Consider the following 115,343-nt stretch of genomic DNA (forward strand, 5'->3'; position numbering starts at 1 on the left):
GTGTGTTAGGGTTAATCGCCTTAAGAAAAAAGTTATTTTAGAGGTTAAGGACATTGCTTAGGCTTTATAGTATCAATATGATCCTTTACACGCTTGCGCGAAATGGTGGAATTAAAATCAATTAAAGATATGAATAAGATAGAAACCATAAGAAACGGCGAAGGCCAAAACTATAACTACTCACAAGATCACTGCTTTGTAAAACTATCCTCAGATCAAACTAATGGAGAATTATGTATTGTTGAGGATACTTTAAAACCAGGTTTTTATTTACCGAGACATCATCATAAATTGATGACCGAAATCTTTTATATTTTAGAAGGTGAGGTCGAGTTAATTTTTGATGATCAAACTATTATACTTGAGAAAGGAGACACGATAACCGTACCTGTCAACATCTGGCATGCTGCTCGTTGTAACCATGGCGGCAAGATGCTTACTATTTTTAAAAATGGACAGTTTGACAAGTATCTAGAACGACTTTCTAAAATGTCTGATCAAGATTTTGAAAATGAAGATTTAATGCAATCTGTAGCTGTATCATTTGACATCTATAATGACTAATTAGTCTTTACGTTTTTTTATTCTTTAAACTTTTTTAAGTTCCAGTAGTCATATGGCCAACTTAAAAGGACAGTTATGAGATTTAATGGATTCTTATGGTTATGTATTGCGGCATTTACCACTTATAGTGCGCTAGCAATGATACAAGAACCTACAGACGCTACACGTATCACAGATCATCATATCAATTATACAATAGATCAGGATTCTAATTATATATTTTTAAACATAAGTACTACACATAAAGAAACCACGCTCTCTATTCTTAGACATGGACTTACCGTTTACTTTGATGAAACTGGTAATAAAGAGCGAAACGTTTTTGTAAGGTATCCATACCACAACACACCACAACGCCCTAATAGATCTTCTAGACCGCAAAATAACACTGACGAGGCGCCATCTATCGATTATCAAGAAATCATTGCCAATATTCCAGGTGAAGCAGAATATGCTTACTATGGCGATCAACAAGAATTCCATAAAGATTTAAACGCTTTTGACATCTCAATGGGCTATCAAATGACCGGAGAAGAACAAGACACTCTTGAATATTCAATAAAAATCCCTAAGAATAGAATTACTCAAGATGATAAACTTGATTTATCAAAGCTTACCATAGGTATCTTTACAAACATGCCAGAAAAAAAGAAAGATCGTGAAAGTCCATCAGATACTGGTGTCAGTATGCGAGGAGGCAATCAACGTGGCGGTGGCCGTGGTGGATCTGGTGGCGGTAGAGGTAATCGTGGTGAGAGACCATCATCCCAAAAAGAGCCTACACGTATCGACTATTGGTTTAATGCAGGTTTAGAGTAGAAATAGTATAAATAAAAGTATTTTCTTTCCTCAAAGCTCAAAGGCTCTCAAGATGTTTCTTTGGGCTTTTTAAATTAAGTATTTTTAAAAGATAAAACTTGTTTCTATAGTCATCAATATGTTTTCATATCTATAGTTCAGGTATTTATGGTCGATAATAAATGTGATACTCGCTTTCGCGAAAGCGAATGAAACAAACTCACATAAAATCTAAATTAGATGAAATATGACGACTAGTATTGTGGTATTTGTGGTTTCGGCGGCGTTGATTGCTGGAGCTTTATGGGGTATTTATGGTAGCCTAACTAAAAAAACAGAAGGATTTCTAGTAGCTCTTGCTGGCGGAGCTTTATTAGTGTCTGCCTTACTAGAACTAATTAATCCAGCTTTAGAAAACAATTCAGTTTACATCACTCTTGCGGTTGTTTTTATAGGAGCTACCACCTTTACAGGCTTAGATTATCTAGTTAAGAAAAAATGGGGTAATAACAGTGGTGGTGGTTTACTAGCTGCAATCACTTTAGATGGTATCCCTGAGAATCTTGCATTAGGTGTTGCTTTAATAGGTGCTGGCCCATTATCTGTAGCAGCTTTATCGGGTTCAATTTTATTATCTAATTTACCCGAAGCAGCTGGCGGCGCTAAGGAAATGTCTGAAAACCATTCTAAAAAGAAAGTGCTTTTATTATGGATAGCTACAGCAGCAATACTTGCTATGGCGGCATTAGTGGGACATTTTTTACTATCTGATGTTAAGCAAGAATACTTGAATTACATCAAGAGTTTTGCCGGTGGCGCTGTAGTAGCATCACTAGCCCTAGAAGTGTTTCCTAAATCATTTAAAAAAGATAAGTATTGGACTGGAATTGCCACTACTATAGGACTAATTCTAGCATTGTTTTTGAATTCGTTAGGTGAATGATATGATAAATAATCATCAAGATTTTAGATAAGTTTTTTAAAGCTAGAACATAGGATATTAAACATCTTGTTAAACCTTCCTTAGACCCTTAATTAATCTATATTTTTGTATCATTATTTTAATACTTATGAAAGACAATAAAGTTCTCAATTATATAAAAGATATCATTAAAAATCATCCTGCAGATTGGTTAGGTCTTACGACACATAGACTGGATATTTATAATGAAAAGCTTGCAAAAACTCAATTCCTAGACCAGTTAGAAACTCTTTATAGTAAAAATAATGCTAGTACTGGAGCTCTAGCTGTATTGCCCACAGCCTATGACTACATAAGGTTAGGTCATCCACTGTCTAGTGTGTTAGAATGGGGAATTGCTCATCTACATGGGCTAGATGCAGAAAATGTTATTAGCTTTTCATCAAAGACAATTCCTGTTCTTGCTGTGTTGAGAAAAAATTTATTGGAAGATAGAGATACCCAAATTAATTACACTGGTGAGCTACCTGCCATTTTAAATTCAGAACTTTTAAAAGAGGTTTATGGATATCATTTTCAATTGCAAAAGGTAAACGCTCCATCTGATGTAGCATCATTTAACGGTAGTACGATTTTTATAGCTGAACACGATGAAATAAATACAGTAGATTTAAATTCAAATATTGACTTCTCCATTAGTTTACATGGTGATTTAGGTAGTATTCTAGTCATTAATAGCTCTCTAGATAAAACCTTTATTTCTGACATACAACATGTACGTAGACGAGAAACTATTGCGATGACGCCATCTAATTCACTAGTGGCCTTAAAATCTCTAGTAGACCAAAAGCCTATCGTTTTAGAAAAAAACAATTTAAGTGCAGATAAAACAAGTGTACTCAACTCTATCAAAGAAATTACAGGCACAGAGTTAACGCCTTTAGTCGCATCTAGTGGTTTATCTATACAATATGCTATAATGATGGGACTTATACACGATGCACAAGTAAACCATCCTGGTAAAGCTATTAAATTTATCGTACCACCTAATTGTTATGGCGGAACTAATGATCAAGCTAGACGTGTTGCTGCTTGCTTAAATAATGTAGAAGTTGTTGATTTACCAGTAGATGGTGATAATGATATGGTACAAAGTGTCGATCTTGTTTTAAATCAAATCGCTGCTCAAGATGCTGTCCCATATATTATTGCTGAAATACCAACAAACCCAAGAGTTGAGGTTCCTGATCTAGTGGCTTTAAAAGAAGCTTTAAGTAAAGAACGCAAAACGCCTGATGGAACTATAGCAATAGATCCAGTATTTATATTAGACCAAACCTTTTGTCCTAATGTACACTTTTTAGGTGATGGAAAGATGTTATCTACGGTAAGAACTATTTCTTATGCTAGCGGTTCTAAATTTCCAAGTGGTGGAAAGTGTACTGCGGGATACTGTGTAGGTAATAATAAGACTAGTGCTTTAATTGATAAGATAGATTTGCACTTAACATTGTGCGATAATGAAGCTACTGCTTTACAATACGAAATTCTTGCAGCACAATTACCATCAATGAATCAACGTATCAAAGATGCTTATAAAAACACTCGTGAGTTTGTGACATTTGTCCAAGAAATTTTGCCTAATGCAAAAATCAATTTTGTATCTGAAGAACTTGCAGAACAAGGATTTACTCCATCTGTATTTTCACTTGATCTTCCTACTCAAGGGAATAATGACGAAGAACGTGAGAGATATAAGCGTGAGTTAAACCTTAAGCTTATTAATTTAATGATTACTGAGATTCCTCAAGAGAGTAAATTTTGCGTGAGTTATGGACAGCTTAAAGGTTGCTATTGGACCATACCTGCAACATCAACACAAGGAACGACTAAAGAAGGTGATAAGGATTATATTGTAAGAGCTTCTTTATCGCCAGATCTAGATTTAGATCTACATAAAAAAGTTTTTAAAGACTTTGTAGATAGCATCTAAATTTAATTGATGTCATTGTCATATTAAAAAGGCTGTTAAATCTAAGATTTAACAGCCTTTTTAAATATCAATTTAGGTTAATTAATTTTTAGAATTAATATAGTTTGCAAGAAAATCAGCATCCTTAGAAACACCACCTAATGTTGCTGATCCACGTGTATACATCCATGGTAAGCCCATAAAGTACAAACCTTTAATATTGCTAATACCGCGATAATTTTTAGGATAATTATTAGCGTCTAGTTCTAATCCTTCTATCCATGAAAAATTAGGTCGATAACCTGTTGCCCAAATAATATTTTTAATAGTTGAGACTTTTTTATTTTCAAAAATTATCTTTTGATCCGATGCATCTTTTGTTCTTCCTACCGGTATCACATTTTCTCTAGATAGTATTCCTTTAACGTCCGTACCAATTACTGGTTGTGTAGATGAATTAATCTTCTTTCCTATCCAGCTGTATTTATTATAATTTAAAAAACCGGTTATCGTAAACCACCACCATAAGGTTTTTCCTAAAAACTGTTGTGGTAATGACTTTACTGTAGTGTCTCCAGAAAAATAAACTGTTCTCGTAGAATCTTTAGAAATTTCATTAAGAATCTGGTAGCCAGAATCTCCTCCACCTACTACTAGAGCATCACCTTCTTGTAATTGAACAGCATTTTTATAGTAATTACTATGAATCTGTAATATTTCTTGAGAAGCTTTGGTATGGCAAGGTGGAGTATAAGGAATGTGAAAAGGACCTGTAGCGACTATGACATTTTTAGACTCTATAAAGCCATCTTTATACTCTATTATAAAAGTCTTCTTATTCTTGCGAACAGAGGTTACTAAGGTGTTTAACTGTATAGGAATATCAAACTTTTTAACATAGGATTTAAAATAGTTTGCTACTTCAAATTTAGTTGGATAATGATTCTTAGGAGCTCTAAATTTTAATCCTGGTAAATGATTGTATTCTGTTGGAGTAAATAGTTTAAGAGAATCCCATCTATTTAACCAAGAAGCACCAACTTCCTTTTCACCATCAATAACGATAAACTTTTTATTTTGTTTCTGTAAGTGATAAGCCATGGACAAGCCTGCTTGTGCGCCACCAATTACTACATAATCCAACATCTAGTTACTCTTTATAATTCGTTGCAAAAGTAAGGACTAATAAAGTGTTCTTTAGAATACAAAGTACTGAAGAAGTAAGACCATCAAACTTTTTTAATTGTCGAATTGGTCGATTCATACTGCGCATAATCAGTAGAATGAATAAGATTATAAAAAAACACGCAACAGAACGCCTTAAGTATTTAAAAATCAATGTTTTAAACAAAAATAAATCATTGTAATATTATAATTTAATTATTAATATAGTACTTGCCAGTAAGGTTCTTATTGATATCTTTAAAATATCTTGAACCTTTAAAAAATGAATTGATTTTGATCTTTTAAGAATCGCTCTTTTCATTTCACATTTAATTTTCTAAGAAGAATGAATCCATTTTTAGCAAACCTTATTGTTCAGTCTACAAAAAACTTTAGAGATAAAAAGAAGTACCCTAAAGGGAAACCGTCTGAATATAAACTCGCTAAAAAATATCACGATTTCATAGTCTCATTAAAGCGTAATTTTAAAAATTTCATTCTCATTATTATTGGAATCTTTTCAGCGTCTTTTGGGTTTAAAGGTTTTTTACTTACTAATGATTTCATAGATGGCGGTGCTACCGGTATATCACTACTAGTAGCAGCGGTAACTGGTGTCCCCTTATATATCTTAATTATAGCTGTCAATTTACCTTTTGTAATTTTAGGTTATAAAATTATGGGGCAACGATTTGCCATCAAGACGGCTCTAGCGATAATGGGCCTTGCTCTTTGTGTTGCCGTTGTACCTTTTCCTAATGTTACTGATGATGACTTACTAGTGGCTATTTTTGGTGGGTTCTTTTTAGGAGCAGGTATTGGGTTATCTATCCGTGGTGGTGCTGTAATTGATGGAACAGAAATTCTGGCTATATTTTTAAGTAGAAAATTCTCTACTACCATAGGTGACATCATTATCCTTATCAATATTATCATATTTTCCGTCGCGGCCTATTTTCTATCGATAGAAATTGCCCTGTACTCAATGATTACATACATAGCAGCTTCTAAAACATTAGACTTTGTAATAGAAGGTATTGAAGAATATATAGGTGTTACCATTATTTCTTCACAAAGCAATCGTATTAAGGAGACTCTAGTCGGTAAATTAGGTCGTGGTGTCACGATCTATAAAGGACAAGGCGGATATGCAAAAAATGGAGTTTCAAAAGATATGGATATCATATATACTGTTATTACCCGTCTAGAATTAAATAAACTTAACACTGAAATTGAAAAAATTGAACCCAACGCTTTTATAATTATGAACAGTATAAAAGACATTAAAGGTGGTATGATAAAGAAAAGACCTTTGAAGGGTTAAGATTTAATTATAACATATCTTACATGACATTATCAAATGTTTGTAACTTAAACAATCTGTATGATAATGGATACATATTTACATTTTGAGTTTTTATTAGGACGATATCTCAATGATTAGTAATAACTTAAGCTTTCTAACAAGTTAAGCGATTACCGCATAACAGTTCAAAATTTAAATAAGCTTTATGGAAAAACATGATTTCAGCAACTTAAGTGTTGTATATGTAAACTGTACTTTAAAGAAATCTCCTCAACATAGTCATACAGACTCCTTAATTGATGTTTCTCAAGAAATAATGAGAAAGGAAAATGTAAAAGTAGAAACCATCAGGTTCATCGACCATGATGTTGCAAGTGGCGTTTATCCAGATATGACAGAACATGGATGGGATAAGGACGAGTGGCCTTCTATATTTAAAAAAATTATAAACGCAGATATATTGATCATAGGAACACCTATATGGCTAGGAGAAAAATCATCAGAAGCTCAAAAGCTTATCGAACGATTATATGCCATGAGTGGTCAGACTAATGATAAAGGACAATATAAATTCTATGGTAAAGTAGGCGGCTGTATGGTCACTGGTAATGAAGATGGCGTTAAACATTGTGCCATGGGAATACTCTATTCATTACAACATGTAGGTTATTCTATCCCACCACAAGCAGACTGTGGATGGATAGGTGAAGTAGGTCCTGGTCCTAGTTATGGCGATACAGAATGGCAAGGTGAAAAAATCAATCCACCAGTAGGTTTTAAAAGCGATTTTACCAATAGAAACACCACATTTATGACCTATAACCTATTACATCTAGCCGCAATGCTTAAAGCAAATGGAGGATATCCTAGTTATGGAAATTCTAGAGCGCAGTGGGATGATGGCAAGCGATGGGAATTTGACAACCCAGAGTATAGATAGTCACAACGCACCTAGCAATAGATTCAAAGATTAATAAGGCAAATTACTACAGAAAGTTTGCTTCAAACCAATCTTGAACATTTGATTCGATACGATTTTTAATATCACTGGTATCTGATTTTTCAAATTCTTTACCAGTGATTTTTTCATATAATTCGATGTAACGATCACTTACAGATAAAATGTAATCATCATCCATTTCTGGTAATGTTTGACCTTCTAATCCTTGAAAATTGTGAGATATTAACCACTGACGCACAAATTCTTTACTCAACTGTTTTTGAGGTTCACTCCTATCTTGACGAGCTTGGTAACCTTCTGCATAAAAATATCGAGAGGAATCTGGTGTATGGATTTCATCTATTAAGACTATTTTGCCGTCTTTGGTTTTACCAAATTCATACTTAGTGTCTACCAGTATTAAACCTCTCTTTTTGGCGAGTTGACTACCGCGTTTAAATAAATCACGAGTATATTTTTCTAAAATTTCATAATCATGCTCACTTACAATACCACGAGATATGATGTCTTCTCTTGATATATCTTCATCATGATCACCCATTTCTGCTTTAGTAGCAGGAGTAATAATAGGCTCTGGAAATGGATCGTTTTCCTTTAAACCATCTGGCATGGCTACTCCACAAATCATTCTACGTCCAGCTTTGTATTCTCTTGCAGCGTGGCCACTCATATAACCACGTATTACCATTTCTACTTTAAATGGCTCGCACTGGTAACCTATAGCAACATTGGGATCTGGAGTTGCAAGTAACCAGTTAGGAACAATGTCTTCAGTAGCCTGCATCATTTGTGTAGCTATCTGATTAAGAATCTGACCTTTATAAGGGATACCTCTAGGCATTACTACGTCAAAAGCACTTAACCTATCACTAGCTACCATGATCAATAGGTCATCATTAACGCTATACACCTGGCGTACTTTACCTTTATAGACATGAGTCTGGTTAGGGAAATTAAAATCTATATCTGTAATAGTATTTGGTAAATTCATAATGCTTGTGCTGTGAATTACAAATTTCAAATATTCTTCTTAAATTTTAGAGAAAAATAGAAGGATATTTTTAATAAGTTATTGACTAGATATGAAAAATATATAATATTGATGTTTACGCTTTCGCGAAAGCAAAAAAATACAATTAATTTCTATTCTCAATATCCTTATAAGCGGCAATAACCTTTTTTACAAGTCTATGACGCACCACATCGTTGTCGTCTAGGTACATCATACCTACTCCATCAACATCTTTAAGGATCAATAAAGCCTCCTTAAGTCCAGAAATAACACGTCGCGGTAAATCAATTTGTCCAGGATCGCCAGTAATGAAAAATTTTGCATCTTTCCCCATACGTGTTAGGAACATTTTCATCTGTGCATGTGTCGTGTTTTGAGCTTCATCAAGAATCACAAAAGCACCATCTAGCGTTCTACCTCTCATAAAAGCGAGCGGTGCAATTTGAATAATTCCTTTCTCTATATAAGTAGAAAGCTTCTCTGCTGGGATCATATCTCGCAAGGCATCATAAATAGGCTGCATGTATGGATCTAGTTTTTCTTTAAGGTCACCTGGTAGGAAACCTAAATTCTCACCAGCTTCTACAGCCGGTCTAGTCATAATAATGCGTTTAACCTGTTTCTCTTTAAGTGCTCTTACAGCCATTGCTACACCCATGTATGTCTTACCTGTTCCAGCAGGTCCGATGGCAAAGACCATATCATTCTTCTTAGTAAGTTCTACTAGTTTGCGTTGATTAGGAGTTTTGGCCTTAATTATCTTTCCACTTACGCCATGTACTAGAGTATCACCACTACCTTTTGCGTTATCATAGTCCTCTCTACTATTGCTAGTTAGTACTCGTTCCATAATATTTTCATCCATCGTATTATACTTTCCGTAATGCTCTAGCATCATCTGAATACGTTTATCAAATTCTTGTAATTGTTCTTCATCACCAAAAACTTTCATCGTGCTGCCACGTGCGACTATTTTAAGTTTAGGAAAGTGCTTTTTTAAGAAAGCTAGATTTTTATTTCTAACCCCAAAAAACTCTCTAGGATTAGATTCTGAAAGGTCAATGATAAGTTCGTTCAAAAGCGTATAATTATATGAATGATTGCGTTTATTATTTTATAATTTTGCTAGAGCATGTAACACTTGCAAAACTTGTAACAATTTAAAGAATTGAATCAGGAAAATAGCAATTGTAACAAAAATTTAATCCTTATTTAATTAACAACTTTCCAGCACCTTTATGCCTATAATAACATTGACCACAGATTTTGGATTAAAAGATCCCTATGTAGGCGCGGTTAAAGGAGCAATCTTTAATGAATTGCTAGATATTAACATTGTTGATATTTCGCATCTCGTTACTCCATTTCATATTGCCGAAGCGGCATACATCATTAAAAACGCCTACTACACTTTTCCGAAAGGGACAATTCATATCATAGGTGTAGATGCAGAGCATACACCAGATAATAAGCATGTAGCAGTTTATATGGATGGTCATTACTTTGTCTGTGCAGATAACGGTATTATGTGTTTACTCACAGCAAAATTTAACGCAGATAAAATTGTTGAAATTAACATCCACGATCGTATTACTTCAAACTTTACGGTGATGGATGCTTTTGTACAAACTGCTTGTCATATAGCTCGTGGAGGAACCTTAGAAGTAATTGGGAAACCTATTGAAAGATTAAAAAATATATCTGGCATGCAACCAGCCGTTGCTAATAATTCTATTAATGGTCAGGTTATCTATATCGATAACTATGGTAATGCAGTAACAAATATTACCAGAGATCTGTTTAAATCCACAGGAAAGGGACGAGAGTTTACACTTACTGCACGCAGTGAGAAACATTATAAAATCTATGACCATTATTCTGGCTTCATAGATTTTAGTAAAGAAGATTATAAACGTGATATCGATGGTAGAGCTATAGTGATTTTTAATAGTTCTGGTTATATAGAAATTGCAACTTATAAATCTAACCCGATTACCATAGGTAGTGCCAGTAGTCTCTTTGGACTTAAAGACAACACTCCTATCAACATAAAATTTAACGAGACATGATAGTACGTATCGTAAGAATGCATTTTAGACCAGACGCTGTCGCTGCTTTTGAGAAATTGTTCGACACTCATAAAGAGCAAATACGCGACCAAGATGGTTGTAGTTTACTAGAACTTTATCAAGATAAAGAAGATTCATGTAGCTTTTATACCTATAGCTATTGGGAAAATGAAGAAGCACTTAATAATTATCGACATTCTGCGTTATTCAGTGAGGTATGGCCAGCTACTAAAGCTCTTTTTGATCAAAAACCATCAGCCAACTCTTTAAATAAGATACATAGTCTTTTATGAAAGCAATTTATTTAAAAGAATTAAGAAGCTATTTTTCTAGCATAACGGGTTACCTAGTTATTGCTATTTTTTTACTTGTAACCAGTCTTTTCCTTTTTGTATTTGATGGCGAGTTTAACATCCTTAATTATGGATTTGCAGACTTATCGCCTTTCTTTTTACTGATACCATGGTTATTTATTTTTCTTATTCCAGCGGTTACTATGCGCAGTTTTACTATTGAACGCAATCTAGGAACCCTAGAAATGATTTTTACTCGACCTATATCATTTAGAAGCATTATAGCTGGAAAATACCTCGCTGGTGTCACTCTTATCGTTATCGCCTTGCTGCCTACTTTGTTATATGTATTTACCATAGCACAGTTAGGAGAAAAGGTAAATAATCTAGATATAGGAAGTACCATCGGTAGCTATGCTGGTGTAATGCTATTAGTTTTATGTTATGTCGCAATAGGTGTATTTTGTTCTTCAATTACTTCCAATCAAATTATAGCCTTTTTGCTCTCGGCCGTTTTGTGCTTTATAATGTATTTTGGATTTGAAGGTTTCTCTACGGTTATTGAAAATGATGGACTGGCTTTTCTAGGCTTAAAATATCATTACGAGAGTATGGCACGAGGCGTTATAGATACTAGAGATGTCATTTACTTCTTGAGCATTGCTGTATTGTTTTTCGCTTTAAGCGAATTGAGTCTTAAAATAATCACCCAGAAGCAATAAGAATGAAAAAGATTGTTATTTCCCTTATCGTTATTGTTGCTGCGCTAGTTCTTATAAATTATGGCGCTAGTAAATGGTACGAACGTTTTGACCTAACCAAAGACCAACGTTATACACTATCACCTGTCGCAACACAACTGGCAGAAAGTGTGGAAAGCACCATGCTTATAGATGTATTTCTAGATGGTGAGCTACCACCAGAATTCCGTAAACTACAGTCAGAGACACAGCAATTACTGGAAGAGTATGCTGCAATTAATAAGAATATAAAATTCAATTTTGTTAACCCGACAGAGGATGAAAGCACAGAAGCAGTAGAGCAAATAACGATGCGTCTAGCTCAATATGGCATTAAACCAGCCATGGCTACAATTATGGAAGGAGGAAAAAGCACAAAAGTTGTTGTGTTTCCATGGGCTATAATGGTATATAATGGTAAAACTACTGCTGTACCTTTATTAAAAACAGTTGCTCGTGCCACGATGGAAGAACGAGTAAACTCATCTATACAACAGCTCGAATATCAGTTTGCCGATGGAATGAGTAAAGTTATTAATGAAAAATCTAAAACAATTGCCGTTTTAAGAGATAGTGGTGAGTTGAGTGATTTACAGATTAGAGACTTTATTAAAACCTTACAGCAATATTATCGGGTTGCACCTTTTGGAATTGAATTTGTAAAGGATAATGATAGTGTGACTCCTGTAGATGTTTTAAATCAACTCAATAAATTTGATTTAATCATTGAGCCTAAACCTACCGTTGCTTTCAGTGAGACTAAGAATTACATCATCGACCAATACATCATGGATGGTGGAAAAATGTTACTAGCCGCAGATCCGATTATATTTGAAAATGATAGCCTTGCAAATCCACAATCTATAGGTTATGGAATGCCACGAGATTTAAATCTAGACAACTTACTATTTAAATATGGGTTAAGACTCAATAACGGAATCGTAAAAGATGAACGTGCTGGCGGTCTTGCACTAGCCACTGGACAAGGTCGTAATACACAATATGAAGCCTTTGACTGGCCATACTACCCTATTTCAAAATCTGATAGTGATAACCCTATTACTAAAAATCTAGAAGAAGTAAAATTTGAATATACCGGTACCATTGATACTCTTAAAAATAGTATCAAAAAGACAGTACTATTAAGTACATCACCTGATACTCAAATTAAAATATTACCTGCCGCTATATCTCTAGCAGAACTAGATCAACCGATAGATCCACTAGCAACCAAAGTCGGTGAAAAGCCTCTGGCCGTTCTTGCCGAAGGTAGTTTTACAAGTGCCTATAAAAATAGAGTAAAGCCTTTTGAAATGACTAATTCAATAGATGAAGGTAAAGAAAGTGCTATCGTTTTAATTGCAGATGGTGACGTTATGAAAAATCAAATCGACGGCGGAAAAGCTCAAGAGCTAGGATATGATATGCGTACAGGAGCGCTTTACGGTAATAAAGAGTTTTTAATGAATACCGTTAATTACCTATTAGACGATACCGGATTAATACAATTGCGTAGTAAGAATATAACCGTTCCTTTTCTAAACCTCAAAAAGAGTTATGATGAGCGTACAAAATGGCAATTAATTAATGTTTTATTACCACTAATTACAGTAGCAATATTCGGTTTAGTATTTAATTATTTAAGAAGGAAAAAGTATTCTGTTTAGAATCTCAACAGGTTTAAAATGAATTTTTTAATATAAAACGCTTCTTAATTATTCTCCAGATGTTTTCTTTACATATTGAGTTAACAGCACTACTTGTGTAGGACCTACACGGCCTTCAATTTGATCTGCATTATCATGTACTAAAGAGATATTGCGCACAGCAGTACCACGTTTTGCGATAAGACTTGATCCCTTTACATCAAGATCTTTAATAATCACAACACTATCACCTCTTTTCAAAATATTACCATTAACATCTCTATGAATAATCTGTGGACCACGTTGTATTCCTTCCTCTGCCCAGTTTCTAGTATCATCCTCTAGGTACATCATATCTAGTAAATCTTGAGGCCAGCCTTCTGCCTTCAATTGATCTAACATTCTATAAACAACCACTTGTACTGCCGGTATTGTACTCCACATAGAATCATTAAGTGCTCGCCAGTGATTTACATCGATCTTACTATGATCCTCTAATTGTTCACGACAGACTTTACAAGCTAATATCGAAATATCTTTCACATTCTTAGGCGACTCAGGCACCTCATAAACAGCAAGTTCCACTTTTTGTTCTAGGGTATCTGTTGACGAGCAAAGTTCACAAGCGTTTCCAGATCGATCTTCTAATTGTTTCAGTAAGTCTGACATGTTTATTTTTTAAGAACGGCAAAGGTAAAAAACCTAAACGCTTTAAATAACAATTTGTAAAAATCTTCTTTCATTCCATTTTTGAGAAATGAGATTATGGACTATATTGTAGGCGACTTAAATAACAACTAACCGATAACAAATGCAGAAAAAGAACATGACTGTGCTTAAATCCTTAATGATTGTCTTTCTATTAGGGTTTTCAATGCAATTAAGCGCTCAAAAATCAGAAAAGGTTATAAAGCTATTGCTCAACAATGAGCGAGCTGACGCCCTTAAACTAGTTGAAAAACTAGATCAAAGTAACGTAGAGAATTATTACCTAAAGCAAATAGTCCTAAAAGAAAACGGAGAGATTGCAAATGGTTATAACTACTTAGAAGGTTTGCTTAACAAAGCAGATTTTGAACCTTATTTATTTGCCTCGTGGCATGAGACTTTTTTATTCTCAGATTACGAATCTCAAGGGTTTGCTCCTTTAGAACTAAGAAGATTACAGGAAATTAAAACTCCACAACTGCAAAATGCTAGTCTTAGAGATGCTTATTCATATATGCAAAGCATTCATGCAGAGGTCTCAAGAGATTTTGATAAACAAAAACAACTTGTTGCTTCTATCAAGAATATAGAAAACTGGGAACTAGTAGGTCCTTTTGAAAACTTAAATGATAGTGGATTAAACATTACTTATGCACCAGAAAATGAAGCTACTGCTGCAAATGGTTTTGACACTAATGGTAATGGAATTGTGAATTGGTATGTTGCACCAGACAATCCATTGAGTCCTTATAAAGATTTTATCAATCATGACGAGTATGGAAATAAAATTAATTATGCTCAAACGTTTATTCAATCTGATAAAGAGCAAAGAGCTGTATTACAATTAGGACGTGGTGGTATTATTAAGGTTTTTCTAAATGGTGTTGAGATTCTTGAAGATAAAGAAGATGTACGTACTGAAATCGATGCTCATCAGATTGAGGTAACCTTGAATGCAGGTTCAAATAGACTTCTCATAAAATCTGCTTCTAGTGGTACTCCTTATTACATCGCAAGGTTTATGGATAATAATGGAAACCTTCTTGAATTAGGTAATGATCTTAATAATAAATCTTATAAAAAGGGAACTACAGCAAGCGTTAATGCTAAAACTTTAGAACATCCTATGGAGGCCTTTTTCAGAAATAAACTGAAAAGTAATCCTAATGACTTCTTAAGCTTTTATGGTTTATACCACAGTTTACAGCATAATGCTAGATATAAAGAAACTATTAATTTAGTAAAAGAACAATTAAAGAAAAATCCACAGAGTTCTTTATTGAATACCATGTTAATGAATGCATATACTGAAAGTGATCAAGGAGACGAGGCACTTAAAGTAATGGAAAATTTAATGAAGAATGACCCAGATTATTATCAATCGTTAATTTTAGAATTTTCAGATACGGATAAACTGATGAATCTGGATCAACAAGAATTCAGAAAGAAAATGAGTGCTATTCAAGGTGCAACTAACCTGAATACCATTGATGAAATGTGTGATTTATTCATCGCTTTACGTAATGAAGAAGAAAAAGAAGCTGAAAAGATTCTGGACAGGCTTGTTAAAGATGAAAGAACCACGATTAAAGGCCTTGCCACTTATGCTGGTTTTTATAACTCGATTCTTAATGATGAAAAGAGATATGAACAAATCTTAACTGACGCTCACAAAAAATATCACTCTTGGTATATCATAAACAATCTTGCTGGGATTTATAGTAGAGAGAATCGTAAGCAAGAATGGGAAGATATCATGAAAACCAACCTATTGAGATATGATTTCTACAATAACTATTTACAAAGAATGGTTTATGTGTATAATGAAAATAAGAAATATGATGAGTCTTTAAAGTTGATCAATAAAGGATTGAAAAACTATCCAGATGCCTTAAGACTACGCTCATTAATGGGTGATACCTACTTAAAGTTAGAAAATAAAAAAGAAGCTATTAAGTGGTACGAAGAAAAATTAGACCGCAGTTTATCTGATTTATCCTTACGTCGCAAAGTTTATGATCTTAAAGGAATTACAGATCCTATGGAAAAGATTAAAACAAAAGATCATTACAAGTACATTGAAAAGAACCGTGATAGTGGTATGGAGAACAATTATGGTCTTAACATCATACTTGAAGAAAACAACCTGATGCTATATAGTCGTGGTGGTGTACGTTATCACGGTACCATGATTTATGAGGTAACAACACTTAATGGAATTGAGTCTATTAAAGAATACAATCTTGGTCTAGGTGGTAATTATATGATCACAAAGTCAGAAATTGTAAAGAAAGATAAAAGCATAGAACCAGCAGAACGTAGTGGATCTAGTATGGTATTTAACAACCTAGAAATAGGCGATGTTGTTTACTTAGACTATGAAACAGAATATTACACTTACGGTAGATTCTATAAAGATTATGATAACGTGTATAATGTGAAAGGCTATCATCCTATAAAGCAGTACCACTTAAGAGTTATTACTGAAAGTGATAGACCTTTATATCACGAAGTTGTTAATGGTGAAATACCAGTTAAAAAATATAAGACTGATGGAATGCAAACTTATGAGTGGAGCGTTAAAGATGTAGCAGCTATTACTCTAGCAGAGGACTATATGAAAAACCTAGTAGACCAGACAGAGCACATCCACATCAGTACTTTAAAAGACTGGAAAGATATTTCAGAATGGTATTCAGATCTAGTACGCAGTCAGATAGAAATTGAAGATGAAGTTACAGCCGCATATAACACCATTTTCCCTAATGGACATGATGGTAAATCAGATGACGAAAAAGCAAAAGCTATTTATGATTATATTACAGATGAATTTACATATAGTTATGTAAGCTTTAAGCAAAGTGGCTATGTACCTCAAAAACCGTCTAAAACAATCAAGTCTAAACTAGGTGATTGTAAGGACTTCTCTACTCTATTCGTAACGTTAGCATCTATGAGTGATCTAGACGCTAACCTTGTTTTAATTCTTACTTCAGATTATGGAGAAAACGCTTTAAAATTACCATCTAGAGATTTTAACCACTGTATCGTTAAAACTAAAATTGATGGAAAAGAACAATTTTTAGAACTTACCGATAAGTACCTACCGTATAAATCTGTTCCTGGATCATTAAATCATGCTATTGGACTTGAAATACCATATGATAAAAATGACAAAATGACTAATGATTTATTCATTCTTCAAGATGCTGCGACAGCACCTAGTCAATACAACACTACGGCTTATATAACCGTTAAAGAAGATGCTTTTAAAGCAAAATTAACGACTAACCTTAAAGCAAGTACTTCATCATACTTACGTAGTCTAGCAGACGAGGAAAACGAAGAGTTGAAAAAAGATAATCTAAAGTCTTTCTTAGAAAATCGCTCTACAGCAACATTTGATGTAGAAAAGATCGTTAGTGCAACATATGATCACGGATCAGATGGTATTGAAGTAGAGACAGAACTCAATTTACTCTCTAAGCCTGGATCTATAGGACAGATGAAGACTTTCCAACTACCACTATTCTCTGTTCCATACACACAAAGTATTATTGCTGAGGATGAACGTAAACATGACATTTTATATCGTGATTATGAAGACACATCATCTTATACAGAGTCTATTACCATAGAATTAGAAGAAGGTAAAAAGTTTATTGAAGTGCCAGAGAATAAATCATTAAGCTATAAGCAACATAGCTATACGATAACTTATAAAGAACTAGCACCTAATAAAATAGAAGTGAAAATTGTTTCTAAACCTAGTTTAGAGGTAATTAAAGCTTCTGAATATGCAGACTTTAAAAACTTTGTAAAATCTGTAATTGAAACTAGAGAGCAATATCTCGCTTATAAGTAATAGTCCAATAAATTATTAATTACAAAAGAGGTTATGAATTCATAACCTCTTTTTTTATTTTTAGAATTACGCTTTCGCGAAAGCGTATCTTAAAAACAACCTAACCAATGCAAGAAGAATACTCCATATTTAGAAGATTTCCAACTTTAGAACTAGCACTAGAAATAAAGGAATTATTAGAAAACAACGATATAGACGTCGTAATCGATGACAATATACCACCTGTCGATGTCACATTTTCAGGCAGTACCCTACAACATAAAATAGAATTGCGTATCAATGAAGCCGATTTTGAAAAGGCTGAAGATATTCTAGAACAACATTCAAACGCTGTGCTCGATGAAATAGATAAAGATTATTATTTATTTAGTTTCACAGATAAAGAATTATATGACGTTCTCTTAAAATCTGATGAATGGAGCAGTCTAGATTACACACTAGCTCAAAAGTTATTGAAAGAACGTGGGAAATCTATAGATAAAGAGTTACTTATTTCTTTAAAAAAACAACGATTAGAAGAACTAGCAAAACCTGACGATAATCAACAGGCATGGATTATTGCCGGTTATATTTTTTCTATCCTAGGTGGCTTTTTAGGTCTAATCGTCGGTTATTTTTTATGGACATCAAAGAAGACTTTGCCCAATGGTCAAAAAGTTGATTCCTACTCTTTAAAAGATAAAAAACACGGTAAGAGAATCTTCTATATAGGTGTCATTATAGCGCCCATAGTTCTTATCATGAAAATGTTGAGTTATTTCTAAATCACTTTTAAGGAAAGTTTAAAACTTTTCAATAATTCGAGACGTAAGTTGCTACCACCTTTTACAACTACTTTTTTGTAATTATTCAATGTGATCAAATGAACTATATACAACATATCGAAAACGAAATTTCTGAGTTGAGAAATCAACTGCAACAACATCAACTCTATAACCATCTGTCTGATATGAATGATGTTAGAGCTTTTATGGAGAATCACGTATTTGCTGTTTGGGATTTTATGTCATTATTGAAATCATTACAGGTTCAACTTACCAATGTTTCTACGCCTTGGACACCTGCTCACAACCCTACTCTAGCACGATTTATTAATGAGATAGTACATGGTGAAGAAAGTGATATTAATGAGCTAGGTGAGGCTAAAAGTCATTTTGAGATGTATCTAGATGCAATGAAACAGGTTGGTGCAGATACTACCGCGATTAAAGAGTTTATAGATTCTATTCAATCTGGTACATCTATAGAATCATCCTTAAAAATGGCTCAAATCGATGATAAAGTATTTGAATTTGTAAAATTTACATTTGACATTATTAACACTGGTAAAGTGCACTTAATTGCATCTGCTTTCACTTTTGGAAGAGAAGATGTTATACCTGATATGTTTATTGAAATCCTTAAAAGTGCCGATGCAAATAATAATAAATTTAATAAACTACGCTATTACCTAGAAAGACATATCGAATTAGATGGTGATGAACATGGCCCTTTATCATTATTAATGATAAAGGAATTATGCGGTATAGATAAGTCTAAATGGGAAGAAACCTTAACTGTGGCAAAACTCGCATTAGAAAAAAGAATACTGTTATGGGATGCGATTAACGATCAGATAAAACTAAATAAAACACAAGTAGCATTTAGTCACTAAAAGCTTTTTCCTAGTTCAGATCGCCATCTTAAAATAATGGGACGACTTTGAAAAGGATTTAGTTTTTTTAAGTTAGCATTTACATTAAAATCTATAATATTACCGCTTTCATCTATCTTTATAACGGTAGGCACATAACCTATACTTAGATTTTCTAAAATATTTCTAGCTTCTCTGGGACTGGTGCTTAAATGAGATCCTGCAATTTGAGAATTTAAAAAAACATCCTTAAAAACTGCCTTAACTCTATCAGTCCCTAGACCGATAGTAATAAAACGGGCATCTTCATCTCGATGTTGTAAATAAAATTGATTCCACTTTAGGAAGTTGTTATCAATATACTCATCTTCTGGCGCATATATTAGTATATAAGCTGGCTTACCTTTAGCCTTCTCTAGCTCAATGGGTTTATCATAAAAATCAGTCGTTTCAGGAAAAGGAAAGGGATCTCCCAGCGTTAACCTATTTCTTTTATTATAGATATCTTTTACAGATTGGTAATGATAAGGTGAATTAGAAAACCTGTTAATTAACCGCATGTAATTCTCGCTAAGAGAATTTCTTTTATAAATCTGATCAGCCCAAATAGGTATTAAACTAAATTTAAGAATCCGTGAATCAATATCTTTTACTGCATCTTTCATACTATCATAATCCTGCAGCGAATTAATTTTTAGATAATGGTAAGCCAGGCTTAATTTTAAATAATCTCTATAATTAAAATGATCTTCTTGATTGTCATAATCCATTTCAGGAAAATCAGATATGTCTAGTGATGTAAAATCTAAGTCTTCATTACGTAGTACATCATGAAAAACGTGGTGGTAATTGATATAATACTTCCAGTATTTCTTTTCATCCTTTATAAAAGAATCTGTAAGCCCTAAGGATCCAGCTATGGATAGCATACTGTCCTTCTTCTCTTCTAATAACAACTTTGCCTGTACTCTATCTGACTTTTGAAAAGAAACATCTGTTTCTAGTTCTTGTAATAATCGAACTCTATCTAAAATATAATTGTTTTTAATAGCTCCTACCTCACCAGCATAATAGAAACTATACTCATCAAAATCCTGACCTAATACAATGGTAAAAGTATCTTCCTCTTCTATATGTAACTGGACTTTATGATTCAGCCAGTTTAAATATTGAAAACCTTCATAGGGTAAATAGCCATTTTCCATAGCTTCTAGAGAGGTACCATAATCTAATCCTGGTTGCCCTACCCAGACAAATTCGTTAACAGTAAGTGTATCTGTATACTCAAAGGTTAAGTTTACAGGAACTTTCTTTTGAGATTGAGCTATTAAAAAGCAAAAACATGTAAAAAGCAGTATGAGATATCTCATTATTTAAGATTTTTTAAAATAAAATCAATGGTTGGATCAATGACAGGCTCTAATTGCAGGGATAGGGATTTATATTTTGATGGTATGGCTAGTCCTTGATTCAACAACTCATTAACTACTGGAGCATACTCTAGTGAGCATTTTCCCATCATCAAATGATCTAGTGAGTTTCCACCTTTGTACAGATCATATATTTTTTTAAGACCCGATAAGTATAAGGCATCTTTAGTAAAACCACCACCACGATGCACGCGTAAGGTGATATTAAAAGCTTTTTCTTTATGTAACTTATATTGATTATGTATAAGATCAAAGGTATCTGCAAAAGAGTAACCTTTGGTAAGAGAATCTACCGCAATCACTCGATATGCTAGTTCATGTAATCGAGTCATAGTGAGATTACCACTTAAATATTCTGACATGACCGCAAGCCCTTCTTGAGTTTCTACATTATTAGGAAAACCGTTACTAAACACTTTCAGCGGTTGTTCCAGTGCATTAAATGTTGTGACAAGGTGTACTCCTATTTCATGATGACCTAATAATTCAAGATCGTGATGCGAAAATTTTTGATTTTTCTTGAGATATAAGCTTTGCTCGTTGTTAGAAACCATAGCAGCAGCGCTCATCGCTGTACTAGTTTTTATGGAAAAATCAAATCCGTATTGGTCTCTGAAGTTTTTAAAATATTCAATCGCATCCTCAGTAGATAACGTTTTTTCAAATAAAGCCTTTTCAGAAACAGGCACCTGATGATGCAAGATAAACTTTGCATTATCTACCATCTTTTCTGTAGGCGTTCCAAAGAATCTTAGACTATTAAAATAAAATTTGTTTCCTGGCTCTTTAATCGTCTCAATACACTGTACAAGACCACTATATGTGTATATAATATCTTTATACAAACTTTGAATTTGATTATTTTCAATACGTTCTAATCGTTGAGAGAAGAATAGTCTATGAAGTTTATAAGGTTTAAATTTTACCTTGCGATACTTAAAATCAGGTTGGTAATTGAATTTTTCTTTAAAGAAGTTCTTACGCTCTTGAGCGATATTTAAAGGATTAATATAGGCCAGCAGCTCTATATTACGTACTAATCTATGAACGTTAGCATCTATATCATAGATGGCAGCTTGATTAAGCTTTTCTTCTTTAAACGATACGTTCATGTCTTTCATAAAATCTATGCGCGTGCGCTTGTATATAGTATTTAAATTGATCTTTTACTGCGTGGACCACATCGGGATATATCACACCTGTTTCTTCATCACAATATACTTTAGCAATTTCAGTAGCTAGAACCAGTGTATTCAATGAGTTAGACGTAACGTATTTTAAAAAATATCCATTTCCTTGAAAAACATCATTGATACCACAACTAACCTCTTGCTCAATGGGTAATTCTATTTTATCTAATATATCCTTCCATTGCTGTATGTCATGCACAAACCGGTCCTGATCTATATTTTTAGTTCCTAAGTTGAACACAGGTACCTTACGATCCCATCTTTTCCAGTTATAGGAGTGTACGTCATAAAAAACGGTAGACCCAAACATTTCTTCTAGTTTTACTATCAAAGACAGTACCACTCTATAAAAATTATTATGTCTTAATATAGCTTGATCTTTCTGCTTTCGCGAAAGCGGTTTTCTCCATAACTCTTTGCCCCAAGCACTGTCATAAACAGCCTCTAACGGGTCTCTATTTAAGTCATATTCAAATCTAGAATCGTGAGCTATGAGCGTAATGGGCAACCCAGAAATCATGTCACCAGTACAAGGATCTTCTTCATACCAGCGGTCGTATTCTGTATGCAAACAATCCTTCCATAGTTCTTTTTTAAAGTGATGTCCATCATGCACTGCAGCGCAAACGAAAGGCACATACTTATCTATTTTGATAGAAAAAGAATAATCACTAGCAACAGCATGAAATCGTTCTTCGCGCTCGATTTTCATGAGCATTTCAGTGATACTTAATTTAAGCATTGCGTATAGAGCTTTTTAATTTATCTCTTCTCTCTGAAGCCAGTATTTTTTCTCCGACTACTTCTTCAAAAAAGTCTACAACTTTACATTGAAGTTTTACTTTAGAAACTTTATTAATATAGGTAATACCACCTGGTGACATTACATTTACCTCTACTAACATACCGTTAATAACATCTATACCAACAAAATAAAGTCCATCCTTTATAAGTTTAGGACCTATTTTATTACATAGATTCTTTTCTGCTTTAGTTAATTGATGTCGTTGAAAAGTACCACCAGCGCTAATGTTTGAGCGATGATCTTCGTCTCCAGGCACACGCTTAACAGCTCCTATAGGCTTACCATTAAGTAATAAAATACGTGTATCTCCTTGATCTGCTCCTTCTATATAATCTTGAAGAATGACATAATTAGTGCTGCCATCTTTATTATCTATATAAAAATCTAGCAAAGAGTTCACATTATGCATTGCATTTTTCTCAATCATAATAACGCCACTACCACCGAAACCATTTAGTGGTTTCATAATCATACGTTCTTTAGGATTGTCTTTTATAACACTTTTTAGGTACTCTTTGTTTTTTGAAACATGTGTTGCTGGAATAATCTCATTATTAGGATCTTCAAAGCAAGCAGTATATAATTTGTTATTTGCTTCTCGTAGTCCTTCTATATCGTTAACAATAAACACATCATCCTTAACAGAGTCTAAAAAGTTTAAGGCTATCGGATCTAACGGTGGATTTGCTCTCATCATTATAATATCAAAGCCTGCGAGAGGTAACATTTTTTCTTTAAGCTCTACTTGCTTATAAAAAGACTTAAATTGTGCAGGCACCTTATCCATCTTCTTAATAACACTAGAAAAAGCATATGCAATACTGTCTCTAATGGTAAGATTAGCAGGTGTGGCAACGGCTACTTTATGGCCACGCTTTACACATTCATGAATTATCGCTAGTGTAGAATCGTGTTCTGGTTGTATCTCGTCCCACGGATACATAATGAAACAAATATTCATGTTTTGATTTTTAGTTGGTAGTGTTTAAAACTAAGAAGAAAATCTGATAGTAACCAGAGTAGTAATAGAATAATAAGGCTTTTTTAACAGCAGTATCTAAGCTTAAAAAAACCTAGAGCTTAATTACCGGTAACGATGATATTGTCAACATAGAAAAATTCATCTCCAGACCAGTTTTGAAACCTTACCCTGATGACTAGAGTAGATCCACTTAAACCTGTTAGGGTTACGGTATCATCTGGGAAGAAAGGTGCACTTCCTGCTCCACCACTAACATAATAAGGTATTAAGGTATGGTGTGTTGTACCATTACCATTAAAATCGGTAATGGTTACAAATGCGCCGCCATCGATGGAATATGATACATCTATATAATCGTTAACCGTATTAGTATCATCAGTGCTATGTAAAGATGGATTATATTCTAACTCACCTGTTCCACTTAAATCAATGCTAAACGATATATTAGAGTAACCACTAATGTTAATGGATTGAGTATCTAGTTCAATAGGTCCATTAGTATCGTTAATTTCCAATACACCTGATTGTGTCTCTACATAATCTGACGATGCTAGTGAGCCGTATATATCATTTAAAGTCCATTTAGAAACTGACGCAGGATAATCACCTGAATCTCCAGAACCATTGATTCCAGTACCAGAAGAATAACTTTCAAAATCCTCTGAGTATAATATAATAGGATCTAAATTAAGACAGTTTATTTTTTGCCAGACGTCTTGTAAACCATCATAAACCTCAAGACATCTAACGCCACTGGTATAAGACACAAAAACTATGGTTCCTTCAGATTGAAGTGTAGTTGTAATTAGACCTCTCTGAGATTCTGTCACAAGAGGTATCGACAGTCCACCATATCCTACGGTATTTTGACCATAAATATCTAGAGCAGATGCTGCATTAGGTAAATCAGTATTAATACCAACTTGTGCATTGATTGTCAAACTTAATAACAATAAAAAAGTGACTGTTATCTTCATTTTATTGAATTATAAAGTTGTCTACAGCTATATCTTCATCACCAGAATTAAGATCAAACTCAAATCGAAATTCAATTGTAGCGTGAGCTGCTGTTGTAAAAGTTCCAGTATAAGTGGTAAAAGAACTCGTTAATGCTGGCTCTGGAGAAACGCCTTGACCATTTAGGTTTTGATCAACTCTCGGGACATTATTAGATCCATTTAAAGATTCCACAGCAAATACAACATTTGATGTCCAAGGCCCAGAACCATCTAAACGATATTGTATTTGAAAAAAATCAACTCCATCCCAACCATTACCAGCAGTCTTAGCAACATCTATCGAATATGAGAGTGAGGTCTGACTACTTGTAATACTGGTAAAGGTTAATTGTTGATTTGAATTTGCTCCTTCACTATCAATATCTTGTGCAGCAAAGTATGAACCTGAAACATTTGTAAACGATTGATCAATATTACTTCCGTTTGTTCTAATAAAATAGTCATCGTTACTATCTGTATACTCTGTTGTAGAAGTAGTATATCTGGTTCCGGCACCTTCAGTTTCAAAATCTTCGTTAATCAAAAAGACAGGCACCTCATCATCTACTATAGTAAATGTAGTAGATGCATTGGTACCTATAATGGCACTTACTCCACCAGAAATATTTTGTAAATCAAGTACGATTGTTTCGTTACCTTCAGAAATGAGATCATTTGTAATGAAGAAATCTATTTGTTGTGAAGCACTCGTATTAGCAGGAAATGTTATTGTGATAGGAAAAGCTAGTGCTGTTCCTATAGTACCCGTGTCATAATCAACTCCATTAGTTGCTGTAGATGATGCATTAAGAGCTACCTCAACTGTGGTAGCTGTTATAGCTGAAGGATTAATGATATTAATATCTATAGAACCTACTAATCCGTTTTCCACTTCTGAATAGGTGATAGAATCAAAAGCAACTTCAGTCGCACTGTCATCATCGATAAAAGTTACTGAGTGCGAATTTACCGTACCTATAATCGGATTTATACCACCACTAGGGTTTTGTAAATCTAATTGCAACATTTCATCTACAGCGTTATTATCATCTGCATAAGCGTATACATCAAAACTAGCAGTTGTTGTTCCTGCAGGAATGGTTATGGTGAAAGGAAAAGCAGTGACCGCTACACTGTTATTATCGATATCATAATCTGTACCTAAACCACCGACAGTACTTGCAGCATTTAAATTGACCTCAACAGTTGTTGCAACTGTCGGACTAGGATTGAGAACATTTATATTGATTGTCCTCACATCATCTTCTGGAATAGTACTAGAAGCTATAGCAAACTCTATTTCTGTCTGTTTGAATTCTATTTCTCTATAAGGACTTAAAGCTTCAATACCTGGACTAGCTCCACTACTTGCTCGAGGAGTTACTCCTACTGCAACATAAAAATTACCATCTGCGGTAGTGGTCAAATAAGTAGCTGCGGTTGCTCCTGGAATAGCCATAACATTAGTTCCAGTTGCATCGTCTGCACGATACCATTGATAAGAAGTTCCAGATTCTGTATCATTCTCACCATCGGTGTATGTATAGCTACTCGTTAATGTTTCATCTACTTCTAATGTACCTGTAAAATCTACAAGTGATGCCTCTGGCAATTCATTCATGCAATACCAATCCATCCATTGACTACGTGTGCCATCATAAACCTGCAAACAACGATTGTTCCCATCGCTCAGGTAAATCATTAAACCATCTGGTATTGGTGCTGTTATAGTTGCTCTTTGTGCGAGAGTAAGCGTCGGTAATTTTAATCCACCATAAACTCCTGGGCTGATTTCAGAACGTACATCTAATATTGCTGCAGGATCAGGTGTTTCCGTACCTATACCTACCTGCGAATAGCTGTAATTAAATGCAAATAAGCACAATAGGAATATACGTAAAACTTTCATAGATAGGTGCTTTAGTGTTTTAAAAGTACCTATTTAGTTTTACTTCATTGTTATTTTGGCTTTAACAAATCGGTGAAATACCTAAATTTTTATTAACATAACGTTAAGAAGTTACATCGTCTAGGTTATCATCCCAATTCTCTACATGTGGTTTACCGAATTTCCCAAGAGATTTTGCAACAATAGAGGCTACTGTCGCATCTCCAGTCACATTAACTGTAGTTCGCAACATATCTAAAGGTCTATCTACCGCAAAAATTAATGCAAGAGCTACTGGTAATAATTCACTAGGAAAATCAATAGACTCCAGTACAATTACAAGCATCACCATTCCTGCACCAGGAACTGCTGCACTACCTATTGAAGCTAATAACGCTGTTAAAATAATAGTCAATTGAGCACTGAAGCTTAAATCTATATCTAAAGCCTGACAAACGAAAACAGCTGCTACAGCTTGATATAAACTGGTACCATCCATGTTGATAGTAGCACCAACTGGTAAAACAAAACTGGATACTTCTTTCTCTACACCCATATGTTCTTCTACACGCTCCATGGTAACTGGTAACGTTGCAGCACTAGAACTAGTTGAAAAAGCTAGTAATTGAGCTGGAGCAATTTTTTGTAGAAACCAAAAAGGTGATTTTTTTACATATAGAGCAAATATCAAACAGTAAATTACAATCATAATAAGCAACCCAGCTACTACAGTAAGTGCATAAAATAAAAGTGCTAGCAATACCTCTGGATCATCTGCACTAACAACTACATTTGCTAGTAATGCAAATACTGCAAATGGAGCAAAAAGCATGATCAAATCAACCATTTTTAAGACAACATCATTTAAACTATCAAAGAAGTTTTTTAGAGGCTCTGCCTTCTTCTCTCCTATTAACAGCATTGATATCCCTAAGAATATCGCAAAGAAAATAACTTGCAGCATTAAACTATTATTAGACATTGCTGCGACTGCATTACTAGGCACCATATCTACTAGCGCTTGTAAAGGACCAGAGTCTTTAGTCTGAGCAGCAGTTGCTAGTTTACCTGCTATATTAGAATTACCTTCATAGGTAGAGCTTAGTTTTGTAATGGTTTCTTTAGAGATACCATCACCAGGTGCAAATAGATTGACTAATCCTAGACCTACTGAAATTGCGATAACAGTTGTACATATATATATTACTATCGTGCGCAATCCCATATTACGGAATTTTGCAATGTCTTTTAAATCGGAGATTCCTTTGATTAAGGAAGCTAGAATTAACGGTACCGCAATAAGTTTCAATAAATTAACAAATATGGTCCCAAACGGATTGATCCAGTCACCTACAAATTCTTTTCCCCAATCTACTTGAGTCATAATTAGACCAAAAACGATTCCGAGAACCATTCCTATTAAGATTTGCCAGTGTAGTGCTAGTTTCTTCATGTATTCTTTTAATTCTGTTCGAATATAATATTTTATAATCTTGTAGTTCTTGCTCTTATAAAATGATCTGCCATAACCAGTGCGGCCATCGCTTCAACGATAGGTACAGCTCGTGGCACCACACAAGGATCGTGTCTACCTTTACCTTGCATCATCACTTTTTCACCAGCACTATTAATTGTTTCTTGATTTTGAATTAAAGTGGCTACTGGTTTAAAGGCAACTCTAAAATAGATATCCATACCATTAGAAATACCACCTTGAATTCCACCACTTAAATTAGTTTGAGTCGTACCATCTTCATTATATAAATCATTATGATCACTTCCTTTCATTTTAGCGCCACAAAATCCACTTCCATATTCAAATCCTTTCACGGCATTGATGGATAACATTGCTTTGGCAAGATCTGCATGGAGTTTATCAAACACAGGTTCTCCTAGACCACTTGGCACGTTTTGAATCACACAAGTAATTGTTCCACCTATAGTATCTCCTGCCTTTCTTACTTGCATTATTTTTTCTTCAAACGCTTTCGCGAAAGCGGAATCAGGACATCTCACTGCATTATTTTCAATCTCATTAAAATCAAGGTCTTGGTATGGTTTATCAATAAATAAATCACCAACACTACTGGTAAAAGCATTAATTTTAAAGGAGCTCAATAGTTGTTTTGCAATGGCACCAGCCACTACTCTACTTGCCGTTTCTCGAGCACTACTGCGTCCACCACCACGATAATCGCGCACACCGTATTTATCATCATACACTTTATCTGCATGACTAGGTCTATACGTATCCTTAATATGTGAGTAATCTTTAGATTTTTGATTCTCATTGACTATTTGAAAACCTATAGGTGTACCGGTGGTTACACCTTCAAAGATACCAGACATAAACTGTACGGTATCAGATTCTTTGCGCTGAGTTACGATTTTGCTTTGACCTGGTTTACGTCTATCCAGATCTCGTTGAATAGCTTCCATATCTAGTGTTAAACCAGCTGGACAGCCGTCTATAATTCCTCCTATTGCGATACCGTGTGACTCACCATAAGTAGTAAGTTTAAATAAAGTACCAAATGTATTTCCTGCCATATGCGCAAATATAGTCAGACATATTCATAACTTTGAGTTCAAATTCATACAATGAAAAAAACGATACTGCTAACCGCTCTAATTATATTATCAATCGCTTGTGGCTCTCAAAAATCTGGAATGAGTCAAAACGGTAAGAATTCAGAAAAATCTGACGATCAAGAATATCGTGATCGATTTCAAAATGCCAAAGAATTAATAGGAAGAGAAAAGTACTCTAGCGCTATCCTAAACATTGACCATATGACGGCATTACAACTCAATAATGGTGACTATACTCCACAGCGTTACAAAGCAATGATATTGCAAGTAACTGGTGAAAAAGAAGAAGCAAACATCATTTATCAAAATATTATCAATGCTACTGATGCTAGTGCTAGTGAAAAGAATAAAGCGCGACAATTAATGTTAATTAATAATGAGAAGAAAGCACCGTTACTAAACGAAATAAATCGGCTAAAAGACTCTACTGAATTTAAAAATGCAATTAAGGTAATTGAAGTTCCTCCTATGTTTCCTGGTTGCGAAACTTTACCACAAGAAACATGGAACAAATGTATGTCTCGCGGTGTTGCAAAACATATCGTACGTACTATAGATGTGGATATTGCCCAAGTGACTTCTAATACTGGATTTATAAGATCATATGTTAATTATGAAATTGACACTACTGGACATATTAGTAAGATTAGGGCTACTGGTAAAAATAAGTTTTTAAATCTAGAAGCTCATCGAGTTATGGCGCAGTTACCACAGGTAACACCTGGATACACAAATGGAGAAAAAACTGTTGTATCTTATACTATTCCTATACGATTTACTGTTGATTAATAAAAAAATTAGTTTTTCAACGATTAATTAAGCCTGTTCGTCTTAATCATAATTGCTTAAAGTTGAATCTCTAGTAAAGCCTTCAAAAAATGATATCTTTATCCCATAAATAAATAACATGAAAAAAATAATATTCTTTATAGCTGTATTCTCAAGTATTACTCTTACAGCTCAAGTCCAAGAGGCTAAAGATGTATCGTATGCAGTAATTGAAAAAGCACCTACTTATCCTGGTTGCAATAATGGTGACAAAGAATGTTTCCAGGCTAAATTACAAGAAGCAATTACTAAGAACTTTAATAGTAAAATTACTTCTAGTTTATTGAGTAAACAACAAGTTGTTGTTCAATTTACTATTACTACAGATGGTGATTTTACAGATGTAAAAGTTAAAGCTCTTAATGATGATATTAAAGAAGAAGTTGTAAGGATTTTTTCTTTATTACCTAAAGTGACTCCAGGAACTATGAAAGGTGAATCTAAGGCAGTTACATATACATTACCTCTTATCGTAGAGCCTGCAAAAAAGAAGATATCTAATACTCTTATAGCTCCTTCTCAACCACAAAATAATTAAAAAATGTTCAAGAAGATTGCTTTGATTTGTATTGCTAGTGTTGCCGTCATTTCCTGTACAGAAAGTGATGATACTGGACGCAGCAATGATAACTTTAGTTATCTACCACTAGCAACCAATAATACATGGACTTATGATGTTGCTACTGGAACTGATAGTTCTAGTGATGAACTGACGGTAAGTTCTGTTTCAGGTTCAAATTATACACTAACTGCAAATCCTGCAGTTCCTGCTGGATTAATGACTGGTGTACTTTCAAGTGGTGAATTAACTGCTGTAAATGGGCAATTAATCGGTAACGGAACTATCGGTTTTGATTTTCAAGGTGTTGGTGATTTCTCTATTGATATCGTAGATGGTATATTATATGATCAAAACGCTAATAATAATGAAGAGCTTTACACAACTTCTGGTACGTTTACAGAAACGGTAGATGGGTATGATTTAGATATTAATTATGAAGTTTCTACAGTTCAACTAGCAGATCAATCTAGTATTGCAGTTCCTGCAGGAACATTTACAGATTTACTACATTCACAACTTATTATTAATGTAAACATCACTACTGATATTGCTATAGGTCCTATTTCACAGACGATTACTTTATTAGCCGCTCAAGATGTCATGGTCGTAGATAATTACTGGGCACAAGATATAGGACTAGTAAAGTCTGATAATCAATTAGACTATATGCTTGAGGATTTTTCTTCATTAGGTGTTAATCTACCTGTACCACAAAGTGCAAGTGTTTTAACCACTCAAGACTTAACAATTTATACAGTTAACTAAGTTCAACTTATTATCATATATAAAAGTCCTTTTCAAAAATGAAAAGGACTTTTTTTATGCTTTAACAATAGTCTTTATTATACAAGTTTGTACTCTGGATAAGTTTCTTCTAAGTACTGCTCTGCCTTTTTAGGAATTTCAAATTGTATGATATAGCAAGTCATGAGCAATAAAACAAAAACAAAACTGAAGACCGCAATAAATACAGGACTATTTTCTACAAAATCGACACCACTTAAGTTCAAAATATTGATTCCTTGTATAGGAACAAAAAACAACCACAATCCACTACCATACTGACGTATAATCTCTTCAAACATCCATTTCTTTTCACCACTATTCTTTTTGGCCTTATTTATTTTAATATGAATTATGGCATCTACAACATAAGCTATCAAGGATAATGCAAGTAGAATTGTTAATACAGATCTGTCCACAATAGCCAGTTCTATAAGGTAGTATAACCCTACGGTCAAACTTATAAGTAGAATGATTTTGGGCAACTTAAAATACTCCTTTAAATGTTTCCAAATCAACTTAGAATATTTTTTGGATAGCACTTTTTGTCGTTCTTCGACGACTTCCATAAACCCGAACACACCAAATTTCTTAAACTCTATTTGCAGCGCATCTTCAAAGGATAAATGAGGTTTTAATTCCCATTGGTCTTCGATTGCATTTGCAAGATGATCCACAAGCTCTGTTTGTAAATCATAATACTCAACATAGTGCTTTCTAGTAAAAGCATATAAATCTTCTATTTGAGAGTCGTTTAATTTCATTCAAAACTTAGTTTAGGATTAATAATACGTTGCATGTTTGCTAGAAACTCATCTAGTTCTGCAAGCCTGTTAACGGTCTCTTCTTTTCCTGCTGGTGTGATATCATAATACTTGCGTACTCGATTATCTACTTTCTTTGCAGTAACGGTAAGATATCCTGCCGCTTCCATTTTATGTAATGATGGATACAGCGCTCCTTCTTTAATTTCTAAATCACCTTGCGTTAATTCTTTAACTCGTTGAGTGATTTCATAACCGTACATTTCTCCATTTTCCTCGAGTAACTTGAGAATTATGGTGGTGAGACTTCCTCGATACAATTGTGATGTAGACATACCTAAAGTTCTTATGTAAATATACATAAGATTCTTAAGTAAACAAATAAATCTGTGATTTTACGCTTCCGCGAAAGCGTCATAAAGATTCTAAACGATTCTCACCAGTCCATCTTCATCAATAACATCTAGCGTTACTGTTTGAAGTTCATTCACTAATTCTGGGTTCCAGTAAGTTTTTACCTTTACATAGTTTTCTGTAAACCCTTGAATAAATCCTTCTTTATTCTCTGCTTCCCAAAGAACCGTTTTAGTCTTACCTAACTGGCTTTCATAAAACGCACGACGTTTCTTTACAGATAGTCCACGCAACATCTTTGAACGCTTTGCACGTACTTTTTTAGGCACAACACCTTCCATAGTAGCAGCTTCAGTGTTATCACGCTCAGAATAAGTAAAGACGTGTAAATAAGAAATATTCAAATTACTTAAGAAGTTATAGGTATCTAGAAAATGGTCGTCAGTCTCGCCAGGGAAACCTACAATTACGTCCACACCTATACAGCAATCTGGCATGACTTCTTTAATTTTAGTAACTCGATCTACATAAAGTTCGCGATTATAACGACGTTTCATCTTACCCAACAACTCGTTATTACCAGCTTGAAGCGGTATGTGAAAGTGTGGTACAAAAGCATTTGCTCCAGACACAAATTCTATGGTTTCGTTCTTTAAAAGATTAGGTTCTATTGAAGAAATACGCAATCGCTCGATTCCGTTGACTGTGTCAAGTGCGTGAACCAGATCTAGAAAAGTGTGCTCATGTCTTTTATTCCCAAACTCGCCTTTACCATAATCTCCTATGTTCACTCCGGTAAGCACGATCTCTTTAATACCTTGCTCAGATATTAACCGAGCATTTTCCATCACGTTTTCTAGTGTATCACTTCTTGATATACCACGAGCTAATGGAATAGTACAATAAGTACATTTATAATCACAACCATCTTGTACTTTTAGAAAAGCACGAGTACGATCGCCTATAGAATAAGACCCTACATAAAAGTCTGCCTCATCAATCTCACAAGAATGAACCTGAGTAGGCTCTTCTTTACTGAGCTGATTAAGGTAATCTGTAATTTTAAATTTTTCTGTAGCTCCTAGAACGAGATCTACACCATCTACAGCTGCTAATTCTTCTGGCTTTAACTGTGCATAGCAACCTACAGCAATAGTAAAAGCATCTTCATTAACTTGTTGTGCTTTCTTAACGATAGATTTAAAACGCTTATCTGCATTTTCTGTAACACTACAGGTATTGATTACATAAATATCTGCACGTTTTTCAAAATCAACGCGCTCAAATCCTTCTTGCTCAAAACTACGAGCAATAGTACTGGTTTCACTAAAGTTGAGTTTACAACCTAGCGTATAAAAAGCAACAGATTTTGTAGCGATTTCTGTAGACATAGAGGTAATTAAATAGGCCGGCAAAGATAAGAAGTATTCGTTAGGTATCTGTTAATACTCTTAGCCTTATTGAGTTGTTGCGATAAATTATTCTTTAAATGCTAACTATCATTTAATCTTAGGTTAATACAGAATCGTTAAGGAAATAATTTCTTTGAACAAACAGAGTAGCCTTGAAAAAAAGACCCGTTAAAATAGTTGTCATATCAGATGTCCATCTAGGCACCTATGGTTGTCATGCAAGAGAGCTTAACGCTTACTTAAAATCCATTAAACCAGAGCAATTAATCCTAAATGGTGATATCATTGACATCTGGCAGTTTAGAAAAAGATATTTCCCGCAGTCGCATTTAAAGGTTTTAAAAACCATTATAAACATGGCCAGTAAAGGAACTGTAGTCACTTATATCACTGGTAATCATGACGAGATGTTACGCAAATTCTCGCCTACCATTTTAGGGAATATTACCTTAGTGGATAAACTAGTACTAGAATTGAATCAGCAAAAAATATGGATATTTCATGGCGATGTTTTTGACGCATCCATTCAACACAGTAAGTGGCTTGCAAAATTGGGTGGTTGGGGCTATGACCTACTGATTTTAATCAATCAAATAATCAATTGGTTTTTACTTAAAATGGGCAAAGACAGATATTCACTTTCTCAAAAGATTAAAAAATCAGTAAAAGGAGCTGTTAAATTCATCACTGATTTTGAAGAAACAGCTACAGATTTAGCCATCGAAAACGGTTACGACGCTGTTATTTGTGGTCACATACATCAACCTCAAAAAAGGGTCATCACTAATGCCAAAGGAAGCACCTTATACCTCAACAGTGGCGATTGGGTAGAAAATTTAACCGCATTAGAATATCACAATCAACAATGGGATATTATCACTTGCCAGCCAGAAGAACATTCCAAAAATTCTGAAGAAGAAAGTCTACATATCCCAGACGCCGCATCGCTCATTCATTTAGTAACTCAAAATTGATTAAAAAATAAGAGTTAAAGTATATTTACAGCATGATTAAAAATTGCTGTTTTCTATTACTGTCGCTCCTATTCATCAATTGTGGTGATACTAGTATTACTATTGATGAAACAACAGTTTTTAGATATAATGAACATGCAAACATCACTACACTAGATCCTGCATTTGCAAAAGATCAGCGCAATATATGGGCTTGCAATTTAATTTATAATGGTTTAGTAAAACTGGATAAAAACCTCGAGGTAGTTCCCGACCTTGCTAGTGAATGGTACATTAGTGAAGATGGACTGGTGTATACTTTTCAACTTAGAGAGGATATTTATTTTCAAGACTTTGACGCTTTCGCGAAAGCGAGACAAGTAACCGTACAGGATTTTAAATATTCCCTAGAACGATTAACAGATCCAGCGGTAGCATCTCCTGGTGCTTGGGTTATGTCTAATGTTTCTGCAATAAATACGATTGATGAGCATCAATTAAGAATTACTTTAAAAAAGCCATTCCCAGCCTTTTTAGGATTACTAACCATGAAGTTTTGCAGCGTGGTACTACCAGAAGCTGTAGAAAAATACGGTAATGAATACCGTTCAAATCCTGTGGGAACTGGACCTTTCTATTTAAAACGATGGGAAGAAAACGTAAAAATGGTACTGCGCAAGAATAACAACTATCACGAAAAAGACAGCACTGGCAAAGCATTACCTTACCTAGAAGCGGTCGCCATCACTTTTAAAAGCGATAAACAAAGTGAATTCCTAGAATATGCTCAAGGGAATCTGGATTTTATAAACGCTATAGATCCTAGTTATAAAGATGAATTGCTGACCACAACTGGAGACTTAAAAGCTAAATACGTTTCCACAACAAATTTGGTAAAAGCTCCATTTCTAAACACAGAATATCTAGGCTTATACCTAGACAGCAGCACACCAGAACTGCAAAGCAAACTACTTAGACAGGCGATTAATAAAGGATTTGACAGAGAGAAGATGATCAAGTACTTGCGCAACAATATAGGTATTCCTGCAACCAGCGGACTCATTCCTGCCGGATTACCAGCTGGTGGCGTGGTAAAAGGATATGAATATGATATCCATAAAGCACAACGATTAGTACAACAATACATTACGGAAACTGGTGACACTAATCCCGAAATTACGATTACCACTGGTGCTAATTATCTAGATCTTTGTGAATTCATTCAGAAAGAACTTGAAAAAATAGGTGTGAAAACGATTGTAGAAGTCATGCCACCATCTACATTACGTCAAGCCCGTAGCGCTGGAAACCTAGATATCTTCCGCTCGAGCTGGATTGCCGATTATCCCGATGCCGAGAATTATTTATCGCTAGGATATTCTAAAAACTTTTCTCCTAACGGACCTAACTATACGCACTTTAAAAACGATACCTACGACCAGCTCTACGAGCAAGCACTCACCTTACCTAACGCTGCCGACCGTAAGGAACTCTATATAAAAATGGATTCTATCATCATTAATGAAGCGCCTATCGTTCCTCTTTATTATGATGAAAGTGTACGTTTTATCAGCAAGAAAGTCAGTGGTTTAGAAACTAACGCCGTGAATATGTTGAATTTGACGAGAGTTAACAAAACAAATTAAACCTACTCACCACAACCTATCGGACTACCATCCGGTAAACTAGGTAAATTCACCACTTTAAACTTAGTTGGATCTTTAAAATACTGCTCGATTTGAGAACGTAATTCTAGAGCCGTGGCATTTTTAAGTCTTTTAAGTTTCTTGTCGATGGTTAACAATTGATTTCTGATTAAACCTTTAGCCGCTACATTTGTTCGTGAGTTAGCATGAGCGTTTATTAATTGCATGACCAGTCGTTCTTGAACACGCTGCTGAATGGTTTTTTGATAATTTGAATCAGTTTTACTTTCAAAAACTACTTCGGTTATGTTTTGTAATAACTCTTCTAGTCCTAGATTATCTTGCTCTATAGCTTTAATTTGAACCACTCGATTCACACGCTGTGGATGTAGTAAGAAACTCAAAGTCATATCGGCACTACTCGCTGCAGCATGCAATGGGTCAAATGCCACGCCTACTTCACTTTTAAAACTTTCTCTACCACGGTAGTAACCATAAGCACGAGGCGGAAATAATTCTAGTAAATCAGTCGGTATCATTAATTGTTCTACCTCAAGAGTTTTTAAAAGAGCTTTTAAAGCACTCATTTGTTCTTGTTTTGAAAGATATCTCATTTCTACAGTATCACCTTTTGTAGCATAGTTGTATTCCATTCCACCTATCCATTTTGTAGTAGCTTCTACTTGATAACGATGGCCATAATAAACGGGCACAAAAACATCTTCCAGAACACTTAACGGCTCATCTGTTCTGATGTTATCAATACTAAATTGATTCATCGCTACTTGACGTATTTCTAGCATACGTTCTAGTTCTGCTCCAGGTTGACTTCCATTATCCCATAGATGTGCCTGAGCATGTGCGCCACCAGCAGCTCTAGAATCGCTGTCTGAGATAAATCTTAAATTTTGAGCAGTAGCGTTATCAATAACACCTTTTAAATATTGCTCTTCAGATTGAGTCTTATCTGGGTTTCCATAAGAATATTGAACCGTTAAATCATCCCAAGCGCCCATTCCTGAATCATAAGCATCATCAAGACTTATTTCTCCATCAACTAATTCTAATCTAGGATGTGGATAATCCATCACACTAGCTCTATCACTAGTACTAGCTGCAAAATTATGGGCAAATCCTAGTGTGTGACCTACCTCATGAGCTCCTAATTGCCTGATACGTGCTAGTGCTAGTTCCATCATCTTATCGTGGTTCTCATCATTTTCTTTAAAAGGTTCTTTAAGTAAACCTTGAGCGATCATAAAATCTTGTCTTATTCGCAAACTTCCTAGACTTACATGGCCTTTGATAATTTCGCCAGTTCGTGGATCTGTGATACTCGCTCCATAACTCCATCCACGTGTGCTGCGGTGTACCCATTGAATGACATTATATCTCAAATCCATAGGATCTGCGCCATCGGGTAACATTTTTACTTGGAATGCATTTTTATATCCTGCACTTTCAAAAGCGGTATTCCACCAGCCAGCTCCATCTAATAAGGCACTACGCACTGGTTCTGGTGTACCAGGATCTAGATAATAAATAATAGGCTCTACCACTTCACTAATAGCCGCATCAGGATTTTTCTTCTCTAATCGATGTCTGGTTATAAAACGCTTTTGAATAGGTTCATAAACCGGTGAGCTATAATCCATATAACTCACATAAAAAGATCCACTACGCGGATGAAAAACTCGAGGCTCATACCCAGCATCTGGTAATTTTACAAAACTGTGATGTTGTATAACCGTAATGGCTTTGGCATCTGGTGCGACGCTTCTTAGGTTGCGACCAGTCGGTGTTCCTGTAAAAGTGAGCATAGCTTCAAACTCACTATTTTCAGGGAAAGATTTTGTGTTTTCCATCCACAAAGCGCTGCGAGATTTATCTACTTTATAAGAACCTTCTTTGTTTCGTTTAAGTGTTGCGGCTACACCAAAAGTATCCTGCATTAAAAACGACGTTATATCAATCGTGTAAACACCATCTTTCTGTGATTTTATTTCAAAACCGTATAAAACCGACTGTGCAAATGCTTGATTGATAGAAGCACGCTCATTATCATTATCACTACTCGCTCTGTATTTAAGGTTGGGCTGCATGAGTAGTAATTTATGACCACTTTTCACCCATTTTACGACAACGCCATCACCCAACTTACCTCTATCGAGACCTATGTCATTAGATCCTAGACCAGTACTTAGTGAATAAACATATAGAAATTCCTTATCTAAATCCTTGACTTCTAGAAGTATGTTACCTTTATCTTCTGAGTAAGTAAAGTTATAGTAGCCTTTAAATTCTTGTTTGGATGATTGTGATTGCGCTTTCGCGAAAGCGGAATAAAACAAAACTAAAGTACTTATAAATAGAATTCTTTTCATGTTCTTGAATTAAAGCCGTAAGTTAAGAAAAGAGATTTGAGTATTTTGCTAGTTAAAAGCAACTATTTTTGAATAGTAGCATCTTAATAAAAAAGACCATGAAACAAATACTATTCACCCTAATAGGAATAATACTCTTGATCAGTTGCGACTCTAGCGACGATCCTGGAAATGTTTTAACGAGTGACATCGTGGGAACCTGGCAACTGGTGGCAAACCTAGCTGATCCTGGTGATGGTAGTGGAACTTTTCAATCGGTTAGTAGTAATAAAACCATTACATTTAATTCAGACGGTACTTTTACATCAAATGGAAATGTGTGCGATATATCCATAACCACTAGTGCTGCTACTAATGGAACTTATAACACCATGGACAGCACCATCAACGCAAATTGTGGCACCTTAAACTTACCCATCTCATACAGTATAGATAATCTTACAATGGATATAAGCTATATATGTATTGAGGCGTGTGAGTCTAGATATAGAAAAATTAACTAGTCTTTTCTATAAGCGGCAGTTTTTTCAAATACTGCATCCAAAATATCAATATCTACCTGTTCTAGAGTAAGACCACGACGTTTCATCACCACGTCTGCGACTTCATAAGCCTTATTAGTCTTGTAAGTCATATTACCTTGAGGTCCACCCCAATTGAAAGACGGGATAAAATTGCGAGGATATCCTGCACCATAGATGTTAGCGCTCACGCCTACTACAGTACCTGTATTGAACATGGTATTGATTCCACATTTTGAATGATCACCTAACATAAGACCACAAAACTGCAAACCAGTTTTTGCAAAACGACCGGTTTCATAATCCCATAGTTTTACCTCAGCATAGTTGTTTTTAAGATTACTCGTGTTAGAGTCTGCACCTATATTGCACCACTCGCCTAATACACTGTTTCCTAAGAATCCTTCGTGACCTTTATTACTATAGCCAAAGATGACTGAATTATTTAACTCGCCGCCAACTTTAGAATGAGGTCCAACGGTCGTAGGTCCATATATCTTTGTTCCCAGTTTAGTGGCACTGTGCTCTAATAATGCAAATCCACCACGTATAATACTACCTTCCATCACCTCAGCATTTTTACCAATATAGATAGAACCACTACTTGCATTAAGAAATGTAAAATTTAATACGGCGCCTTCTTCTATAAATACACGCTCTGGATGAATGACTTGTACATTATCTGGTATAGGCTGGCTTGTTCTTCCTTTTGTAATCAGCTCAAAATCTGCTTCTAATGCTTTTCCATTTTTTGAGAAAATATCCCAGGTATGATCAATCCCATCACAATCACCTTCAAAAAGTACTTGCGTTAACTCGATAGTTGGTGTATGTACCGCTGCAGCACGATAAGCTACAATGGTATCGTTATACATTAGTTTTTGTCCTAATTTCAGTGCGTTTATTGCTTCACATAATTCATCTGTCGCAAAGATATTTCCCGCAATAACGACGTTATCATTAGTATCAGTCAGTGGATATTTAGTCTGTAGATAATCTTCTGTCAGATGACTAACGTTAGCATTTAGCCTTTGCTCCCATTTCTCTTTTAAAGTTAAAATTCCGCAACGTATGGCGCTGGTCGGTCTTGTATATGTAAAAGGTAAAAGAGCTTTATGTTTATTAAAGTCGGCTAGAATGTAGTTCATGGGACGAAAAGTTTTGCGAGTGCAAAGGTAGAGATTTTGGTTTGTTTAGTTACTGGGTTTTTAGGTTGTAGGGTTACTAAGTATTTTAAGTTTTGATTTAAATTTAGTTTTAAGTTTAAAAAGTATCTTAGCACCATGCTCGGAACTAGAAAACGTCATGTAGTAATAGCGATAGGCCTTCTGGCTCTACAAATACTGACGTATTATAATCTTAGAAATTTCCCATCATTTATCGAAAAATATTACAGTAATGGGATATATCCATATATCTCTAAAGCCATGCGCATCGGATTAGGTTGGATTCCAATATCCTTTGGTGACCTGATGTACATCGCAGGAATTGTAATGATATTAAGATGGTTATGGATATCAAAGAAGGATTTAATTACGCTTTCGCGGAAGCGTTATACGCAACTCCTATTTTCATTAAACATCATCTTATTCACTTTTCAAGTTTTATGGGGATTTAATTATTATCGACAACCGCTGAATGTGACGCTAAATATTGAACGAGAATATACCGTTGATCAACTTAAGAAGACAGTTGCCACGTATGCTGACTTTTCTAACGAGTTACATGAATCCTTACAACCTGTCGATAGTTTGCCGGTAGTTTTTAATCGAACACAAAAAGAACTATTCAAAATCGCACCCAGCGGATTTGAAAAGTTACCACAACCGCAATTGAAACAAAAATTAAAACCAAATAGCATTAAAAAATCATTACTCACCATGCCGTTAACCCATATGGGATATAGCGGATACCTGAATCCTATTACGGGAGAAGCTCAAACTAATGCATGGATCAATTGTTACAAAACACCTGTCTTGATTTTGCATGAGATGTCTCATCAATTGGGATTTGCAAAAGAAAATGAGGCTAACTATGTAGCCATTCAAGCTGGTCTGAATCACGAAGATTTACATTTCCAGTATAGCGCAAGCATTTTTGGGTTGAAGTATTTATTGAACGATCTATACACTAAAGATCCTGAAGCTTTTGAAGAAATAAAAGATCACCTAAGGCCAGGTATTTTAAAAAACTATCAAGAACTGAGAGACTTCTGGGCGCCATATGATGATAATGTTATTGAGCAAGTATCACAAGCTACTTACAACCAGTATTTAAAAGCTAACAATCAACCCGATGGGATGAAAACCTATAGCTATGTCGTATCGTTGCTCGTGAATGGATAAAGTATACTGCTCAAATAAATAGTAAAGTTCAAGCAGTATACTAAGAATTAAAGATGGCTAGTTCTTTATAATTTTAAAATCACTTTTTAATCCATTAATATCTTCGATCATTAAATTATATAAACCACTAGGTAAATGATGAATCGATATTCTTTCATTTGTAGATTCCATAACTTTTCTTCCCATCATGTCATATAATTCAACCGTATGTATTAATTCTGGTCCTTCAATAAACACGAACTCACTAGTTGGATTGGGATAAACTTTAAATGGTAGAGTTTCTAATGCTATATCACTGTTTGATAAAGTGCTATTATAATTAAAGGTAGTACGATAATTAGGTGAAAAGATCATAGCTGCAGAGTCATATTGAGACTCTGTTGAAGTTAATACTTTACTGACAAAAGGACTTTCATCATATATAAAATCGATACCCGTTTTATCTTTAAAAGGATGGTCTAATGTGCTAAGCTGTATACTAATATCAAAGTTCAAATCAATCTTATAATCCTGAGATGGGTTACCTATAACAGATGAAAGTGTAGAGATTCTATTTCCAAAGGTGTCTGAGGTATAGGTTTCTCTATCTGTTTCATTCCAAGTAGTACCATCCCATTCCTCATAAATTCTATTAGTGCGTTGATTGCTTCCGTTATAATTTATCAAATCGCGTTCACTTAATACCCATTGAGAACCTACCCAATCTTCTATTAGAAATTGTGTGATATTAGAACCATTATAAGACAAAGTAAATCGCTCTTCAAGATCGTACTGTGAACCGTTCCAAATCTCTATAATAGCAGTAGTTAAAACGCCATTAGTATAAGTTACAGTAAATCGATCACGAGATACCCAGGCAGATCCTACATATTCTTCAAACACCTGACTAATCAACTGATTTGATGAATTATAAGAATACGTAATCCTATAGCTATCTTCATACTGACTGGTTGTACTATTGTAGTTCTGATCTAGAACCACGGTAGCTAGACCGTTAGCATTATAAGAATAAATAGTCTGGTAGCCTTGTTGCCATAAAGATGTAGATGTGTCCCAAAACAAAAATTCTTCAGAGGTTAAATTACCATTGCTGTCGTAGACATAATTATTTCCAGAGCTATTTATCCACTGGCTGGTCGCTGTATCATAATACTCATCTATAGATGAAAGTAATTGGTTTTGAGCAACAAGTAAGGTGCTGAACAAAAACATAATAATTAAAGTAAAGTTTTTCATAATGAACTGATTTAAAGTGTCTTTCAAAACTACATGGAATTGATTATGCAGGTAATACCCCATATAGGGTATTTTTTATCCTCGTATTTACCAAAAGTGGATGTGAATTTTCTGTAGTTCTTAACACTTTTTAAGAATTGTAGATTAATGGAATACCTATCTTTAAAAGCTAATTTCAAAAACTTTATTAATGAAACGAGTTCTACTACTCTTATTCCTTGTACATGGTATGGCCAGTGCACAGGAATACTTCCCTAATAATGACGACATTTCTGCACGTGGTGAGGTGGTAGTTGCAATTACAAATGCAACTATAGTGACACAACCAGGTACCGTTATTAATAATGGAACTATCATCCTTAAGGATGGTAAAATATCGAATATAGGAAGCGGTATAACCGTTCCTACAGGAGCAGTTATTCAGGATGCAAATGGAAGTTACATCTACCCATCTTTTATCGAGCCTTATGCAGATTTTGGAATGGAAAAAGCAAAACGTGCTTCAGGTAGCGGTCAGCAATATGATGAGAGTCGTCAAGGTTACTACTGGAATGACCACATCCGTGCAGAGCAAGATGCCCTAGACTTCTATAAATATGACGAGAAAGAAGCTGAAAAAATGATCGATGCTGGTTATGGTGCAGTGCAAACACATATGAATGACGGTATTGCTCGCGGTTCTGGTATGCTAGTAGCTCTTAATAATAACGGTGATGACGGAATGAGAATTCTTAAAGAAGAAAGTGGAAGCTTTTTCTCATTAAAACGTAGTGTTCAAACTAGACAATCTTATCCTACTTCATTAATGGGTACACTGGCATTATTGCGTCAGACTCATTTTGATGCAGACTGGTACTCAAAAGGAAATAGTGCTACACGCGATCTATCTCTTGAAGCTCTAGTCGCTAATAAAAACTTAGTTCAAATTATTGAAGCTGGTGATAAGAAGAATGTATTGAGAGTAGATAAAATGGGTGATCGTGTCGGCAAACAATTTGTGATTGTAGGTGGTGAAGATGCTTATGAAATGATTGATGATATTAAAGCAACCAATGCGTCATTAATTTTACCTATCAACTTTCCAGATGCATATGATGTGACTAACCCGTATCAAGAGTGGTATGTAAATTTAGCAGATATGCGTGAATGGAAACAAGCACCAGCAAATCCATTTTTACTTTCTAAAGCTGGAATCAATTATGCCATCACTAGTCAAGGATTAAAAACTCCAGATAAATTGATGGAGAAATTAAAGATGGCAATGGAATACGGACTTACTGCAGACCAAGCTCTTGCAGCATTGACGACAAAACCTGCACAGATTTTGGGCGTAAGCGATATGGTGGGAACTCTTCAAAAAGGAAAAGTCGCTAACTTCATTATGACTTCTGGGCCATTATTTGAGAAGGATACTAAAATTTATGAAAATTGGGTTCAAGGCTCTAAGCATGTCATTAAAGATCGTCACCTTAAGGATATTGACGGATCTTACACGGCTCTTATCGCAGGAGACACTTATAAAATGGATATCTCTGGAGATGCTAAAAAAGTAAGTATCAAAATAGACAGTACTAAATTAGGTGGGAAAATCGCTTATGATGGTAACTGGATTACTATTACAGCTTCTCAAAAAAATGCAGATGACAAGACCTTCACTAGAATGATCAGTAAAGTATCTAAAGAAGATCGTTTGACAGGTACTGCATACCTAGCAAATGGTAATGAAGTTTCTTTTACCGCAACTAAGGATGTTGAGAAAGAAAAGGATGAAAAAGAAAAGGATGAAAAGAAAAAGGAAACTAAAACTTTAGGTCCACTCACCTTTCCAAATGTAAGCTATGGAAGCGCTACAAAACCTCAAGAAGAGACTATACTGTATCGCAACGCTACTGTATGGACTAATGAGAAAGATGGAATTTTAGAAAACACAGATGTTCTGGTTAAAAATGGAAAAATATCTAAGATAGGTAAAAACCTTAGTGCTAGTAACGCTAGAGTAATCGATGCTACAGGAAAACACTTAACTAGCGGTATTATAGATGAACATAGTCATATCGCTATAGATAATGGTGTCAATGAAGCAGGACACAATTCTACTGCCGAGGTTACTATTGAAGACGTAGTAGATCACGAAGATGTAAATATTTACAGAGATCTTGCTGGTGGAGTAACTACTTCACAACTTTTACATGGTTCTGCAAATCCTATAGGTGGACGTAGTGCGATTATTAAATTGAAATGGGGCTATTCTCCAGAAGAAATGATTTATTCTGACAGTCCTAAGTTTATCAAATTTGCATTAGGAGAAAACGTAAAACAATCGCGTTACCAGAATGGTGTGCGTTTCCCACAGACTCGTATGGGTGTAGAACAAGTATTTGAAGACTACTTTACTCGTGCAAGAGAATATGCAGATTCTAAAGGAAAAAAGAACTTCCGCTATGATGAAGAAATGGAAGTTATTCTAGAAATTCTTGAAAGTGAGCGATTCGTTTCTTGTCACTCTTATGTGCAGACAGAAATCAACATGTTAATGAAAGTGGCTGAAAAGCACGGTTTCCGTATCAATACATTTACACATATTCTAGAAGGTTATAAAATGGCCGATAAGATGAAAGAACATGGTGTAGGTGGATCTACATTCTCTGATTGGTGGGCTTATAAATATGAAGTCAACGACGCTATACCTTATAACGCAGCCATCATGCATTCTCAAGGTGTGGTCACAGCAATCAATTCAGATGATGCTGAGATGTCTAGACGTTTAAATCAAGAAGCGGCAAAAGCAGTAAAATATGGAAACGTCAGTGAAGAAGATGCTTGGAAATTTGTAACCTTAAACCCTGCAAAACTTTTACATATCGATGATCGTACAGGAAGTATTAAAACAGGAAAAGATGCAGATCTGGTTCTTTGGTCAGATAATCCTTTATCTGTTGCGGCAACCGCAGAGGTTACTATGATTGATGGGATTGTGTTTTTTGATAAGGAACGTGATCTACGCTTTCGCGAAAGCATAAAAGAAGAACGCCAGCAGCTTATCAATGAAATGATCGCTGCAAAGAATAAAGGACTCAAAACACAAGAGCCAAAACAATCTACTAAAACTCTTTATGAGTGTAACACGCTAGAATGGTAATCATGAAAAGAATCATATATATATTATGCGCTGTAGTAGGATTTACCGCAGCAGCACAACAAACTCCAGCACCTGCAGCAAACAAGTCATATACCATTATGAATGCTACAGCACACATAGGTAATGGAGAGCTTATAGAAAATAGTGTCATCGTTATAGAAAACGGTAAAATTACCACAGTTGCAGATGCTACAACTGTAAAAATGCAACCAAAAGGAGAAGTCATTAACGCCAGCGGATTGCATGTTTATCCAGGTATTATAGCTTGTAATACAACGCTAGGTCTAGTAGAAATAGATGCGGTAAAAGCGAGTGATGATGATAGAGAAATAGGAACTTATAATCCGCATATACGTAGTTTAATTGCTTATAATGCAGAGAGTCGTGTGGTTGAAACCATGAGACCTAATGGTGTTCTTATTGCGCAAGTAGTACCACGTGGTGGTCGTATTTCTGGTCAGAGTAGTGTGATGCAAATGGATGCATGGAACTGGGAAGATGCCGCAGTACGAGTGGATGATGGTGTACATATCAACTGGCCTAGAACTTTTAGAAGATCTGGTAGCTGGTATGAGCCAGGACCTACTATCCCTAGTAAAAACTATGATAAAGAAGTAGATGAATTGACTCAATTCTTAGCTGCAGCGCGTGCTTATACAGGAAGTGGAAAGAAAGATTTAAAGTATGCATCTTTAAAACCAGTGCTTGCAGGAAATGCAACGGCTTATATACATGTGAATGGAGAAAAAGCGATACGCGACGTTTTAGGATTTGTAAAAGAACAAGGTTTAAAAAAAGTCGTTCTAGTTGGTGCTCAAGGTGCTCAAAACGTGACTAAAGAATTGGTAGCGATGAACATTCCAGTTCTTGCAGGTAGAGTTCACGATTTACCAGCCAGAGATGATGCCGACTATGACATGCCTTACAAGTTTCCAAAATTGTTAAGTGATGCTGGTGTGTTAGTCGCATTAGAGAATTCAGGAGATATGGAACGTCACCAAGCTCGTAATTTCCCATTCTATGCTGGACATACGGTAGGTTTTGGAATGGATCCAGAAAAAGCATTACAATTAGTGACTTTAAATGCTGCAACTGTTTTAGGGATTGAGAAAGATTATGGATCTCTAGAACAAGGTAAAAGCGCTACCCTATTCATCTCAAAAGGAGATGCCTTAGATATGCGAGGAAATCAATTGACTCGTGCTTTTATTGATGGACGTGATATTTCTTTGAACACTAGACAGAAGGATTTGAATGATCGTTATATGGAGAAGTATAGTAAGCAGTAGAGTTATTTTTTAATTTTTAAAGCCAGTCCTTTGTGACTGGCTTTTTAATATCCAACCATGAAACACTCCATCAACAACGAAAAAACAGTCTACAACGGCTTTTTCAAAGTCCTAGAAGCTCAAGTGACTCACGATAAATTGAATGAAAGTGGATCTATAGAAGCTACACGTATTTGTTTAGAACGAGGAGATAGCGTAGCGGTGCTTATTTATGAAACGGATACCGATAGCTTTCTATTTACCAAACAATTCAGATATCCTAGTGCCAGACGTAATCATCCGTGGATGTTAGAACTTGTAGCTGGATCTGTAGAAGACGGAGAAAACCCTATGGATTGTGCCCAACGAGAAATTGAAGAAGAAATAGGCTATGAAACTAAAGAACTGGAATTGATAACCACTTACTTCCCATCACCTGGTGGCTGCTCAGAACAAATCTATTTGTATTATACTGAGGTCAACAGCTCTCAAAAGACTTTAAAAGGTGGCGGAGCAGTCTCTGAAAAAGAAGATATTGAGTTGATTAAAATAAAACGATCTGATCTTAAAATACACCTTGATGAAGGTGCTTTTAATAATTCCATTTCATTGATAGGAATTCAGTGGTATTTATTAAATAAAAGATTAGCCTAGGGCAACTTTTGAGCGATGTAAAAAATTACAGCTCCGGCTACATAGCAACCTATATCCCAAACGTCTCTAGTATATCCTTCTGAGTTTAAGGGAAGATAGTATTCAAAATAATAAGAGTATAAAACCACTAAACTTATAAGGCTTAAAACACCTATTCGTAATTGATAATTCTTTTTTACCATCCATAGTACATGAAGACATATAGTAGCGATGATAGGGATGACCAATATATCATTGAGATAACTAAAAATGAATGGATAAGATTCATACTGTACTAACTTCATGAATTGAACAGCAGCATACATCAACATGCATATTAATGCTACAATATGCAATGTTACTAAGGGTACCTTTTTTATCATGTAGCTAGCAACGCTATTAACCACGCCAGAAACATTCCAACAGCCATAACTACCATCCAGATAGAATGAAGTACTTTATAAGATCCACTAACGAACCAGTAAGGACTTTGCTCCCATTTTTCAATAAAAGACTTTTTATTTAGTACCTTCTTAGGGTCTATATCATCAGGTTTGCCTGTATTGGGATTTTCTTTTGAATTGCTGGAATCATTATGAAGTAACTGTTTATCTCTCATTGTAGTCTACACTATGATCATAAATTTATTTATCAATCACTACAGTTTTAATGTTACAAAACTCTCTGATACCAAAATGTGATAATTCCCTACCATAACCTGAAATTCCAGTTCCACCAAATGGTAATGCAGGATGACTAGCAACCTTAGCATTTACAAATACGGCACCATCATCAAACCTAGAGACGAGTTTTTCCACTTTTTCTACATCTTGTGTAAATAGAGATACTCCTAGACCAAATTCTGAATCATTTACTAATTCAACAGCTTCATCCTCATTTTTAAAAGTTGTTACAGCCATTAAAGGACCAAATGTTTCTTCCTTGAATACAGGCATATCTTTAGTAACACCTGTTAAAATAGTAGGTTCAAAAAACGCTTTATCTCGCTTTCCTCCTAGTTCAAGGGTTGCGCCCATTTCTATAGACTTATTCATAAGATCTTCTAACTCCTCTGCAAGATCTTCTCTAGACATTACTCCTATGTAGGTTTCATCATTTTCAGGATCTCCTACTTTTAAATCTTTTACAGCAGTTTTGAATCTTTCCATGAACACATCTGCAATATCTTCATGCAATAAGAGTCTCTTACCTGCTATACAGCTTTGTCCCGTATTTTGATAGCGTGCAGCCACACAGGTCTCGACAGATTGTTCGATATCTGCATCTTTAAATACCACTAATGCATTATTCCCACCTAATTCCAAAACCGTTTTTTTAATCTCACTTCCCGCAGTTCCGGCAACAGCACTACCTGCTGGCTTTGATCCTGTTAAGGTTACTGCTTTAACTATAGGGTTTTTGATTATATTTTCTACCGCTTTACTACCTATTACTAGGTTTGTAAAACAACCTTTCGGAAATCCAGCATCAATAAAAATATCTTCCATCAATACAGCACTACCCATTACACTACTCGCATGTTTCAACACACCTACATTACCAGCCATTAACGCGGGAACTATAAAACGCATCACTTGCCAGAATGGGTAATTCCATGGCATCACTGCTAGTACGACTCCTAAAGGCTCATAGGAGACATAAGATTTAAAATGATCTGTATCTACATATTCATTTTTAAGATGACTCTCCGCATTAGCGGCATAATACTCACACAACCAAGCGCATTTTTCAAGTTCACTTCGAGATTGGGCGATGGGTTTCCCCATTTCTCGAGTCATTTTAATAGCATAATCATCCGTATTCTGGCGCAATAAATCTGCAACCTTTAATATAAGTTGAGATCGGTGTTCATAGCTTGTTAATCGCCATTGTTCAAATTGATCTTGTGCGTTGTTTAGTTTTTCCTCTATTGCTTTTGAATTATCTTCTTGATATTTTTTGAGCTCTTGACCGTTATATGGATTGATTGTCTGTATCACTTTTTTATTTTAAAGATACTGATTATTGAATCTAAAGAAGGCAAGATTTACACGAGTTTAACGACTATAAAATTAGTGTTGATAAGGTTGTTGAGAAACTACGCTTCCGCGAAAGCGTAATAAACACAAGCCTTAGTAACTTTAAAAAACCTTCTATCATGAATAATCGAGACGAATATCTAGTAGCACTAAGACCTGAGATTCCTAATGCACGAGTAAGTGATGACATGTCTATTGAAGAACAATTTCAAAATAGAACACTAAGACCCATTGCAAAATTACAGCACGATTTATTAATAGCCGTTTTTCATAATTATATTAAGAAACATAAGAATGTGTTTTTTGGGCTGACCTCTAATAAGCGTATAGATTATATCGAGAATGCTGTAAATCGAGATCAGAAATTCCGTAACTCTCTTAAAGGTATCATTATAGGTCAATTCACTGTAAATGAATATCTTGCATACATTAAGAACTCTAGTGCTCTTAACAAGCGTATGATGAATTTAGTACGTGAAAGATTGATAAATAGTATTCAACTTTTTGAACGTCCACCAGTAGAATTATAAAAGTTTAAGTATACATTTACATAGGATAGCATAATGATTATCCAGTACTTAAAACTTTATATATCATGCTTAAAATCAATGCGGTAAATAAGTGTAAAGAGGTTATACAAAATAGTATAGACCGCTATAAAGTGCGTGTTCAGGAATTAGGCGATTCTCTAGCAGACAACGATGCCAGTAATGATGCCGAAGATGATGATGGCTCTGGTGAATTAATGGCCGATTTTGAGCGATACAACAATCTTAAAGATGAACACGAGAAGTTAAAGAGAGCTTTTGAAAATATCTCTTACGGTAGTGGTAAAACGGTCGTGACGGAAGGTGCTCTAGTCACTACTGACTCAAATATGTTTTTAATAAGTGTCTCCTTAGGTGAACTGATAACTGATGAAGGAGATAAATTCTATGCTATATCTTCTAATGCGCCTATCTATGAGGCTATGAAGAATTTAACGGCTGGTGATTCTTTTACTTTCAACGGTATGACTCGTAAGATTTTTAAAATCAATTAAATTAAAGATTCACCATTTAAATCTGTCGTTAAAACATCTGTCATATAATCTAAGAATGGTCTAGCTGTTTCAAATGACTTATTGATATTGTCAAAGAACTCTGGACTCTGAATTTCTTGATCTGTGAAGCTTTTCAAAAAGTGATAGCTTTTAAATCTTATCAAATCAATATCTGGATGTGTCTTATCAAAATTTCTCGGAGCCGTCTTTAACTGTTCTCCTTGAAAGGTTCCCCATGTTTTCAAAAATTGAGGCTCCTCGATAATATCTCTTAATTCTTGTGCGTCTACCTCTAACTCCTTACGTACTCTTAAAAGATCATCTTTCTCTGGACCAAAAAAACCTACTCCTATCAAATGATTACCTGGCTTTATACGCATATAATAACTGCCACGGCGCTCTACACCAGCACGCATCCAGTTAGCGCTTCTATGTACTTTAAAAGGCGTTTTATCTTTTGAAAATCGAATATCTCGATAAATTCTATATGTTTTAGACTTTTCAATTACATCATGCTGATTTAGCAAGTCGGTAATTTCATTAATACTGTTTTTAAAAGCACTATCTAGTTCCAGGAATTGAGGTTTGTGATTCTCAAACCATGGTCTGTTATTATTCTTTTCTAGTGAAGTAAGAAAGGTAAGAAGTTCTTTATGTATCATAAATTAAAGATGTAAAAAAACCGCTTCATTTAACTTGAAGCGGTTTTTAATAAAAGTAAGAATATATTGTTATCTAACTATTAACTTTCTTGTACTTGCCGTTATACCATTTCCAACTCTTACAAGATAGATACCAGAATTTAAGTCGGCCGTAGAAATACGTTGCTCAAATAAACCATTGTTGTCAAATGATCTAGACATTACTTCTTGTCCTAAAACATCATAAACATTGACATTAATTTTATCACCAGATAACTGATTATTAAATGCTACGGTAAAGTGATCTGTTGCTGGATTAGGATAAATACTAAAACTGTCTAATTGATCTTCTTTGTTAGAGAATGTTGCTGGATCTGCACCTGTGATAATCAGAGAAAAAGCTTGTGGAGCAAAAAACAAATTTCCTTTGTGTGTTACAGTGACTGTGTATGTTCCAGAAGCATTATCAATTTCAATTTTTTCATAATTATCAACGTTATTAGGAGCAATATTAGTAGCAGCTGCAGCTGGTGATGCAGGATCTAAACTCCATGGATAATATGTATTACCTGATGCATCAGTTACCACTAAATCTAAGTCATTTGTAATCGCAGGGCGTGTTGGGTCCTCAGTAGTTATATCAGAATTTGGGAAAGGTTGCAACGACCTAAAGTCAGTCCAAGAAATTGATATTACTAAATCATTTCCACCTGATACTGAAAAAGTAGACTTTGTATACGTGGCTGCATTTGCCAATGATAATTCTTCGATTGAAGAACTGTTACCATCATTCTGAATTGCTAACGCTGCCGCCTCTGTATCTAGAAGTCCCCATCCAAATTGATAATCAGGACCATCAAAAGTACCTGCTTCTTTCACCGTGTGAAGGGCTAAACCTTTAACAGTAGCAGACTTCATGTATTGAGAGTTTAAAGAGTTATAATATTGTTGCAATAAAATTAATCCACCAGATACTGCTGGAGCTGACATACTTGTACCGCTTATAGTGGCATATCCAGAATTCCCTTGATTATAATATGACGAATACATGTTAACACCTTTAGTAGTGATGTCTGGCTTCACACGACCATCATCAGCAGGACCCCAAGAACTAAATGAAGACATAGGAACTGATGCAGGACTCGCATAATTAGGATTTCCCACCGCTGCACCAACTATCATAGCGTTTTTTGAAAGTTTATCACCTGTTAAAAGGTCATAACCATTGTCCATTGTGTTAACTCCTGTATTTCGAGAGTTACCAGCAGACATAACCGGTAAATAATAAGGTGCGTTGAAAGTGATGTTATCGACTGCTGCTGCTTCAGTTCCATAACGACCTAAAAAGACACGATTAACATTACCTGAAGGTATACCGTAACTATGGTTAGAAATTAACATACCATTACTGGCTTCAGTCGTCATTTCTGAATTGTCATTAGTAAAATTATAAAACTTTGCAGTTGCCTGCGGAGCAATACCTATGGCATTATTATCAGGACCATTTGCTACAATAGTTCCAGTTACGTGAGTTGCATGGTCATCATCGTCAGGATCTCCTGAGGAAACAGGAGCTTCTCCTGCAACCACTCGCCCTATTAAAGCTTCATGAGTTTGTAGTACTCTAGCTCCATCCCAAACGCCAACTTCCATGTTTTGACCTTCTATATTAATTCCCAAAGATCCACCATTCCACAATTCATTTGCACCTTGCATTAATCCAGCAATACGATTATCTGTGGACATATAAATAGGTTCATTGTCAATAACATCATATAATGCACCTGAAGAACCATCTTCGAACGATTTACGTAGAGGCCATCCATTCTCTTTTGCAAGACGTGTGGCACGTTCCATTCTTATTTCATATTCCTGTTGGAATTCTAGTCTTAGCTCTTCTAATTTTACTTGATCATAATCTTTTGTAATTTGTGCACGCTCTTCAGCGGTTTGCCCAAAAGAAAGACCTGAACTAAGCAAAGCTAATCCAAGGATAAGTGTAGTCTTTTTCATGTTTTTATTTATAAGTAGGGTTCTTTTGTTAATAAGTATCTTTCAGCTTTATCGATATTAAAATATCTTTGCAGAAATTACTGTATTAGAGTCGAAAAATACGTAAAAAAATTACAATTGGTTTGTATTTAACTAATTCTAATGACACAAATAAGCTATAATAGTATCACAAAAGCATAACACAATATGAAATTTATTGTCTCAAGTTCTTATTTACAGAAACACCTTCAAATGTTGGGTGGCGTTATTAACAGTAACAACACCTTACCTATATTAGATAACTTTTTATTGGAGTTAAATGGTAAAGAGCTTAAAGTATCTGCATCAGACATGGAAACAACCATGCTTACCGCCCTAGAAGTTGAAAGTGAAGATGACGGCAGCATTGCTATACCTGCAAAGCTATTACTTGATACTTTAAAAACTTTCCCTGAACAACCGCTTACTTTCAGTGCAGATAATGGTATCATGACAGTAAGCCATGATAAAGGTAGTTCTGAAATAGCCTGTGCAAATGGTGAGGAATTCCCTAAAGCGGTAAGTTTAACAGATCCGAGTAGTACTTCTATACTAGGTGATACTCTAGCAACTGCAATAAATAAAACCATTTTTGCTGCTGGAAATGACGACCTTAGACCAGTAATGTCTGGTGTATTCTTTCAATTCTCAACAGACTCATTAACCTTTGTAGCGACAGATGCTCACAAATTAGTAAGATACCGTAGAGAAGATTTATCTGCTAGTGAAACAGCAGAATTTATTATGCCTAAAAAGCCCTTGAATCTTTTAAAATCAATGTTACAAGGTAGTGAGACAGAGGTTTTAATAGAATATAATGAAAGTAATGCTCAATTTACGTTTGACTCAACGAGTATAATTTGTCGTCTAATAGACGGTAAGTATCCTAACTATGAAGCCGTTATTCCAAAGGAAAACCCTAATAAATTAGTGATTACCCGTAATCAATTTTTAAACTCTGTGAGACGTGTAAGTATCTTTTCTAATAAGACAACTCACCAAATCAGACTTAAAATGGCTGGTGCAGAGTTAAACATATCTGCAGAAGATCTAGATTACAGCAACAAGGCAGATGAAAGACTTACTTGTGATTATCAAGGAGATGATATGCAAATAGGTTTTAATAGTCGTTTCCTAATTGAAATGTTGAACAATTTAAACTGTGAAGATGTCTCTCTTGAAATGTCTATGCCTAATAGAGCTGGAATCTTAACACCAGTAGATGGTCTAGATGAAGGTGAACATGTAACTATGCTTGTGATGCCAGTAATGCTTAATCAATAAAAGCACTTACTTTATATAAATAAAAAAGGCTCGCAAAATGCGAGCCTTTTTTATTTATATCCAACATAACATTACGCATGTTGTTCTTCATGTTTACCTTCTTTTACTTCTTCTACAAGCTTTGCATTGAATGCATCTAAATCATCAGGTGTTCTACTCGTTGTAAAGCCTTCATCAACGACGACTTCTTCATCCACCCAATTTCCTCCTGCGTTTTCAATGTCCTTCTGCAACGATGGGTAAGATGTTAACTTACGTCCATTTAATACGCCAGCATCTATCAAGGGTTGAATACCGTGGCAAATTGCACTTACTGGCTTATGTTGTTTAAAGAAGTCTTTGATAAATCTTATGGATGCATCATCTTGTCTTAATTGATCTGGATTCAATACGCCGCCAGGCAACATCAAAGAGTTATAGTCGCTTGCGGACACATCTGACACTGCATGATCTACCTTATACGTTTCTGACCAATTTCCGTCATTCCACGCCTTTATAGACTCTCCTGAAGGGCTTATAATATGTACAGTCGCACCTGCATCTTCTAATGCTTTTTTAGGACTGGTTAATTCTATTTCTTCAAATCCGTTTGTGGCTAATATGGCTACTTTCTTTTTCATGGTATATATTATTTTTAAATTCTCTACAAAAGTCACATACTGCCATGTGTTTATATAATAAGAGCCTGCTAAGATTTACTTAGCAGGCTCTTAAATTTTACCGATTTAGCAAAAATTAACTTAAATACCGCTCCATTATCACGTTTTCGTGATGCTTATTGTGACCAGCAATTAAAAAAGGAATCACACGTACACTCATAGCGCTATCGCTTGCAATACCTTTAATCATAAGTTGATCTACCGTAATAGACTTAAATAAATCAATAGTAGCGTTTCTAGTAGCTTGAAAAGAATTTAATAGATCCGCTTTCGCGAAAGCGTAATTTTTATAATCTCTAGCAAATACATCTTGATCAAATCCTGGTAAAGGTGTTACATCACCTCTCATAAATCTAAGGGCTCGATAAGCAAACACACGTTCTGTATCGATATTATGCATCAACACCTCACCTATCGACCACTTTCCTTCTCCATATGTAGTGTCTAGAGGCTTGTCTATCGCTTTTATAAAATGTAAGGTATCCTCTAAACTAGTTTCAAGAATCGTATCAATGGTTGCTGCCTCTGGTACTAAATTTAAATAATGATCGTAGTAGCTATTGTACTCTTCTGATTGAATTTCTTTACGAGTCATTATTTAAAGGTCTTGAAAAACTTTATGAAGTAATCTTTTCTTATCGTTAATGCTTTCTTCTAACGATATCATGGTTTCTGTACGACTAACTCCTTCAATATCATCAAGCAAGAAAATAATTTTTTTTGCATGAGTGGTGTCCTGAGCTCTAATTTTACAAAAGATATTAAACTTACCTGTCGTAATATGCGCTACAGTAACAAAAGGAATCTCTTTAATACGACTGATTACAAATTGAGTCTGTGACGTTTTTTCTAAAAAGACACCTATATATGCGATAAATGTATATCCCAATTGCTCATAGTCCACAGTTAGAGAAGATCCTTTTATTATTCCACTTTCTTCCATCTTTTTAACTCGTACATGAACTGTTCCTGCCGATATATTTAATCGCTTTGCGATGTCTGTAAAAGGTGTTCTCGTGTTTTCAATTAACACATCAAGTATTTGCTTATCTATGTCGTCAATCCTTGCCATTTCTTTATTTTATCAATTATTTACAAAAAAACACAAAAAACTAAGATAAACCCGAACAAAAAGTCAGTTTTATCATATAATTAATAGAAAATCTGAATATCTAAACTATTACTAATAATCTTTTGCCCTGTAGATATCTCAAAGTCAACAACGGCATCAATTAAACTCATATCTATAATGCGATGCGCATTTTTTACTGTAGCATCATTAACACCAGTAAGAAACGGAACAAAGTAAAGAATATCATCGCTCAAAACCTCTCGATACATTATAGATAAATCGACTGTACTTTTACCTGATGGGACATTTTTTATGAGAATATCACAAAAGTTAGTTTCTATTGGAGTAATCGAATGATACTCACTAAGCACTTTTTGAGAATCTACATCATCACTTGACGCAATAACCTCAATAGCACGTTGTAATGACTTAAATATGGAATGAACAGTTTCGGTACGATAATAATCATCATCTGCCTGTCCTGCCTCAAATAGTATTGTAGGAACACCTAGAGATTGGAACGTATCTCCAACACAATTTGCATTAAAACCATCTCCATATCTACCTATGATGTGATTTGAATCATGGCTAATACAATCAATTAATTGATTGATAACATTCATTGCTTTTAAACGTGCAGGTGTCACCTCTCTAGATTCATCGGCTGCAGGAGATAAGAAAGAACAGTGAATTCCTTTACTTCCATCTGGTGTTCCATAGATCGTTCTTTGATCATGAAGGTTGAAACAATAGTCAGGTTGAAAAACCTCAAATGCAGTTTTTAAAAGAACACTTTCTGGCTGAGAAAGATTCTGAGCATCTCGATTTAAATCTACAGAATTTGCGTTTTCCCTGGTCCATCTCTTTAATCCGTCTGGGTTTAAGACAGGAATTATGTATAATGAATATTTTTTAAAATTATCTGACTTTACAAACCAATCCATAAAAGGAATCAACGCTCTAGTAGTGGTAGATTCATTTCCATGCATTTGTGACCACATCAATATTTTAATTGAACCAGATCCTAATTGCACATTATAAATAGAATTACCTAAAACAGATTTCCCTAGTTCACTTTTAATAGAGTGATACCCCTTAAAACTACCTATAAGAGTATCTAAGGAACTAATAAAATCTTCATATATAAAGTAACGCTTATCGAGAACAGGTGCCATGACGTTAGTATTAAAGCAGGTTGTATTCATTGTGACAAAATAAATGATACAAATGTAACTCATCCGCAGTTTACACATGTAAACACCTTTTAATTTACAATTGTAAACAAAACGATGCATTGAATTGTTTACAACTGTAATCAATATCAATTGTTGAACTGTAGACCTTACCACTGGAACATTACCACATACCATTATAACTACACTTTGATATAGTAAAAATCTTTAATTCAGTAGATTAATTATACCCAAGTATACTAAAGATTCAACTATAAACCTACAATCATAAGGACGTATTGCGTATGACGCACATATTGTTTAGTTTTGTAAACAATAAAACAACACTGTTTTTGTTTACAAATGTAACACATGGTCAATTCAGCTGATTTTACAAAGAGAATCCATAAAATCATGGAAAAAAATGATTTGAACGCATCATCATTTGCAGAAGCTATACACGTAGGTCGCAGTTCAATCTCACATATTTTATCTGGACGTAACAAACCTAGTCTAGATCTAGTCATGAATATTGTAGATCAATTTCCAGAGGTAGATCTATATTGGTTACTAAACGGTAAAGGTTCTTACCCTAAAAAGGAAATGATTGAGACTCCTGCTGCTCAACCAGTAGCTCCTACCGTTAAAAAAGAAGATAAAATTGAAACAACCGCTGCTGTAAATCCACCAGTCACTCCATCACCAGATTTATTTTCCACTCCAAAACCCGAGATCACCAAAGAAACGGAAACATTAATTAAAGGGAAAAATATATCAAAAATAATCGTCTTGTATAGTGACGGAAGTTTTAAAGATTACTTCCCAGAATAGATGAGCTATTGCTTAAATTTGTTTAAAAATAAGAGATGCGTATTTTAGGAATTCTTATGTTAGTTTTGATGACTAGTTCATGTTATCAAGTTGAAAGAGATTGTTCAAATTTCAGAACAGGTACCTTTATATGGGAACAAGAAAGTGGTGGTAAATTATTGAAAACAACTTTTACAAGAACAGAAGAATTCCAAATTGAAACCTATGAAGGTGTTATTGACAGTTCTCGAGTAGAGTGGATAAATGATTGTGAGTGGAGAATTATTCCTATCAATCCAAAAACAAATGCAGATAGTAGAGCTTATCTTTTTAGAATATTAAACACGACTGAAGATTCTTATACATTTGAATTTAAACAATCTGGTCGTGAACAAACGTATCAAGGTACTGCCGTAAAAAAATAAATCACATATTATGTTTGAAATTTTCTCAAGTGCAAACGCGTGGATCGCTTTAGTAACATTGATATTTTTAGAAATTGTACTAGGTATAGATAATATCATATTTATTTCCCTAGCGGCAGACAAGTTACCAGCAGATCAAAGAAAGAAAGCTACTAACATAGGTTTAGCGCTTGCGATGATTTTACGTATCGCACTACTCTTTGGGATTAGCGTTTTGATATCTCTACAGGCTCCATGGTTTATATTTGATTGGGGCTGGGCTCACGGATCCATATCTGGGCAGTCTTTAATTCTTATCGCTGGTGGTATATTCTTATTATATAAATCTACTCAAGAGATTTATGAAAAAGTTGAAGACATAGGACATGATCAAAGAGAGGTCAAACGCAAGAGAACATCTGCACTATCAAAAGTTATCATGGAAATCACTATGATTAATATTGTCTTTTCTTTTGATAGTATTCTGACAGCTATAGGAATGACAAATGGTTTGAGTGATGATCCAGATGGAGCTTTACTATTAATGATCATAGCAATCGTAATATCTGTTATCATTATGCTGGTATTTGCTCATCCTGTTGGAAAGTTTGTAAATAAGCATCCATCGGTACAGGTTCTAGGACTTGCCTTTTTATTATTGATTGGGTTTATGCTTATTGCTGAAGGTGCTCATATGGCCGATCTAGTTATCTTTAATCAAAGTACCGGTACAATTCCTAAAGGTTACCTATACTTTGCTATTTTCTTCTCAATGTTCATTGAATTCTTGAACTTTAAATTGCGAAGTAAAAAAATCAAGACTAAGAAGACAACAGATCTTTTAGAAGAGGATGAAAAAATAAATTAGACCATTCACTTATACTCATAAATTAAATAGCGCCGTAAATAATTAATTTACGGCGCTATTTAATGAAGTAATCATATTTATCGACCACCGTTAGGCCTACCACCTTGACCAGGTCCACCAGAACGTCTCTCTGGTACTGGAGCGTTTTTAAGCTCTTCTAGTGATAGAAAACCATCATCATCTGTATCTATCTTATCAAAATCATTTTTGAGCGGTCCTTGCACCTCTTCTATAGATAATTTTCCGTCTTTATTTGTATCCATTTGCTGTATAAGAGTTGCCGCATCAGGCTTTTCTCCATTTTTAGAAGTTGCTGCTTCTTCAGTTGTATTTGTTGAACCACAACTCGTTAATACTACAACTCCTACTGCTATTGCTACTGATTTAAGTGCTTTCATATAAATTGGTTTTCTTATTTGACTTAATCTATGTACAATAGTTTAGTGGTGACATAAAAAAAGCCCATCGTTAGAGATGGGCTTTTTAAATTACGCTTTCGCGAAAGCGATATAAATACTTCTAATCGTTACTTAAGGCATCCAATCTTTTTTCTAATGCATCAATACGCTCCAGTGATTGTTCTAATTTTTGAATTCTTAATTCTTGAGTTTTTAATTTAGAATGCAGTTCTGTTATATAAAGAAATTGTTCTTCTAATTTTTCTAAGTTTTTCAGTGCTGTCTCTGTAACATTTACTGTCATTCCTTGAGCTTCAATATCCTCAATAGACTTCACTCCTATTAAATGTCCATTAGCCTTAACGAAAGCTTCTGCCTCATCAATAGTAGGAAATGTATAAGTTTTACTTAATTCTGATTTGCCTTCATAGTAGATATCAAATACATAATCTGCATAACCAGCAACACCTGTTGAAGACACAAAATTATTTGCTGTAATGGTTCCCGTAGTTTTAATATTTGCTGATACAGCTTCTAGTTCAGAAATGTTACCTAATATCAGTTGATTATCTTTTGTGGTGGTAGCACCATCGCCTAATGCAATAGATCTATTGTGCTTAACCACGGCACCAGTACCTATTGCAACTGAGTTAGAAGCAGCACTATTGCTAGCTCTAGATTGAGAACCTATTGCAATATTGCGAGTTCCTACCGCAGTGGCAGTGTTACCTATCGTGATAGCATCTACACCACTAGATGTTGATTTCTTACCTATAGCTATTGCGGTGTCTTGTGATGCTTTGGCTTCAAAACCTAGTGCTAATGATTCTGTACCAGAGGCATTTGCTTTATTTCCTAAACTAGATGAATTGTTTGCACTTGCTTTTGCTTCGGCTCCTATTGCGGTGCTTAAAGCTCCACTTGCACCAGAATTGAATCCTAATGATGTTGCACTATCTGAAGAACTTAAAGCGTCTTGGCCAATTGCTAGAGATCGAGCACCATTAGAATTAGCATCTGTTCCTATAGCAAGTGCATTTTCTCCTAAAGCATCTGTATCTTCTCCTATCGCTATAGAATTTTGTTTTGAAGCACGTGCCATATTTCCTATAGCCACCGCAGAAATACTTTCTCCAGAAGAAGAATTCCCTATAGCTATACTATTAGTAGCAGTAGTACTAGATCTGTGACCCAGAGATATAGATTGATTACCGTTTGCATCAGATTCGTTTCCTATAGAAACTGCATTAAGATTATTAGATTTTGCGTCATCTCCAATTACTGTAGAACTTTCTCCTAGCGCTTGTGCATCGCTACCTATAGCGATTGCTGTAAGTGTCGCATCAGTATTTGCTCCTACGGCAATGGCATTAGATCCAGATGTATCTGCATTTCTACCGACATTTACAGAGTTTTGTCCTGTCGCATTTGTATTTGAACCTATAACAACAGAGTTTGCGGCTGTGTTGATGGCGGTATCACCTATGGTTACACTATTACCACCTGTATTATTAACGCTACTACCGATGGCTACAGAGTTGCTTGAAGTATTGGTAGCGCTATTACCTATTGCTATGACATCAGAACCGGTTGCTTTAGAAGTTGTACCTAATGCTAAAGCGTTAGTTCCTGTGGAAATCGCTAGATAACCAAAAGATGCTGCATTATCACCTGTAGCCTCAGAGTTGAATCCGACCGCAATAGCACGAGTAGATGCTGTAGAAGCATTTGCTCCTATAGATATAGCATATTGCTGTGGTGCTGCTGTTGATGATCCTATAGCAATTGAACTAGAGTTTGCGGCACTAGCGTTATGACCTATAGCTATTGTATTCACACCATTAACAATAGCATCACTTCCCATCGCAATGGCGTCATTATTACTAGCACTAGCGGACTCTCCTATAGCGATAGAGTTAGAACCATTTGAAGTACTCAAGCTACCTATAACTATAGCATTTTGAGCAGTTACAGAACTAGACTGTCCTAATGCAATAGAGTTTTGACCAGCCGCAGTTGATCGGTATCCTATAGCTGTAGCTGTATTATTACCTATTTGAGATTGATTACCTACTGCAACAGAATTTGACAAATTCCCAGCAGTCACATCTGCATTAGCACCTATAATCGTATTACCTGCACCGTTACTTACAGAATTACCTGCTTGATATCCAACGGCTACATGATTTGAACTGCGTGCATTTGCAAGAGATCCAACTCCTATTGCGGTATTATCAGCACTACTAGTTGCATAACGCATGGCATCATTACCTATAGCTGTATTATTTGAAGACGATACCGAATTCTCCAAAGCTTCATCACCTATCGCTGTATTAAAATTACCGTCTACATTTTTAGATAGACTTAAAGTACCTACCGCCATATTATCACGCCCAATCGTATTAAGAGTACCAGATTGATAACCTATAAATACATTCTGTTCTCCTTTTCTACCACTCGCATCTGTAGGCACAAAACTATTACCGGCGTCTTCACCTATAAATATAGACTTTGCTTCTGCAAATACTTCTAATTGACCAGATTCAGTCATTCTAAATCTTTGAATATCATTAACTTTAAATACTACATCTTGTGCTGTGGTGGTTCCCATAAAATGCTGGGTATCGTCAATGTTATCATTACCTTCTATATTCCAACCTGATCCACCTGCTGTAAAAGATATCCAATTTGTAGAGGCATTATCCCAGTAATAAAAACCAGGTTCATAATTTTCTAATCCTGTACCAGTAATGTTACGACTAACTGCCGTAGTAAGATATACAAGTAAAGATTGCTGGTTGATGTCTGGATTAGTAGTTGCAAAATCATCTACTCGTGGAATAAGTATTCCTGTACTAGGTAATGCTGGAGTATCTGTATTTATATCTAATGTTGCAAATGGATTATCAGTATTAATTCCGACTTGAGCAAAAAGAACGGTAGAAAGACTAAAAAAAAGTAGGGTAATAAAAATTCTCATAACGCTATTAATAGGGAATGCAAATTTATTATCTACTTATCCCTTTATGAGTAACGCCAAATTAAAAATGTAACAAAAAGACAAAAGGCTAAAATAAAAGACAAAATACACGTTTTCAGTCGGTTCAATATGCTTTTAACCGATGTTAAGACTTTTTAGATAGCAATTCATTTTGCTCTTTCATCAATTCTTTAAGGTCTGAAAGTAATTCAATATCCTTAGGTGTAACGACTGTTTTATCTTTAGAGTCATGTGACTTATTACGTAATTTGTTCATTCCTTTGACTACTAGAAATACGGTAAAACCGATTACAAGAAAGTCTAGACTTACTTGAAAAAACTCTCCATACCCTATTTCGATTGCCTTAGCCGCATCACCCGTTAGATCTGGATTTGCTTCTCTCAAAACCCATTTTTTGTCTTCATAATTGATACCGTCAGTAAGATATGACAGTGGTGGCAGTAATACTTTTTTCACTAAGGTCTGCACTACATTATTGAAAGCTGTTCCTATGATGATACCTATCGCCATATCAATCATATTACCTTTTACGGCAAATTCCTTAAATTCAGTTAGTATTCCCATCGTTTATAAATTGTGGTATAAAAATAAAAATCCTGCTTTCGCGAAAGCAGGATTAGATAAATAATTAACTTTTAAAAAAGACTCGCTTGTCCACTATCATCGATATCTGGATCTGGCGCATTATCATCTTTAACTTCTTTATTAGGTTTTGCTGCTGCATTAGCATTTGAAGGTTCAGTAGTAGACACTACCGTTTCGTCATTAACTTCGACCTCAACCGCTGGAGTGGTTTCTGGCTCTTCAAACGGTAATGGATCTAACCAGTTAATTTGTTTCACTTTACTTTTAGTAAGCTGGTTCCCTTGTGCACCTATTCCTTTAACCGCTATAAACTCATCTATATCAACAGGTTCATTAGGTGGTTGTTCTTTACCTCTGGGTTTGTTAAACACTAGCTCAGCAACAGGCTTATAGTCTGTAGAAATAACTTCAAGATAAGAACCTTCAACATCTGGCAGGAATGTTTCTTCTCTTTCCTCATTTTCAACTAAGAATCTCTTAACGTAAAATAATTCTTTTTCCCCATGAAAATATATAGCACTTATCGGTTTTTTAGGAGACCACTTCTCTAAAGCTATCATATCGTCATCAAAACGAGCTGTTACCTCAGGAATTATAGTTTTAACTAATCCTTTTTGATTGATAATTAACAATCGATCTTCTCCTCTGAATTCACCTAAAAGCTCACCTCTTCCATCAACATTTAAACGTTGTACCGTATCATCAAACCAAATTTTACGTGGTTTCAAGGTACTTACACCTTCTTCTTTAAGTTCTACTTTCTTAATGTTATACTTAGTCACTTGATTACCTCTGGATGCTCTACCTTTAATTAGAATCTCAGAGAAATCTAAATCCCATTTTACTTTCTTAATACTTCCTTGCTGGCGCAGATTTATACTTACAACCTCAGCCTCTCCATTAGGATTTGCACTAAAATAATGTACCTGAGATCCTTTATCTGCTTTACCCATAGGATATGCCTTATCTCTGGTCATACTCGTTACGGCAAACCTCTTTACATAACTAGGTCCTGTTTTACCATCTCGATAAATCACATTATATATGGTACGCTTATCTTTTTTCTTAAAGACAGCAACATGAATAATGTCTTTACCAATAAAGGTTTTAGCATCTACTTTAGTCACCATCATCGTTCCATCTTTAGTAAATACTATGATATCATCTATGTCTGCACAATCGGTAACATACTCGTCTCTTTTTAATGAAGTACCTATAAAGCCTTCGGCTCTATTTACGTAGAGCTTAGTGTTTCTCATCACTACCTTTGTAGCTACGATATCGTCAAAGGTCTTGATCTCTGTTTTACGCTCTCTTCCTTCTCCATAATTCTTTTTGAGAGATTTAAAGTAATCAATCGCATATTCAATAAGATGCTCTAGGTGATGCTTCAACTGTGCAATACGTTCTTCAAGAGCATCTATTTTTTGCTGTGCTTTATCAATATCAAATTTTGAAATACGTTTAATACGAATCTCTGTTAATCTCGTGATATCATCTACAGTAATAGCTCTTTTTAAATGACCTATGTGCGGTTTTAATCCTTTATCAATCGCAGTGATAACTCCATCCCATGTTTCCTCTTCCTCAATATCGCGATAAATTCTATTCTCAATAAAAATGCGCTCTAATGATGCAAAGTGCCACTGCTCTTCTACTTCATCAAGTTGTATTTCTAACTCTTGTTTTAATAAATCAACAGTATGATCTGCACTGCGACGCAACATCTCTGTAACACCTACAAATAATGGTTTATTATCTTCTATCACACAACCTAGTGGAGAGATACTGGACTCACAATTTGTAAAAGCAAATAAGGCGTCCATCGTTTTATCTGGAGAAATTCCAGCATGAAGATGAATCATGATCTCCACATCGGCAGCGGTGTTGTCTTCTATCTTTTTGATTTTAATCTTGCCTTTATCATTGGCTTTTAAAATCGAGTCGATTAAAGAGCTTGTATTTGTTGAATACGGTATTTCAGTGATGATTATCGTATTCTTATCTGGTGCGTGCATTTTTGCGCGCACACGCACTTTACCACCACGCAAACCGTCATTATAATTAGAAATATCGATTTCTCCACCAGTCGGAAAATCCGGATATATAGTAAATCTTTTACCTTGTAAATGCTTTATAGAAGCATCTATTAACTCAATAAAATTGTGTGGTAACACTTTAGTACTTAGTCCTACTGCGATTCCTTCAGCACCTTGTGCGAGTAGTAACGGGAATTTTACCGGTAGGTTAACAGGTTCTTTACGACGGCCATCATAACTGGATTGCCATTCTGTAATTTTAGGATTAAAAAGAATTTCTAGCGCAAACTTTGACAATCTTGCTTCTATATAACGAGAAGCCGCTGCAGGATCGCCTGTAAAGATATTTCCCCAGTTTCCTTGCATGTCTATGAGCATGTCTTTTTGCCCTATTTGTACCATGGCGTCACTGATACTAGCATCTCCATGTGGATGATACTGCATGGCATGACCTACAATGTTTGCTACCTTATTATAACGTCCATCATCTAGATCTTTCATAGACTGCATAATACGTCTTTGAACAGGTTTAAAACCATCTTCAATCGCTGGTACCGCACGTTCCAATATTACATAACTCGCATAATCTAAGAACCATTCCTTGTACATTCCCGTAATACGAGTAATGCTCTCCGTAGGTTCTATGATCTCGCCTTCATGGATTGGCTCTAATTCTTCGTTTTCTTCACTCATTTGTTAGTTAACGGTTATCGGTTAACAGTTGTTAGATTAATCACGCTTTCGCGAAAGCGTACTACACAGTATCTTCTTCAATTATATCAAGTTCTACCTTCAAATTATCGATGATAAACTCTTGACGATCCGGTGTGTTTTTACCCATATAAAAACGTAGTAAATCTTCAATACTCATATTATCATCTAGCATTAAAGGATCCAGACGCATGTCCTCACCTATAAAGTGCTTAAACTCATCAGGACTGATCTCACCTAGTCCTTTAAATCGGGTGATTTCTGGATTTTTTCCTAAGTCTGCTAGAGCAGCTGCACGTTCTTCTGGTGTGTAACAATATCTAGTTTCTTTCTTATTACGTACTCTAAAAAGAGGCGTTTGTAAAATATAAATATGTCCTTTCTTTATCAATTCTGGAAAGAATTGTAAAAAGAATGTGATAAGTAGTAATCTAATGTGCATTCCATCAACATCTGCATCAGTGGCGATTACGATTTTATTATATCGCAAATCTTCCATACTGTCTTCAATATTGAGAGCCGCCTGTAACAAGTTAAATTCTTCGTTCTCATAAACAATCTTTTTAGACATGTTATAAGAATTAAGTGGTTTACCACGCAAGGAAAAAACGGCTTGTGTATTAACGTTACGAGATTTTGTAATAGATCCACTAGCCGAATCACCTTCGGTAATAAATAAGGTACTATCTAGATTATTTTCTTTCTTACTGTCCGTTAAATGAACACGACAATCTCGTAACTTTTTATTGTGTAGACTTGCTTTTTTAGCACGATCTTTTGCTAGTTTTCTTATTCCAGAGAGCTCTTTACGTTCACGTTCCGCTTGAACTATTTTGCGTTGTAAAGCCTCTGCAACATCGCTATGTTTATGAAGGTAATTATCTAGTTTAGTTTTTAAAAAATCATTTATAAATGTGCGTACGGTAGGTAAATCACCACCCATATCTGTAGATCCTAGCTTAGTCTTAGTCTGTGATTCAAAGACAGGCTCCATAACTTTTATCGCAATAGCGCTGACTATAGATTTACGTATATCGCTGGCCTCATAGTTCTTACCATAAAACTCTCTTACCGTTTTCACAAGAGCTTCTCTAAAAGCGGCTAGATGCGTTCCTCCTTGTGTTGTATTTTGACCATTTACAAAAGAGTGATATTCTTCACTATACTGCGTTCTACTATGAGTAATTGCTACTTCAATATCTTCACTCCTTAAGTGAATTATAGGATATAAACGATCAGTGTCTAAAATATTTTCACTCAGTAAATCTTTTAAACCATTTTCAGAAAAGAATTTTTCACCATTAAACATAATGGTTAATCCAGGATTGAGGTACACATAGTTTTTCAACATACGCGCTACGTACTCTGGTCGGAATTTAAAATTCTTAAAAATCTCGCCATCGGGCACAAAGGTCATTTTAGTTCCTTTGCGTCGCGATGTCTCTTCTAACATCTCTTGATCATTCAATTCACCTCGAGAAAACTCGGCACTGGCGCTTTTCCCATCTCTGGTAGATTCTACACGAAAATAGCTCGATAGCGCATTTACAGCCTTAGTACCTACTCCATTTAACCCTACAGACTTTTTAAACGCACGACTATCATATTTACCACCAGTATTCATTTTAGAAACAACATCTACAACTTTACCCAGTGGTATACCACGACCATAGTCACGTACAGTCACACGTTCACCTTGTATAGAGACCTCAATGGTTTTACCAGATCCCATTACAAATTCATCAATAGAGTTATCGATGACTTCTTTAACTAAAATATAAATTCCATCATCTGCACTGGATCCATCGCCCAGTTTCCCGATATACATTCCAGGACGCATTCTGATGTGTTCTTTCCAGTCCAGTGAGCGGATGTTATCCTCTGTATATTGCGTGTTTTCAGCCATAAATTAATTCTGCAGTCTTTCCCGAAATATAAGTATATCTGTTTGAATTTCGCTTTCGCGAAAGCGAAATTAATTAACATCATTCTTAATTCAATTGTGGATAAATATCAACAGCTATCTAGACACCATAAAAGTCTAAAAAGCAGTAGTTTTAAGCTTTATTAAAAAATCATGAAAAAGTTATTATTACTACTCACTTTCTTAAGTCTATTGTCTTGTAATACAGGCCCTAAACAAGGTGAACCAGTTGACAATCAAGGAATCACTACTTTCTATTTTATAAGACATGCAGAAAAACGTACTGATCAAGGTAGCGATCCAGAACTTACTGAGGAAGGAAAAAAACGTGCTGATGCATGGGTAAATTACTTTTTCCTTAAAAATGTAGACAACATCATAAGCTCTGATTACAAACGTACCAAAGCGACCGCTGCACCACTTGCTGCAGCACACGACATGGATGTGGAAATCTATGATGTGCGCACGGTTAAGGCACTTGATTTACTAGAAAAATATAGAGGTAAAACGGTTGCGCTTTTTGGTCATAGCAACACCATTAATGAGTACACTAACCAACTTCAAAACGATAGTATTTATAACCCATTAGATGATAACGATTATGATTCTTATTTCTACGTACGTGTTAGCGAGTCAGGCAAATCTAGCGGTGTTAAGGAATCTATGGATTTTATGGAGGAATAACTATGAGCACACAACCCAACAACCCATTACACGGCATTAAACTGGCTCAAATCGTTGAAGATCTCGTAGAGAAATTTGGCTGGGATGAGCTGGGCGACCGTATAAGAATCAACTCTTTTAATACTAATCCTACTATAAAGTCAAGTTTAAAATTCTTAAGGCGTACCCAATGGGCTCGTGATAAAGTGGAAGCACTTTGGGTAGAGACCTGCGCTCCTGTAGATGAAGAAGAATAATCGATGCAACCACAGTATATTTTCTTAATCATATGGCTAATTGCAGCTATTTTGATCTGTACAAAATTTGTAATTGACGGTAGAAAAGCGCTAAAACCTTTTCCTAAACTGGATAATTCCAATTTTATCTATCAAGAAGATGGTGCTTCTGGCTATTCAACAAAATCTTTTATTACAAAATATGGCGGTGCAAATAAAGCTTTAAGAATAAGAGTTACTGATGAAGAATTATGGATTACTACAAACACCTTTATGGCAAGTATTGCAGACAGGTTTGACTTACTTCATAGAATACCAATACAAAACTTGAAGTCAGTATCGAGAAATCGTATGAAAATCCAAATTCAATTTGATCATAATGGAATTTCTAAAAGTATTATCCTGTTAAGTAAAGATCCTGAGAAGTTATTTCAATTATTAAATGCCAAAATGAGTTTTTAAGAGATAAACTGATGAAGCATCTAAAACAATAAAAAACCGAATCTACATAAAGTAGATTCGGTTTTTTTCATCAATTATATTTCGAGTTGAACCTCGAGATTTAATTTTTAAACATTAAACAAGAAGTGCATTACATCACCATCTTGCACGATGTAATCTTTACCTTCTATCTTAAGTTTTCCTGCTTCTTTTACTTTTGCTTCCGATCCATATTCTACAAAGGTATCATACTTGATTACCTCTGCACGTATAAATCCTTTTTCAAAGTCTGTATGGATGACACCAGCAGCCTGTGGTCCTGTTGCTCCGATTTTTACGGTCCATGCTCTCACTTCTTTTACTCCAGCAGTAAAATAAGTTTGCTGATTAAGCAATTTATAAGCACTACGTATCAACTTTGCACTTCCTGCCTCTTCTAGACCTATATCGGCTAGAAACATCTCGCGTTCTTCATAATCATCTAGTTCAGCAATATCTGCTTCTGTTCCTACAGCTAGAACGAGTACTTCAGCATTTTCATCTTTTACCATTTCACGTACCTGATCAACATATGCATTACCTGTCACTGCAGATGCGTCATCAACATTACATAAATACAATACAGGCTTATCTGTGATAAATTGTAAAGGCTTGATAAACTCATCATGAATAGCTTCATCAAATTCTATCGTACGTACAGATTTACCAGCTTCTAAAGCATCTTTAACTTTCATTAAAGCCTCTTCTTCTTTTTGAGCTTCTTTGTTACCTGTACGAGCAGCACGTTTTACTTTTTCTAGTTTTTTATCTACAGTTTCTAGATCTTTTAACTGCAACTCTATATCGATAGTTTCTTTATCACTTATAGGGTTTATTTTACCATCTACGTGTATGATATTATCATTATCAAAACAACGCAATACGTGAATGATAGCATCTGTCTCACGTATATTACCTAAAAACTGATTTCCTAATCCTTCTCCTTTACTTGCTCCTTTAACTAGTCCAGCGATATCCACAATCTCTACAGTTGCTGGAATCACACGCTCTGGATTAACTAGCTCTTCTAACTTTTTTAATCTAGGATCCGGTACATTTACCACACCTACATTAGGTTCTATGGTACAGAACGGAAAGTTTGCACTTTGTGCTTTGGCGTTAGACAGACAGTTAAAAAGGGTAGATTTTCCCACGTTAGGTAATCCTACTATTCCTGCTTTCATGTGTTGTAATGTTTGTTGTTATTGCGCTTTTGCGAAAGCGAGATAAACCATCATCACTATCTTAAAAGGCGTGCAAATATAAACCGATTCTTGCAATTTGTTATATTTAAAAATATTCACTTTTAAACACAAAAAAACCGCCATAGAAACTATAGCGGTTTTTAAACAAATTTACTTTCTCTTACTCTTTACTATTCATGTCGATATGCAAATTAGTAGTATCCATACCTTTTGAAGCCATAATCTTTTTAACGGCTTCTTCATCGATTTCTCCTTCTTCATTTAAATCTACACCTATGTCTTTAAGAATATTGTTGATACCTGTCTGGTCTAGATTTACATCCTTCATTTCTTCCATCATTTTCATAATAGAACCCAGTTTCATGTCATCACCTAATACTCTAGCGACACCTAATCCCATTTCTGGAGAAGAACCGTAAATAATCATTTCATCAATGCTCTCGCTAGAACCGTCGTATAAAAAACGCATGTTAATACCATCAGACTTGTGAGTCATTAAAGTTTTAAAATCATCGCTTTTTAAAATCGCATTAAGTTGTGCATTTTCTTTTTCAAAAGCGGCTGTATTTTGCTTATCAATTGGATAATAAAGTAAATTCACCTTATCGATTGAATTATAAGCCTCTTGTGATTTATCACTCATTTGAGATACATCTAATCCTAGTATACTTTTAGGGATGGTTGTTGTGATAAAGCCTTGCTTTTCCTGACTATCCACAAAGTACTGTTGTAAACTAGGATCAGAACTACATGAGGTAAGAAAGAGGATTAAGGTAATTCCTAGTGCTAGGACTCGTATAATAAGATTATTCATAATGGTAAGTTTTAATGGTTTTAAAATTAAGCCAGATACTGGTCAACTACCTGGCTTATCAGGTATAGATAAATGATTAGTTTGTAGCGTCTTCTATTTGCTTCTGACCTGGAACATTCATCATTTTAGTAAGCTTTGAAATCTGGTTTAAGTCAATATCACCAGATATAATAAGAAATACGGTGTCTTTATCATCATTATCACCAGAGCCATTAATCAACATGACTAGATCACGAACTTTTTTATCATTACTACCTTTGCGCATGTGAAAAGAGAACATCTGTCCATCTTCTTTAACATGCATTAATTTCACAAGGTTATTATTTGCGATATACTTTTGAGCAAATGAATTTAAGGTTGCAGCACTAGTAGGGTTATCTGTAGCATAAATGCGTAATTCCTTAAGATTATCAATAATTTTTTTAATCTCGTTGAATTCTTTATCATCACTATCGATATCTACTCCTGCAATTAATGCAAACATCTCATCGGTCACAACAGTCTCTGATGTGTTTTTAAGATTATCTAGTGCGCTGAAGTTTTGTGCCATTGCTATACCACTGGTAAGCAAGAAAGCTGTTATGTAAATTAAATTTTTCATGTTTTTTATTTTAAGAGATTCTTGATTTTAATTATTTAGTTTTAAAGACTTTCTCTGTCTTATTATTAATTTCACTTAGTGGTTTTAAATTTTTACGTCCATTATTAAACTTAGTCGACACCAACTGTAAAGCTTCTACCGTTGCGTGATATGCCTCTTTAGGATCTTCATAGGTTCCCAAATCCGTGTTAGTTTCAGTCGTTCCTATGTAATTAGAACCTACAGCTATCAACGCAGCAAATCCTGCGGCAATACCTAATCCTTTAAGCACTCTGATTTTTGAGTGATCTTTAGGTTTTTCTTCTGATGCCAGTTTTGCAAAGGCATCAAAATCTAAATCCTCTTTCATCACGCTTTCTTCTTCAAAGGCGTTAAAGATGCTGCGGTAGACCTCATGTTCTGGAGCTACAGTCTCACTATTAAAGTAAGCTATGAGCTTTTGCTCTTCTTCCAGACTGGATTGTCCTTCCCAATATTTATGTAATAGTTCGTTCATGCGATGTCTATGTGATACTGTTCTTCAATTTTTTCTTTGAGCATTTTACGGGCTCGACTTAATGTGACTCTCACTGCGGTGGCTTTCATGTCTAATATGCGCTCTATGGCCTCAAAGTCATATTGCTGTATATCTCGCAATTGCAGTACCACTTTATACTGCTCTGGTAAGGTATTAATCACATTCTGTACCATTGTGACTTTTGCCTTGCGTTCCATCTCTTCTTGAGCATTGCGATGATCATCTTCATAATTGCTATGTACAATTCTTAAATGCCCAGCCTGTTTACTCTTTAAGCGATCTAGAGAAAAGTTTTTTACCATTTGCATGGCATATGCTTCTTTATTTTTCACTTCTTCTAGAGTGTCTCTTTTCTCCCATAACTTTGCCATTACTTCTTGCACAGCATCTGCTGCCTCTTCATGCGAGGTAAGCAAGCGTTTTGATAAAAAGTACATTTTGTGTTGCACTTCTTTAAAAACAGCTATGAATTTTTGTTGGTTCATTGTGTTGGTTATACTACCATGACGAGCATGTTATTTTATTGTTACAAGATCCTTTATTTTTTTTCAAATATCATGCTTTCATAAAGAAACAATGGGTATTATGAGTTCGCTTTCGCGAAAGCGAATACAGAAAAATCAAACTAAATAAAAGAATAATACGTTATGTAAGTGTGATAACTGCTCGTTATCTTTGAGTTCTAAAACCGAAAATATTTTCATGAAAAATATTATACTCTTCGCATTGTTTTTACTGTGTAGTATTTCTTTAAAAGCACAGTATCAAGAAGGCATCATTATCTTTAATAACAACACTAGTAAGGCTGGTTTCATTAAAACACGAGCAAATGACAGTGTGAAATTTAAAGAAAATGATGAAGATCAAACCGTAGTCTATGATCATAAGCATATCATAGGTTTTGATATCGATGGATTAAAATATAGATATGTAAGAACTAATCGTACTGATCCACCATCCCTTTATCTAGAGATTGAAAGTGGAAAAATTGTGCTTTATGGATTATACATGCAAGGTGGTACTTCTAGTATAGGTTTTGGACCTGGTACGAACCTACAACCTGTTTATGTAGATCAAGAGCCGTACACTATATACTTTATGGTCATTAATGACCGCTTTGTGAGAATAGGAACTAAACTTAAAAAGAGACATCTCAAAATGTTGAAAGACTGTCCAGAGCTCGTTTCTAAACTCGAAAATGGAAAAATGAAAAAGAAAAGAATTCCTGAAGCCATAGAATTCTACAATGATAATTGTGGTGACTAGATCATTATCTAGAATACAATTACCTTTAAACCTTAATTATAAGCACTAATAATGATGAAATCTTATAAAAATATAATCCTATTATGCCTTACCGTTTTAATTACCGTGAGTTGTTTTAAGGATAACGACGATAATTTTGCTTCTTCTACTTCTATAAAAAACTTTGTTTACAGAGGTATGAATGCTTTTTATTTATATAAACCAGATGTTCCAGAACTGGCAGACGATCGTTTTGCGACGGTTCCAGAATTAGAAGAGTTTCACAGTATTTATGATACACCAGAGGCCTTTTTTGAATCATTAGTTTTTGATAGATCCCTTACAGATAGATTCAGCGTTATTGTAAGTGACTATATAGCATTAGAGCAATTATTTGCTGGTACCACGCTTAATAACGGTATGGAATTCGGTCTGGTAGGTGAAACAGGTAGCGCGTCTAATGTATGGGGTTATGTGCGTTATGTGCTACCCAACTCGAGTGCTAGTACACAAGGTGTTGCACGTGGAATGATATTTAATCAAATAGATGGAATTCAATTAACACGTGATAACTTTAGTGTATTGTTAGGACAAGATTCATATACCATAGGACTAGCAGATTTAAATGCTGGTGTTGCTACTAATAATGGAATGACAATCACCTTAGATAAAACATCCCTAACTGAAAATCCTGTTTTCAGAACTGCCATTATAGATCAAGGTTCACAAAAAATAGGATACTTAATGTATAATAGCTTTACGTCAAATTTTGATGAACAATTAAATGATGCATTTGGGACTTTACAAGCTGCAGGAGTAACTCATCTGGTATTAGATTTAAGATATAATGGTGGTGGATCTGTAAATACTTCCATCATCTTAGGAAGCCTTATAGCAGGACAACCTACCACAGACGTTTTTTCGACAGAAGAATGGAATCCTGATGTGCAAGAATTTTTTGAAAACAATCAACCAGATCGCTTAACTAATTTCTTTAAAACGACCACTAATGCTGGCACACCTTTAAATACGCTAGGACTTTCTAAAGTTCATGTCATTACTACAGGTAGCAGCGCTAGTGCTAGCGAGTTAGTCATTGCTGCTTTAGAACCTTATGTAGATGTTATTCAAGTAGGTGATGATACCGCTGGTAAATTTCAAGCTAGCATTACTTTATATGACAGTAGCGATTTTGGTAGATCTGGTGCAAATCCCGCTCATAGATATGCATTACAGCCACTAGTATTAAAAAGTATCAACAGCGCTGGATTTACAGATTACTTTAATGGCCTTGCTCCTGATATAGCATTGCGTGAGGATTTTGAAAACCTAGGAGTTTTAGGTGATATAAATGAACCACTACTAGCGGCATGTCTTCAAGACATTATGGCAAATGGAAGACCTAGTTTTAATAAATCTAGCATCCAATATGACGAGTTAAGCGGCAGTATGGAGCTAAAACCTTTTAGTCAAGAGATGTACGTAGCTCCATTAGATTAAGTAGTTAACTAATCATTTAAATTATAAATTAGTTGTATTTTAGCGAATTATCTTACAATTTTTAAATAAATTTTGTCAAGTTTAATTATCACTAAAATATTTTATTCATGACCAGCCAGAATATCAACGAATTTATAATTAAAAAAGCCGAAAGACAAGCAATCCTTAGACACCGCAAAGTTGAATTAGAGCAATTAGATTTTGATTTAATAGGTTCTAAATTCACAAGAGGTTTACGCACCACATACTATTTCATAAAAAGAATACTGTTATTACTATTAGGAATAGTTTTGTTAGTAACAGGATTGACTTTTTTTATGGCACCTGATATTATATTTGACTCACCTGAAACTAAAGCACTTATTATAGATGAGGTAAGTAAAGATGAAATCAAAGATTTTAAAACAAAGGTAGTTCAAGCCAGTTTAGAGACAAACCTCACAGAGCGTAAAAATCTATTTGACCTCACAATTGACACTTTTGTAAATGCTCGTAAAAAAATGATCGAAGAAGAAGTTACTTTCGCTATTCAATTTCTAGCTGTTTTAATCATATTGCTTGCAATAAGTTTCTTTTATATAAGTCGATTATCAAGAAAATTACAGAAACGAAATCAATTAATATCTAAGGCTGATACTTTGACACAAAATATCCTTAGAGATTATCAACTTACAATAGACGAAGAGGAAAAAGAATTGGATTTAATGAAAGGTATGTTAACTCAAAATAGTCCGAATAGTGATCCAAATAAACCTATTTAATGGAATCCTTATCTGACCTAGAGATCCTAAACATCATCACCGATGACAAAGATTCTCACAAATTAGCTGACATAAAGCAAGCGCAACTTATTGCAGAAAAGCGAGGTCTTGACATCTATCTATATATTAATGATAGAGACACTTATTTCAGAATTTCTAAAAAAGAAAAAGTAATTGACAACAGAGTATCGATACGATTAAGGCTTATTAACTTTATCGTTGACTTTTTCAGTTTTGTAGTTTTGATTAGTTTAATACATGTTATTCTTTCGAATTTTGGCTCTGATAGTATTAAGTATAATTGGTCCAATTACCAACGTATTATAGGTTCTGTTATATTATTTCTGTATTATTTTATCCAAGAATTCTTTTGGAATAAAACACTAGGTAAAATTGTGACTGGTACCATTGTCGTTTCAGAAAAAGACCAAAAGCCTAGTATTACCGAATTATTAATGAGAACGGCTTGTCGTTTTATTCCTTTAGAAGCTTTCTCTTTTGCTTTTATGAAAGACGGTTTTCACGATATATTTTCTAAGACTAAGGTGATTGAATATAAAAAATAGACAGACTTGTCTGTTTTTATAAATGTTTTCTATATTTGCATCGTGAAACGATCAGAAATTAAACAGCACATTATTGAAACAGCCTCGCAGCTGTTCTATCGCAATGGATATAATCTTACTGGTATCAATGAGATTATCTCAACTTCTGGCGTGGCAAAAGCCACATTATATAATCATTTCAAATCTAAAGAAGATATTTGTGTAGCTTATCTACAACACAAAAACAATTCATTTATAAAACAAATTGAGGCCTTTTGTTTATCAAAAGAACTTGGTAAAAGTAGAGTCCTTGCTCTTTTTGAATTTTTGGAACTCTTTTTTGAAGATCAGGATTTTAACGGTTGCTGGTGTATAAAAACCGTTGCTGAAATCCCTCGAGATAACGAGATTATTTTAACCGAGATTCAAACCCAAAAAAGAGATTTCATACGATTTATTGAGCAGCTAATTATTGACAACATTGAAGATATTAACGTTCAAGAAAGTTTTATGATGGCAAAACAAGTGTACCTCTTATATGAAGCAGCAGTTTCAGAAAGTCATTTACATAAGGATGCATGGCCTATCAATTCTTCAAAACAATTGTGTAACAAAATTATTTAACCCTTTTTTTAATCTAAAACAGACAGACTGTTCTGTCTTTATTAAACTTTTATTATGTCAGAATTTAAAAACAAAGTAGCCATCATAATAGGTGGAACCAGTGGAATAGGAAATGCTACTGCTCAAGATTTATTACAACAAGGAGCTCAGGTTCATATTGTAGGTCGTAATACAGATAAAGTAGCAGATGCTCCCAATCTATTCAAACATCAAGTAGACATTACTAACAAATCTGAAGTAGAGAACTTTAGAAACTCGATAAACACATTAGACAACGTGGATTATCTGGTAAATGCTTCTGGTATCTTTGGACCTAAACCATTCTTAGATCATACTATAGCAGATTATGATTCTTATCAAGATTTGAACCGTGGATTCTTTTTTATTACACAAGCCGTTGCAAATAAAATGAAAGAAACTCAAGGTGGATCCATTGTTAATATAGGCGCTATGTGGGCAAAGCAAGCCGTAAAAGCAACACCTTCAAGTGCTTATTCTATGCAAAAAGCTGGTTTACATTCCTTAACACAACATCTTGCGATGGAACTTGCAGATCATAACATACGTGTTAATGCAGTATCACCAGCTGTCGTTCATACACCAGTGTACGATGGCGTTTTCGGTGGATCTGATGAAGCAGCAAAGGCACTTGAAGGTTTCAATGCCTTTCATCCTATAGGTAGAAATGGTACCGCACAAGACGTATCTAATACGATTACATTCTTATTGTCTGATAAAGCATCATGGGTAACTGGAGCGATTTGGGATACGGATGGTGGTGTACGAGCTGGAAGAAATTAAAATATTCTAAATACATTTAAGCAAGGTTTTAATAGAATTATTAAGACCTTGCTTTGTCTTTTATGAAAAACAAAAATATCATCATCCTAGGAGCTGGATTATGCGGACTTACACTGGCTTACTTGCTTAGAAACTCTAATTATCAAATCACGGTAATTGAAGCAAGAAATCGTTTAGGAGGACGCATTCTTACTAAAAATACGTCAGGTGAAACTCCTATCGATTTAGGTCCAGCATGGTTATGGAACCAAAACACCAATCTTCTCAATCTCCTTAAAGAATTAGAGATACCTATACATCAACAATTTGCGACTGGTAACGCTTATTATCAATCCATGGCTCGCCAGCCACCACAACTATTTCAACTGCCAGAAAATCAAGAACCCAGTTATCGAATGGCTGGTGGCACAAACTCTATCATTAAAAAACTTTCCTCCGTATTGAGTTCTATAGATTTAAAACTTAATGAACCGGTATTAAACCTTGAAGAAAATGTTCATCAAATGGATGTAAGGACTTCAAAGTCTACTTACCAAGCTGACTTGGTTGTTTCAACCATTCCGCCAGGATTGCTAGTTAACAATATTGAGTTTACTCCTGACCTTCCAGACTCTTTAGTGAACATTGCAAATAACACACACACATGGATGGCAGACTCTATAAAATTTGGGCTCTCTTACCATAAACCGTTCTGGAAAGAGAAAGGCCTTTCCGGTTCTTGTTTCAGCAATGTAGGTCCATTTACAGAACTATATGATCATACTAACTATAATGAAAATCGTTTTGCACTTGCTGGATTTATGAAACCAGAGCTTTCAGATTTATCGTCATCCCAGCGCAAAAAAATGATTTTAAATCAATTAGAGGAATTCTTAGGTAAAGAAGCTCTAGATTTCATTTCTTATGAGGAACAATGTTGGGCTCAAGAAAAATTCACTCGGGCGCAAAGTCATTATTTATTATCACCTCATCAAAACAATGGCCATTCAGTATATAATCATTTGTACTTTAACAATAAACTAATCATTTCTGGTACTGAAACTGCTTCTCAATACGCAGGTTATATGGAAGGTGCCGTTAGAAGGGCGCAGTCTGTTTTTGAATTTATAGTTTCTTCAAATAGTTAACGGAATCCAAATGCTTTGTTAACACGCTTTCGCGAAAGCGGTTTCATGACTTATCTTTAGAGTTCTATAATTTTTACCATGAAAAGAACTCTACTATTATGCGTTTGCTTGATTTCCAGCTTCGCATTTTCTCAAAAACTTGATTTAGAATTAGTTAAAAATCTAGAACCTCGCAACATAGGTCCCGGCGGTATGTCTGGTCGTGTGACGTCTATAGATGTGGTACACGATAATCCAGATATCATTTATGCAGGTACAGCTAGTGGAGGACTATGGAGTTCACAAAACGGTGGCGTGACCTGGGAACCTATTTTTGAAGATGAAGTTACTGCTTCTATAGGTGCTGTAGCCATACAACAATCCAATCCTAGTGTGATATGGGTAGGAACTGGCGAGGGAAATCCACGTAACTCTTTGAACGGTGGATATGGTATATACAAGTCACTCGATGGTGGTAAATCATGGAAATCTATGGGACTTGAAAAAACCCGTAACATTCATAGAGTCATTATTGACCCTACTAATCCAGATGTTGTTTATGCCGCTGCGATAGGTTCACCATGGGGAATTCATCCAGAACGTGGTGTTTTTAAAACCACTGATGGTGGAAAAACATGGAAAAAAATTCTTTACACAAACGATAAGTCTGGTGCGGCAGATCTAGTAATGGACCCTACAAATCCTAATAAATTAATTGCTGCCATGTGGGAACACAAACGTGATCCATGGTTTTTTAAATCTGGTGGTGAAGGATCTGGATTGTATATGACACATGATGGTGGAGAAAACTGGAAAAAAATTACCGCTGAAGATGGATTGCCTAAAGGTGAACTAGGTCGTATAGGTGTTGCCATTGCTCCTAGCGAGCCTAATGTTGTTTATGCACTAGTAGAGGCAAAGAAAAATGCATTGTACAAATCCACAGATGGTGGTTTTAAGTGGAAAAAGATCAATGATAAAAGTGATATAGGTAATAGACCTTTCTATTATTCTGAAATATATGTGGATTCACAAAACGAGAATCGTGTGTACTCTGTTTTCACATACATAAACGTCTCTGAAGATGGTGGAAAAAGCTTTAAACAACTGATGCCTGCTTATAATGCAGATAATGGTGTCCATCCAGATCACCACGCCTGGTACATCCATCCTACTAACGGTAAATTTATGATCGATGGAAATGATGGAGGTTTAAACATCACACGTGATCGTGGAAAGACATGGCGATTTATAGGGAATCTACCTGTGGCACAATTCTATCATATTAATGTAGATAATGAAGTGCCTTATAACGTTTATGGTGGTATGCAAGATAATGGTAGCTGGCGTGGACCAGCATACTCATGGCGTGCGCAAGGTATCAGAAATAGTTACTGGCAAGAAATCAGCTTTGGTGACGGTTTTGATGTCGTTCCAGATCCAGATAATAGTAGATTCGGGTATTCTATGAGTCAACAAGGATATGTAAGTCGTTATGACTGGCAAACCGGTAATAACTATAGTGTTAGACCTACACATCCAGATCCAGATGTACAATTACGTTTTAACTGGAATGCTGCCATCAACATGGATCCGTTTGATAGCGCTACCTTATACTTCGGTAGTCAGTTTGTTCATAAATCTACAGATAAAGGACTGACGTGGAAAGTGATTTCTCCAGACTTAACAACTAATGATCCTGAGAAGCAAAAACAATCAGAATCTGGTGGATTAACCATGGATGCTACTGGAGCAGAGAATCATACAACTATACTAGTCATAGAACCTAGTGCTGTAGAACGTGATGTTCTGTACACAGGATCAGACGATGGCCGAGTACACATCACAAAAAATGGTGGTGATAGTTGGGATGATATTTCAAAAGGTCTAAAAGGTCTACCGCAAGGCAGCTGGATTACTCAAATAAAAGCCTCGAAAACTAAAAAAGGTCATGCCCTACTCGTGGCAAATGATTATCGTAGATTCAACTTTGAGGCCTATGCATATCGTACGACTAACTATGGTAAAAGTTGGACTAGAATTGTAGATAGTGATGATGTAGAAAGCTACGCCTTATGTATCATTGAACATCCAGAAGAGAACAATTTGATGTTTTTAGGTACTGATGATGGTCTATACGTAAGTATTAACGCTGGCGATGATTGGGTAAAATACACTAATGGTTTCCCTACCGTTTCTGTGAAAGACCTTGCTATTCAAGAGCGCGAGAATGATCTGGTGATAGGTACATTTGGTCGTGCGGCTTGGGTTTTAGACGACCTTGCTCCTTTTGTTGCTTTCGCGAAAGCACAACCTCAACAACCTATTGCTCTATACCAGCCACCTACTGCATACTTTGCTAGATATCAACAACCTACTGGAAGTAGATTTGGCGCAGACGCGATGTTCCATGGAGAAAACCGTGGTAGTGATGCAAAATTTAAATATTTCTTTGACAAAGAATTAAAAGCAAAAAACGATACCGTAAAATCAGATTCAATCTATTTAAAAATCTATGATGATGAACAATTAATACGCACGTTATCTAGCAAAACTCCTAAAGAAAAAGGTATACATACCTGGAGCTGGAGAATGAGAGAAAAAGGTGCTGATCGACCATCAAGAAAAGTTAATACTTCAAAAAGGGAACCTAGTGGTGTCCGTGTATTACCAGGCACGTATAGAGCCGTATTAGAATATGGAAATACTAAAAGTGAAACCAGTATTACTATTAAAGAAGATCCTAGGATTGATGAACTGAGCATGGCAGACATGAAGTCTAAATATGATGCACAAAAAAGATTAGAAGCCCTATCGATTACCGTATCTGGAATCACTGAGCAACTGGCCGAAAATAAAAAGAAAGCCCAAACCTTCCTTAAGTTGATGAAGGATAAGGATAAAAAAGCATACAAAGATCAAATCAAAAGAACCGATTCTATTATAAAAGGTATTGAACTTGAGCAGAATAAGTATTTTGGCACACCTGATAAACGTCAGGGAATTACTCGTAATCCTGAAGTCACTGTAATGAATCGTATAGGATTAGCAAATCAATACATAAGCAGCCGTCAAGGTCCACAAACTGCTACAGAAACACAATTATTTAATCAAGCTAGAGAATTAGCAAACGAAAGAATTATTGAGTCACAAACATGGCTTACTGAAAACTGGGACCCTTTTGTAGTTGAGATGAAAGAAGTGACAATAGATCTATGGGAATAGCATGAAATACAACAGTTTAAGCTCAATATCGTGCATTACAATATGAACTATATATTAGGAATTAAACACAATGATAAAATCATCAAAAATTTCCTGATTCCTTACGCATAATTCCCGCCCATAGTTAGTGTTATATAGTGATGTTGTAAATTGTAGAGATAAATAGAGAAACGCATGAACTTTGAGAAAATCAACTTTAAAAATACCGCTGGTTATGAACTTAGTGGCCGTTTAGAATTACCTGCAGACAGGCATCCACACAGTTATGCCGTCTTTGCTCACTGTTTTACTTGTAGTAAAAACTTCAGTGCCACAAAGAATATTACACGAGCTATGACTAGTGCAGGATTTGGTGTATTGCGTTTTGATTTTACAGGATTGGGCGATAGTGACGGTGATTTTGCCGACTCCAATTTCTCAGGAAATGTTGATGACTTATTGGCTGCAATTGATTACTTAAAAGAACATTATAAAGCTCCTTCCCTACTGGTAGGACATAGTCTAGGTGGTGCTGCTGTGATATATGCCTCTGCAAAAGCAGACTCCATAAAAGCGGTAGCTACGGTAGGTGCTCCTAGTGATACTAAACATGTTCGACATTTATTTGGTGATCAACTTGATGCTATCGTAGAAAATGGAGTGGCTACCGTACAATTAAGTGGCAGACCGTTTAAAATTAAAGAGCAATTACTTAAAGACCTTAATGAACAAAAGGTGACACAAACACTTAAAAGTTTACGTAAACCTATACTGATCATGCACTCTCCACAAGATCAAACAGTAGGTATTGAGCACGCAGAGAAGTTGTATCATGCGGCAGTTCATCCTAAGAGTTTTGTTAGCTTAGATGGTGCAGACCATCTATTAATGGATAAGAAAGATTCTAAATATGTAGGTGAGGTCATTGCAGGATGGTCCTCTAGGTATATTGATATTGAGGAAGATATCACATTAGCAACAAGACACAATGTAGTGGCCAGTCTAAATAATGATAGCTTATTTACTACACAAATGAGAGCAGGTAATCATTATTTTATAGCTGATGAACCTACTAGTATAGGTGGTAATGACTTTGGTCCTAATCCATACGAGCTTTTATCCAGTGGATTAGCAGCTTGTACGGTCATGACCATTCAAATGTACGCTAGACGTAAAAAATGGTTGATCGAGAATGTAGAATGTCATGTAGATTATGATAAACAACATGCGATAGATTGTGAGAATTGTGAAGAATCAAGTGCAAAAATAGACACCTTTACCAGAGAGATTAAAATTACAGGAGACCTAGATGAAAAACAACTACAACGACTTCTCCAAATAGCAGATAAATGTCCAGTTCACAAAACTTTGCATAGCGACACTCAAGTAGTTACTAAATTAGTACGTTAATGACCTTTTCCTTTGAAACGTCTATAGGTAATAATGGTTATACAGGAGCCATTTTAATACCTGATGATATCGCAGCACAACTAGCTACAGATAAAATTAAAAGAGTTGTAGCCACTGTAATAGCAAACGACAAAGAAATTACGCTATATGCAGGTATTGCAAAAAAACATGGCGTCATCTACATGATGTTTTCAAAGGCCAATCAAAAAACACTAGGAGTGACCGCAGGAGACTCGTTAAAAATTAACATGCGAGAAGACACTAGTAAATATCAAGCTCCTATGACAGAAGAACTTGAAGCTGTTCTTTTAAGTGATTATGAAGCTTATGAGATATTTGAATCTCTATTACCAGGTAAACAACGTAACATCATCTTTATGGTTTATCGAGTAACTGACTCTCAAAAACGTGTTGATATAGCCTTAAACATTATGGAAAACCTTAAAATAGGAAATCATAATCCTATCAAATTTGAGAAACTCTTATGATGAAAATCAACTAGAGTTGCTTATTTTTAAATCAAAATTAAACAACCATGAAAAAAATAACAGTAGCCATTGTGGCACTAGGATTAATAGTAGGTTTAAACTCTTGTAAAGAATCTACCAAAGAACAAGTTAACGATATCACCGACGATATGTCTTATGATGACGATGGTGGCGATGATGATGGAGGACACTCACACGATGATGGCGACCATGATCATGGTGATACTTTAATGATAGGTAAAGAGGTTATTGTAGCGATGGGCTCTAAAAGTGGTAGTGATGTAACTGGTAAGATTATTTTAACTCAAGGCGAAAAAGAGGTCAATATGGTCGTATCATTAACAGGTCTTACTGCTGGTGAACACGCTATACACATCCATGAAAATGGTGATTGTAGTAGTGATGATGGTAAAAGTGCAGGTGGACACTGGAATCCAACAACAGAAGATCATGGTAAATGGGGCGATCACGATCACCACATGGGAGATATAGGTAATCTAATCGCAAATGATGAAGGTGGAGCAACACTAACTTTTAACACTGATAAATGGTGTATAGGATGCGATGACGATACACGCAATGTTTTAGGAAAAGCATTTATTGTACATGCTACTGCAGATGACTTTGAATCACAACCTAGTGGAGCTGCTGGTGCTAGAGTAGCTTGCGGAGTTATAGAGTAATTCTGTTCAAAATAATTAACTAAAAATCCGCGTGGAAACTCGCGGATTTTTTGCATCTTGAACTTTACAATATTTATATATGAGTAATCAACCCGATTTACTAATACTCAAAATGCAAGAAGGAAGCGAAATGGCTTTTTCTCGTGTTTATGAAAGATATAATGAGGCCTTACGAGGAATTATTTTTGCCGTGGTTAAAGATGATGCTGTTGCTGAAGAAGTTTTACAGGATGTTTTCATGAAAATATGGAATAACTCATCATCATATGACGTAAAGCAAGGACGCTTTTTTACATGGGCATTAAATATATCGCGTAATGCTGCTATAGATCATCTAAGATCTAAAGCACATAAGAATAATCTTAAAAACCTTAGTCGTGATTATTTCGTAAATATCCCAGAGGATGCGACTGATGAAATGGAAGTGCAAACGGACAGTCTAGGTATAATGAAATGGGTAAATAAACTAAAGCCTACTTGCATTAAAATAATAGACTTGATTTTCTTTAAAGGCTTTACTTTTAAAGATGGCGCTGCCGAATTAAATATTCCAGAAGGCACTCTCAAAACTAGGCACAGAAAATGTGTAAATGAATTACGTAATGTAATGGGAGAATGATAGACACAAAAGAATTAATAGACAGTGGTGATCTTGAATTATATGTGTGCGGTGCATTGCCGGCAAATAGAGCTCAAGAAATCGCACAAATTTCAAAACAGCATCCTGAGGTACTGGAAGAAATTATAAGTATAGAAAATGCATATCAGCGACTGGCTGCAGGACTTGCACCAGATCATAACGATGAGACCTATGCTAAGCTAGAAGCGATTATAGGTGCTAAAAACAAGGTAGTAAAATCACCTAGCTCATGGAGTCCTTATATAGGATGGGCTGCAGCTGGTTTGTTACTAATTGCTTCTGGTTATTTCTATAATGCAAATAATGAGACAAATGAAGAAATAGTGCAAATTGAGCAACAAAAGGAATTTCTAGAAACTGAGAATATAGAAATAGAAAGTATTAATTCGCAATACGCATCTACCCTACAAGTTTTATCAGATCCGGAAACGGTTAAAGTAAATTTAGCTGGTCAGGCTGGTTTTGAATCTAGTAACGCCGTTGCTTTTTATAACAATGAGAAAAATGTTACTTATATAGATATTCAAGGTTTACCAGAGGTGCCAGAAAATATGGTATATCAATTATGGTCTTTAACTCTAGATCCATTAACGCCTACTAGTTTAGGTACTCTACCTATAGAAAAAGAATCTTATAACGAGCTTTTAAGAATAGATAACGCATATGATACTCAAGCATTTGGAATTACTCTAGAGGAAGCTGGTGGTGCCGATGCTCCTACCCTAGAACGACTTTACACACTAGGTGTAATAGATAAAGGATAATACTATTATCAATTGTATTTTAAAACCAGTTCTTATTAAAGAGCTGGTTTTTTTTGTTCTATTTTTATAAGGTTACCTATGACCAACATGGTAACGTATATTATCCTTTTATGATGAAAAGTATTATCATTATTACAATAATTATTTTAAGCCTTCATCTAACAAGTGAAAAGAACACCTTCTCAGGTAAGTATAAAATCATTGCTGAGACATATGGAGATTTAAATGCTGATGGAATCGATGAAAAAGTTTCAGTTCTAGAAACTATTGAAAAATTAGAGTCAGGAAATACAAGACTCATTCAAATTTATAGAAATATTAATGGAATGTGGATCTTGTGGCATTCATCAGAGAATGCAATTTTAAAATATCAGAAAGACATTATGATGAGTGATCCATTTGACGGAATTGAAATAGATCATGGTACTTTATTGATAGCTTTTTCTGGCGGCAGTAGTTGGAAATGGTCTTATACCGATAAATATAGATATCAAAATAATCAATTTGAGCTTATAGGTTATACCAGCGACTATTTTAAGCTTTGTGAATATTGGTTAACTGTGGATTATAATTTATCCACAGGAAAACTAATTACCACTAAAGAATTTGAAAAATGCGAGAATCAAGAACAAATCATCTATAAAACAGAAAATGAGATGTTCTTTAAATCAAATATTGACATTAATTTACAAAATAGAAATACAAAAGAAGTGACGATAATAACACCAAAATATAAAAGACAAATTTTCATATAAGTTGGTATCTAAAACAGAAACCCGACCTGCAAACGCAAATCGGGAATCCCAACTAACCAACCAAAAAGACTTTCCCCAAAGCCATCTAGAAATACTCATGCATCTTCCTAGACTTTACAATTTGAGAGGAAAGTGAATCATCATTCTGTTTTACTTATTTACTTACTTACTTATGAGTTGATGATTCTTTAACGATTATCAAATTTGTTCTACTTCTTTATAAGTGACTGGACCTAATTCATATCGTGCCTCTAATAATTCATTCTTAATAGGTTGAGCAACGTCAACTAATTTATTTTCTTTAAAAATTTGAGCTAGATGTAGTTGTGCTACAGGTTCAAATGTTTTATTCTGCACAAATTGCTTGTGATTTTCTAATGCAATTACAGGCATTTTATTAACCAGATATGCATATCCTAACAAATCATAAGTTTCTGGAGTGGCACGGTTTTCTACTTCGATAATCGCAAGTTCTAGACCAGATTTTTGCTGTGCTTCAGTACCTGCCAATAAATTTTCAATTCTATAGGTATTATACATACCTCTATATGCAGGCTTATTTGTTTCTTTTAAAAATGATTCCCTTAATTCAAGAGCTTTTTTCTCATCATTTTGATAAGATACATATTCTGAAAGAATGAGATTATAATCTGGAATATGATGACGAGATTGTAACTTGTTTATAATTTGTGTTGCTAATGCTGTATCATCATCATTAGAATATGCTATCCATGATATTCCTTTTAAAGCATAATCGTTTTGTGGATCTAACTCAAGTGTTTTCAAATAGTATTTGTAAGACAAAGCGAGATCTCCATGATGCCCATAATAATCTGCAATATTAGAATAACTCCATAACATGAGGTTTTCTGAACCACTTTCTTCAGCAAGTTCCATGGCCTTTTCCATTAATCTAATGGTATCGTCTAGATTGCCTTTATAATCGTTCCACTTTGCCGCTCTAATCAGATAATTATAATCATTTAAGTTTCTTAAAGTGTTTAATAATTCTTCTGCCTCAACATAATTCCCTAACTCCATAGCAATATCAAACTTGACTAGATGGTCTTGCTTTTCGTTTGCTACCTCGTTTTTCATTAAACTATCTGCTTCTTTAAAACGATGTTGTTTAATGTACATCTGTGCAAGTGATCTTCGCGCACTTTCTGGTTTTATCGCTGTTCTTTTAAGTACGTTTTCGCGCAAGCTTACAGCTTTTTCTAAATAGCTGATATCACCAGTTAGGTCATACAATTGATTATTTAATCCTGCTAATCGAGACATCTGTACAATACGAGTAGAGTCTTGCTCAATATCTAATTTTAGTGGAGCTGTTTTTGATTTTAATGTTGCGACTAGGGCATCTCTATCGCTATCAAGATAGGATTGAAAGTCGTTAATGTCTGTAATTATTGCTTGGTTTTGATCTGGTGCCGTGGCACAAGAAATAAGAAGCAATAAAGATAAAAGAGTGATGAGATTTTTCATGATTTGGGGTTGTTGTACTTAAAAATATAACTAGGCTTTAGGGAAGCCTAGTTATAAATTATAAATGATCTAGAACTGCGCTGCAGTTAGGTATGGAAACGTTGTAGAAGAAGTTCCTGCTTCTTGTGCAACATTATCTGAAACAAGATTAGGAGTACCGTTATTACCATCAAATCTTGCTCCTGTATTACCACCGAAAAGTAATATTAATGACACGTCGATAACATCATCTTCAATGGCACGACCTGTTAATGGCACACCAGCGGCACTAAAGTAAGAAGTAGGCGCATCTGGAGATACTTGTAGCACGTCTAAGGCAAGTGCTGTAGTTAAAGTAGGTAAATCCAATCCTAGAATATTATTTTCATAAGTTGCTCCATATGCATTATAATATGCTTCTATACGAGCTTGAAACGTAGGTTGAAACATGGCGATTCCATTTGCCGGAACTGTCACGTTAAACATATTTTCATCAGCTTCTGTAGGTGTAAAAACAGTATTGATTCCTGGACGACCCATTTGATCTTGTTGTGTAAAAGTTCCAGAAAAGTCTGTCGTTGCTGGGTTACCTCCTACTATATCATCATCATCACCACATGATACTGTAAGTGCAGCAACAGCGGTAAGAGCTATTAAATATTTAAATATTTTCATTTTTGTAAATTTTAAATTGTTAGTTTTTATCTTCTTTTAGTTTCTACCCATACATTATAAGCCACTGGCAAACCAGGACCATTAGGGGCAAGTAATTGATCAACGATGTGAGTAGGTGCTGTTCCTAACATACTATTAGGTACCTCAATAACTATTGCATTTACATTCAATGGCGCAAATGTGTTATTACCAGTAGTACCAAAACCAGTAGCTGGTGCCATACTAATCACATTATTGAAGGCTTCAAAATCAAAGAAGAATGCATCCTGTCTTAATCCAGCAAAATAATTAACGCCACCTACAGTAGTCATAGAACCTATGTCTACACTAGCAGCAAGCTCATTAGTATCAATCGTACTGTTAAGGCCAGTTGATGATGGTGCATAAGGACCAAAGAAGTACATCTTATCACCTTGACGCAATGCTTGAATTACTAAATCTTCTGTAACACCTGTGGTACCTGCATCGACACCAGTATTATCAATGTTAATTTCAATAAGAACATTCTCATCAAATTGAGCTGATGCATTTGCTGCAGGTAATGTCACAACAAATGTTGTCGAGTTAGCGTCTGCACCTTCAAAGGCGTAAAAATCTGCGATGTCTGCTGTTGTATTAGCCACAGCTGGTGCATCTAAGTGATCTGCTGCGATAAACGCTCCTACACATACTGCAAGTGCAAGGCTAGACCAAAGGGCAATTTTTTTCATGTTAATTGGGTTTTATAAATTGTTATATACCTTACCTACGCAGGATTACTAGATGCAGTTTTAATTCTATTGTTAAAACTCTCTTAATGTCTAAATAATCAACCCAATACATAAAAAAAGCGACTCACCTATTAGTGAGTCGCTTAAAATCAAATACTTAAAGTATCATTTATTTCTCTAGCCAGTTTTTAAAATCTTTTACTCGTTCTCTACTTACTATTAAGTCCATCTCCTTAAAAGAATTTATTTTGATCTTGAGGCGCGAGTTAGTATAAGATATCATATCATCTATTGCATTTACATTTATTATCGCTTGTCGAGATATGCGGAAAAACTGAGCTGGATCTAGTTCTTTCTCTATCGCTTCTAGTTTATCATCTATAAGGTAGTTGCGACCATTTTCTAAGTTTAGATAACTACCTTTATTCTCAGAATAAAAAAGTTGTACATCGTCTGTATTAAACAATTTAAGATGTTCACCTACTTTAGCAGTATATCGTTTCTTATAAACACGATCTACAGGATTACCTAACATTTTTGCTATTTCATTAAAATCTATATGCTGTTTTTTCTCGCTTTCGCGGAAGCGTACTTGAAATCGCTCTACTGCTGCTTTTAACTCATCCTCATCAATAGGTTTTAATAGATAATCAATACTGTTAAGCTTAAAAGCCTGTAATGCATACTCGTCATATGCTGTGGTAAAAATTATAGCACTATTGATGTCCACCTGATCAAATATTTCAAAAGACAGTCCATCACTTAATTGTATATCTAAGAAGATTAGATCTGGTGTAGGATTATTCAATAAATATTCTACTGACTCGTGTACAGAATGTAGCATCACCTCTGGTGTAATACCGATATCTGCTAACATGCGATTTAATCTTCTGGCAGACGGTTTTTCGTCTTCTATGATTATAGCTTTCATATTAATCTTCTTTATCTAAATATTCTTTAATCTTACGTTTTTCCCATTTTTTACTTACAAATGGGTTCCACTTAAAGACAATCATCCACTGGATAAAGATGCCCATTCCCCATGGTAAAACAAAGAAGTTAATAAAATAGTTCACACTAAAGTCAATGTATAGCACTACCGCAAGGAATATTAAATTCATCACCACAAAAATGATCAAGTGGTTATAAAGACCTTTAATATTTCTAACTTTTCTCTTTGCCTTTTCTAACTCGTCGCTCATCATTATTGTTTTTCTTGTTCCTCTATAAACTGTTTAAGTTTACGCTTTTCCCAATCTTCACTTGTAAATGGATTCCATTTAAAGACGACTAGTGCATGAATAAATAGTCCAATTCCCCAACCTAATAATGTAAAGGTTATAAAGAACCTTAAATCACCATTAAAATAAAGTACCGCTGCTAGAATTAACAAATGAATGATAATAAATACAATCAGGTGATCATAAAACCCTTTGATATCTTTGACACGTTTCTGGGCTTTTTCACGTGCTTCTTGCTCGTTAAATTTAGATTCCATAACTAGTTATTTAAACGTTCTTTTTCCATTAATTCCTGGATCTTGCGCTGTTCCCAATTCTTACCCGTAAATGGATTTGCACTGAATGTGCCTAGTGCGTGACCTAGTAGACCTATTCCCCATCCACCTAATGGAAATAAAAACCATGCATATTCCCATTCATTTTGATAATAATTGAGTGAAGCGATTCCTATATTAACTATGATATAGATTAATAAGTGGTTATAAAATGATCTAATCTCTTCAACTCGAGCCTTTGCTCTTGTGTAACGTTCTTGATATGTTTCTTCTTTTTTCATCTTAAAAGTTTTTATCGTTCATTAATTCTTCGATTTTACGGTCTTCCCAGCCTTTACCTAGAAACGCATTGTTTTCATAAGTGCGCAAGTATTGAAATACTAACCCTATACTCATACCTATCGCAGGGAATATCACCCATGGAAAGTCTGATGTAAAGTAATTGATAGCGGCTAGAAAAAGTAAAATACCTACTGTCTTAACAACATCATCGTAAAACTCTTTAATGCTGGCCACTCGTTCTTTTGCTTTGATTAATTTTATGTCTTCTACTGGTGTCATGTCTTCTATATTTGCGGTTAATACATCTTGTGATTTAATTAGAATAGGAATTTGTACTCTGAAAAACTGATCATCTTGTGCGATGCTCATTTTACGTTTAGTCAGTAATTGATACCTAGACGCTATGTTTTGTAGTCCTACACCACTACTAGTATTAGCTACTTGCTTTTTCTGTAAATTATTTTCAATAATCAATTGATTATTCTCTTCATAAATGCGCAACTTTAACGGTTTACTATCACTTACGACATTGTGCTTTACGGCATTCTCTAGCAGTAACTGTAAGGATAATGGTACTACCTTCATCTCTGGATTTGAGCTTTTTTGTGGAATATCTATTTCTATACTATCTTCAAATCGGGTTTTAAGTAAACCTACATAAGCCCTAGCAAAACTCAGTTCTTCATCTACAGTTACTAGTTCCTTATTACGTTGTTCTAGTACGTACCGATATACTTTAGAAAGCGATGTCGTAAATTTAGTAGCCGCTTTAGGGTTTTCTTCAATTAAAGAGACGAGCACATTTAAACTGTTAAATAAAAAGTGAGGATCTAACTGATTTTTTAAAGCGTCAAATTGTGCGGTTGCAGATCTTGCAATAACTTTTTGTTCATTTACTTTTTGAGTTTGAGACAATCTATAGAAGTAAATAGCATGATAGATAAGTGTCATCACTAGGGTAATAAATAACCCAAACAAATACCAATCTATAGACTGATTACTCACAAAGCTATCCCAGCTACCTCCATAGATGACCACATAAGTAAAAAAGTTAAGTATGGTTAATAAAACCATAGTAATGATTACTGATCCTGCTGCACCAAGAACAATACGTTTTAAAGTATGTTCTTTCCAAGAATACTTTTTGGTCATTAAATCAAACCACCATTGATTTCCCACTGTTAATACGATAGAAAACATAAAGTTTATACCAAAACCTTCTATTTCTTTTACGATGGTTAAAAAGCCACCTCTCATGTATGCATTAATTAAATTAATGACAATAGAGATAACTATACCTGCGATTATAAATTTTATGAATTTCTTAAATGACATACTTTCTGTTTGTAATTCTAAAAATACTTTATTCGTTTAGAACAGCACAAATATGAAGCAGTCTTCTCTTTATATAAAGTCATAATAACCCAATTGTAGAAAAACACAACTCAATTGTAAAAAATCACTCTTCGGCTATTATATTTAGCTTTTATAATACATTTCTTGCATGCCCATTTTTAATCTTTTCCGTAAAAAGTCACCAGCTCCATCCACAGATCATTGGGACGAAATACTATTAGAACATGTCAACTTTTATGAAAAACTCGAGCCTCGAGAACGATTGTTTTTTAAACTGCGCATGCAGGCTTTCTTAGATGAGATTGAGATTGAAACTATAGAAACAGAACCTACAGAGACAGATGCTTTATTAATAGCGGCAAGCGCAATCATTCCTGTTTTTCAATTTCCAGACTGGCATTATAGTAACTTAAAAACAGTTATTCTTTTACCAGAACATTTTAATGAAGATCTAGAATTTGAAGGTCATGGAAATGGTAGACGCATTTTTGGTATGGTAGGAACTGGTAAATGGAATCATAAAATGATACTTTCTAAAGAAGCACTTTACCATGGTTTTAAAAATGAAACCGATAAATTAAATACCGCTATACACGAGTTTGTACACCTTATTGATAAAATGGATGGTACTATTGATGGTATACCTCATGCTTTATTAGAACAATCATACGTCATACCTTGGATTAACTTAATGCATGAAGAAATGGAGCGCATTAATAAAGATAAATCAGATATACGTCATTATGGTGGTAGTAGTCAGATAGAGTTTTTTGCGGTTGCAGCAGAGTATTTTTTCTCGAGACCCAAATTAATGAAACGCAAACATCCAGACATCTATCAAATGTTGTCAAAATGTTTTACGCCAGATCAGGAATAATTAATAAATACCTAACATTATTAAATCAAGGCGATAGTAACTTGCCACAAAAATAGATTCATGCGTTTTATCATCACTTTCTTAGTATTTCTAGTAGCTTTTACTGCACAAGCAGACGATTGGGGAAAAACAGGTCATCGCGCTACTGGAGCGATTGCAGAGCAATACCTCAATAAAAAAGCTCGTAAAGCGATTGCCCAATTACTAGATGGAGAATCCCTTGCCTTAGTATCTACTTATGCAGACGATATTAAGAGCGATACGCTATATAGAGCCTATGGACCACAGCATTATGTAAATGTACCATTTGACAAAACGTATGACACACATCCACATAGTGAAAAAGGTGATATTATACAGGCCATTGATCACTGCATCGCTACCTTAAAGTCAGATACTGCCACTAAGGAAGAAAAAGCTTTCCAGCTGCGTCTATTAGTTCATTTTATAGGTGATCTACACCAGCCATTACACACAGGAATAAGTGAAGATAAAGGCGGCAACGATTTTCAAGTACGATGGTATAGAGATGGAACAAATTTGCATCGCGTCTGGGATTCTCAAATGATTGAAAGTTATGGGATGTCCTATAGTGAACTAGCGATGAATATGCCACAACTTTCCAAAAAAGAACGCAAAACTATGGCTAGTGGTACCCATAGAGACTGGTTAGAAGATAGTCGTATAGTAGTAAAAGACATTTATGCAAATACTACTGTAGGGCAAAAACTGGGTTACAGGTATATGTACGATTATTTTGATGTCCTTAAAGGACAATTGCAGAAAGGTGGAGTACGACTAGCGGCATTACTCAATGAAGTATTAGGATAGGATTTTAGTTTATGCTTTCGCGAAAGCGTAATTATTAAAATCTTATATATTTACTAAATGAATCTTACCTACGACAAAACCAGAGTTAACAACTTCACTGATGCCGTATTTGCTATAGCCATGACATTGCTTGTATTGGACCTCGCAGTTCCTAGTTATCAAGCGATACAAACCAAAACCTTTGCTTATAATATTTCCCAACTGATTCCTAACTTTATAGGATATACAGTTAGTTTTATTGTGATAGCCGTTTATTGGGTTAGTCACATGAATATTTCTAAGCATATTAAACATTATACTGCATCGGTACTATGGATCAATATCGTGATATTGTTTATGGTAGTATTAATGCCGTTTACAACAGCTTTCTATTGCAAGACATTTTATATAAACGAACCATTTATGGTGTATTCCGGAAATATAATAGCACTCTGCTTGTTCAAATATTTAATGGTATATAGGATTCAGAAAGATGGCTTATTAAATAATCCTAAAGAAAAAATCACCCTACAATGGGTCAAAACTCGAGATCTAGCAGAGAGTCTTATATGGATACTAGCGATAATCGTTTCCTTAAAGTTTGTAATCCTTTCTAGATTGTTACCTATCCTATTATTGCCTTTACTTAAATTTATTGACATAGTTTATAGCCGTAAAAGTACCCGACGTGGTAGACGCAATTCTCGCAAGAGTAAAAAATAAACTGTACGATGTAAAAAGCCTGTATCAGACGCTTTTTTAGTAAATTAGATTTATGAATAAAATTGAAATTCGTACCGTAGATGTAGTACGATATGTACAACCTTTAAGAGAAGGCGGCTCACTACCAGCCATCGTTAAAGCAGATGATGGCTTTCTCTATGTCATAAAATTCAGAGGTGCTGGACAAGGAAAAAAAGCTCTAATTTCTGAATTTATAGGTGGAGAAATGGCTCGCTCGATAGGTCTTAACGTACCTGAAATCGTGTTCATGAATCTAGACGACTCTTTCAGTAAAACAGAACCAGATGAAGAGATACAAGACCTACTTAAATTTAGCGTTGGTTTAAATTTAGGATTACATTTTTTAACTGGCTCTATAACTTACGATCCATTAGTAAGTGAAATAGATGCTCTTACGGCCTCAAAGGTGGTACTCCTGGATAGTATTATTAGTAATATAGACCGCACTGCAAAAAACACTAATTTATTGCACTGGAATAAAGAATTATGGATCATTGATAATGGCGCAAGCTTTTACTTTCATCATGACTGGAGCACCTGGGAAAATCATTTAACAAGAACTTTTCCATTAATTAAGGATCATGTTTTATTATCTAAAGCAACTAAACTAGAAGAAGCTGCTGCAATTATCAAAAAATCACTGAGTCTAGAGAAAATTACAGATATAATCTCAAGTATTCCCGCAGATTGGTTGACAAGTGAAACAGACGAGATGACTGGTCTAGAGATTAAAAATGCCTACACTTTATTTTTAAAGACGCGTTTATCTAAAATTGATGCACTTATTAAAGAAGCTATAGATGCAAGGTAGATTTACATTTGAATACGCTGTTATAAGAATAGTTCCTAGAGTTGAAAGAGATGAGTTCTTTAATGTAGGTGTAATTATGTTTTGCAAGCGCAAAAAATACGTAGGTATTAAATATCACATTGATTTAGATAAATTAAAAGCCTTTGATCCAGATGCCAACATTACAGTTTTTGAAGATTACCTTAAGGCGTGGAAATTAGTTTGTGATGGAAGTTTATCAGGTGGTAAAATAGGAGCTATGGAACTATCTGATCGTTTCAGATGGCTATCTGCTTGTAGGAGTACGATTATTCAAAGTTCTAAAACACATCCAGGTCTAACCGATGACCCTGAAAAAACATTAGAGGAATTATTTGAAGACTATGTACTTTAAAATCGTCTTATCTTATTCCTTATAGCGTGTTAGAATTGTTTTGCTCAAGAACCAATTTAGGTAGCATCGTATTTAAAAAAGATTCTAACAATATTACATCACACTTTATGAATTGGATTTTATTAGTCATTGCAGGTTTATTTGAAGTAGCTTTTGCTACCTGTTTAGGAAAGGCAAAAGAAAGTACAGGTATACAGACTACCTACTTGTATATAGGCTTTATAGTATGTCTATCTATAAGTATGATATTGCTAGTTAAAGTGACTAAAGAACTACCTATAGGTACCGCTTATGCCGTATGGACAGGAATAGGTGCTGTAGGAACAGTCTTATTAGGTATTATAGTCTTTAAAGAACCTGCTACTTTATGGAGATTATTCTTTATTTCAACATTAATAATATCTATTGTAGGTTTGAAAGTTGTCTCTAATTAAATGATTTCACGATAAAAAAACCTCAACGACAATATGAATTGTCATTGAGGTTTTAAAACTGATGATTTCTCAACTTTTATTTAAAGAAATGTATGAACGACTTCTCCAAATTAATATGAGCTGGTTGAGGAAACTCTGCATGCACAATAATAGCGTTCTCATGATGCTGCTCTAGTTCACTCAATACTTTTCTATTTAATAACAAGATGGTAGAATTACCATGATGATCCATTTTATCTAAAATAGTTTTTCCGTTAAACTCACATATCCAATGAGTCTCAGACATATTCTCTTCATAGAAAACTTCAATTGTAGGCACTTGATAGTAGTTGTGTTCACCTATATCCTTAAGATCAAAAACTAGACGTAGTAATCCGCTTTCTAAATTCACCACATCCTTTTCAAAACCCATCGCAGCAAATGATAGCTTACCACCACTTAAACCTTTAAGTTTTACTTTAATTTCTCCTTGATTGATTTCTACGTTATTCATGTTATTAGTTTTTGTTATTCATTCAAAATTAAATAACAGCTACCTTAATTAACATGATATTTGTCATCCTATAAATGAGGTTTTATAGATGATCTTTTAGTATTACCTGACAAATAGCTGGACAGTATTCACCGCACTTGCATTAGCCGGTATACCACCATTCCATTGATTAACACTACCTATAGAATAATACCAACTACCTGAATTAACAGAACCATCTATGTATGTGTTACCACCTGATAATTCTAATCCACCCCAATTACTGTTAGTCATACTAACGCTTATAGGATTATAACCAGAAACAGGTCTAATTCCCGAAGCACTACTTCTAGGATCAAGAGTTTGAGACCAATGATTTGTTAAACCTAAAGTCGGGTAATGTAACCTGAACTCATAATCTGATCCACTTATAAGCTCATCAAGTTTGCTTAAAATAGAATATTTATTAGTCGTTAAACCAGGTGAAGCAATGTTGAATTCATTGGCTTCCGTGTTGTTTGCCCAGTAACCACCAGCGGTATTATGATTAAATACCAGTGTCCATCCACCACCATCATTTGTCATATCACAATAGCAATCATAAGCAGGATTAACACCAGCACCATCTGGATCTATCGTGTAAACTCCATCTGTAGTAGAACCTGCGTTATAATAAGCTAGACAATTAGGCTGAACTGTGGTTATATTAATGCTAGTAAGACAGGTATCTCCTCTACCCGTGAAGGTTATTGTAAAATCATCTGTTTGTTGAAGGATAGGTGTTCCTGAACCAGTAAGAGTGATTGTATTAACACCTATATGAGTAAACACACCAGAACTCGTAAAACTATAACCATTTACAGTATTGGTATTGATGGTGTAGGATTCAATTACATTAACAATAACATCAATGGTTATTGTATTGCTCGCGTTTAAAGGATTACCAGCTACATATGTACCGTTTACAGATGTAGATGAACAGACTAATGCATTTACCGGTGTCTCACTTAAACAACCAGACCACGACGTACCCTTATAATATTGAAAACAATCACTATCTAGATTATAGATAAAAAGACCTTCGGCAGGAGTTGTGATGGCATCTCTTTCTGTTGTGGTCATTCTGGGAAACAATACACCATGAGTGGTCGATTCTATATCTAAAATAGACGACGGTTCTGGTAAAATGGTCCCTATACCTACTTGAGAAGAAGCCAATAAATGATTTAAAATAAAAAGAACTGTAACGCAATAAAATTTGAGCATCTTTTTTAAGATAAAATATGAGCAATATTTAAGACTCAAATATAGTGTTTACCAAGTAAGTACGTAAAAATTCCCACAAAAATCTCTAGAAATTACAAACATTGTAGAATTCAAAATGATAGTGCTATATCTTTAATAATTAGACCACTATATTAAGTTTTGATTATTAATTCAATAGTGAACGACCTTCATTTATCCTTAGCAAAAACCTTTAAGATTTAATTCTAGAAACTCAACTGTACCTTATCCAACTTAATCTCACTTAACAATTCAAGCTTACCGTCCATAAAAAGTTGATCCATTTGTGATAAATCAGGATCTTGAATAGCTTCTTTATAATTATTATAATCTTGGATTGTTACTCCTTTTATGTTCCTGCGGTTAACGCTTTCGCGAAAGCGATATCCACAATCTTCTTCACAATAAGAATATGCCAGATAATCTACAAAAAAAGTGTCTTTATGAATCCAGTATATGAATTCATCCTCATGATCCTCACCACCACCATTAGGGTCAAAAGTCACCTTAATTTTATAATAAGGTTCATTTTTAATAATCTTATCTCCTACTAACTCTTTGTAAACGGCTTTACCGTCTAGACTGTATGGTAATTGCGCAAAATATATAACGCTATTTACACTACTTGCATAACCAGCCATGATTGAATCTGCAACCTTCTGAGGTACTCCATTTATGGTACGTTGACTAGATTGATTATCAAGTATATCTACAACCATTATACTATCTTTTGCACGCGTTCTGGTAAACTTAAACAAGCCATTATCACGTAAGGCTTGATAATTAACACCCCTAAAATCGAATTCCATCGTAGATTGTTCTAATAAATGACCACCATGAGCATTTATAGCTTTATCAATAATTTGATTTGCATTTAATGAAGGTGAGTTACTACATGATTGTAGTAAAATTGTGGAAATACAAAGAAATGTGAATAGGATTTTTTTCATTTCACAAATATATAACGATGACTTAGGACCATTAAATTATATTTGCCAATGTTATATGAAATTTAAGAACAACATAGAAATTAAAAATCGCAAAGCGCGATTTGAGTTTGAAATACTAGATAAGTATATGGCTGGTATCGTTTTGGGCGGTACTGAAATAAAAGCTATACGTTTAGGTAAGGCTAGTATAGCCGAGGCGTTTTGTGAATTTACAAACGGCGAACTCTTTATAATTAACATGACAGTACAAGAATATTCTCATGCTACTTATTTTAATCATAAGCCTAAACAAGCTCGCAAGCTACTATTGAACCGTAAAGAGCTTAAAAAATTAGAAAAAGATGTCAATTCTAGTGGTAATACGATTATACCACTTAAGTTATTTATCAATGATAAAGGACTTGCTAAAATGGACATCGCTCTTGCAAAAGGTAAAAAGCTTCACGATAAAAGAGAGACTATCAAAGATCGTGATAATAAGAAACGCCTGGATCAAATTAAGAAAGCTTATAAATAAATTTTAGCAACTCATGGTTGCTATAAATTAGAGAATAGATAATTATAAATTTATGAAGACTATAAGCTTCTAAATATTTAGTTAAAACCAGTTACGAAAACGTTGTAGAAGTATTACTTTTGCAGCCAAATAAAACCCACAAAAACCCATTCAATGAGTAGCTTAGATACTTATGAAAAAGAGCTCGCCTTTCAAACTGACAGGCGTCGCGCAGCAGTTGCATTTATTAAAGCCGTAAGCGATTTATGGTATGATAAGTCTATAGAGCTGGTGCTTTTTAGAAATCAATTGATTGATCGTAACGTGAGTGAGATCATCAACCTGCATGAGTATGCTGGTGAGTTTGTTCAAAAGCCTATTTCGGTTTTTGATAGTGTAGAAATTGCTCAGGCTATTCTACAATTGGACATGCCTCCTGCAAAACTAGACATAGGTAAATTAACTTATGAGTACCATCTAGAAGATAATGATTATCAAAATGCTACAGCATTTGTAGCAAGTAAGTTAGGTGATGCACAACAGGCTAATGATATTAAGCCAAAGGATGTGGTATTATATGGTTTTGGTAGAATAGGTCGTTTATTAGCTCGAGAGTTAATGACAAAAGCCGGAAAAGGAAGCCAGTTAAGATTAAGAGCTATCGTTACTCGTGGTAAAATCGATGAAACTGTTCTTGAAAAACGCGCATCATTGCTTGCTCAAGATTCTGTACATGGTGATTTTTCTGGAACGGTAAGTTATGATGTAGCAAATGAATCATTAATCATTAATGGTACCACTGTTAAAATGATTAGTGCAAATGCACCTGAGGATATCGATTACACATCTTACGGAATTAATGATGCCTTAATTATAGATAATACTGGCGCTTTTAGAGATGATGAAGCTCTTGCTCGTCATTTAAAAGCTAAAGGTGCTCATAAAGTTTTACTTACTGCACCTGGAAAAGGGATTCCTAATATCGTGCATGGTGTTAACCAGTTAGAAAATGATCCAGACCAAATAGATATTTTTTCTGCTGCTAGTTGTACCACTAATGCGATCACTCCAGTATTAAAGGCTGTCGAAGACACCTTTGGTGTTGTTAAAGGACACTTAGAGACTATACACGCTTATACTAATGATCAAAATCTAGTAGATAACATGCACAGTAAGTACCGTCGTGGTCGTGCTGCTGCTTTAAACATGGTGATCACAGAGACTGGTGCTGGTAAAGCAGTAAGTAAAGCGCTACCATCTTTTGAAGGTAAGTTAACTTCTAACGCGATACGTGTACCTGTTCCTAATGGTTCTCTTGCTATTTTAAATCTAGAACTAGAAACTACTACTAGTAAAGAAGGTATCAATCAAATAATGAAAAAATATGCACTAGAAGGTGACCTTGTAGAGCAAATTAAGTACTCAATTGATAATGAATTAGTGTCCAGCGATATTGTTGGATCTAACGCTCCATCTATATTTGATTCAAATGCGACTATTGTAAGCGCAGATGGTAAAAATGTGGTTCTGTATGTATGGTATGATAATGAATATGGATATAGTCATCAAGTAATAAGACTTGCAAAATACATAGCTAAGGTTAGACGATTCACGTACTACTAGGATTGTATATTATAAAACTAAAAAGCCATCTCAATTGAGATGGCTTTTTTATTGAATAAATAATAATCTAACAAATAATATTAAGTCACTACACATCAATTAACTATGTCAATAATATGTTTTTAAAAATCTAGAGTTTAAGCAATTTAGAAGCTTGTGTATAACCACCTTGATCACCGTCTAAAAAATGTACATGATAATCATCTATAGCGGTTACATAGCAAGAAAGTACACTAGTATTACTTACATAATAACCATATCGCAGTAAGTTTTTATCCTGCATGGCTTGTAGTTCAAAGAGTAATAACTCTCGCTGTTTTGCAGTTCCCGATATGACAGTATTTATCGTACCGTCCACCATTAAAGATTCCGTTAACTCTGGTAATTCTCTTAAATAATTACGTCCTTTTTCATTAGTTTTCAAATACCATCGAGCGATAAAAGAACGTATAGCACTCGTAAATACTTCTACCCATTTAAGCTCTGAAAATTTCATCAAAACCTCATTTTTGAGCTGTCCTAGGCTATTGATCATAATTAACTTTTCGATGGTAATAGGATGTCTCTTCTTAACATCACCGTATATAAATTCCATTTTAGTTAAAACCTCACTGTAAACAGTACTTTGTAAAGCAGTGGTTTGCGCTTTTATGATAAGCGTTAGTATTTCATTAGAGTCTACGGGCGGCGCTATTTTATCCCATTTACATTCCATACCTTTTAAATTAAGATTATATGGAATATTTGTTAACCCAATCTTTCGGCTTTTAGACTTTACTTCATCCTCAGCCATTTGCAAGGCATCACCTAAAACGACAGGTATAATATGCAAATCATTCAATTTCACCTTTGTAATTTTTAAAGTAGCCCCTTTTTTATACATGTCACCTACCTTACAAGAATCGACTCTTAAGAAGAAATCAAAATTAGATTGACAGTTTTCTTGATGTAGGATAAGTGCATGTAAACACTCCTTGAGAATAATATCAGGTACTATAATCGTCGCGCCATCACCACCAAAAAAAAATGGAATCATTACATCATTATCTCGAGCAATATTAAGACACGCTACTATACTACCTGTTGCGGCTAGATTAACAAGTTGATGATTTCCAGCACTAACGGCAGCTGTAGAATTCTGCACATCGGTAACAATGATATTCCAGTCATCAGGTACGTCCTCAAATAAAGAAGGCTCTAGCAATACCTCTTGAATTGGTATATGCTGGATGAATAGATCACGATAAAAATCATTATTTGTCATATTCAAACTTACATTTATTAATCATGCGAGACAATAGCCTAATAAACCTCAATTACTTACTAAACTCAGATTATTACAGCAGAAATAGACTACATTTATACCATATTAAATTGAGTTATGAAGATCATTTTTACATTACTATTATTATTTTTCAATCTTATCCTCTCACAAGGACAAGAAATAAAAAAAATCTCTACTGGTGGCTATCACTATCAATTAGGTGATGATTTTCTTAACATATCTGATTTAGATAGAGTTTTGGAATCTAATGAAGAGGCCCATCGATTGTTGTACGATGCTAGACAATATAGAGGCATATCTCAAATATTAGGATTTGCTGGTGGTGCATTAATAGGATATCAACTAGGAAACTTAATTGCTGGAAAAGATTTTGATAATGTACAAGGATTTCTCGGTGCTGGATTAATTGCGATCGCTATCCCTATCAATATTAGGCAGACTAGGAAAATAGAAACTGCTGTAGATCTTTACAATTCAGGTCTCAATCCTTCTAGTGAACCATCTGCTCAACTTTCCTTTATTTCAACAGGTACTTCTATAGGATTATCATTACGCTTTTAATTATTGAATAACTACTTTATAATTAACTATTTCTTATTCTAGGAAGCGCAGAAACAACCGTATTTTTGCCTAAAATCCCCTAGAATGAAAAAGCTAATCACTTTTATTACGATTGCTATATTTGGTATCGCTTTCGCGAAAGCGCAAGTAGTCATCAATGAGCTAGACTCAGATACGCCTAGTACAAACGATAGGCAGTTTGTAGAACTCAAATCTGACGTTCCATTCTTTTCTCTCAACGGTTATGTACTCGTATTTTTTAACGGCTCTACAACTTCTTCCACAGGAATGGGAAGAAGTTATTATACCGTAGACCTAGATGGTCTTACTACAGATGATAATGGACTAGTAGTGTTAGGAAGCTCACTCGTTTCTCCTGTGCCAGATCGTTATCTAGCAGAAAGTAACATTCAATTAGGAGCTGATGCTGTAGCTATTTATGCAGGAAATGATACCGACTGGCCAGATCAAACCTTTGCTTCTCAAACCAACCTTATCAGTGCATTAATTTATGATACCGATGATGCTGATAATGTGCCATTAATGACTCTTCTAGGCATTAATGATCAATATAACGAGAATGAGAATGGAAATAAAACCACTGAATCTGTTCAACGTAAAGCAGATGGGACATATGAGACCAAAGCGCCTACTCCACATTCTTTAAATGATGCGACTGTATCTACTTATACAGGTATAGGATTTACAGTAGCTCCTTTACCTATCACAGAAGGCTCTAATTTTGATATCACTTTTACTTTATCACAACCACAAACAACCGACTTTGTTTTAAATTATACGATTGATCTTGGCACATTCGATAGTACGGACTATACAGGTCCTTCTCAAGTAATTTTTACTGCTGGACAAACTAGTGTCGTTGCTAGTTATACGATAATAGACGATACCATTGACGAAGGTGATGAGGAATTAAGTGTCAATCTAGATAATAATGTTCCTGTAGGTTTTAAAAGATTGAAAGACAATGAGCGCCATCTAGTTGTTGATAATGATTTTCAAGTAGCTGCTTATGGTACTCCACTAGCACCTACCTATGGAATTGTTAACAGCACGGCACCAGCAAATTATTACGACTCTCTCGATGGGTTAGCTAGTCCACAATTAGAAAATGCAATAACTAGCATCATAGCAGAAGAATTTGTAGTACGCATTCATACTTATGATGATATCGTTCAAATCATGAAAGAATCTGATCAGTCACCATTAAATTCTAATCAAGTATGGTTAATGTATACTGAACAACAACGATCTAAAGCAGACTACCAAACAGGTAGCAATAGTACAGGAAAATGGAATCGTGAGCACATCTATCCACGATCACGAGGTGGCTTTTATGAAATCGAATATGATGAAACCATTGATGGAATGGCTGTATGGACTGATACTAACGTAGATAGCTTGAGACACGGGCAAAGTGATGCACATCATTTAAGAGCTACGGATGGTGGTGAGAATAGTTCAAGAGGTAATAAAGATTATCCAGAATATGATGGACCTAATGGCACTCAAGGTTCGTGGCATGGAGACGTAGCGCGAGCCATATTTTACATGACCTTGCGTTATAACAATATTGATGTTGTCAATGGTAACCCTAGTAACTCTACAGTAGGACAGTTAGGTGATCTTGCGACATTATTACAATGGCATAGAAATGATCCGCCAGATGATTTTGAAATGAATCGTAACAATGTAATCTACACATGGCAAATCAATCGTAATCCATTTATCGATAATCCAGAATTAGTGGAATACATCTGGGGAAATCAGGTAGGACAAAACTTTACATTATCTAATGAGAGTACTGAATTGACAACAGTGAAACTATTCCCTAACCCTAGCGAAAATAACTTTCATATTTCTGGGATAGAACAAGACACTCAGGTAATTATTTATGACCAATTAGGAAGAATTACTATTAAAAAAGATATTGATCAAAACACAACCTTTGAACACGACTTACCTATAGGTTTATATATAGTGAAAGTTCAAACGGAAAATGCGTCACAAAGTTTGAAGTTGATTGTAAAATAAGAATGATTAAAAGGTCTGATATTTTAAAAGAAGCCCATTTAATGCTTTGTAGTATTTTAACAGGTAGATTACAATCGATCTTTTTATTTGCCTTGGTTCTCTTTATAATTCCTTTTGTACTTTTTATCACAGCACCTATAATTGATTATAAAATTATCATAGGTAGCATTCTATGTATCCTATTTGGGCTATGGTTAGTTCGTTCTAGATTAAGAGACTATAAAGAAGAATATCGTAGACAAGACTTAAAGAAAGAACAACGTAAAAAAGGACTGCGAAATTGACTTAAAAAATCACATTCTACCTTTCTTGGTTAGATTAAAATAAAAAAAGCCTGTTTAGCATTCACTAAACAGGCTTTTTTATATTAATGATATGATTACCACTTACGACCTTTAAAGCCGCCACGGTTACCACCACTATCATTACCGCCAGAAGAAGAATCACTTCTACGACGACTATTTCTATTACCTGAACCGCTATTATCAGAATCAGAACGTCTTCCTCTATGGCTACTGCCTCCAGAGTTACTGCGTCCTTTATAGCCGCCACCACCGTTAGAATCACGACGTCCTTTAAAACCGCCACCACTGCGACCACCACGACCACCACGTTCACGAGCTGGTTCTTTTACAACACCTTTATGCTCATTAACTCTTAGATCATGTCCGTTACGTTGTTTACCATCTAATGTCAGTATTTGTGGCGCTACATCTTCTGCTACATCCATATAAGAATGTGTTTTATCCATAACGATACGACCTATTTGAGCGCCAGATATACCTGTGGTATCACATACATATCCTAGTAAAGCTCCTTTATTGATATCATCTTTAAGACCTAAATTGATAAAGTAAGTCTTCATACCTTCTTCAGTACCACGACTTGTACGTTTACCGCGCTCGCGTCTTGGACTATCATCTCTATCGCGTCCTTTAGAACGATCATTAAGATCAGAAATAGAATTACGCTTGTAAATAGAGTTGTATTCTTTAGTCAATAACTTTGCTATCAACTCTTCTTTAGTTACATCGGCAAAGCTTTCTTGAACTGCTGTCAGTAAGTCCTCACCTATCTTCTCATTGATTTCTTGCTTGATCATGTTATCTGACCAGCGAGCAATACGTTTTTGAGTAATAGCTTCTAGAGCAGGCACTTCACCTTGTGTGAATTCAATACCCAATTTACTAGCAATAAATTTTAACTTACGATTATCACCACGAGTGATTAAAGCAATTGAAACACCTTTTTTACCAGCACGAGCAGTACGACCAGAACGGTGCGTATAAAATTCAGGATCATCTGGTAAAGCAAAGTGTATCACGTGAGTAATATCATCTACATCGATACCACGTGCTGCAACATCTGTTGCAATAAGTAGTTTAAGATTCTTATTACGAAAACGTTTCATCGCAGCATCGCGCTGCGCTTGAGACATGTCACCATGTAAAGCCTCTGTTGCATAACCATTGTTGTTCAACTGATCTGCTACGTTTTGAGTATCACGCTTTGTACGACAAAATACAACACCAAACATATCCTGATCATAATCTAAGAAACGTCTTAACGCCTCAATTTTATCAGATGCTTTTAATTGTATCGATTGGTGTTCAATATTTTTATTTACAATGTTTTTAGGATTAATACGCACCTCTTCAGGCTGGACCATATAGGTATCCACTATGCGCTTAATTTCACGAGCCATTGTTGCAGAGAATAACCAGATATTTCTACCAGTATCACTCTTTGAGAGAATAAAATCGATATCCTCTTTAAAACCCATATTAAGCATCTCATCGGCTTCATCCAGTACCATGTACTTTAAAGCGTCGAGTTTTACTTCACGGCGTTTCATTAAATCCATTAGACGACCTGGTGTAGCCACAATAATTTGTGCGCCACGACGTATGTCTCTAATTTGATTCATAATATTTGCTCCACCAAAAACGGGAACAACATTCAATTTACCTAGGTGTTTTGACATTTGTTCCATTTGCCCACAAATCTGTTGAGCAAGTTCGCGAGTAGGTGCCAGAATAAGGGCTTGTACTTCACGTGAATTAACATCTATAAGATCCAATAAGGGTAAACCGAAAGCAGCAGTTTTTCCCGTACCGGTTTGAGCAAGACCTATAAAGTCTCCGTCATGCTTCAATAAAATGGGAATAGACTGTTGCTGAATCTCTGTTGGGTTTTCAAAACCCATGTCAGCGAGGCCGTCTAATAACGGCTGTGAGAGTCCTAAGACTTCAAAATTTTTCAAATAACTTCTTTTAAATATTTTGCAAAAATACAAATTAAAAGCTCTACTTGCTAATTAATAATCAACTGATTATCAAATCAGTTATAGTCAAGGCTTAGCTTTTTGAGGCAAATGCATCTCGTGTTTGTTGCACCATATCAATACCGGTGTCATAATTTGCTTGAAATTGCTCATATAGCGTGATAATTTCATCAGTATCTTGTACTGCCTTGGCCCTATTTTCAATTTCCTGTAATAACATCGTTTCCATTTCCATATCTAACAACCGATAACTAGACTTTATCTTGTGGGCTATTTCACCAGCATTTTCATAGTCTTTTGTCTCAATTTGCTTCTTAAGTAGTTGGTAATCTACTGGAACTTCATGCAAGAAAATATCTAGTATTTGTACAAACGTTTCAACATCATCGCCAAAGTTATCTTTAAGCGTCTCTAATTCTAAAATTTCACTCATTTCATATAATTATTTTAACCCAACCAGCCATCTCTATCTAGGCTGCGGTATTGTATAGCTTCTGCAATATGTGTACCTGTGATCTCTGCGCTACCTTCTAGGTCTGCAATAGTTCTTGATACTTTCAAAATTCGATCATAGGCTCTTGCACTCAAGTTCAATCGTTCCATCGCGTTCTTCAGTAACTCCTTACTCGCATCATCTAGAATACAGTATTTCCTAATATCCTTTACACTCATTTGAGCATTGTAGTGTGTTTTCTCGCTTTCGCGAAAGCGTGCTGTTTGAATATCTCTAGCCGCAGTCACTCGCTTTCTAATAACATTTGATTTTTCTGCAAGTCGTTCTTCCGTTAATTTTTCAAATGGTACTGGTGTAACTTCAATATGAATATCAATACGATCGAGTAACGGTCCAGATACCTTACTAAGATAACGTTGCATCTCTGCTGGACTACTTTGCACAGGTGCATCTGGATCATTAAAATATCCGCCAGGACTTGGATTCATACTCGCTACTAACATAAAACTAGATGGATAAGTAACCGTGAATTTTGCACGAGAAATAGTGACCTCACGGTCTTCAAGAGGTTGTCGCATCACTTCTAGTACAGTACGTTTAAACTCAGGCAATTCATCTAAAAAGAGAACACCATTATGTGATAATGAAATTTCACCAGGTTGTGGATATGCTCCACCACCAACGAAGGCAACGTCAGTGTGTGTTATATTTGTGGGGGTGTTCATATATTGCTTCAAAGAATATCTGGCTGTTCAATATTTCCGCTCGCACCCATTATCATATATGCTCTATTAATAGCCTGTGAAGCTTGTTCTAGTTTTCTATCTCTTGGATGTTTTCGACCTGCATTTGTAATGTCTTTTCGTAATTCTTTAATTTGACTTTTCTTCTCTTCATAATTCGTTACCCACCTTTGAATAAAATAATACCTACCCCTACAATGAATATGATAAATATATGGTTCGTTATCACCAATTCTTGAAATAAGTTCTTCCGCTAATTCATCTGCGGTTCTCTTATATTCCAGCGCATAAGAATATGGTATATCAGATGTACTCAATTTATAAAAAAGATTACATTTTGCATTCTGTATAAAATCTGAGTTTGGAGAAAGAGACTCTGCTTGATGTATGTAATTTTCTGCCAATTTTAAATCTCCACTGTGACCTTCCATTTCAAGCGATGCATATTGCAACCAAAAATGCGGTTCATATTCAAAATAACTCTTTAAAGAATCATAAACTTCTCTTGCTGATTCCATGTCCTCTTTAAATCGTAAGAATATTTTTTTATGATTAATTAATGACTTGTATAGATTAAATTTTCTCGTATATGATGATGTGTTCACCAATTCTGGGGCTAAAACGGATAAAACTCTTATATAGGCATCTTTTAGCATCATTAAGCTTGCGCAATGCGAGATAATATAATCAGCTAAAATGCGATGTCTGACCATGATTTTATCTCTTTTTTCTCCTAAGTAGGAGAAAGTTCCTTCTAGTGTATTGTTGAGGTAATCTAACGCTTCATTATGACTTACAGATGAGAAACCAACAAAATCTTGTTTAGTATTATAAAATCCAAGTTCGGTGTTCAATGCTACACATACGCAAAGAGTTTTGGCTTCATGAGAGTGAATACAGTTAAATTCATCTTTGATTATTTCATCAAATGGCAAACCGTTAGTTACTTCTTTCATTGCCACTAATATCTGTTTTTTTGCTTTATTTTTGAACTCGTTGATTCTTTGAGTAGTAGACATTCCTTTTAATCTGCTTAACAAATTAAATTCGTCTAATTTGTCAATTAAAAGAGGTATTTCTGCCATGTCTAGGTTTGGTACTCTAAAGTGCGTATGGTTTATTATGTTTGGGTCTATGATTGAATTAATACGGTTTATTTGATTACTTCTTACAGAAAGTATAAGAATAGGTGGGTGTTCGAGTTGTGCAAACTGAGGAATTAGTTTATTAACATAACCTAACATTAAAGATGCATTATCAAAAATTAATACTACTTGCTCTTTTATAGAATCTAAAACATCAAATATTTGATGAGATTTAGGCATAATATCGGAGTCAGATATGAAGACAGTTACACCGTTTCTTGAAAGATTTAAACCTAATCTTTTAATAATTGTGGACTTGCCTGAGCCAGCCGTACCGCTGAGCGTTATTATTTTCTGTAAAGAATTTTCTTCAACGTTTTTTAGACTGTCCATGACTTCGCTGTAAATGGGAGTTGTAATGGTTCTTGGAATATCCATATTCAGATGAATGTCATTCCAAGTAGGGTTTGAACCTTGCAAGTACATTGACCTTTCTCTTTTAGGTCTATATTCGGTAGGAACACGCTTGAAGCTGCTAGAGAACTGATAAATTGACTTTTTTGAAACAGAAGAATCAATAAAATCCGTTATATCAAGTAAACTCGGGAAGGTGGTTCTTAAGATATCTTGTCGAGTCGGTAATTCACGCTGAATAGATTTTAACCAGTTTAAAAACTCTTCTCCTTTAGCTTCGATATGATGAACATTATATGAGTTTTTCAGCAATGCAGCTTTTACAGGAGATAATTTAGGAGTAATTAAAAATGATTTAGGTCTAGACTCACCGTATCCATCTTTGTTTTCTCTAGCTTCAATGTATCTTTCAAAAATAGGTTCATTTAAATCTGTACCTATGAAAATAGTTGGTCTAGTTGCATAATCATAAACAAATTGACTGTATAACGGTTGATTAGTTAATCCTGCTTTGGCATATTGTTTTGCTGAAAATATAACATCTTCGGGGTTACAAGGTAGTTTACCATGAAGATGAATCACACTAGTCCTTTCTAGGGATTGGTCTCTTTCTTTGAATTCATCAAAAGGGTAGATAACCTCATTAATCTTTTTATTTTGCCTTAGAAATATCTTTTGAATTACATCATCAATATTTATAGAATAAATTTTGTGCCAATAAGGTATGGTAACACTATTATAATAATCAGGAATTTCATTGCTTAGTAATGTATTGTTCAAAAAATCAACTTTTGACGAACGTTTTACGCCTATATCAACAAAATGCTGATACATTAATGATAGAGACGTTCCATCATATTCCTGCTCAAATCCTAAGAATGACCATAATTTTTCTCCAAGCTCCCATCCAGTTGGAAAATTTTCTCCTAGACGATTTGTGGAGTCCAAGGAGAAACCAGCGCCTAGGAATAATATAACATCGTTTCTTCCCAGTAATCTAATTAAATATTTCTCATCTTGTTCGCTAAACATACCTTTTCTTATTTAGAATTTAAGAGTTAAAAATAGACCTTATACATTACTCATAAATAAATTCATCAAGCTATTTTAGAATAAAATATTTTGGTTTATCCACTTTAAATGAAAATGCGTTTTAAAATGTACTACCTTAATTGTTAAATTAACTTTTCCTCACCTATTTTTAGCAATACAACTTAAAATATTTATCATGAGAGTAAATTATAAGCTAGTGACATTGTCAAAAGAAGCAAGTTTTCGAGAGTTAGAAAAATCCATAAATAATCATATCACAGATGGATGGCAACCATTGTGGGGAGTTTCAATATATGATTCAGGTATGGCACAAGCAATGGTAAAATATAAATCTATTTAGTTTGGAAAATTTTGATGAACTGGTCGAAATTGTAAATCGGATTAAACAAATTATCAATGAAATTCACCAGAGAAGATGATTCAAAATTGATTGAAATAACAAAAATAAATGCACTAATTACCTTAACAGCTGTAAAGGTTGAAAAGATGCAGAATGATAACGAGCCATTTAATCAGGTATAGGAAAAAATGGAAGAAAAGCTAACAGACACGATTTCTAACTATGACAGAGTAATTAGTTCAAAAAATCGAAGTAATTAAGAGATAAGGAAACGGCAATGACAAAAGAAAACTTTTTAAACAAATATTAATTTACTTGTGCTTTCGTTGAATACGAAAATGGAGACAAAAGACCAAGTTGTAAAGTGATTTACAGCATTTAGTAATATCAGCCAAGGTTTTAAAATTATAGTGATTTCTTACGTTCAAAATAGTGTGAGAAGTTTTTTGCATTTATTACTTTATATTTAGACAATAACACTTTAATATGGACAAATCATTAAAATTTGATATCTTCAGATTTCACCTACTTCCAATCACAATGAAGCAAACATCTCTCTTTGGAGAAGATATATCTTATGAAGAACTAGTTCAGAAAAAAAATCAAGTATTCAATAAATTTATTGAGGATTTACAGAATCTAGATACTGGATTACCTTTAGAATTATTTAGTCAAGAGGACGATAGTTTTTTATTTCGAATAGCAAATCCTAAAAAGACAATTATTTACAAGAATTTTAAAGAAATTGTAGAGAACACTGAACCATATGTTTATTTAGCTGTCAACACAAATGATAATGTTCAAAAAATAGGTATTAGTCATAACCCCGAAGCATTTAGTACAACTACGGTTACAAAAAATAATATACTTAAAATATTCAATAAGTACTTGAATCAGAACAGTCTGAGTATTGAGGTTGAACAAATTTTTGAAGAAAATAAGTTTTGGAATGTAGCAAAGAAATACGAAGGACGTATCAAACTAATCGACTTTGAAATAATAAAGCCTAATATGTCAAGGATTTCACAATCCATTAAGGCTACTTTAAAACCTCTTATTCAAAATACAAATAGTCATAAAACTCACGTAAAACTTTCTGCACCTGAGCAGGGTGTGTTAGAAAATATTGATAAAAAAAATAAGCAGGTGGAAGGGTTAGTTAGCTACTCTAGCGAAGGTGGTGGAAATATAACAATGAAAGTTTCTGGCTTGAAAAGTAGAATTAAGACTAAAAATATGGCGAAAACGAAAAAGATTAACGAACTTCAACTTAAAGGCTCACACGAGCAAATTATAAAAGTTTGGAAAGATATTGTAGAATAGATGATTGAACAAATTAAAGATATAGCTCTCTTTATAGTACTGGGGTTAATAATTAATTTATTATCATTTTTTCTGTCGAACGATTATTTAATAAAATATCTTTTAGATAATCTGATTACTATTCAACTTACATTGTTGGCAATAAACACCGCCACATCTGGATTGGTCGTATCAAAGATGCAAGATATCATAAAAGAAAATCCTCAACTAAATTTAAAGCCAATATCAAAATCTTTGCTTGATTCTCTTAAAGAGCAGATTATCTTGATAGTTGTTGCAATTGGATTACTCATTATCATCGACAGTCAAATTACAGAGAAATTAATTTATACAAACTTTATTGACTTTAGTTTAGAAGTTCTGCTAATCGCAGTCTTCATTAACTCGATTCAGATATTATGGGACACAGGAAAGGCTATTTTCATAATGATTGATATCACGGATTTAGAGTAAAACGTGCATCTTATCTGCTCTAAGTCTAATTTGGGCAAGCCATTTACGATGTCAACGGTTTGAACACTATCATTAATGATACTCAGTAATAAATCGAGAATATATCGAGGGTTCTCATTTTCAATACACCAATTTTTAGAGTCATTCTTTATAAAAGATTTCTTAACGACTTTTACCTGATACCTGACCAGTATTCACTCTGTGACATACTTTTAATCAACTAAGTATTGATAAGTTCTAGTTCATATATGCTCTATTACAATACTAGAGTTATAGAATTTAGTATCCTTCTGATTTCTTTTGGAAAATTTAAGTTTATACAAAAAG

The 115,343-nt window shown here is 34.8% G+C and carries 114 protein-coding genes and 1 pseudogene (1 of these 115 only partly in view); 62 read left to right on the forward strand and 53 right to left on the reverse strand.

What is annotated here, in order from left to right; all coding sequences use genetic code 11:
• From IL45_RS04040 to IL45_RS04060, 5 genes are all read left to right on the forward strand, one after another.
• Nucleotides 1-41: the final stretch of a sodium:solute symporter family protein gene (locus IL45_RS04040; RefSeq protein WP_036580650.1), read on the forward strand. It extends 1,690 nt beyond the left edge of the window; the window shows 41 of its 1,731 coding nt (coding positions 1,691-1,731); the start codon falls outside the window, past its left edge; the stop codon is at nucleotides 39-41.
• A gap of 88 nt (nucleotides 42-129) precedes the next feature.
• A complete protein-coding gene (locus IL45_RS04045) occupies nucleotides 130-564 on the forward strand; it encodes a cupin domain-containing protein (protein WP_036581998.1) in 435 nt (144 codons plus the stop codon).
• Nucleotides 565-639: 75 nt separating this feature from the next.
• Nucleotides 640-1,383 (forward strand): hypothetical protein, encoded by a 744-nt coding sequence (locus tag IL45_RS04050; protein ID WP_036580652.1) that lies wholly within the window; start codon nucleotides 640-642, stop codon nucleotides 1,381-1,383.
• A 226-nt stretch (nucleotides 1,384-1,609) separates the two neighbouring features.
• The gene (locus IL45_RS04055) at nucleotides 1,610-2,305 is read left to right on the forward strand and encodes a ZIP family metal transporter (protein WP_036580653.1); all 696 of its coding nucleotides are present in this window, start codon (nucleotides 1,610-1,612) and stop codon (nucleotides 2,303-2,305) included.
• 127 nt (nucleotides 2,306-2,432) lie between these two features.
• Nucleotides 2,433-4,277, forward strand: a complete 1,845-nt coding sequence (locus IL45_RS04060) for a PLP-dependent aminotransferase family protein (protein WP_036580656.1) — start codon at nucleotides 2,433-2,435, stop codon at nucleotides 4,275-4,277.
• An 81-nt stretch (nucleotides 4,278-4,358) separates the two neighbouring features.
• Here the strand turns inward: IL45_RS04060 and IL45_RS04065 are convergent, their stop codons facing one another.
• Complete coding sequence (locus IL45_RS04065; RefSeq protein ID WP_036580658.1) at nucleotides 4,359-5,402, reverse strand: flavin-containing monooxygenase; 1,044 nt, start codon at nucleotides 5,400-5,402, stop codon at nucleotides 4,359-4,361.
• A 364-nt stretch (nucleotides 5,403-5,766) separates the two neighbouring features.
• Here IL45_RS04065 and IL45_RS04070 point away from each other — a divergent pair, with 364 nt between their 5' ends.
• Both IL45_RS04070 and IL45_RS04075 read left to right on the forward strand, forming a co-directional pair.
• Nucleotides 5,767-6,744 (forward strand): YitT family protein, encoded by a 978-nt coding sequence (locus IL45_RS04070; protein ID WP_036580661.1) that lies wholly within the window; start codon nucleotides 5,767-5,769, stop codon nucleotides 6,742-6,744.
• Between the two features lie 187 nt (nucleotides 6,745-6,931).
• The gene (locus IL45_RS04075; RefSeq protein WP_036580664.1) at nucleotides 6,932-7,666 is read left to right on the forward strand and encodes a flavodoxin family protein; all 735 of its coding nucleotides are present in this window, start codon (nucleotides 6,932-6,934) and stop codon (nucleotides 7,664-7,666) included.
• Nucleotides 7,667-7,712: 46 nt separating this feature from the next.
• Here the strand turns inward: IL45_RS04075 and IL45_RS04080 are convergent, their stop codons facing one another.
• Together IL45_RS04080 and IL45_RS04085 are read right to left on the reverse strand one after the other, a co-directional pair.
• Nucleotides 7,713-8,678 (reverse strand): phosphoribosylaminoimidazolesuccinocarboxamide synthase, encoded by a 966-nt coding sequence (locus IL45_RS04080; RefSeq protein ID WP_036580667.1) that lies wholly within the window; start codon nucleotides 8,676-8,678, stop codon nucleotides 7,713-7,715.
• Between the two features lie 145 nt (nucleotides 8,679-8,823).
• On the reverse strand, nucleotides 8,824-9,777 hold the full coding sequence (locus tag IL45_RS04085; protein ID WP_036580670.1) for a PhoH family protein: 954 nt from the start codon (nucleotides 9,775-9,777) through the stop codon (nucleotides 8,824-8,826).
• A gap of 160 nt (nucleotides 9,778-9,937) precedes the next feature.
• Between IL45_RS04085 and IL45_RS04090 the strand changes: the two genes are divergently transcribed.
• The 4 genes from IL45_RS04090 to gldG are packed head-to-tail and all read left to right on the forward strand — an operon-like array spanning nucleotide 9,938 to nucleotide 13,468.
• Complete coding sequence (locus IL45_RS04090) at nucleotides 9,938-10,768, forward strand: SAM hydrolase/SAM-dependent halogenase family protein (protein ID WP_036580673.1); 831 nt, start codon at nucleotides 9,938-9,940, stop codon at nucleotides 10,766-10,768.
• Nucleotides 10,765-11,061: a putative quinol monooxygenase gene (locus IL45_RS04095; RefSeq protein WP_036580676.1), complete on the forward strand. Its 297-nt coding sequence runs from the start codon at nucleotides 10,765-10,767 to the stop codon at nucleotides 11,059-11,061. Before IL45_RS04090 ends, IL45_RS04095 begins: the two co-directional genes overlap by 4 nt.
• The gene (gene gldF / locus IL45_RS04100; RefSeq protein ID WP_036580678.1) at nucleotides 11,058-11,783 is read left to right on the forward strand and encodes a gliding motility-associated ABC transporter permease subunit GldF; all 726 of its coding nucleotides are present in this window, start codon (nucleotides 11,058-11,060) and stop codon (nucleotides 11,781-11,783) included. Before IL45_RS04095 ends, gldF begins: the two co-directional genes overlap by 4 nt.
• A 2-nt stretch (nucleotides 11,784-11,785) precedes the next feature.
• Nucleotides 11,786-13,468 carry a gliding motility-associated ABC transporter substrate-binding protein GldG gene (gene gldG, locus IL45_RS04105; protein WP_036580680.1) on the forward strand — a complete coding sequence of 561 codons (1,683 nt, stop codon included), beginning with the start codon at nucleotides 11,786-11,788 and terminating at the stop codon, nucleotides 13,466-13,468.
• A gap of 48 nt (nucleotides 13,469-13,516) precedes the next feature.
• Here the strand turns inward: gldG and IL45_RS04110 are convergent, their stop codons facing one another.
• Entirely contained in the window at nucleotides 13,517-14,116 is a 600-nt protein-coding gene (locus IL45_RS04110; RefSeq protein WP_036580684.1) for a PhnA domain-containing protein, read from the reverse strand.
• 142 nt (nucleotides 14,117-14,258) lie between these two features.
• Between IL45_RS04110 and IL45_RS04115 the strand changes: the two genes are divergently transcribed.
• The 3 genes from IL45_RS04115 (at nucleotide 14,259) to IL45_RS04125 (ending at nucleotide 19,674) form a co-directional block, all read left to right on the forward strand.
• Nucleotides 14,259-18,020, forward strand: coding sequence for a tetratricopeptide repeat protein (locus tag IL45_RS04115; RefSeq protein ID WP_081866526.1), 3,762 nt, complete (start codon nucleotides 14,259-14,261; stop codon nucleotides 18,018-18,020).
• A 107-nt stretch (nucleotides 18,021-18,127) separates the two neighbouring features.
• Nucleotides 18,128-18,784 carry a putative signal transducing protein gene (locus IL45_RS04120; protein WP_036580691.1) on the forward strand — a complete coding sequence of 219 codons (657 nt, stop codon included), beginning with the start codon at nucleotides 18,128-18,130 and terminating at the stop codon, nucleotides 18,782-18,784.
• A gap of 98 nt (nucleotides 18,785-18,882) precedes the next feature.
• Nucleotides 18,883-19,674, forward strand: a complete 792-nt coding sequence (locus tag IL45_RS04125; protein ID WP_036580693.1) for a DUF3050 domain-containing protein — start codon at nucleotides 18,883-18,885, stop codon at nucleotides 19,672-19,674.
• Here IL45_RS04125 and IL45_RS04130 read toward each other — a convergent pair.
• From IL45_RS04130 to aroC, 8 genes are all read right to left on the reverse strand, one after another.
• On the reverse strand, nucleotides 19,671-21,023 hold the full coding sequence (locus tag IL45_RS04130; RefSeq protein WP_036580695.1) for a hypothetical protein: 1,353 nt from the start codon (nucleotides 21,021-21,023) through the stop codon (nucleotides 19,671-19,673). The genes IL45_RS04125 and IL45_RS04130 overlap by 4 nt on opposite strands.
• Nucleotides 21,023-22,204 (reverse strand): flavohemoglobin expression-modulating QEGLA motif protein, encoded by a 1,182-nt coding sequence (locus tag IL45_RS04135; RefSeq protein ID WP_081866527.1) that lies wholly within the window; start codon nucleotides 22,202-22,204, stop codon nucleotides 21,023-21,025. Before IL45_RS04135 ends, IL45_RS04130 begins: the two co-directional genes overlap by 1 nt.
• A complete protein-coding gene (locus tag IL45_RS04140) occupies nucleotides 22,179-22,991 on the reverse strand; it encodes an N-formylglutamate amidohydrolase (protein WP_235183317.1) in 813 nt (270 codons plus the stop codon). Before IL45_RS04140 ends, IL45_RS04135 begins: the two co-directional genes overlap by 26 nt.
• 16 nt (nucleotides 22,992-23,007) lie before the next feature.
• Nucleotides 23,008-24,039, reverse strand: coding sequence for a glutathione synthase (gshB, locus tag IL45_RS04145; protein ID WP_081866528.1), 1,032 nt, complete (start codon nucleotides 24,037-24,039; stop codon nucleotides 23,008-23,010).
• Between the two features lie 119 nt (nucleotides 24,040-24,158).
• Nucleotides 24,159-25,037, reverse strand: coding sequence for a hypothetical protein (locus IL45_RS04150; protein WP_036580703.1), 879 nt, complete (start codon nucleotides 25,035-25,037; stop codon nucleotides 24,159-24,161).
• Between the two features lies 1 nt (nucleotide 25,038).
• Entirely contained in the window at nucleotides 25,039-26,967 is a 1,929-nt protein-coding gene (locus IL45_RS04155; RefSeq protein ID WP_036580706.1) for a Calx-beta domain-containing protein, read from the reverse strand.
• 103 nt (nucleotides 26,968-27,070) lie between these two features.
• Nucleotides 27,071-28,399, reverse strand: a complete 1,329-nt coding sequence (locus IL45_RS04160) for a dicarboxylate/amino acid:cation symporter (protein WP_036580708.1) — start codon at nucleotides 28,397-28,399, stop codon at nucleotides 27,071-27,073.
• A 32-nt stretch (nucleotides 28,400-28,431) separates the two neighbouring features.
• A complete protein-coding gene (aroC, locus tag IL45_RS04165; RefSeq protein WP_036580710.1) occupies nucleotides 28,432-29,496 on the reverse strand; it encodes a chorismate synthase in 1,065 nt (354 codons plus the stop codon).
• A 51-nt stretch (nucleotides 29,497-29,547) separates the two neighbouring features.
• On the opposite strand from aroC, the gene IL45_RS04170 reads away from it, so the two are divergent.
• From IL45_RS04170 to IL45_RS04180, 3 genes are all read left to right on the forward strand, one after another.
• The gene (locus tag IL45_RS04170) at nucleotides 29,548-30,327 is read left to right on the forward strand and encodes a hypothetical protein (RefSeq protein ID WP_036580713.1); all 780 of its coding nucleotides are present in this window, start codon (nucleotides 29,548-29,550) and stop codon (nucleotides 30,325-30,327) included.
• Nucleotides 30,328-30,445: 118 nt separating this feature from the next.
• Nucleotides 30,446-30,904 carry an energy transducer TonB gene (locus IL45_RS04175; protein WP_036580716.1) on the forward strand — a complete coding sequence of 153 codons (459 nt, stop codon included), beginning with the start codon at nucleotides 30,446-30,448 and terminating at the stop codon, nucleotides 30,902-30,904.
• A 3-nt stretch (nucleotides 30,905-30,907) separates the two neighbouring features.
• A complete protein-coding gene (locus tag IL45_RS04180) occupies nucleotides 30,908-31,693 on the forward strand; it encodes a hypothetical protein (protein ID WP_036580718.1) in 786 nt (261 codons plus the stop codon).
• 77 nt (nucleotides 31,694-31,770) lie between these two features.
• Here the strand turns inward: IL45_RS04180 and IL45_RS04185 are convergent, their stop codons facing one another.
• The 3 genes from IL45_RS04185 to mtaB all read right to left on the reverse strand — a co-directional run bounded on the left by IL45_RS04185 (nucleotide 31,771) and on the right by mtaB (nucleotide 34,220).
• Entirely contained in the window at nucleotides 31,771-32,475 is a 705-nt protein-coding gene (locus IL45_RS04185; RefSeq protein WP_036580721.1) for a hypothetical protein, read from the reverse strand.
• Entirely contained in the window at nucleotides 32,472-32,810 is a 339-nt protein-coding gene (locus IL45_RS04190; RefSeq protein ID WP_036582000.1) for a PadR family transcriptional regulator, read from the reverse strand. Before IL45_RS04190 ends, IL45_RS04185 begins: the two co-directional genes overlap by 4 nt.
• Nucleotides 32,811-32,900: 90 nt before the next feature.
• A complete protein-coding gene (gene mtaB / locus IL45_RS04195) occupies nucleotides 32,901-34,220 on the reverse strand; it encodes a tRNA (N(6)-L-threonylcarbamoyladenosine(37)-C(2))-methylthiotransferase MtaB (RefSeq protein ID WP_036580723.1) in 1,320 nt (439 codons plus the stop codon).
• Nucleotides 34,221-34,393: 173 nt separating this feature from the next.
• Here mtaB and IL45_RS04200 point away from each other — a divergent pair, with 173 nt between their 5' ends.
• On the forward strand, nucleotides 34,394-35,215 hold the full coding sequence (locus tag IL45_RS04200; protein ID WP_036580726.1) for a UDP-2,3-diacylglucosamine diphosphatase: 822 nt from the start codon (nucleotides 34,394-34,396) through the stop codon (nucleotides 35,213-35,215).
• Nucleotides 35,216-35,247: 32 nt separating this feature from the next.
• Nucleotides 35,248-36,840 (forward strand): ABC transporter substrate-binding protein, encoded by a 1,593-nt coding sequence (locus tag IL45_RS04205; protein WP_036580728.1) that lies wholly within the window; start codon nucleotides 35,248-35,250, stop codon nucleotides 36,838-36,840.
• A gap of 2 nt (nucleotides 36,841-36,842) precedes the next feature.
• Here the strand turns inward: IL45_RS04205 and IL45_RS04210 are convergent, their stop codons facing one another.
• Nucleotides 36,843-39,224: a zinc-dependent metalloprotease gene (locus tag IL45_RS04210; RefSeq protein ID WP_036580731.1), complete on the reverse strand. Its 2,382-nt coding sequence runs from the start codon at nucleotides 39,222-39,224 to the stop codon at nucleotides 36,843-36,845.
• A 98-nt stretch (nucleotides 39,225-39,322) separates the two neighbouring features.
• Here IL45_RS04210 and IL45_RS04215 point away from each other — a divergent pair, with 98 nt between their 5' ends.
• Nucleotides 39,323-39,727 (forward strand): lipocalin family protein, encoded by a 405-nt coding sequence (locus IL45_RS04215; RefSeq protein ID WP_036580734.1) that lies wholly within the window; start codon nucleotides 39,323-39,325, stop codon nucleotides 39,725-39,727.
• Here the strand turns inward: IL45_RS04215 and IL45_RS04220 are convergent.
• Nucleotides 39,724-40,893 (reverse strand): GlmU family protein, encoded by a 1,170-nt coding sequence (locus tag IL45_RS04220; RefSeq protein ID WP_036580737.1) that lies wholly within the window; start codon nucleotides 40,891-40,893, stop codon nucleotides 39,724-39,726. The genes IL45_RS04215 and IL45_RS04220 overlap by 4 nt on opposite strands.
• Before the next feature lie 135 nt (nucleotides 40,894-41,028).
• On the opposite strand from IL45_RS04220, the gene IL45_RS04225 reads away from it, so the two are divergent.
• A complete protein-coding gene (locus IL45_RS04225; protein WP_036580739.1) occupies nucleotides 41,029-42,090 on the forward strand; it encodes a DUF3810 domain-containing protein in 1,062 nt (353 codons plus the stop codon).
• A 57-nt stretch (nucleotides 42,091-42,147) separates the two neighbouring features.
• Here IL45_RS04225 and IL45_RS04230 read toward each other — a convergent pair whose 3' ends face one another.
• Nucleotides 42,148-43,326 (reverse strand): T9SS type A sorting domain-containing protein, encoded by a 1,179-nt coding sequence (locus IL45_RS04230; RefSeq protein WP_036580741.1) that lies wholly within the window; start codon nucleotides 43,324-43,326, stop codon nucleotides 42,148-42,150.
• 190 nt (nucleotides 43,327-43,516) lie between these two features.
• On the opposite strand from IL45_RS04230, the gene IL45_RS04235 reads away from it, so the two are divergent.
• Genes IL45_RS04235 through IL45_RS04245 form a run of 3 tightly spaced genes read left to right on the forward strand, consistent with a single transcriptional unit; the run spans nucleotide 43,517 to nucleotide 48,387 of the window.
• Nucleotides 43,517-46,465, forward strand: a complete 2,949-nt coding sequence (locus IL45_RS04235) for an amidohydrolase family protein (RefSeq protein WP_036580742.1) — start codon at nucleotides 43,517-43,519, stop codon at nucleotides 46,463-46,465.
• A 2-nt stretch (nucleotides 46,466-46,467) separates the two neighbouring features.
• On the forward strand, nucleotides 46,468-47,754 hold the full coding sequence (locus IL45_RS04240; RefSeq protein ID WP_036582003.1) for an amidohydrolase family protein: 1,287 nt from the start codon (nucleotides 46,468-46,470) through the stop codon (nucleotides 47,752-47,754).
• 57 nt (nucleotides 47,755-47,811) lie between these two features.
• Nucleotides 47,812-48,387 carry an NUDIX domain-containing protein gene (locus IL45_RS04245; RefSeq protein ID WP_036580745.1) on the forward strand — a complete coding sequence of 192 codons (576 nt, stop codon included), beginning with the start codon at nucleotides 47,812-47,814 and terminating at the stop codon, nucleotides 48,385-48,387.
• On the opposite strand, the gene IL45_RS04250 is transcribed toward IL45_RS04245, so the two are convergent.
• From IL45_RS04250 to IL45_RS04260, 3 genes are read right to left on the reverse strand one after another with little or no spacing between them, the layout of a single operon-like run.
• Entirely contained in the window at nucleotides 48,384-48,749 is a 366-nt protein-coding gene (locus tag IL45_RS04250) for a hypothetical protein (RefSeq protein ID WP_146128650.1), read from the reverse strand. The two genes, IL45_RS04245 and IL45_RS04250, sit on opposite strands and share 4 nt — an antisense overlap.
• Nucleotides 48,746-48,985, reverse strand: coding sequence for a hypothetical protein (locus IL45_RS04255; RefSeq protein ID WP_036580748.1), 240 nt, complete (start codon nucleotides 48,983-48,985; stop codon nucleotides 48,746-48,748). Before IL45_RS04255 ends, IL45_RS04250 begins: the two co-directional genes overlap by 4 nt.
• Nucleotides 48,986-49,010: 25 nt before the next feature.
• A complete protein-coding gene (locus IL45_RS04260; RefSeq protein WP_036580751.1) occupies nucleotides 49,011-50,366 on the reverse strand; it encodes an NAD-dependent succinate-semialdehyde dehydrogenase in 1,356 nt (451 codons plus the stop codon).
• Nucleotides 50,367-50,524: 158 nt separating this feature from the next.
• Between IL45_RS04260 and IL45_RS04265 the strand changes: the two genes are divergently transcribed.
• Both IL45_RS04265 and IL45_RS04270 read left to right on the forward strand, forming a co-directional pair.
• On the forward strand, nucleotides 50,525-50,935 hold the full coding sequence (locus IL45_RS04265; protein WP_036580753.1) for a hypothetical protein: 411 nt from the start codon (nucleotides 50,525-50,527) through the stop codon (nucleotides 50,933-50,935).
• 65 nt (nucleotides 50,936-51,000) lie between these two features.
• Nucleotides 51,001-51,447, forward strand: coding sequence for a hypothetical protein (locus tag IL45_RS04270; RefSeq protein ID WP_036580755.1), 447 nt, complete (start codon nucleotides 51,001-51,003; stop codon nucleotides 51,445-51,447).
• Here the strand turns inward: IL45_RS04270 and IL45_RS04275 are convergent.
• On the reverse strand, nucleotides 51,444-52,109 hold the full coding sequence (locus IL45_RS04275) for a DUF2461 domain-containing protein (RefSeq protein WP_036580758.1): 666 nt from the start codon (nucleotides 52,107-52,109) through the stop codon (nucleotides 51,444-51,446). The genes IL45_RS04270 and IL45_RS04275 overlap by 4 nt on opposite strands.
• A 69-nt stretch (nucleotides 52,110-52,178) precedes the next feature.
• Nucleotides 52,179-54,101 (reverse strand): S8 family serine peptidase, encoded by a 1,923-nt coding sequence (locus IL45_RS04280; RefSeq protein WP_051788642.1) that lies wholly within the window; start codon nucleotides 54,099-54,101, stop codon nucleotides 52,179-52,181.
• A 186-nt stretch (nucleotides 54,102-54,287) separates the two neighbouring features.
• Here IL45_RS04280 and dnaN point away from each other — a divergent pair, with 186 nt between their 5' ends.
• Entirely contained in the window at nucleotides 54,288-55,403 is a 1,116-nt protein-coding gene (dnaN, locus tag IL45_RS04285; RefSeq protein ID WP_036580761.1) for a DNA polymerase III subunit beta, read from the forward strand.
• A 71-nt stretch (nucleotides 55,404-55,474) separates the two neighbouring features.
• Here the strand turns inward: dnaN and IL45_RS04290 are convergent, their stop codons facing one another.
• From IL45_RS04290 to IL45_RS04305, 4 genes are all read right to left on the reverse strand, one after another.
• Entirely contained in the window at nucleotides 55,475-56,023 is a 549-nt protein-coding gene (locus IL45_RS04290) for a type 1 glutamine amidotransferase domain-containing protein (RefSeq protein ID WP_036580763.1), read from the reverse strand.
• 115 nt (nucleotides 56,024-56,138) lie between these two features.
• Nucleotides 56,139-56,657 (reverse strand): DinB family protein, encoded by a 519-nt coding sequence (locus IL45_RS04295; protein ID WP_036580765.1) that lies wholly within the window; start codon nucleotides 56,655-56,657, stop codon nucleotides 56,139-56,141.
• A gap of 3 nt (nucleotides 56,658-56,660) precedes the next feature.
• The gene (locus tag IL45_RS04300; protein ID WP_036580768.1) at nucleotides 56,661-57,134 is read right to left on the reverse strand and encodes an Lrp/AsnC family transcriptional regulator; all 474 of its coding nucleotides are present in this window, start codon (nucleotides 57,132-57,134) and stop codon (nucleotides 56,661-56,663) included.
• An 80-nt stretch (nucleotides 57,135-57,214) separates the two neighbouring features.
• Complete coding sequence (locus tag IL45_RS04305) at nucleotides 57,215-58,339, reverse strand: M14 family zinc carboxypeptidase (RefSeq protein WP_051788643.1); 1,125 nt, start codon at nucleotides 58,337-58,339, stop codon at nucleotides 57,215-57,217.
• A gap of 381 nt (nucleotides 58,340-58,720) precedes the next feature.
• Here IL45_RS04305 and IL45_RS04310 point away from each other — a divergent pair, with 381 nt between their 5' ends.
• Genes IL45_RS04310 through IL45_RS04320 form a run of 3 tightly spaced genes read left to right on the forward strand, consistent with a single transcriptional unit; the run spans nucleotide 58,721 to nucleotide 60,388 of the window.
• Entirely contained in the window at nucleotides 58,721-59,137 is a 417-nt protein-coding gene (locus IL45_RS04310) for a helix-turn-helix domain-containing protein (RefSeq protein WP_235183318.1), read from the forward strand.
• 35 nt (nucleotides 59,138-59,172) lie between these two features.
• The gene (locus IL45_RS04315; RefSeq protein ID WP_036580774.1) at nucleotides 59,173-59,541 is read left to right on the forward strand and encodes a hypothetical protein; all 369 of its coding nucleotides are present in this window, start codon (nucleotides 59,173-59,175) and stop codon (nucleotides 59,539-59,541) included.
• A gap of 10 nt (nucleotides 59,542-59,551) precedes the next feature.
• Nucleotides 59,552-60,388 carry a TerC family protein gene (locus tag IL45_RS04320; protein ID WP_036580776.1) on the forward strand — a complete coding sequence of 279 codons (837 nt, stop codon included), beginning with the start codon at nucleotides 59,552-59,554 and terminating at the stop codon, nucleotides 60,386-60,388.
• 77 nt (nucleotides 60,389-60,465) lie between these two features.
• Here IL45_RS04320 and IL45_RS04325 read toward each other — a convergent pair whose 3' ends face one another.
• From IL45_RS04325 to IL45_RS04345, 5 genes are all read right to left on the reverse strand, one after another.
• Nucleotides 60,466-60,786, reverse strand: coding sequence for an EF-hand domain-containing protein (locus IL45_RS04325; RefSeq protein WP_036580779.1), 321 nt, complete (start codon nucleotides 60,784-60,786; stop codon nucleotides 60,466-60,468).
• A gap of 121 nt (nucleotides 60,787-60,907) precedes the next feature.
• Entirely contained in the window at nucleotides 60,908-63,766 is a 2,859-nt protein-coding gene (locus IL45_RS04330; RefSeq protein ID WP_036580781.1) for a hypothetical protein, read from the reverse strand.
• A gap of 145 nt (nucleotides 63,767-63,911) precedes the next feature.
• Nucleotides 63,912-64,352 (reverse strand): large-conductance mechanosensitive channel protein MscL, encoded by a 441-nt coding sequence (mscL, locus tag IL45_RS04335; protein ID WP_036580784.1) that lies wholly within the window; start codon nucleotides 64,350-64,352, stop codon nucleotides 63,912-63,914.
• Between the two features lie 71 nt (nucleotides 64,353-64,423).
• On the reverse strand, nucleotides 64,424-67,105 hold the full coding sequence (locus IL45_RS04340) for a DNA gyrase/topoisomerase IV subunit A (protein WP_036580786.1): 2,682 nt from the start codon (nucleotides 67,103-67,105) through the stop codon (nucleotides 64,424-64,426).
• A gap of 61 nt (nucleotides 67,106-67,166) precedes the next feature.
• Nucleotides 67,167-69,029 (reverse strand): DNA topoisomerase IV subunit B, encoded by a 1,863-nt coding sequence (locus IL45_RS04345; protein ID WP_036580788.1) that lies wholly within the window; start codon nucleotides 69,027-69,029, stop codon nucleotides 67,167-67,169.
• Between the two features lie 171 nt (nucleotides 69,030-69,200).
• Here IL45_RS04345 and IL45_RS04350 point away from each other — a divergent pair, with 171 nt between their 5' ends.
• From IL45_RS04350 to IL45_RS04360, 3 genes are read left to right on the forward strand one after another with little or no spacing between them, the layout of a single operon-like run.
• Nucleotides 69,201-69,731 carry a phosphoglycerate mutase family protein gene (locus IL45_RS04350; RefSeq protein WP_036580791.1) on the forward strand — a complete coding sequence of 177 codons (531 nt, stop codon included), beginning with the start codon at nucleotides 69,201-69,203 and terminating at the stop codon, nucleotides 69,729-69,731.
• A 2-nt stretch (nucleotides 69,732-69,733) separates the two neighbouring features.
• Nucleotides 69,734-69,967: a VF530 family protein gene (locus IL45_RS04355; protein ID WP_036580793.1), complete on the forward strand. Its 234-nt coding sequence runs from the start codon at nucleotides 69,734-69,736 to the stop codon at nucleotides 69,965-69,967.
• Between the two features lie 3 nt (nucleotides 69,968-69,970).
• Nucleotides 69,971-70,408: a hypothetical protein gene (locus tag IL45_RS04360; protein ID WP_106200846.1), complete on the forward strand. Its 438-nt coding sequence runs from the start codon at nucleotides 69,971-69,973 to the stop codon at nucleotides 70,406-70,408.
• 107 nt (nucleotides 70,409-70,515) lie between these two features.
• On the opposite strand, the gene ychF is transcribed toward IL45_RS04360, so the two are convergent.
• The 5 genes from ychF to IL45_RS04385 all read right to left on the reverse strand — a co-directional run bounded on the left by ychF (nucleotide 70,516) and on the right by IL45_RS04385 (nucleotide 74,048).
• On the reverse strand, nucleotides 70,516-71,610 hold the full coding sequence (gene ychF, locus IL45_RS04365; protein ID WP_036580798.1) for a redox-regulated ATPase YchF: 1,095 nt from the start codon (nucleotides 71,608-71,610) through the stop codon (nucleotides 70,516-70,518).
• A gap of 181 nt (nucleotides 71,611-71,791) precedes the next feature.
• On the reverse strand, nucleotides 71,792-72,445 hold the full coding sequence (locus IL45_RS04370; protein ID WP_036580801.1) for a DUF4252 domain-containing protein: 654 nt from the start codon (nucleotides 72,443-72,445) through the stop codon (nucleotides 71,792-71,794).
• A gap of 76 nt (nucleotides 72,446-72,521) precedes the next feature.
• Nucleotides 72,522-73,046 carry a DUF4252 domain-containing protein gene (locus IL45_RS04375; protein ID WP_036580804.1) on the reverse strand — a complete coding sequence of 175 codons (525 nt, stop codon included), beginning with the start codon at nucleotides 73,044-73,046 and terminating at the stop codon, nucleotides 72,522-72,524.
• A 31-nt stretch (nucleotides 73,047-73,077) separates the two neighbouring features.
• Complete coding sequence (locus IL45_RS04380) at nucleotides 73,078-73,542, reverse strand: hypothetical protein (protein WP_036580807.1); 465 nt, start codon at nucleotides 73,540-73,542, stop codon at nucleotides 73,078-73,080.
• Nucleotides 73,539-74,048 carry an RNA polymerase sigma factor gene (locus IL45_RS04385; protein WP_036580811.1) on the reverse strand — a complete coding sequence of 170 codons (510 nt, stop codon included), beginning with the start codon at nucleotides 74,046-74,048 and terminating at the stop codon, nucleotides 73,539-73,541. The genes IL45_RS04380 and IL45_RS04385 overlap by 4 nt, the downstream gene beginning before the upstream one ends.
• A 217-nt stretch (nucleotides 74,049-74,265) precedes the next feature.
• On the opposite strand from IL45_RS04385, the gene IL45_RS04390 reads away from it, so the two are divergent.
• The 14 genes from IL45_RS04390 to IL45_RS04455 all read left to right on the forward strand — a co-directional run bounded on the left by IL45_RS04390 (nucleotide 74,266) and on the right by IL45_RS04455 (nucleotide 88,089).
• Entirely contained in the window at nucleotides 74,266-74,829 is a 564-nt protein-coding gene (locus IL45_RS04390) for a hypothetical protein (RefSeq protein ID WP_036580814.1), read from the forward strand.
• Between the two features lie 54 nt (nucleotides 74,830-74,883).
• On the forward strand, nucleotides 74,884-76,308 hold the full coding sequence (locus IL45_RS04395; RefSeq protein WP_036582012.1) for a S41 family peptidase: 1,425 nt from the start codon (nucleotides 74,884-74,886) through the stop codon (nucleotides 76,306-76,308).
• Between the two features lie 107 nt (nucleotides 76,309-76,415).
• Nucleotides 76,416-77,069: a hypothetical protein gene (locus IL45_RS04400; protein ID WP_036580816.1), complete on the forward strand. Its 654-nt coding sequence runs from the start codon at nucleotides 76,416-76,418 to the stop codon at nucleotides 77,067-77,069.
• On the forward strand, nucleotides 77,069-77,635 hold the full coding sequence (locus IL45_RS14705) for an RDD family protein (RefSeq protein WP_051788644.1): 567 nt from the start codon (nucleotides 77,069-77,071) through the stop codon (nucleotides 77,633-77,635). Before IL45_RS04400 ends, IL45_RS14705 begins: the two co-directional genes overlap by 1 nt.
• Before the next feature lie 42 nt (nucleotides 77,636-77,677).
• Nucleotides 77,678-78,238: a TetR/AcrR family transcriptional regulator gene (locus tag IL45_RS04410; protein WP_036580819.1), complete on the forward strand. Its 561-nt coding sequence runs from the start codon at nucleotides 77,678-77,680 to the stop codon at nucleotides 78,236-78,238.
• A 54-nt stretch (nucleotides 78,239-78,292) separates the two neighbouring features.
• A complete protein-coding gene (locus IL45_RS04415; RefSeq protein WP_036580821.1) occupies nucleotides 78,293-79,039 on the forward strand; it encodes an SDR family NAD(P)-dependent oxidoreductase in 747 nt (248 codons plus the stop codon).
• Nucleotides 79,040-79,101: 62 nt separating this feature from the next.
• Nucleotides 79,102-80,166 carry a flavin monoamine oxidase family protein gene (locus IL45_RS04420; protein ID WP_036580824.1) on the forward strand — a complete coding sequence of 355 codons (1,065 nt, stop codon included), beginning with the start codon at nucleotides 79,102-79,104 and terminating at the stop codon, nucleotides 80,164-80,166.
• Between the two features lie 78 nt (nucleotides 80,167-80,244).
• Nucleotides 80,245-83,370: a WD40/YVTN/BNR-like repeat-containing protein gene (locus IL45_RS04425; protein ID WP_036580827.1), complete on the forward strand. Its 3,126-nt coding sequence runs from the start codon at nucleotides 80,245-80,247 to the stop codon at nucleotides 83,368-83,370.
• Nucleotides 83,371-83,544: 174 nt separating this feature from the next.
• Nucleotides 83,545-84,759, forward strand: a complete 1,215-nt coding sequence (locus IL45_RS04430) for a bifunctional alpha/beta hydrolase/OsmC family protein (RefSeq protein ID WP_036580830.1) — start codon at nucleotides 83,545-83,547, stop codon at nucleotides 84,757-84,759.
• A complete protein-coding gene (locus IL45_RS04435; RefSeq protein WP_036580833.1) occupies nucleotides 84,759-85,247 on the forward strand; it encodes a hypothetical protein in 489 nt (162 codons plus the stop codon). The genes IL45_RS04430 and IL45_RS04435 overlap by 1 nt, the downstream gene beginning before the upstream one ends.
• Nucleotides 85,248-85,294: 47 nt before the next feature.
• On the forward strand, nucleotides 85,295-85,930 hold the full coding sequence (locus tag IL45_RS04440) for a superoxide dismutase family protein (RefSeq protein ID WP_036580836.1): 636 nt from the start codon (nucleotides 85,295-85,297) through the stop codon (nucleotides 85,928-85,930).
• Between the two features lie 79 nt (nucleotides 85,931-86,009).
• Nucleotides 86,010-86,549: an RNA polymerase sigma factor gene (locus IL45_RS04445; RefSeq protein WP_036580839.1), complete on the forward strand. Its 540-nt coding sequence runs from the start codon at nucleotides 86,010-86,012 to the stop codon at nucleotides 86,547-86,549.
• Nucleotides 86,546-87,334, forward strand: a complete 789-nt coding sequence (locus IL45_RS04450; RefSeq protein ID WP_051788645.1) for an anti-sigma factor — start codon at nucleotides 86,546-86,548, stop codon at nucleotides 87,332-87,334. Before IL45_RS04445 ends, IL45_RS04450 begins: the two co-directional genes overlap by 4 nt.
• Nucleotides 87,335-87,447: 113 nt before the next feature.
• Nucleotides 87,448-88,089 carry a hypothetical protein gene (locus IL45_RS04455; RefSeq protein ID WP_146128651.1) on the forward strand — a complete coding sequence of 214 codons (642 nt, stop codon included), beginning with the start codon at nucleotides 87,448-87,450 and terminating at the stop codon, nucleotides 88,087-88,089.
• 198 nt (nucleotides 88,090-88,287) lie between these two features.
• On the opposite strand, the gene IL45_RS04460 is transcribed toward IL45_RS04455, so the two are convergent.
• The 8 genes from IL45_RS04460 to IL45_RS04495 form a co-directional block, all read right to left on the reverse strand.
• Nucleotides 88,288-89,577, reverse strand: a complete 1,290-nt coding sequence (locus tag IL45_RS04460) for a tetratricopeptide repeat protein (protein ID WP_036580842.1) — start codon at nucleotides 89,575-89,577, stop codon at nucleotides 88,288-88,290.
• Between the two features lie 69 nt (nucleotides 89,578-89,646).
• Entirely contained in the window at nucleotides 89,647-90,231 is a 585-nt protein-coding gene (locus IL45_RS04465) for a DUF4331 family protein (RefSeq protein ID WP_036580845.1), read from the reverse strand.
• Between the two features lie 26 nt (nucleotides 90,232-90,257).
• On the reverse strand, nucleotides 90,258-90,941 hold the full coding sequence (locus IL45_RS04470) for a DUF4331 family protein (RefSeq protein WP_036580848.1): 684 nt from the start codon (nucleotides 90,939-90,941) through the stop codon (nucleotides 90,258-90,260).
• A 169-nt stretch (nucleotides 90,942-91,110) separates the two neighbouring features.
• The gene (locus IL45_RS04475; RefSeq protein WP_036580850.1) at nucleotides 91,111-91,872 is read right to left on the reverse strand and encodes a LytR/AlgR family response regulator transcription factor; all 762 of its coding nucleotides are present in this window, start codon (nucleotides 91,870-91,872) and stop codon (nucleotides 91,111-91,113) included.
• A gap of 1 nt (nucleotide 91,873) precedes the next feature.
• The gene (locus IL45_RS04480) at nucleotides 91,874-92,143 is read right to left on the reverse strand and encodes a 2TM domain-containing protein (RefSeq protein WP_036582023.1); all 270 of its coding nucleotides are present in this window, start codon (nucleotides 92,141-92,143) and stop codon (nucleotides 91,874-91,876) included.
• Nucleotides 92,144-92,145: 2 nt separating this feature from the next.
• On the reverse strand, nucleotides 92,146-92,439 hold the full coding sequence (locus IL45_RS04485; RefSeq protein WP_036580851.1) for a 2TM domain-containing protein: 294 nt from the start codon (nucleotides 92,437-92,439) through the stop codon (nucleotides 92,146-92,148).
• Nucleotides 92,440-92,441: 2 nt separating this feature from the next.
• Nucleotides 92,442-92,738: a 2TM domain-containing protein gene (locus tag IL45_RS04490; protein WP_036580854.1), complete on the reverse strand. Its 297-nt coding sequence runs from the start codon at nucleotides 92,736-92,738 to the stop codon at nucleotides 92,442-92,444.
• A gap of 1 nt (nucleotide 92,739) precedes the next feature.
• Nucleotides 92,740-94,074, reverse strand: a complete 1,335-nt coding sequence (locus IL45_RS04495) for a histidine kinase (protein WP_036580857.1) — start codon at nucleotides 94,072-94,074, stop codon at nucleotides 92,740-92,742.
• A 169-nt stretch (nucleotides 94,075-94,243) separates the two neighbouring features.
• Between IL45_RS04495 and IL45_RS04500 the strand changes: the two genes are divergently transcribed.
• The 6 genes from IL45_RS04500 to IL45_RS04525 all read left to right on the forward strand — a co-directional run bounded on the left by IL45_RS04500 (nucleotide 94,244) and on the right by IL45_RS04525 (nucleotide 98,144).
• Nucleotides 94,244-94,972, forward strand: coding sequence for a M90 family metallopeptidase (locus IL45_RS04500; protein ID WP_051788648.1), 729 nt, complete (start codon nucleotides 94,244-94,246; stop codon nucleotides 94,970-94,972).
• A gap of 60 nt (nucleotides 94,973-95,032) precedes the next feature.
• Nucleotides 95,033-95,803, forward strand: a complete 771-nt coding sequence (locus IL45_RS04505; protein ID WP_036580861.1) for a S1/P1 nuclease — start codon at nucleotides 95,033-95,035, stop codon at nucleotides 95,801-95,803.
• A 57-nt stretch (nucleotides 95,804-95,860) separates the two neighbouring features.
• Entirely contained in the window at nucleotides 95,861-96,505 is a 645-nt protein-coding gene (locus tag IL45_RS04510) for a TMEM175 family protein (protein WP_036580862.1), read from the forward strand.
• Between the two features lie 52 nt (nucleotides 96,506-96,557).
• The gene (locus tag IL45_RS04515) at nucleotides 96,558-97,337 is read left to right on the forward strand and encodes a HipA family kinase (RefSeq protein WP_036580863.1); all 780 of its coding nucleotides are present in this window, start codon (nucleotides 96,558-96,560) and stop codon (nucleotides 97,335-97,337) included.
• On the forward strand, nucleotides 97,327-97,710 hold the full coding sequence (locus IL45_RS04520; RefSeq protein ID WP_036580865.1) for a DUF3037 domain-containing protein: 384 nt from the start codon (nucleotides 97,327-97,329) through the stop codon (nucleotides 97,708-97,710). Before IL45_RS04515 ends, IL45_RS04520 begins: the two co-directional genes overlap by 11 nt.
• A 107-nt stretch (nucleotides 97,711-97,817) precedes the next feature.
• Nucleotides 97,818-98,144: a DMT family transporter gene (locus IL45_RS04525; protein ID WP_036580868.1), complete on the forward strand. Its 327-nt coding sequence runs from the start codon at nucleotides 97,818-97,820 to the stop codon at nucleotides 98,142-98,144.
• Nucleotides 98,145-98,220: 76 nt separating this feature from the next.
• On the opposite strand, the gene IL45_RS04530 is transcribed toward IL45_RS04525, so the two are convergent.
• The 3 genes from IL45_RS04530 to IL45_RS04540 form a co-directional block, all read right to left on the reverse strand.
• On the reverse strand, nucleotides 98,221-98,637 hold the full coding sequence (locus IL45_RS04530; protein WP_036580871.1) for a hypothetical protein: 417 nt from the start codon (nucleotides 98,635-98,637) through the stop codon (nucleotides 98,221-98,223).
• A gap of 102 nt (nucleotides 98,638-98,739) precedes the next feature.
• Nucleotides 98,740-99,882, reverse strand: a complete 1,143-nt coding sequence (locus IL45_RS14710; RefSeq protein WP_051788649.1) for a fibrinogen-like YCDxxxxGGGW domain-containing protein — start codon at nucleotides 99,880-99,882, stop codon at nucleotides 98,740-98,742.
• A gap of 224 nt (nucleotides 99,883-100,106) precedes the next feature.
• On the reverse strand, nucleotides 100,107-100,850 hold the full coding sequence (locus tag IL45_RS04540; protein ID WP_036580874.1) for a DUF6503 family protein: 744 nt from the start codon (nucleotides 100,848-100,850) through the stop codon (nucleotides 100,107-100,109).
• Nucleotides 100,851-100,905: 55 nt separating this feature from the next.
• Here IL45_RS04540 and smpB point away from each other — a divergent pair, with 55 nt between their 5' ends.
• On the forward strand, nucleotides 100,906-101,367 hold the full coding sequence (smpB, locus tag IL45_RS04545; protein ID WP_036580877.1) for an SsrA-binding protein SmpB: 462 nt from the start codon (nucleotides 100,906-100,908) through the stop codon (nucleotides 101,365-101,367).
• A 153-nt stretch (nucleotides 101,368-101,520) separates the two neighbouring features.
• Nucleotides 101,521-102,969, forward strand: a complete 1,449-nt coding sequence (locus IL45_RS04550; protein ID WP_036580880.1) for a glyceraldehyde-3-phosphate dehydrogenase — start codon at nucleotides 101,521-101,523, stop codon at nucleotides 102,967-102,969.
• A 130-nt stretch (nucleotides 102,970-103,099) separates the two neighbouring features.
• Here IL45_RS04550 and IL45_RS04555 read toward each other — a convergent pair whose 3' ends face one another.
• Nucleotides 103,100-104,233, reverse strand: a complete 1,134-nt coding sequence (locus tag IL45_RS04555; protein ID WP_036580882.1) for a DUF3095 family protein — start codon at nucleotides 104,231-104,233, stop codon at nucleotides 103,100-103,102.
• 117 nt (nucleotides 104,234-104,350) lie between these two features.
• Between IL45_RS04555 and IL45_RS04560 the strand changes: the two genes are divergently transcribed.
• From IL45_RS04560 to IL45_RS04570, 3 genes are all read left to right on the forward strand, one after another.
• Nucleotides 104,351-104,815 (forward strand): hypothetical protein, encoded by a 465-nt coding sequence (locus IL45_RS04560; protein ID WP_036580884.1) that lies wholly within the window; start codon nucleotides 104,351-104,353, stop codon nucleotides 104,813-104,815.
• A gap of 84 nt (nucleotides 104,816-104,899) precedes the next feature.
• Complete coding sequence (locus IL45_RS04565) at nucleotides 104,900-106,867, forward strand: endonuclease (RefSeq protein WP_036580887.1); 1,968 nt, start codon at nucleotides 104,900-104,902, stop codon at nucleotides 106,865-106,867.
• Nucleotides 106,868-106,869: 2 nt separating this feature from the next.
• Nucleotides 106,870-107,151: a hypothetical protein gene (locus tag IL45_RS04570; protein WP_036580889.1), complete on the forward strand. Its 282-nt coding sequence runs from the start codon at nucleotides 106,870-106,872 to the stop codon at nucleotides 107,149-107,151.
• 95 nt (nucleotides 107,152-107,246) lie between these two features.
• Here the strand turns inward: IL45_RS04570 and IL45_RS04575 are convergent, their stop codons facing one another.
• The 4 genes and pseudogenes from IL45_RS04575 to IL45_RS04590 all read right to left on the reverse strand — a co-directional run bounded on the left by IL45_RS04575 (nucleotide 107,247) and on the right by IL45_RS04590 (nucleotide 112,879).
• Nucleotides 107,247-109,130, reverse strand: a complete 1,884-nt coding sequence (locus tag IL45_RS04575) for a DEAD/DEAH box helicase (RefSeq protein WP_036580891.1) — start codon at nucleotides 109,128-109,130, stop codon at nucleotides 107,247-107,249.
• Nucleotides 109,131-109,224: 94 nt separating this feature from the next.
• Nucleotides 109,225-109,584, reverse strand: coding sequence for an Hpt domain-containing protein (locus IL45_RS04580; protein ID WP_051788650.1), 360 nt, complete (start codon nucleotides 109,582-109,584; stop codon nucleotides 109,225-109,227).
• Between the two features lie 14 nt (nucleotides 109,585-109,598).
• Nucleotides 109,599-110,309 (reverse strand): annotated as a pseudogene (locus IL45_RS04585) (YifB family Mg chelatase-like AAA ATPase); the annotation flags it as partial.
• A 29-nt stretch (nucleotides 110,310-110,338) separates the two neighbouring features.
• Nucleotides 110,339-112,879, reverse strand: a complete 2,541-nt coding sequence (locus IL45_RS04590) for a P-loop NTPase (RefSeq protein WP_036580894.1) — start codon at nucleotides 112,877-112,879, stop codon at nucleotides 110,339-110,341.
• 196 nt (nucleotides 112,880-113,075) lie between these two features.
• On the opposite strand from IL45_RS04590, the gene IL45_RS15105 reads away from it, so the two are divergent.
• The 4 genes from IL45_RS15105 (at nucleotide 113,076) to IL45_RS04600 (ending at nucleotide 115,016) form a co-directional block, all read left to right on the forward strand.
• Nucleotides 113,076-113,240 (forward strand): hypothetical protein, encoded by a 165-nt coding sequence (locus tag IL45_RS15105; RefSeq protein ID WP_160165385.1) that lies wholly within the window; start codon nucleotides 113,076-113,078, stop codon nucleotides 113,238-113,240.
• A 56-nt stretch (nucleotides 113,241-113,296) separates the two neighbouring features.
• Nucleotides 113,297-113,422, forward strand: coding sequence for a hypothetical protein (locus IL45_RS15325; RefSeq protein WP_262496347.1), 126 nt, complete (start codon nucleotides 113,297-113,299; stop codon nucleotides 113,420-113,422).
• A 304-nt stretch (nucleotides 113,423-113,726) separates the two neighbouring features.
• Entirely contained in the window at nucleotides 113,727-114,563 is an 837-nt protein-coding gene (locus tag IL45_RS04595; RefSeq protein WP_036580897.1) for a hypothetical protein, read from the forward strand.
• Nucleotides 114,564-115,016, forward strand: coding sequence for a hypothetical protein (locus IL45_RS04600; protein WP_036580900.1), 453 nt, complete (start codon nucleotides 114,564-114,566; stop codon nucleotides 115,014-115,016).
• Nucleotides 115,017-115,343: the final 327 nt, after the last annotated feature.

Source organism: Nonlabens ulvanivorans (genome assembly GCF_000732625.1).
Lineage (GTDB): Bacteria > Bacteroidota > Bacteroidia > Flavobacteriales > Flavobacteriaceae > Nonlabens > Nonlabens ulvanivorans.

Excerpts from the sequence above, each read along its gene's own strand:
- IL45_RS04495 (WP_036580857.1), bottom strand. The coding sequence starts at position 94,074 with ATGTCATTTAAGAAATTCATAAAATTTATAATCGCAGGTATAGTTATC.
- IL45_RS04315 (WP_036580774.1), top strand. The coding sequence starts at position 59,173 with ATGCGTATTTTAGGAATTCTTATGTTAGTTTTGATGACTAGTTCATGT.
- IL45_RS04045 (WP_036581998.1), top strand. The coding sequence starts at position 130 with ATGAATAAGATAGAAACCATAAGAAACGGCGAAGGCCAAAACTATAAC.
- IL45_RS04500 (WP_051788648.1), top strand. The coding sequence starts at position 94,244 with ATGCCCATTTTTAATCTTTTCCGTAAAAAGTCACCAGCTCCATCCACA.
- IL45_RS04370 (WP_036580801.1), bottom strand. The coding sequence starts at position 72,445 with ATGAATAATCTTATTATACGAGTCCTAGCACTAGGAATTACCTTAATC.
- IL45_RS04240 (WP_036582003.1), top strand. The coding sequence starts at position 46,468 with ATGAAAAGAATCATATATATATTATGCGCTGTAGTAGGATTTACCGCA.
- IL45_RS04155 (WP_036580706.1), bottom strand. The coding sequence starts at position 26,967 with ATGAAAGTTTTACGTATATTCCTATTGTGCTTATTTGCATTTAATTAC.
- IL45_RS04325 (WP_036580779.1), bottom strand. The coding sequence starts at position 60,786 with ATGAAAGCACTTAAATCAGTAGCAATAGCAGTAGGAGTTGTAGTATTA.
- IL45_RS04560 (WP_036580884.1), top strand. The coding sequence starts at position 104,351 with ATGAAGATCATTTTTACATTACTATTATTATTTTTCAATCTTATCCTC.
- IL45_RS04125 (WP_036580693.1), top strand. The coding sequence starts at position 18,883 with ATGAACTATATACAACATATCGAAAACGAAATTTCTGAGTTGAGAAAT.
- IL45_RS04090 (WP_036580673.1), top strand. The coding sequence starts at position 9,938 with ATGCCTATAATAACATTGACCACAGATTTTGGATTAAAAGATCCCTAT.
- IL45_RS04150 (WP_036580703.1), bottom strand. The coding sequence starts at position 25,037 with ATGAAGATAACAGTCACTTTTTTATTGTTATTAAGTTTGACAATCAAT.
- IL45_RS04345 (WP_036580788.1), bottom strand. The coding sequence starts at position 69,029 with ATGGCTGAAAACACGCAATATACAGAGGATAACATCCGCTCACTGGAC.
- IL45_RS04400 (WP_036580816.1), top strand. The coding sequence starts at position 76,416 with ATGACCAGCCAGAATATCAACGAATTTATAATTAAAAAAGCCGAAAGA.
- IL45_RS04450 (WP_051788645.1), top strand. The coding sequence starts at position 86,546 with ATGATAGACACAAAAGAATTAATAGACAGTGGTGATCTTGAATTATAT.
- IL45_RS04210 (WP_036580731.1), bottom strand. The coding sequence starts at position 39,224 with ATGAAAAGAATTCTATTTATAAGTACTTTAGTTTTGTTTTATTCCGCT.
- IL45_RS04490 (WP_036580854.1), bottom strand. The coding sequence starts at position 92,738 with ATGAAAAAAGAAGAAACATATCAAGAACGTTACACAAGAGCAAAGGCT.
- IL45_RS04525 (WP_036580868.1), top strand. The coding sequence starts at position 97,818 with ATGAATTGGATTTTATTAGTCATTGCAGGTTTATTTGAAGTAGCTTTT.
- IL45_RS04460 (WP_036580842.1), bottom strand. The coding sequence starts at position 89,577 with ATGAAAAATCTCATCACTCTTTTATCTTTATTGCTTCTTATTTCTTGT.
- IL45_RS04130 (WP_036580695.1), bottom strand. The coding sequence starts at position 21,023 with ATGAGATATCTCATACTGCTTTTTACATGTTTTTGCTTTTTAATAGCT.
- IL45_RS04425 (WP_036580827.1), top strand. The coding sequence starts at position 80,245 with ATGAAAAGAACTCTACTATTATGCGTTTGCTTGATTTCCAGCTTCGCA.
- IL45_RS04080 (WP_036580667.1), bottom strand. The coding sequence starts at position 8,678 with ATGAATTTACCAAATACTATTACAGATATAGATTTTAATTTCCCTAAC.
- IL45_RS04395 (WP_036582012.1), top strand. The coding sequence starts at position 74,884 with ATGAAATCTTATAAAAATATAATCCTATTATGCCTTACCGTTTTAATT.
- IL45_RS04060 (WP_036580656.1), top strand. The coding sequence starts at position 2,433 with ATGAAAGACAATAAAGTTCTCAATTATATAAAAGATATCATTAAAAAT.
- IL45_RS04440 (WP_036580836.1), top strand. The coding sequence starts at position 85,295 with ATGAAAAAAATAACAGTAGCCATTGTGGCACTAGGATTAATAGTAGGT.
- mtaB (WP_036580723.1), bottom strand. The coding sequence starts at position 34,220 with ATGTCTACAGAAATCGCTACAAAATCTGTTGCTTTTTATACGCTAGGT.
- IL45_RS04455 (WP_146128651.1), top strand. The coding sequence starts at position 87,448 with ATGAAAAGTATTATCATTATTACAATAATTATTTTAAGCCTTCATCTA.
- IL45_RS04305 (WP_051788643.1), bottom strand. The coding sequence starts at position 58,339 with ATGAATACAACCTGCTTTAATACTAACGTCATGGCACCTGTTCTCGAT.
- IL45_RS04330 (WP_036580781.1), bottom strand. The coding sequence starts at position 63,766 with ATGAGAATTTTTATTACCCTACTTTTTTTTAGTCTTTCTACCGTTCTT.
- IL45_RS04485 (WP_036580851.1), bottom strand. The coding sequence starts at position 92,439 with ATGGAATCTAAATTTAACGAGCAAGAAGCACGTGAAAAAGCCCAGAAA.
- IL45_RS04445 (WP_036580839.1), top strand. The coding sequence starts at position 86,010 with ATGAGTAATCAACCCGATTTACTAATACTCAAAATGCAAGAAGGAAGC.
- IL45_RS04255 (WP_036580748.1), bottom strand. The coding sequence starts at position 48,985 with ATGAGAGATAAACAGTTACTTCATAATGATTCCAGCAATTCAAAAGAA.
- IL45_RS04180 (WP_036580718.1), top strand. The coding sequence starts at position 30,908 with ATGTTCAAGAAGATTGCTTTGATTTGTATTGCTAGTGTTGCCGTCATT.
- IL45_RS04265 (WP_036580753.1), top strand. The coding sequence starts at position 50,525 with ATGAATAATCGAGACGAATATCTAGTAGCACTAAGACCTGAGATTCCT.
- IL45_RS04275 (WP_036580758.1), bottom strand. The coding sequence starts at position 52,109 with ATGATACATAAAGAACTTCTTACCTTTCTTACTTCACTAGAAAAGAAT.
- IL45_RS04595 (WP_036580897.1), top strand. The coding sequence starts at position 113,727 with ATGGACAAATCATTAAAATTTGATATCTTCAGATTTCACCTACTTCCA.
- gldF (WP_036580678.1), top strand. The coding sequence starts at position 11,058 with ATGAAAGCAATTTATTTAAAAGAATTAAGAAGCTATTTTTCTAGCATA.
- ychF (WP_036580798.1), bottom strand. The coding sequence starts at position 71,610 with ATGAAAGCAGGAATAGTAGGATTACCTAACGTGGGAAAATCTACCCTT.
- IL45_RS04540 (WP_036580874.1), bottom strand. The coding sequence starts at position 100,850 with ATGAAAAAAATCCTATTCACATTTCTTTGTATTTCCACAATTTTACTA.
- IL45_RS04070 (WP_036580661.1), top strand. The coding sequence starts at position 5,767 with ATGAATCCATTTTTAGCAAACCTTATTGTTCAGTCTACAAAAAACTTT.
- IL45_RS04520 (WP_036580865.1), top strand. The coding sequence starts at position 97,327 with ATGCAAGGTAGATTTACATTTGAATACGCTGTTATAAGAATAGTTCCT.
- IL45_RS04160 (WP_036580708.1), bottom strand. The coding sequence starts at position 28,399 with ATGAAGAAACTAGCACTACACTGGCAAATCTTAATAGGAATGGTTCTC.
- IL45_RS04310 (WP_235183318.1), top strand. The coding sequence starts at position 58,721 with ATGGAAAAAAATGATTTGAACGCATCATCATTTGCAGAAGCTATACAC.
- smpB (WP_036580877.1), top strand. The coding sequence starts at position 100,906 with ATGAAATTTAAGAACAACATAGAAATTAAAAATCGCAAAGCGCGATTT.
- IL45_RS04340 (WP_036580786.1), bottom strand. The coding sequence starts at position 67,105 with ATGAGTGAAGAAAACGAAGAATTAGAGCCAATCCATGAAGGCGAGATC.
- IL45_RS04375 (WP_036580804.1), bottom strand. The coding sequence starts at position 73,046 with ATGAAAAATTTAATTTACATAACAGCTTTCTTGCTTACCAGTGGTATA.
- IL45_RS04115 (WP_081866526.1), top strand. The coding sequence starts at position 14,259 with ATGCAGAAAAAGAACATGACTGTGCTTAAATCCTTAATGATTGTCTTT.
- IL45_RS04435 (WP_036580833.1), top strand. The coding sequence starts at position 84,759 with ATGACCTTTTCCTTTGAAACGTCTATAGGTAATAATGGTTATACAGGA.
- IL45_RS04205 (WP_036580728.1), top strand. The coding sequence starts at position 35,248 with ATGATTAAAAATTGCTGTTTTCTATTACTGTCGCTCCTATTCATCAAT.
- IL45_RS04475 (WP_036580850.1), bottom strand. The coding sequence starts at position 91,872 with ATGAAAGCTATAATCATAGAAGACGAAAAACCGTCTGCCAGAAGATTA.
- IL45_RS04555 (WP_036580882.1), bottom strand. The coding sequence starts at position 104,233 with ATGACAAATAATGATTTTTATCGTGATCTATTCATCCAGCATATACCA.
- IL45_RS15105 (WP_160165385.1), top strand. The coding sequence starts at position 113,076 with ATGAGAGTAAATTATAAGCTAGTGACATTGTCAAAAGAAGCAAGTTTT.
- IL45_RS04110 (WP_036580684.1), bottom strand. The coding sequence starts at position 14,116 with ATGTCAGACTTACTGAAACAATTAGAAGATCGATCTGGAAACGCTTGT.
- IL45_RS04175 (WP_036580716.1), top strand. The coding sequence starts at position 30,446 with ATGAAAAAAATAATATTCTTTATAGCTGTATTCTCAAGTATTACTCTT.
- IL45_RS04135 (WP_081866527.1), bottom strand. The coding sequence starts at position 22,204 with ATGAAAGACATGAACGTATCGTTTAAAGAAGAAAAGCTTAATCAAGCT.
- IL45_RS04600 (WP_036580900.1), top strand. The coding sequence starts at position 114,564 with ATGATTGAACAAATTAAAGATATAGCTCTCTTTATAGTACTGGGGTTA.
- IL45_RS04235 (WP_036580742.1), top strand. The coding sequence starts at position 43,517 with ATGAAACGAGTTCTACTACTCTTATTCCTTGTACATGGTATGGCCAGT.
- dnaN (WP_036580761.1), top strand. The coding sequence starts at position 54,288 with ATGAAATTTATTGTCTCAAGTTCTTATTTACAGAAACACCTTCAAATG.
- IL45_RS04465 (WP_036580845.1), bottom strand. The coding sequence starts at position 90,231 with ATGAAAATATTTAAATATTTAATAGCTCTTACCGCTGTTGCTGCACTT.
- IL45_RS04065 (WP_036580658.1), bottom strand. The coding sequence starts at position 5,402 with ATGTTGGATTATGTAGTAATTGGTGGCGCACAAGCAGGCTTGTCCATG.
- IL45_RS04480 (WP_036582023.1), bottom strand. The coding sequence starts at position 92,143 with ATGAGCGACGAGTTAGAAAAGGCAAAGAGAAAAGTTAGAAATATTAAA.
- IL45_RS04230 (WP_036580741.1), bottom strand. The coding sequence starts at position 43,326 with ATGAAAAACTTTACTTTAATTATTATGTTTTTGTTCAGCACCTTACTT.
- IL45_RS04550 (WP_036580880.1), top strand. The coding sequence starts at position 101,521 with ATGAGTAGCTTAGATACTTATGAAAAAGAGCTCGCCTTTCAAACTGAC.
- IL45_RS04215 (WP_036580734.1), top strand. The coding sequence starts at position 39,323 with ATGAAACAAATACTATTCACCCTAATAGGAATAATACTCTTGATCAGT.
- IL45_RS04420 (WP_036580824.1), top strand. The coding sequence starts at position 79,102 with ATGAAAAACAAAAATATCATCATCCTAGGAGCTGGATTATGCGGACTT.
- IL45_RS04170 (WP_036580713.1), top strand. The coding sequence starts at position 29,548 with ATGAAAAAAACGATACTGCTAACCGCTCTAATTATATTATCAATCGCT.
- IL45_RS04580 (WP_051788650.1), bottom strand. The coding sequence starts at position 109,584 with ATGAGTGAAATTTTAGAATTAGAGACGCTTAAAGATAACTTTGGCGAT.
- IL45_RS04120 (WP_036580691.1), top strand. The coding sequence starts at position 18,128 with ATGCAAGAAGAATACTCCATATTTAGAAGATTTCCAACTTTAGAACTA.
- IL45_RS04385 (WP_036580811.1), bottom strand. The coding sequence starts at position 74,048 with ATGAACCAACAAAAATTCATAGCTGTTTTTAAAGAAGTGCAACACAAA.
- IL45_RS04355 (WP_036580793.1), top strand. The coding sequence starts at position 69,734 with ATGAGCACACAACCCAACAACCCATTACACGGCATTAAACTGGCTCAA.
- aroC (WP_036580710.1), bottom strand. The coding sequence starts at position 29,496 with ATGGCAGGAAATACATTTGGTACTTTATTTAAACTTACTACTTATGGT.
- IL45_RS04185 (WP_036580721.1), bottom strand. The coding sequence starts at position 32,475 with ATGAAATTAAACGACTCTCAAATAGAAGATTTATATGCTTTTACTAGA.
- IL45_RS04140 (WP_235183317.1), bottom strand. The coding sequence starts at position 22,991 with ATGCTCATGAAAATCGAGCGCGAAGAACGATTTCATGCTGTTGCTAGT.
- IL45_RS04225 (WP_036580739.1), top strand. The coding sequence starts at position 41,029 with ATGCTCGGAACTAGAAAACGTCATGTAGTAATAGCGATAGGCCTTCTG.
- IL45_RS04075 (WP_036580664.1), top strand. The coding sequence starts at position 6,932 with ATGGAAAAACATGATTTCAGCAACTTAAGTGTTGTATATGTAAACTGT.
- gldG (WP_036580680.1), top strand. The coding sequence starts at position 11,786 with ATGAAAAAGATTGTTATTTCCCTTATCGTTATTGTTGCTGCGCTAGTT.
- IL45_RS04055 (WP_036580653.1), top strand. The coding sequence starts at position 1,610 with ATGACGACTAGTATTGTGGTATTTGTGGTTTCGGCGGCGTTGATTGCT.
- IL45_RS04570 (WP_036580889.1), top strand. The coding sequence starts at position 106,870 with ATGATTAAAAGGTCTGATATTTTAAAAGAAGCCCATTTAATGCTTTGT.
- IL45_RS04300 (WP_036580768.1), bottom strand. The coding sequence starts at position 57,134 with ATGGCAAGGATTGACGACATAGATAAGCAAATACTTGATGTGTTAATT.
- IL45_RS04245 (WP_036580745.1), top strand. The coding sequence starts at position 47,812 with ATGAAACACTCCATCAACAACGAAAAAACAGTCTACAACGGCTTTTTC.
- gshB (WP_081866528.1), bottom strand. The coding sequence starts at position 24,039 with ATGAATATTTGTTTCATTATGTATCCGTGGGACGAGATACAACCAGAA.
- IL45_RS04515 (WP_036580863.1), top strand. The coding sequence starts at position 96,558 with ATGAATAAAATTGAAATTCGTACCGTAGATGTAGTACGATATGTACAA.
- IL45_RS04430 (WP_036580830.1), top strand. The coding sequence starts at position 83,545 with ATGAACTTTGAGAAAATCAACTTTAAAAATACCGCTGGTTATGAACTT.
- IL45_RS04565 (WP_036580887.1), top strand. The coding sequence starts at position 104,900 with ATGAAAAAGCTAATCACTTTTATTACGATTGCTATATTTGGTATCGCT.
- IL45_RS04390 (WP_036580814.1), top strand. The coding sequence starts at position 74,266 with ATGAAAAATATTATACTCTTCGCATTGTTTTTACTGTGTAGTATTTCT.
- IL45_RS04050 (WP_036580652.1), top strand. The coding sequence starts at position 640 with ATGAGATTTAATGGATTCTTATGGTTATGTATTGCGGCATTTACCACT.
- IL45_RS04250 (WP_146128650.1), bottom strand. The coding sequence starts at position 48,749 with ATGATAAAAAAGGTACCCTTAGTAACATTGCATATTGTAGCATTAATA.
- IL45_RS14705 (WP_051788644.1), top strand. The coding sequence starts at position 77,069 with ATGGAATCCTTATCTGACCTAGAGATCCTAAACATCATCACCGATGAC.
- IL45_RS15325 (WP_262496347.1), top strand. The coding sequence starts at position 113,297 with ATGAAATTCACCAGAGAAGATGATTCAAAATTGATTGAAATAACAAAA.
- IL45_RS04510 (WP_036580862.1), top strand. The coding sequence starts at position 95,861 with ATGAATCTTACCTACGACAAAACCAGAGTTAACAACTTCACTGATGCC.
- IL45_RS04290 (WP_036580763.1), bottom strand. The coding sequence starts at position 56,023 with ATGAAAAAGAAAGTAGCCATATTAGCCACAAACGGATTTGAAGAAATA.
- IL45_RS04350 (WP_036580791.1), top strand. The coding sequence starts at position 69,201 with ATGAAAAAGTTATTATTACTACTCACTTTCTTAAGTCTATTGTCTTGT.
- IL45_RS04415 (WP_036580821.1), top strand. The coding sequence starts at position 78,293 with ATGTCAGAATTTAAAAACAAAGTAGCCATCATAATAGGTGGAACCAGT.
- IL45_RS04470 (WP_036580848.1), bottom strand. The coding sequence starts at position 90,941 with ATGAAAAAAATTGCCCTTTGGTCTAGCCTTGCACTTGCAGTATGTGTA.
- IL45_RS04295 (WP_036580765.1), bottom strand. The coding sequence starts at position 56,657 with ATGACTCGTAAAGAAATTCAATCAGAAGAGTACAATAGCTACTACGAT.
- IL45_RS04270 (WP_036580755.1), top strand. The coding sequence starts at position 51,001 with ATGCTTAAAATCAATGCGGTAAATAAGTGTAAAGAGGTTATACAAAAT.
- IL45_RS04280 (WP_051788642.1), bottom strand. The coding sequence starts at position 54,101 with ATGAAAAAGACTACACTTATCCTTGGATTAGCTTTGCTTAGTTCAGGT.
- IL45_RS04360 (WP_106200846.1), top strand. The coding sequence starts at position 69,971 with ATGCAACCACAGTATATTTTCTTAATCATATGGCTAATTGCAGCTATT.
- IL45_RS04530 (WP_036580871.1), bottom strand. The coding sequence starts at position 98,637 with ATGAATAACGTAGAAATCAATCAAGGAGAAATTAAAGTAAAACTTAAA.
- IL45_RS14710 (WP_051788649.1), bottom strand. The coding sequence starts at position 99,882 with ATGCTCAAATTTTATTGCGTTACAGTTCTTTTTATTTTAAATCATTTA.
- IL45_RS04505 (WP_036580861.1), top strand. The coding sequence starts at position 95,033 with ATGCGTTTTATCATCACTTTCTTAGTATTTCTAGTAGCTTTTACTGCA.
- IL45_RS04590 (WP_036580894.1), bottom strand. The coding sequence starts at position 112,879 with ATGTTTAGCGAACAAGATGAGAAATATTTAATTAGATTACTGGGAAGA.
- mscL (WP_036580784.1), bottom strand. The coding sequence starts at position 64,352 with ATGGGAATACTAACTGAATTTAAGGAATTTGCCGTAAAAGGTAATATG.
- IL45_RS04095 (WP_036580676.1), top strand. The coding sequence starts at position 10,765 with ATGATAGTACGTATCGTAAGAATGCATTTTAGACCAGACGCTGTCGCT.
- IL45_RS04380 (WP_036580807.1), bottom strand. The coding sequence starts at position 73,542 with ATGAACGAACTATTACATAAATATTGGGAAGGACAATCCAGTCTGGAA.
- IL45_RS04190 (WP_036582000.1), bottom strand. The coding sequence starts at position 32,810 with ATGTCTACATCACAATTGTATCGAGGAAGTCTCACCACCATAATTCTC.
- IL45_RS04320 (WP_036580776.1), top strand. The coding sequence starts at position 59,552 with ATGTTTGAAATTTTCTCAAGTGCAAACGCGTGGATCGCTTTAGTAACA.
- IL45_RS04220 (WP_036580737.1), bottom strand. The coding sequence starts at position 40,893 with ATGAACTACATTCTAGCCGACTTTAATAAACATAAAGCTCTTTTACCT.